Annotated in this window: 91 protein-coding genes and 1 pseudogene (2 of these 92 only partly in view); 25 read left to right on the forward strand and 67 right to left on the reverse strand. The window is 59.9% G+C overall.

The genetic code is table 11. The features are described 5' to 3' along the window. From ACQRAX_RS00290 to ACQRAX_RS00330, 9 genes are all read right to left on the reverse strand, one after another. A protein-coding gene (locus ACQRAX_RS00290; protein WP_412037734.1) for a ribonucleoside triphosphate reductase crosses the window boundary here: on the reverse strand, nt 1–1,520 show its 5' portion. The gene continues 493 nt to the left of window position 1, outside the view; 1,520 of the gene's 2,013 nt are visible here — the first part of the coding sequence; the start codon lies at nt 1,518–1,520; the stop codon falls past the left edge of the window. A 198-nt stretch (nt 1,521–1,718) separates the two neighbouring features. Next, on the reverse strand, nt 1,719–2,711 hold the full coding sequence (gene moaA / locus ACQRAX_RS00295; RefSeq protein ID WP_412037733.1) for a GTP 3',8-cyclase MoaA: 993 nt from the start codon (nt 2,709–2,711) through the stop codon (nt 1,719–1,721). Nucleotides 2,712–2,733: 22 nt separating this feature from the next. Next, nucleotides 2,734–3,651 (reverse strand): peptidylprolyl isomerase, encoded by a 918-nt coding sequence (locus tag ACQRAX_RS00300; protein ID WP_412037732.1) that lies wholly within the window; start codon nt 3,649–3,651, stop codon nt 2,734–2,736. A 10-nt stretch (nt 3,652–3,661) separates the two neighbouring features. Further along, nucleotides 3,662–4,342 carry a respiratory nitrate reductase subunit gamma gene (gene narI / locus ACQRAX_RS00305; protein ID WP_412037731.1) on the reverse strand — a complete coding sequence of 227 codons (681 nt, stop codon included), beginning with the start codon at nt 4,340–4,342 and terminating at the stop codon, nt 3,662–3,664. Beyond that, on the reverse strand, nt 4,335–5,090 hold the full coding sequence (narJ, locus tag ACQRAX_RS00310; RefSeq protein WP_412037730.1) for a nitrate reductase molybdenum cofactor assembly chaperone: 756 nt from the start codon (nt 5,088–5,090) through the stop codon (nt 4,335–4,337). The genes narI and narJ overlap by 8 nt, the downstream gene beginning before the upstream one ends. Before the next feature lie 2 nt (nt 5,091–5,092). Beyond that, a complete protein-coding gene (gene narH, locus ACQRAX_RS00315; protein ID WP_412037729.1) occupies nt 5,093–6,631 on the reverse strand; it encodes a nitrate reductase subunit beta in 1,539 nt (512 codons plus the stop codon). Nucleotides 6,632–6,642: 11 nt separating this feature from the next. Continuing rightward, nucleotides 6,643–10,410 carry a nitrate reductase subunit alpha gene (locus ACQRAX_RS00320; protein ID WP_412037728.1) on the reverse strand — a complete coding sequence of 1,256 codons (3,768 nt, stop codon included), beginning with the start codon at nt 10,408–10,410 and terminating at the stop codon, nt 6,643–6,645. Between the two features lie 69 nt (nt 10,411–10,479). Then, the gene (locus ACQRAX_RS00325; RefSeq protein WP_412037727.1) at nt 10,480–11,877 is read right to left on the reverse strand and encodes a NarK family nitrate/nitrite MFS transporter; all 1,398 of its coding nucleotides are present in this window, start codon (nt 11,875–11,877) and stop codon (nt 10,480–10,482) included. Then, the gene (locus ACQRAX_RS00330; RefSeq protein WP_412037726.1) at nt 11,864–13,159 is read right to left on the reverse strand and encodes an MFS transporter; all 1,296 of its coding nucleotides are present in this window, start codon (nt 13,157–13,159) and stop codon (nt 11,864–11,866) included. The genes ACQRAX_RS00325 and ACQRAX_RS00330 overlap by 14 nt, the downstream gene beginning before the upstream one ends. A 315-nt stretch (nt 13,160–13,474) precedes the next feature. On the opposite strand from ACQRAX_RS00330, the gene ACQRAX_RS00335 reads away from it, so the two are divergent. The 3 genes from ACQRAX_RS00335 to ACQRAX_RS00345 all read left to right on the forward strand — a co-directional run bounded on the left by ACQRAX_RS00335 (nt 13,475) and on the right by ACQRAX_RS00345 (nt 16,678). Then, nucleotides 13,475–15,277 (forward strand): HAMP domain-containing protein, encoded by a 1,803-nt coding sequence (locus ACQRAX_RS00335; RefSeq protein WP_412037725.1) that lies wholly within the window; start codon nt 13,475–13,477, stop codon nt 15,275–15,277. Continuing rightward, entirely contained in the window at nt 15,274–15,915 is a 642-nt protein-coding gene (narL, locus tag ACQRAX_RS00340; protein ID WP_412037724.1) for a two-component system response regulator NarL, read from the forward strand. Before ACQRAX_RS00335 ends, narL begins: the two co-directional genes overlap by 4 nt. Nucleotides 15,916–16,000: 85 nt before the next feature. After that, a complete protein-coding gene (locus ACQRAX_RS00345; RefSeq protein WP_045179709.1) occupies nt 16,001–16,678 on the forward strand; it encodes a Crp/Fnr family transcriptional regulator in 678 nt (225 codons plus the stop codon). Nucleotides 16,679–16,858: 180 nt separating this feature from the next. Here ACQRAX_RS00345 and ACQRAX_RS00350 read toward each other — a convergent pair whose 3' ends face one another. The 13 genes from ACQRAX_RS00350 to norR form a co-directional block, all read right to left on the reverse strand. Continuing rightward, the gene (locus tag ACQRAX_RS00350; RefSeq protein ID WP_412037723.1) at nt 16,859–17,869 is read right to left on the reverse strand and encodes a tetratricopeptide repeat protein; all 1,011 of its coding nucleotides are present in this window, start codon (nt 17,867–17,869) and stop codon (nt 16,859–16,861) included. Beyond that, complete coding sequence (locus tag ACQRAX_RS00355; RefSeq protein WP_412037722.1) at nt 17,866–18,777, reverse strand: hypothetical protein; 912 nt, start codon at nt 18,775–18,777, stop codon at nt 17,866–17,868. Before ACQRAX_RS00355 ends, ACQRAX_RS00350 begins: the two co-directional genes overlap by 4 nt. Nucleotides 18,778–18,816: 39 nt before the next feature. Next, a complete protein-coding gene (locus tag ACQRAX_RS00360) occupies nt 18,817–19,827 on the reverse strand; it encodes a tetratricopeptide repeat protein (RefSeq protein WP_412037721.1) in 1,011 nt (336 codons plus the stop codon). Further along, nucleotides 19,824–23,210, reverse strand: coding sequence for a LysM peptidoglycan-binding domain-containing protein (locus ACQRAX_RS00365; protein ID WP_412037720.1), 3,387 nt, complete (start codon nt 23,208–23,210; stop codon nt 19,824–19,826). The genes ACQRAX_RS00360 and ACQRAX_RS00365 overlap by 4 nt, the downstream gene beginning before the upstream one ends. After that, complete coding sequence (locus tag ACQRAX_RS00370; protein ID WP_412037719.1) at nt 23,210–24,073, reverse strand: DUF4123 domain-containing protein; 864 nt, start codon at nt 24,071–24,073, stop codon at nt 23,210–23,212. Before ACQRAX_RS00370 ends, ACQRAX_RS00365 begins: the two co-directional genes overlap by 1 nt. Further along, nucleotides 24,058–26,097 (reverse strand): type VI secretion system tip protein VgrG, encoded by a 2,040-nt coding sequence (gene tssI / locus ACQRAX_RS00375; protein ID WP_412037718.1) that lies wholly within the window; start codon nt 26,095–26,097, stop codon nt 24,058–24,060. Before tssI ends, ACQRAX_RS00370 begins: the two co-directional genes overlap by 16 nt. Nucleotides 26,098–26,303: 206 nt before the next feature. Next, nucleotides 26,304–26,774: a ubiquinone anaerobic biosynthesis accessory factor UbiT gene (gene ubiT / locus ACQRAX_RS00380; protein ID WP_412037717.1), complete on the reverse strand. Its 471-nt coding sequence runs from the start codon at nt 26,772–26,774 to the stop codon at nt 26,304–26,306. After that, nucleotides 26,768–27,658 carry a U32 family peptidase gene (locus tag ACQRAX_RS00385; RefSeq protein ID WP_412037716.1) on the reverse strand — a complete coding sequence of 297 codons (891 nt, stop codon included), beginning with the start codon at nt 27,656–27,658 and terminating at the stop codon, nt 26,768–26,770. Before ACQRAX_RS00385 ends, ubiT begins: the two co-directional genes overlap by 7 nt. Before the next feature lie 11 nt (nt 27,659–27,669). Further along, a complete protein-coding gene (gene ubiU, locus ACQRAX_RS00390) occupies nt 27,670–28,665 on the reverse strand; it encodes a ubiquinone anaerobic biosynthesis protein UbiU (protein WP_412037715.1) in 996 nt (331 codons plus the stop codon). A gap of 133 nt (nt 28,666–28,798) precedes the next feature. Continuing rightward, nucleotides 28,799–30,034 carry a molybdopterin molybdotransferase MoeA gene (locus tag ACQRAX_RS00395; protein WP_412037714.1) on the reverse strand — a complete coding sequence of 412 codons (1,236 nt, stop codon included), beginning with the start codon at nt 30,032–30,034 and terminating at the stop codon, nt 28,799–28,801. Beyond that, on the reverse strand, nt 30,031–30,585 hold the full coding sequence (gene moaB / locus ACQRAX_RS00400) for a molybdenum cofactor biosynthesis protein B (RefSeq protein WP_412037713.1): 555 nt from the start codon (nt 30,583–30,585) through the stop codon (nt 30,031–30,033). The genes ACQRAX_RS00395 and moaB overlap by 4 nt, the downstream gene beginning before the upstream one ends. A gap of 95 nt (nt 30,586–30,680) precedes the next feature. Beyond that, complete coding sequence (pdxH, locus tag ACQRAX_RS00405) at nt 30,681–31,328, reverse strand: pyridoxamine 5'-phosphate oxidase (RefSeq protein WP_412037712.1); 648 nt, start codon at nt 31,326–31,328, stop codon at nt 30,681–30,683. An 82-nt stretch (nt 31,329–31,410) separates the two neighbouring features. Continuing rightward, complete coding sequence (gene norR, locus ACQRAX_RS00410; RefSeq protein WP_412037711.1) at nt 31,411–32,940, reverse strand: nitric oxide reductase transcriptional regulator NorR; 1,530 nt, start codon at nt 32,938–32,940, stop codon at nt 31,411–31,413. Between the two features lie 165 nt (nt 32,941–33,105). Here norR and ACQRAX_RS00415 point away from each other — a divergent pair. Continuing rightward, nucleotides 33,106–33,558, forward strand: a pseudogene (locus ACQRAX_RS00415) (hemerythrin domain-containing protein); the annotation flags it as partial. Nucleotides 33,559–33,585: 27 nt separating this feature from the next. Here the strand turns inward: ACQRAX_RS00415 and ACQRAX_RS00420 are convergent. Together ACQRAX_RS00420 and ACQRAX_RS00425 are read right to left on the reverse strand one after the other, a co-directional pair. Continuing rightward, complete coding sequence (locus tag ACQRAX_RS00420) at nt 33,586–34,023, reverse strand: CopD family copper resistance protein (protein WP_412037710.1); 438 nt, start codon at nt 34,021–34,023, stop codon at nt 33,586–33,588. Between the two features lie 23 nt (nt 34,024–34,046). After that, the gene (locus ACQRAX_RS00425; RefSeq protein WP_412037709.1) at nt 34,047–35,237 is read right to left on the reverse strand and encodes an NnrS family protein; all 1,191 of its coding nucleotides are present in this window, start codon (nt 35,235–35,237) and stop codon (nt 34,047–34,049) included. Nucleotides 35,238–35,604: 367 nt separating this feature from the next. Here ACQRAX_RS00425 and ACQRAX_RS00430 point away from each other — a divergent pair, with 367 nt between their 5' ends. Together ACQRAX_RS00430 and ACQRAX_RS00435 are read left to right on the forward strand one after the other, a co-directional pair. Next, nucleotides 35,605–36,288 carry a Crp/Fnr family transcriptional regulator gene (locus tag ACQRAX_RS00430; RefSeq protein ID WP_412037708.1) on the forward strand — a complete coding sequence of 228 codons (684 nt, stop codon included), beginning with the start codon at nt 35,605–35,607 and terminating at the stop codon, nt 36,286–36,288. Next, nucleotides 36,285–36,476 carry a protein DnrP gene (locus ACQRAX_RS00435; RefSeq protein ID WP_412037707.1) on the forward strand — a complete coding sequence of 64 codons (192 nt, stop codon included), beginning with the start codon at nt 36,285–36,287 and terminating at the stop codon, nt 36,474–36,476. Before ACQRAX_RS00430 ends, ACQRAX_RS00435 begins: the two co-directional genes overlap by 4 nt. Nucleotides 36,477–36,478: 2 nt before the next feature. Here the strand turns inward: ACQRAX_RS00435 and ACQRAX_RS00440 are convergent, their stop codons facing one another. From ACQRAX_RS00440 to tssA, 23 genes are all read right to left on the reverse strand, one after another. Beyond that, nucleotides 36,479–38,317 (reverse strand): nitric oxide reductase activation protein NorD, encoded by a 1,839-nt coding sequence (locus tag ACQRAX_RS00440; RefSeq protein WP_412037706.1) that lies wholly within the window; start codon nt 38,315–38,317, stop codon nt 36,479–36,481. Continuing rightward, the gene (locus ACQRAX_RS00445; RefSeq protein ID WP_412037705.1) at nt 38,314–39,741 is read right to left on the reverse strand and encodes a cbb3-type cytochrome c oxidase subunit I; all 1,428 of its coding nucleotides are present in this window, start codon (nt 39,739–39,741) and stop codon (nt 38,314–38,316) included. Before ACQRAX_RS00445 ends, ACQRAX_RS00440 begins: the two co-directional genes overlap by 4 nt. A 3-nt stretch (nt 39,742–39,744) precedes the next feature. Further along, the gene (locus ACQRAX_RS00450) at nt 39,745–40,185 is read right to left on the reverse strand and encodes a c-type cytochrome (RefSeq protein WP_412037704.1); all 441 of its coding nucleotides are present in this window, start codon (nt 40,183–40,185) and stop codon (nt 39,745–39,747) included. 125 nt (nt 40,186–40,310) lie between these two features. Next, entirely contained in the window at nt 40,311–41,105 is a 795-nt protein-coding gene (locus tag ACQRAX_RS00455) for a CbbQ/NirQ/NorQ/GpvN family protein (protein ID WP_412037703.1), read from the reverse strand. 98 nt (nt 41,106–41,203) lie between these two features. Continuing rightward, nucleotides 41,204–42,589 carry an oxygen-independent coproporphyrinogen III oxidase gene (hemN, locus tag ACQRAX_RS00460; protein ID WP_412037702.1) on the reverse strand — a complete coding sequence of 462 codons (1,386 nt, stop codon included), beginning with the start codon at nt 42,587–42,589 and terminating at the stop codon, nt 41,204–41,206. Beyond that, nucleotides 42,576–43,922, reverse strand: coding sequence for a coproporphyrinogen III oxidase (locus ACQRAX_RS00465; protein WP_412037701.1), 1,347 nt, complete (start codon nt 43,920–43,922; stop codon nt 42,576–42,578). The genes hemN and ACQRAX_RS00465 overlap by 14 nt, the downstream gene beginning before the upstream one ends. 88 nt (nt 43,923–44,010) lie before the next feature. Then, nucleotides 44,011–44,454, reverse strand: a complete 444-nt coding sequence (locus ACQRAX_RS00470) for a CopD family copper resistance protein (protein ID WP_412037700.1) — start codon at nt 44,452–44,454, stop codon at nt 44,011–44,013. A gap of 95 nt (nt 44,455–44,549) precedes the next feature. Further along, the gene (locus ACQRAX_RS00475; protein WP_412037699.1) at nt 44,550–45,602 is read right to left on the reverse strand and encodes a serine/threonine-protein kinase; all 1,053 of its coding nucleotides are present in this window, start codon (nt 45,600–45,602) and stop codon (nt 44,550–44,552) included. Next, the gene (locus tag ACQRAX_RS00480; protein WP_412037698.1) at nt 45,599–46,327 is read right to left on the reverse strand and encodes a PP2C family protein-serine/threonine phosphatase; all 729 of its coding nucleotides are present in this window, start codon (nt 46,325–46,327) and stop codon (nt 45,599–45,601) included. The genes ACQRAX_RS00475 and ACQRAX_RS00480 overlap by 4 nt, the downstream gene beginning before the upstream one ends. After that, a complete protein-coding gene (gene tssM / locus ACQRAX_RS00485; protein ID WP_412037697.1) occupies nt 46,327–49,854 on the reverse strand; it encodes a type VI secretion system membrane subunit TssM in 3,528 nt (1,175 codons plus the stop codon). The genes ACQRAX_RS00480 and tssM overlap by 1 nt, the downstream gene beginning before the upstream one ends. A gap of 14 nt (nt 49,855–49,868) precedes the next feature. Then, a complete protein-coding gene (icmH, locus tag ACQRAX_RS00490; RefSeq protein ID WP_412037696.1) occupies nt 49,869–50,738 on the reverse strand; it encodes a type IVB secretion system protein IcmH/DotU in 870 nt (289 codons plus the stop codon). A 5-nt stretch (nt 50,739–50,743) separates the two neighbouring features. After that, nucleotides 50,744–52,075, reverse strand: a complete 1,332-nt coding sequence (tssK, locus tag ACQRAX_RS00495) for a type VI secretion system baseplate subunit TssK (protein ID WP_412037695.1) — start codon at nt 52,073–52,075, stop codon at nt 50,744–50,746. Between the two features lie 2 nt (nt 52,076–52,077). Further along, a complete protein-coding gene (gene tssJ, locus ACQRAX_RS00500; RefSeq protein WP_412037694.1) occupies nt 52,078–52,578 on the reverse strand; it encodes a type VI secretion system lipoprotein TssJ in 501 nt (166 codons plus the stop codon). A gap of 5 nt (nt 52,579–52,583) precedes the next feature. Next, on the reverse strand, nt 52,584–53,777 hold the full coding sequence (gene tagH / locus ACQRAX_RS00505; RefSeq protein ID WP_412037693.1) for a type VI secretion system-associated FHA domain protein TagH: 1,194 nt from the start codon (nt 53,775–53,777) through the stop codon (nt 52,584–52,586). Nucleotides 53,778–53,794: 17 nt separating this feature from the next. Further along, nucleotides 53,795–53,935 (reverse strand): hypothetical protein, encoded by a 141-nt coding sequence (locus tag ACQRAX_RS00510; RefSeq protein WP_045190494.1) that lies wholly within the window; start codon nt 53,933–53,935, stop codon nt 53,795–53,797. A gap of 94 nt (nt 53,936–54,029) precedes the next feature. Then, complete coding sequence (locus ACQRAX_RS00515) at nt 54,030–55,547, reverse strand: sigma-54 interaction domain-containing protein (RefSeq protein ID WP_412037692.1); 1,518 nt, start codon at nt 55,545–55,547, stop codon at nt 54,030–54,032. Between the two features lie 10 nt (nt 55,548–55,557). Continuing rightward, nucleotides 55,558–58,173 carry a type VI secretion system ATPase TssH gene (tssH, locus tag ACQRAX_RS00520; protein ID WP_412037691.1) on the reverse strand — a complete coding sequence of 872 codons (2,616 nt, stop codon included), beginning with the start codon at nt 58,171–58,173 and terminating at the stop codon, nt 55,558–55,560. Nucleotides 58,174–58,179: 6 nt separating this feature from the next. Further along, nucleotides 58,180–59,187, reverse strand: coding sequence for a type VI secretion system baseplate subunit TssG (gene tssG, locus ACQRAX_RS00525; protein WP_412037690.1), 1,008 nt, complete (start codon nt 59,185–59,187; stop codon nt 58,180–58,182). Further along, entirely contained in the window at nt 59,151–60,938 is a 1,788-nt protein-coding gene (tssF, locus tag ACQRAX_RS00530; RefSeq protein ID WP_412037689.1) for a type VI secretion system baseplate subunit TssF, read from the reverse strand. The genes tssG and tssF overlap by 37 nt, the downstream gene beginning before the upstream one ends. A gap of 92 nt (nt 60,939–61,030) precedes the next feature. Further along, nucleotides 61,031–61,438, reverse strand: a complete 408-nt coding sequence (tssE, locus tag ACQRAX_RS00535; protein WP_045190488.1) for a type VI secretion system baseplate subunit TssE — start codon at nt 61,436–61,438, stop codon at nt 61,031–61,033. Nucleotides 61,439–61,445: 7 nt separating this feature from the next. Then, a complete protein-coding gene (tssC, locus tag ACQRAX_RS00540) occupies nt 61,446–62,921 on the reverse strand; it encodes a type VI secretion system contractile sheath large subunit (RefSeq protein ID WP_045190487.1) in 1,476 nt (491 codons plus the stop codon). A gap of 29 nt (nt 62,922–62,950) precedes the next feature. Further along, complete coding sequence (gene tssB / locus ACQRAX_RS00545) at nt 62,951–63,454, reverse strand: type VI secretion system contractile sheath small subunit (protein WP_045190485.1); 504 nt, start codon at nt 63,452–63,454, stop codon at nt 62,951–62,953. A gap of 33 nt (nt 63,455–63,487) precedes the next feature. Continuing rightward, nucleotides 63,488–65,044, reverse strand: coding sequence for a type VI secretion system protein TssA (tssA, locus tag ACQRAX_RS00550; RefSeq protein ID WP_412037688.1), 1,557 nt, complete (start codon nt 65,042–65,044; stop codon nt 63,488–63,490). A 298-nt stretch (nt 65,045–65,342) separates the two neighbouring features. Between tssA and ACQRAX_RS00555 the strand changes: the two genes are divergently transcribed. The 3 genes from ACQRAX_RS00555 (at nt 65,343) to ACQRAX_RS00565 (ending at nt 69,028) form a co-directional block, all read left to right on the forward strand. Continuing rightward, complete coding sequence (locus tag ACQRAX_RS00555) at nt 65,343–66,383, forward strand: formylglycine-generating enzyme family protein (protein ID WP_412037687.1); 1,041 nt, start codon at nt 65,343–65,345, stop codon at nt 66,381–66,383. A gap of 281 nt (nt 66,384–66,664) precedes the next feature. Further along, on the forward strand, nt 66,665–67,657 hold the full coding sequence (locus tag ACQRAX_RS00560; protein WP_412037686.1) for a formylglycine-generating enzyme family protein: 993 nt from the start codon (nt 66,665–66,667) through the stop codon (nt 67,655–67,657). 378 nt (nt 67,658–68,035) lie between these two features. Continuing rightward, on the forward strand, nt 68,036–69,028 hold the full coding sequence (locus ACQRAX_RS00565) for a formylglycine-generating enzyme family protein (RefSeq protein ID WP_274072467.1): 993 nt from the start codon (nt 68,036–68,038) through the stop codon (nt 69,026–69,028). A gap of 40 nt (nt 69,029–69,068) precedes the next feature. Here ACQRAX_RS00565 and ACQRAX_RS00570 read toward each other — a convergent pair whose 3' ends face one another. The 7 genes from ACQRAX_RS00570 to ACQRAX_RS00600 all read right to left on the reverse strand — a co-directional run bounded on the left by ACQRAX_RS00570 (nt 69,069) and on the right by ACQRAX_RS00600 (nt 82,966). After that, entirely contained in the window at nt 69,069–71,567 is a 2,499-nt protein-coding gene (locus ACQRAX_RS00570) for a LysM peptidoglycan-binding domain-containing protein (RefSeq protein ID WP_412037685.1), read from the reverse strand. 19 nt (nt 71,568–71,586) lie between these two features. Beyond that, nucleotides 71,587–72,420 (reverse strand): DUF4123 domain-containing protein, encoded by an 834-nt coding sequence (locus ACQRAX_RS00575; protein WP_412037684.1) that lies wholly within the window; start codon nt 72,418–72,420, stop codon nt 71,587–71,589. Then, complete coding sequence (locus ACQRAX_RS00580; protein ID WP_412037683.1) at nt 72,417–74,468, reverse strand: type VI secretion system tip protein VgrG; 2,052 nt, start codon at nt 74,466–74,468, stop codon at nt 72,417–72,419. The genes ACQRAX_RS00575 and ACQRAX_RS00580 overlap by 4 nt, the downstream gene beginning before the upstream one ends. Nucleotides 74,469–74,539: 71 nt before the next feature. Continuing rightward, nucleotides 74,540–75,058, reverse strand: a complete 519-nt coding sequence (locus ACQRAX_RS00585) for an Hcp family type VI secretion system effector (protein ID WP_045183789.1) — start codon at nt 75,056–75,058, stop codon at nt 74,540–74,542. Nucleotides 75,059–75,405: 347 nt separating this feature from the next. Then, complete coding sequence (gene glgB / locus ACQRAX_RS00590; RefSeq protein WP_412037682.1) at nt 75,406–77,616, reverse strand: 1,4-alpha-glucan branching protein GlgB; 2,211 nt, start codon at nt 77,614–77,616, stop codon at nt 75,406–75,408. Next, on the reverse strand, nt 77,617–80,928 hold the full coding sequence (gene treS / locus ACQRAX_RS00595; protein WP_412037681.1) for a maltose alpha-D-glucosyltransferase: 3,312 nt from the start codon (nt 80,926–80,928) through the stop codon (nt 77,617–77,619). It abuts the gene before it with no gap. A gap of 13 nt (nt 80,929–80,941) precedes the next feature. After that, nucleotides 80,942–82,966: an alpha-1,4-glucan--maltose-1-phosphate maltosyltransferase gene (locus tag ACQRAX_RS00600; protein ID WP_412037680.1), complete on the reverse strand. Its 2,025-nt coding sequence runs from the start codon at nt 82,964–82,966 to the stop codon at nt 80,942–80,944. Nucleotides 82,967–83,107: 141 nt separating this feature from the next. On the opposite strand from ACQRAX_RS00600, the gene ACQRAX_RS00605 reads away from it, so the two are divergent. After that, complete coding sequence (locus ACQRAX_RS00605; RefSeq protein ID WP_412037679.1) at nt 83,108–83,275, forward strand: hypothetical protein; 168 nt, start codon at nt 83,108–83,110, stop codon at nt 83,273–83,275. Between the two features lie 73 nt (nt 83,276–83,348). Here ACQRAX_RS00605 and ACQRAX_RS00610 read toward each other — a convergent pair whose 3' ends face one another. Continuing rightward, nucleotides 83,349–85,022, reverse strand: coding sequence for an AMP-binding protein (locus ACQRAX_RS00610; RefSeq protein WP_412037678.1), 1,674 nt, complete (start codon nt 85,020–85,022; stop codon nt 83,349–83,351). A gap of 181 nt (nt 85,023–85,203) precedes the next feature. Here ACQRAX_RS00610 and ACQRAX_RS00615 point away from each other — a divergent pair, with 181 nt between their 5' ends. The 4 genes from ACQRAX_RS00615 to ACQRAX_RS00630 are packed head-to-tail and all read left to right on the forward strand — an operon-like array spanning nt 85,204 to nt 90,764. Beyond that, nucleotides 85,204–86,367, forward strand: a complete 1,164-nt coding sequence (locus ACQRAX_RS00615; RefSeq protein ID WP_412037677.1) for an isovaleryl-CoA dehydrogenase — start codon at nt 85,204–85,206, stop codon at nt 86,365–86,367. A gap of 19 nt (nt 86,368–86,386) precedes the next feature. Further along, nucleotides 86,387–87,994, forward strand: a complete 1,608-nt coding sequence (locus tag ACQRAX_RS00620; RefSeq protein WP_412037676.1) for a carboxyl transferase domain-containing protein — start codon at nt 86,387–86,389, stop codon at nt 87,992–87,994. A 2-nt stretch (nt 87,995–87,996) separates the two neighbouring features. After that, nucleotides 87,997–88,812, forward strand: a complete 816-nt coding sequence (locus tag ACQRAX_RS00625; protein ID WP_412037675.1) for a gamma-carboxygeranoyl-CoA hydratase — start codon at nt 87,997–87,999, stop codon at nt 88,810–88,812. Continuing rightward, nucleotides 88,809–90,764: an acetyl/propionyl/methylcrotonyl-CoA carboxylase subunit alpha gene (locus ACQRAX_RS00630; RefSeq protein WP_412037674.1), complete on the forward strand. Its 1,956-nt coding sequence runs from the start codon at nt 88,809–88,811 to the stop codon at nt 90,762–90,764. Before ACQRAX_RS00625 ends, ACQRAX_RS00630 begins: the two co-directional genes overlap by 4 nt. 44 nt (nt 90,765–90,808) lie before the next feature. Here the strand turns inward: ACQRAX_RS00630 and ACQRAX_RS00635 are convergent, their stop codons facing one another. The 3 genes from ACQRAX_RS00635 to ACQRAX_RS00645 form a co-directional block, all read right to left on the reverse strand. Next, a complete protein-coding gene (locus ACQRAX_RS00635; protein WP_412037673.1) occupies nt 90,809–91,516 on the reverse strand; it encodes a YebC/PmpR family DNA-binding transcriptional regulator in 708 nt (235 codons plus the stop codon). Between the two features lie 96 nt (nt 91,517–91,612). Beyond that, nucleotides 91,613–93,004: an FAD-dependent oxidoreductase gene (locus tag ACQRAX_RS00640; protein WP_412037672.1), complete on the reverse strand. Its 1,392-nt coding sequence runs from the start codon at nt 93,002–93,004 to the stop codon at nt 91,613–91,615. Between the two features lie 19 nt (nt 93,005–93,023). Beyond that, nucleotides 93,024–94,340, reverse strand: a complete 1,317-nt coding sequence (locus ACQRAX_RS00645; RefSeq protein WP_412037671.1) for an MFS transporter — start codon at nt 94,338–94,340, stop codon at nt 93,024–93,026. Nucleotides 94,341–94,620: 280 nt separating this feature from the next. Here ACQRAX_RS00645 and ACQRAX_RS00650 point away from each other — a divergent pair, with 280 nt between their 5' ends. Further along, a complete protein-coding gene (locus tag ACQRAX_RS00650; RefSeq protein ID WP_412037670.1) occupies nt 94,621–95,490 on the forward strand; it encodes a LysR substrate-binding domain-containing protein in 870 nt (289 codons plus the stop codon). A 50-nt stretch (nt 95,491–95,540) separates the two neighbouring features. Here ACQRAX_RS00650 and ACQRAX_RS00655 read toward each other — a convergent pair whose 3' ends face one another. Continuing rightward, nucleotides 95,541–96,824, reverse strand: coding sequence for a Zn-dependent hydrolase (locus tag ACQRAX_RS00655; RefSeq protein WP_412037669.1), 1,284 nt, complete (start codon nt 96,822–96,824; stop codon nt 95,541–95,543). A gap of 45 nt (nt 96,825–96,869) precedes the next feature. Then, nucleotides 96,870–98,357 carry an NCS1 family nucleobase:cation symporter-1 gene (locus tag ACQRAX_RS00660; protein ID WP_412037668.1) on the reverse strand — a complete coding sequence of 496 codons (1,488 nt, stop codon included), beginning with the start codon at nt 98,355–98,357 and terminating at the stop codon, nt 96,870–96,872. 347 nt (nt 98,358–98,704) lie between these two features. Here ACQRAX_RS00660 and hydA point away from each other — a divergent pair, with 347 nt between their 5' ends. From hydA to ACQRAX_RS00680, 4 genes are all read left to right on the forward strand, one after another. Further along, the gene (gene hydA, locus ACQRAX_RS00665) at nt 98,705–100,150 is read left to right on the forward strand and encodes a dihydropyrimidinase (protein WP_412037667.1); all 1,446 of its coding nucleotides are present in this window, start codon (nt 98,705–98,707) and stop codon (nt 100,148–100,150) included. 115 nt (nt 100,151–100,265) lie between these two features. Continuing rightward, nucleotides 100,266–101,633 (forward strand): NAD(P)-dependent oxidoreductase, encoded by a 1,368-nt coding sequence (locus tag ACQRAX_RS00670; RefSeq protein WP_412037666.1) that lies wholly within the window; start codon nt 100,266–100,268, stop codon nt 101,631–101,633. Then, nucleotides 101,630–102,907 carry an NAD-dependent dihydropyrimidine dehydrogenase subunit PreA gene (gene preA / locus ACQRAX_RS00675; RefSeq protein ID WP_412037826.1) on the forward strand — a complete coding sequence of 426 codons (1,278 nt, stop codon included), beginning with the start codon at nt 101,630–101,632 and terminating at the stop codon, nt 102,905–102,907. The genes ACQRAX_RS00670 and preA overlap by 4 nt, the downstream gene beginning before the upstream one ends. Nucleotides 102,908–103,008: 101 nt before the next feature. Then, nucleotides 103,009–103,386 carry a DUF2784 domain-containing protein gene (locus ACQRAX_RS00680; RefSeq protein WP_412037665.1) on the forward strand — a complete coding sequence of 126 codons (378 nt, stop codon included), beginning with the start codon at nt 103,009–103,011 and terminating at the stop codon, nt 103,384–103,386. A gap of 9 nt (nt 103,387–103,395) precedes the next feature. Here ACQRAX_RS00680 and tam read toward each other — a convergent pair whose 3' ends face one another. Continuing rightward, nucleotides 103,396–104,160: a trans-aconitate 2-methyltransferase gene (gene tam, locus ACQRAX_RS00685; protein WP_412037664.1), complete on the reverse strand. Its 765-nt coding sequence runs from the start codon at nt 104,158–104,160 to the stop codon at nt 103,396–103,398. A gap of 118 nt (nt 104,161–104,278) precedes the next feature. On the opposite strand from tam, the gene ACQRAX_RS00690 reads away from it, so the two are divergent. Then, the gene (locus ACQRAX_RS00690; RefSeq protein WP_412037663.1) at nt 104,279–104,761 is read left to right on the forward strand and encodes a GNAT family N-acetyltransferase; all 483 of its coding nucleotides are present in this window, start codon (nt 104,279–104,281) and stop codon (nt 104,759–104,761) included. An 18-nt stretch (nt 104,762–104,779) separates the two neighbouring features. Here ACQRAX_RS00690 and ACQRAX_RS00695 read toward each other — a convergent pair whose 3' ends face one another. Then, nucleotides 104,780–105,400, reverse strand: coding sequence for a TetR/AcrR family transcriptional regulator (locus ACQRAX_RS00695; RefSeq protein ID WP_412037662.1), 621 nt, complete (start codon nt 105,398–105,400; stop codon nt 104,780–104,782). Nucleotides 105,401–105,560: 160 nt separating this feature from the next. Here ACQRAX_RS00695 and dkgB point away from each other — a divergent pair, with 160 nt between their 5' ends. Beyond that, nucleotides 105,561–106,364 (forward strand): 2,5-didehydrogluconate reductase DkgB, encoded by an 804-nt coding sequence (dkgB, locus tag ACQRAX_RS00700; RefSeq protein ID WP_412037661.1) that lies wholly within the window; start codon nt 105,561–105,563, stop codon nt 106,362–106,364. Here dkgB and ACQRAX_RS00705 read toward each other — a convergent pair. After that, on the reverse strand, nt 106,361–106,603 hold the full coding sequence (locus ACQRAX_RS00705; protein WP_412037660.1) for a DUF2790 domain-containing protein: 243 nt from the start codon (nt 106,601–106,603) through the stop codon (nt 106,361–106,363). The two genes, dkgB and ACQRAX_RS00705, sit on opposite strands and share 4 nt — an antisense overlap. Nucleotides 106,604–106,768: 165 nt before the next feature. Between ACQRAX_RS00705 and ACQRAX_RS00710 the strand changes: the two genes are divergently transcribed. Both ACQRAX_RS00710 and ACQRAX_RS00715 read left to right on the forward strand, forming a co-directional pair. Then, complete coding sequence (locus ACQRAX_RS00710) at nt 106,769–108,199, forward strand: PLP-dependent aminotransferase family protein (RefSeq protein WP_412037659.1); 1,431 nt, start codon at nt 106,769–106,771, stop codon at nt 108,197–108,199. 103 nt (nt 108,200–108,302) lie between these two features. After that, complete coding sequence (locus tag ACQRAX_RS00715) at nt 108,303–108,740, forward strand: carboxymuconolactone decarboxylase family protein (RefSeq protein ID WP_412037658.1); 438 nt, start codon at nt 108,303–108,305, stop codon at nt 108,738–108,740. Between the two features lie 55 nt (nt 108,741–108,795). Here the strand turns inward: ACQRAX_RS00715 and ACQRAX_RS00720 are convergent, their stop codons facing one another. From ACQRAX_RS00720 to ACQRAX_RS00730, 3 genes are all read right to left on the reverse strand, one after another. Next, nucleotides 108,796–110,226, reverse strand: coding sequence for a short-chain fatty acid transporter (locus tag ACQRAX_RS00720; RefSeq protein ID WP_412037657.1), 1,431 nt, complete (start codon nt 110,224–110,226; stop codon nt 108,796–108,798). A 143-nt stretch (nt 110,227–110,369) separates the two neighbouring features. Then, complete coding sequence (locus tag ACQRAX_RS00725) at nt 110,370–111,026, reverse strand: CoA transferase subunit B (RefSeq protein ID WP_412037656.1); 657 nt, start codon at nt 111,024–111,026, stop codon at nt 110,370–110,372. Between the two features lie 36 nt (nt 111,027–111,062). Then, nucleotides 111,063–111,761 (reverse strand): CoA transferase subunit A, encoded by a 699-nt coding sequence (locus ACQRAX_RS00730; protein ID WP_045183840.1) that lies wholly within the window; start codon nt 111,759–111,761, stop codon nt 111,063–111,065. Nucleotides 111,762–111,898: 137 nt separating this feature from the next. On the opposite strand from ACQRAX_RS00730, the gene ACQRAX_RS00735 reads away from it, so the two are divergent. After that, nucleotides 111,899–112,804 (forward strand): LysR family transcriptional regulator, encoded by a 906-nt coding sequence (locus ACQRAX_RS00735; RefSeq protein WP_412037655.1) that lies wholly within the window; start codon nt 111,899–111,901, stop codon nt 112,802–112,804. Continuing rightward, nucleotides 112,792–113,613, forward strand: coding sequence for an aldo/keto reductase (locus ACQRAX_RS00740; RefSeq protein ID WP_412037654.1), 822 nt, complete (start codon nt 112,792–112,794; stop codon nt 113,611–113,613). Before ACQRAX_RS00735 ends, ACQRAX_RS00740 begins: the two co-directional genes overlap by 13 nt. Before the next feature lie 50 nt (nt 113,614–113,663). Here ACQRAX_RS00740 and ACQRAX_RS00745 read toward each other — a convergent pair whose 3' ends face one another. Next, nucleotides 113,664–115,343, reverse strand: the 3' portion of a protein-coding gene (locus ACQRAX_RS00745) for an error-prone DNA polymerase (RefSeq protein WP_412037653.1). The gene runs 1,428 nt beyond the window's last position; only the last 1,680 of its 3,108 coding nucleotides appear in the window; its start codon lies off the right edge, out of view — the gene reads right to left on this strand; it ends in the stop codon at nt 113,664–113,666.

A 115,343-nucleotide genomic window follows, 5' to 3' on the forward strand; every position in this document is an offset into this window, starting at 1 on the left:
CGCCGCCCTTGCTCAGTGTGCAGGCCCATCTGCTCGTCGCTGAAATTGCGCAGCATTTCATGCAGGCCGTTAACGCCGATGGTGGAAAAGTGATTGCGCAAGGTGCCAAGGTAGCGTTTGGTGTACGGGTACAAGCCAGCATCCATGTGATGCTGGATCACCTTGCGTTTGACCTCCAGGCTCTGCTTGGCCAATTCCATCAGCATGTCCAGGCGCTGCAGCAGGCCGCTGCTATCCCCCTTGTACAAGTAGCCCAGACGCGCACAATTGATGGTCACCACGCCCAGCGATCCGGTCTGCTCTGCCGAACCGAACAGGCCACCACCACGCTTGAGCAGTTCACGCACATCCAACTGCAAACGACAGCACATCGAACGCACCTGATTGGGCAACATGTCGGAGTTGAGGAAGTTCTGGAAATACGGCAGACCGTAGCGCGCGGTCATCTCGAACAGGCGCTCGGCGTTGTCGCTGTCCCAGGGAAAATCATGGGTGATGTTGTAAGTCGGAATCGGGAAGGTGAACACTCGCCCCTTGGCATCGCCCGCCTGCATCACTTCGATATAGGCTCGGTTGAGCAGGTCCATCTCGGCCTGCAGCTCGCCATAGGCAAAGGGCATTTCTTCGCTGCCGATCACCGGGATCTGTTCACGTAGATCCTCCGGGCACACCCAGTCGAAGGTCAGGTTGGTAAACGGTGTTTGGGTGCCCCAGCGTGACGGCACGTTGAGGTTGTAGATGAACTCCTGGATCGCCTGACGCACCTCGTCGTAGCTGAGCTGGTCCTTGCGTACATAGGGCGCCAGGTAGGTGTCGAACGAGCTGAAGGCCTGAGCGCCGGCCCATTCGTTCTGCAGCGTACCCAGGAAGTTGACCATCTGCCCGAGGGCGCTGCTCAAGTGTTTGGGCGGGCCGGCTTCGACCCGTCCGGGTACGCCGTTGAGGCCTTCATGCAGCAGTGTGCGCAGCGACCAGCCGGCGCAATAGCCGGCGAGCATGTCCAGGTCATGGATATGCAGGTCGGCCTCGCGGTGGGCAAGGCCGATGGCTTCGCTGTAGACCTCGTCCAGCCAGTAGTTGGCAGTGACCTTGCCAGACACGTTGAGCACCAGGCCACCGAGGGAGTAGCCCTGATTGGCATTGGCCTGAACCCGCCAGTCTTCTCGGTTGAGGTATTCATTCATCGAGGCGGCGACCTCGACCAGGGTCTTGCGGTCGCGGCGCAGGCGCCCGTGTTGTTCGCGGTAGACAATGTAGGCGCGTAGCGAGAGGAAGTGGCCAGCGTCCATCAGCACCCGCTCGACCCGGTCCTGAACCTGCTCGACGTGGAGCCGTGAAAGACCTTCCAGGTGAGCCAACACTGCCGCGAGCAAACCGTCGGCCTCGGCTTCGGCGTACTCGCCGGTGGCCTTGCCGGCGGCGATCAAGGCGTGGCGGATCTTGTCGGCATCGAAAGCAACCAGACTGCCGTCGCGCTTGTGCAACTGGTTGTGACCCTCTCTGATCAACGTGCTGTGCATTTACCCTCCAAACACTACATATAGGTGCTTAATGATTTAACAAACACAATATGCAGTGCAGGCTACGGATAAACGCGTCAGGAGGAATTGATTGATATCAAGATTGCTGGGTTGTTCAACTATCAGAAGCAGGAGGCTGCTGTCGTGCACAGATTCTGTGGGGCCGGTCTTGCCGGCGATAAGGCCTACGCATTCCCATCACCCCCCACTCATGTTCATGAACCGCAAAATCTGCACCTGACCATCAGGGTTGAAATCATGCCGTAACGGTTTGCGCCGCAGCGCCTGCTGCAGCGCCGTAACAATCGGCTGATCATCCAGCGGATAGCGGCGCAACATCCCGCGCAGGTCCAGCGAGTCCTCCTGCCCCAGGCATAACAGCAGACGCCCCTCCACGGTCATCCGCACCCGGTTGCAACTGGCGCAGAAGTTGTGACTGTTGGGGGAAATAAAACCAATGCGGGTATCCGGGTGTTGCGCCAGGCGCACATATCGCGCCGGCCCACCACTGTTCTCGGCACTGTCGAGCAAGGTGTAGCGCCTGGCAATCAGCGCCCTCACCTCATCGCTGGAACAGAACGACTCGCCACGCGAGCGGCCGACCTCACCCAGCGGCATCTCTTCGATGAAGGTGATATCAATGCGCTGATCGATGGCGTACTGCACCAGCGGCAGGACCTCATCGAAGTTGCGCCCCTTCATCACCACACAGTTGAGTTTGATCCGCTCGAACCCGGCGCAGCTTGCCGCGTCTACGCCGCGCAACACCTGATCGAGGTCACCGTTGCGGGTGATCGCCCGAAACCGCTCGCCATCCAGGCTGTCGAGGCTGATGTTCATGCGCTTGACCCCGGCGTCTACCAGCGGCCGGGCCAAGCGTTGCAGTTGCGAGCCATTACTGGTCATCACCAGTTCGCGCAATCCCGGCAAGGCGGCAATATGACGGCACAGATCAACAATACCCGGACGAATCAGCGGCTCGCCGCCGGTCAAACGGATCTTGCGCACGCCCTGACCGACAAACAGTGTTGCCAGGCGCTGCAACTCCTCGAGCGTGAGGACCTGCTGGCGCGGCAAGAACGTCATGTTCTTGGCCATGCAATACACACAGCGAAAATCACAACGATCGGTCACCGACATGCGCAGGTAATCAATCTGCCGCCCGAATCCATCCTGCATCACTGTGCTCATCACCTACCCCTTGTCTATCTGGTTACTGCACCAGCGGCGAATCGGCGCCTTGCAGCTGGATGCCGCGAATATCCGCTGCGCCGATCAGCGTCTGCAGGTACTGCACCACCGCTTTCTGCCAGACGCCTTGTTGCAGTTGCGTGCGAATTGCCGTGGCGACCGCCTCATAGGGCAGTTGCTGGCCTTCGATACGCTGATCGACGTAGATCACATGCCAACCATAACGACTTTCCAGCGGTTTGCTGGCCAGCCCCGGCGTCAGGGTGAACAGCTGGCGCTCAAGCTCCGGCACGGTCTGGCCTTTACTGATCTGCCCCAGCTCGCCGCCCTGCGCCTTCGACGGGCAGGCGGAATATTTCAGCGCCAGCTCGGCAAACTGCGCGGGGAACTGCTCCAGGCGCTGCTGCAGTATTTCAGCCTGAACCAGCGCCAAGCTGCGCGCCTCGGCGTCGTCCGGGGCACATTCGAGCAGGATGTGCCGCACCGCCAGCAGCGGTGCGCTATGAAAGCGCCCGCGATTGCTTTCGAAGTAACGCAGACAAGTGGCCTCATCACACTCAGGCACCTGCACTTCGCGCTCCAACAGCAGGCGCGTGGCCGCCTCTTCTTCGTTCTCACCTGCCCCGACCTGCAACGACAGGCCCAGCGCGGCGATGCGCTGCTGCAACAGCTCGCGGATCACCAGCGCACGGGCAGCCATGAACACCGCCTCCTCGCGGTCAACTGCCGGGTGGTACTGCAGCTCCTGGGCCATGGCCTGGGGGCTGATCGATACCGCGTTGACACTGATGATCGGCCACTCCTGCTCACTGCTGGCGATCAGTTGCGCCGCGGGCTCAAGCTCCACCGCCGCCACGCTCAATTCTGGCGCAGGTAGCGTTGAAGAGGCGCAGCCACCGCCGCCGCCATTGCCGCCGCCACATCCACATCCGCTTGACATGACTGTCTCCTCAGATTTTCTGCCGAACGATTTGATAACGACGCCCCAGGTACCAGATCGGTGCGCTGACCACATGCACCAGACGGGTAAAAGGGAACAGCACGAACAGGGTCAGGCCCAGGAACACGTGCAACTTGTACACCAGGCTGACCGGGGCAATCGCAGCGGCCGCCTCGACGGGACGCAACAGCACGGTGTTCTGCGCCCAATCGGCGAGCATCACCATGACCGAACCATCCATGTGTCCTGTGGAGGCAACGATGGTCATCAAGCCAAGCACCAACTGAGCCAGCAGCACCAGCAAAATCAGGATGTCCGAGGTGCTGGAGGTGGCGCGCACCCGTGGGTCGGTCAGGCGCCGGTGAATCAGCATGATCAGGCCGATCAGGCACAACAGGCCGAAGAAGCCACCCGAGACCATGGCCAGCAGTTGCTTGTTTTCGGTGCTGATCACATGGTGATAGACCGAGGCCGGTGTCAGCAGGCCAACGAAGTGCCCAGCCAGAACGAACAGCACCCCGACGTGAAACAAGTTGCTCGCCGCGCGCATGCCGCGATTGGACAGCATCTGGCTAGAGCTCGCCTTCCAGGTGTACTGCGACAGGTCAAAACGCGCCCAACTGCCCAACAGGCAGACCGCCAGGGCGACATAGGGATAGACCCCAAACATCAACAGATTCCATTTAGACATTGCCCACCTCCGAGGCCGGCGCGCTGGCCTGGCCTTGATGCTGAAAATCAACCCAGTGCAGCGGTACCGCGCTTTCTTCCCGGGCCTTGCCCGGCGCACTCGGCATGGCGCTGCAACGCTCCTGCTGTTCGGCCTTGAGGAAGTCCACCGCCTCTTCCTCCCAGACCTTGTCCAGTGCTTCGAGCGAGTCATCGCGCTGTTCGGCGGCCACCTGCTCGCGCAGGTCGGCCACGGCCTGGTGCGGTTCGGCACCTGCGATTTGCAGCAGCGCGCGGAAGCAGCTGGCGTAGGCGCTCTCGCGCTCTTCCAGGCGTGCCGCCAGCAACGCCAGCAAGTGCGCGACATCGGCTAGGCCCTCGCGGGCCTCGAGGTCTTCGCGGGTCGAGAGGTACTCCAGGTACAGCGGGATGTAGTCCGGCAGCTCCTTGACGCCGATGGCGAAACCGGCCTCCTCGTACTGCGCGAGCATGTCGACCATGGCCTGACCACGGTCGCGGGACTCACCATGCACATGTTCAAACAGCAGCAACGACAGCGACCGGCCACGGCCAAACAAGGCGCCATAGTGCTCCTGGCCATCCATCAGGTCGTTGTTGCAGATCAGTTCCAGCAGCTCGAACAGTGCGCCACGCTGGCGCGGGCTGATTTCCCGCGCCTGAATGATGGCCTGCTCCAGTTCGTCGCGTCCGGCCACCAGGTTTTCGGTCGGGTAATCCAGCAGCAGCGAAATCACTTTAAGAATGCGCATGCTCAGTCCTCCCACAACTGTACGGTTTTGAGAATGTCGCGGCGGTTGGCCTTCTTGGCCCCGAACATATTGGTGTCGGAGCTACCACTGCAGCCGCTGCCAAAGCTGAAGCCGCACCCGGAACGCTCGGCAAAAGCGTCGCTCATGGCCTCTTCACGGTGGGCGCTGGGCACCACATAGCGGTCCTCGTAGTTGGCGATGGCCAGGTAGCGGTACATTTCTTCGACCTGGTTCACGCTCAGGCCAACATCCTTCAGCACTTGCAGGTCCTGTACGCCTTCAACCTGCTCGGAGCGCTTGTAGGCGCGCATCGCCAGCAGGCGTTTGAGCGCACGCTTCACCGGTTTCTCGTCACCGGCGGTGAGCAAGTTGGCCAGGTAGCGCAGCGGAATCCGCAGGCTGTCGACATCGGGGATCACGCCGTTCATGCCGACTGTGCCAGCAGCGGCGGCATTCTGGATCGGCGACAGTGGCGGTACGTACCAGACCATCGGCAGCGTGCGGTACTCAGGGTGCAACGGCAGCGCCAACTTCCAGTCCACGGCCATCTTGTACACCGGCGAGCGCTGCGCGGCGTCGATCACCGACTGCGGCACGCCGTCTTCCAGGGCCTGGCGAATCACCGCCGGATCGTTAGGGTCGAGGAAGATTTCCAGCTGCTTCTCGTACAGGTCATGCTCATTAGCGGTGCTGGCCACTTCGCTGATGCGGTCGGCGTCATACAGCAGCACACCGAGGTAGCGAATACGCCCGACACAAGTTTCGGCACAAACGGTCGGCATCCCGGCTTCAATCCGTGGGTAGCAGAAAATGCACTTCTCGGATTTGCCGCTTTTCCAGTTGAAGTAGATTTTCTTGTACGGGCAGCCGCTGATGCACATACGCCAGCCGCGGCACTTCTCCTGGTCGATCAGGACGATGCCGTCTTCCTCGCGCTTGTAGATCGCGCCACTGGGGCACGACGCCGCACACGCCGGGTTCAGGCAGTGCTCGCACAGGCGCGGCAGGTACATCATGAAGGTGTTTTCGTACTCACCGTAGATGTCCGCCTGGATCTGATCGAAGTTCTTGTCCTTGCGCCGCTTGGCAAACTCGGTACCGAGGATTTCTTCCCAGTTCGGGCCCCACTCGATCTTTTCCATGCGCTTGCCCGACACCAGCGAGCGCGGCCGCGCGGTGGGCTGGTGATTGCCCAGCGGGGCGGTGTGCAGGTGTTGGTAGTCGAAGTCGAACGGCTCGTAGTAGTCATCCAGGCCTGGCAGGTCCGGGTTGGCGAAAATGTTCGCCAACACTCGGAACTTGCCGCCGATGCGCGGATTGATGCTGCCGTTGGCGTTACGCACCCAGCCGCCTTTCCACTTGTCCTGGTTTTCCCATTCTTTCGGGTAGCCGATCCCAGGCTTGGTTTCGACGTTGTTGAACCAGGCGTATTCCATGCCTTCACGGCTGGTCCAGACGTTCTTGCAGGTGATCGAACACGTGTGACAGCCGATGCATTTGTCCAGGTTCAGGACCATGCCAATTTGCGAACGAATTTTCATGACAGCACTCCTCAATCCATCTCGGTTGGCAGCGGGCGTGGCAGCTCATCGCTGTTGGAACCCTCAAGCCAATCGACCTTGGCCATCTTGCGCACCACGACGAATTCGTCGCGGTTGCAACCGACCGTGCCGTAATAGTTGAAACCGTAGGCTTGCTGGGCGTAGCCACCGATCATGTGGGTCGGCTTGAGCACCACGCGGGTCACCGAGTTGTGGTGGCCGCCGCGGGTCTTGGTGGTCTCGGAGCCCGGCACGTTCACGATCCGTTCCTGGGCGTGGTACATCATCACCATGCCTTCCTTGACCCGCTGGCTGACCACCGCACGGGCGGTCAAGGCACCGTTGGCGTTGAAGCACTCGATCCAGTCGTTGTCTTCGATACCGGCGCGTTTGGCGTCGATCTCCGACAGCCAGACAATCGGCCCGCCACGGCTCAGGGTGAGCATCAGCAGGTTGTCGCTGTAGGTGCTGTGGATGCCCCACTTCTGGTGCGGGGTGATCCAGTTGAGGACGATCTCGGTTTCACCGTTGCTGCGCTTGCCTTTGACTGCGGCGATGGTCTGGGTGTTGACCGGTGGCCGGTAGCTCATCAACTGCTCACCGAAGGCCTGCATCCACGGGTGATCCTGGTAGAACTGCTGGCGGCCGGTGATGGTGCGCCATGGGATGTTTTCATGGACGTTGGTGTAGCCGGCGTTGTAGCTGACGTGATCGTCTTCGAGCCCCGACCAGGTCGGGCTGGAGATGATCTTGCGCGGCTGCGCCTGGATGTCACGGAAGCGAATCGCCTCGTGGGCCTTGGACAATGCTAGGTGGCTGTGATCGATGCCAGTGAACTCAGACAGCGCCGCCCAGGCCTTGACCGCCACGTGGCCGTTGGTTTCCGGTGCCAGCGACAGAATCACTTCGGCTGCGTCGATTGCGGTATCGATCTTCGGCCGGCCCTGGCTGATCCCCGGGTCGTTCTCGCGGTAGTTCAGTTCACCCAGGAATTTGACCTCCTCCTCGGTGTTCCAGTTGATGCCCTTACCGCCGTTGCCGAGTTTTTCCAGCAGTGGCCCGAGCGAGGTGAACTGCTTGTAGATGGCCGGGTAGTTGCGCTCGACCACTTGCAGGTTCGGGGCGTTCTTGCCCGGCTGCGGAGCCACGCCGGCGGTTTTCCAGTCGGTGCCGCCAAACGGCTGGGCCAGTTCGCCGACGCTGTCATGCATCAACGGTACGGTGACCAGGTCCTGCTCGATGCCCAGGTGCCCTTCGGCCATGGCCGAGAAGGCCTTGGCAATGCCCTTGTAAATTTCCCAGTCCGAACGCGACTCCCAGGCCGGATCAATGGCCGCCGACAACGGGTGGATGAAGGGGTGCATGTCCGAGGTGTTCATGTCGTCCTTCTCGTACCAGGTCGCGGTCGGCAGGACGATGTCGGAATACACGCAGGTCGAAGACATACGGAAATCCAGGGTGGTGACCAGGTCGAGTTTGCCAATGGCACCTTCGTCGACCCATTCGGCTTCCTCTGGCTTGCAGTCGCCGACCTGGCCGATGTCTTCGTTCATCACCCCGTTACGGGTACCGAGCAAGTACTTGAGCATGTACTCATGGCCCTTGCCCGACGAACCCAGCAGGTTGGAGCGCCAGATGAACATGTTGCGCGGGAAGTTGACCGGGTTGTCCGGCTGTTCGCAGGCAAACCGAAGCGAGCCGTCCTGCCAGGCCTTGACCACGTAGTCCTTGGGCAACATGCCGGCGGCGGCGGCGTCGCGGCAGATGTGCAGCGGGTTGGTATTGAGCTGCGGCGCGCTGGGCAACCAACCGGCGCGTTCGGCGCGGATGTTGTAGTCCAGGGCGTGTTCGGGGAATTGGCTCTTGTCAGCGAGTGGCGAGAGCACGTCGTGCATGCTCATCTTCTCGTGACGCCATTGCGAACTGTGGGCGTAGAAGAAGCTGGTGCCGTTCATCTGCCGTGGCGGACGGTTCCAGTCCAGGCCGAAGGCCAGTGGCAGCCAGCCGCATTGCGGACGCAGCTTTTCCTGGCCGACATAGTGCGCCCAGCCACCACCGGTCTGGCCGACACAACCGCAGAGCATGAGCATGTTGATCAGCCCACGGTAGTTCATGTCCATGTGATACCAGTGGTTCATCGCCGCACCGACGATGATCATCGAGCGGCCACGGGTCTTGTCGGCGTTGTCGGCAAACTCACGGGCGATCTGGATGGCTTTCTCACGGCTGACGCCAGTGATCTGCTCCTGCCACGCTGGGGTGCCCGGCACGCTGGCATCGTCATAGTCGCGGGCGACGTTGGCACCGCCCAAGCCACGGTCGATGGCCAGGTTAGCCGCCGACAGGTCGAATACGGTGGCGACCTTGACCTGGCTGCCATCGGCCAGGGTCAGGCTGCGCACCGGCACACGGCGGTATTGCACGGCATCACCGGCGACATGCTGGAAGTGCTCGTGGGATTCACCGGCAAAATACGGGAAGGCCACTTCGGCCACGTCACCACCGATCAGGCTCAGGCTCAGGTCCACCTCACGGCCAGCACCACCTTCACGCGCAAGGATGTTCCACTTGCCCTGCTCGCCCCAGCGGTAACCGATCGAACCTTGTGGCGAAACCAGCTCGCCATTGGCATCGAGGGCAATGGTTTTCCACTCAGGGTTGTTCTCCTGGCCAAGGTTGTCGGCCAGATCCGAGGCGCGCAGGAAGCGATCAGGCTGGTAGCCGGCGCCGGGTGCGGTGCCGAGCATCGGCTTGAGCAACACCAGTACCGGCAGGTCGGTGTAGCGCTTGGCGTATTCGGTGAAATAAGCGCTGGGCTGATCCAGGTGAAACTCTTTGAAGATCACATGGTTGAAGGCCTGGGCCAGGGCCGCGTCGGTGCCCTGCTTGGGGTTGAGCCACAGGTCGGTGAGCTTGGCCACTTCCGAGTAGTCAGGGGTAATAGCCACGGTCTTGGTGCCCTTGTAGCGCACCTCAGTGAAGAAGTGCGCATCGGGGGTACGGGTCTGCGGGACGTTGGAGCCCCAAGCGATGATGTAGTTGGAGTTGTACCAGTCCGCCGACTCTGGCACGTCGGTCTGCTCGCCCCAGACCATCGGCGAGGCCGGTGGCAGGTCGCAGTACCAGTCATAGAAACTCAGGCAAGTGCCGCCAATCAGCGACAGGTAACGCGCGCCGGCGGCGTAGCTGACCATTGACATGGCCGGGATCGGCGAGAAGCCCACCACCCGGTCAGGGCCGTACTGCTTGACGGTGTAAACGTTAGCCGCGGCGATGATCTCGGTAACCTCATCCCAGCTGGAGCGAATGAAGCCGCCCATGCCGCGCTTGCTTTTGTACGAATCGGCCTTGGCCTTGTTCTCGACGATGCTCGCCCAGGCTTCGACCGGCGCCATGCTCTGGCGCGCTTCACGCCACAATTTGAGCAACGGCTTGCGGATCTTCGGGTACTTGAGGCGGTTGGCGCTGTAGATGTACCAGCTGTAACTGGCGCCCCGAGGGCAGCCGCGCGGTTCATGGTTGGGCAGGTCGTTACGGGTGCGCGGATAGTCGGTCTGCTGGGTTTCCCAGGTGATCAGGCCGTTCTTCACGTAGATCTTCCACGAGCAGGAACCGGTGCAGTTCACCCCGTGGGTCGAACGTACGATCTTGTCGTACTGCCAGCGTGAACGGTAGACGTTCTCCCAGTCGCGCGACTCTTTGCGAGTCTCGCCGTGACCGTCGGAAAACTCGCTTTGCTTGCGGTTGAAGAACCGCAATTGATCGAGCAAATGACTCATGATGCTTTCCTCTCAGGCTTGCTGTGGGGTTCTGTGCCCCACCCACGCAACAATTGAATTCCACTCATGTCAGCAAGGGGTTTCGGCGCCTTTGCGGGCGTACCACCACCAGGTCACGACAATGCAGCTCAGGTAAAAGCCGACGAACATGTAGAAAGCCATCGCGGAACTTCCGGTCATGGCCATCGAGGTGCCGAAGGTCTTGGGAATGAAGAAGGCGCCGAAGGCCCCCATGGCCGAACTGAAACCGAGCACTGCAGCCGATTCCTTACCGGCGTTTTTCAGCGCCTGCTCGTGGGCCTTCGCACCTTTGCCAGCGGCGGCCTTTTCGTGTTGGGTGCGAAAGATCACCGGGATCATGCGGAAGGTCGAACCGTTGCCGATGCCGGTGGTGAAGAACAGCAACATGAACATGCCGAGGAAGCCGTAGAAGTTGCCGTGGGCGCCCTGCTGCGGAATGAAGTGCAGCACACCGAAGACCATCACGATCATCAGCACGAAGTTCCACAGGGTGACGCGGGCACCGCCGAGCTTGTCCGCCAGCCAGCCGCCCAAGGGGCGAACCAGGGCGCCGACCAGTGGGCCGAGGAAGGCAAAAGACAGCGCATTGACGTCCGGAAACGCGGTTTTGATCAGCATCGGGAAAGCGGCAGAGAAGCCGATGAACGAGCCGAAGGTGGCCAGGTACAACCAGCACATCAGCCAGTTGTGCTTACGCTTGAAGATCACCGCCTGCTCGCTGAACGAGGCTTTGGCACTGGACAAGTCGTTCATGAAGAACCAGGCCAGCAGGGTCACCGCGATGATGAATGGCACCCAGAGAAAGCCTGCGTTCTGCAGCCACAGCTGGCTGCCGTCAGCAAGCACCTGAGGAGCACCGCCGATCACCCCGAAGACGCCGAAGGTAATCACCAGCGGCACGCTGAACTGCATCACCGAAACACCGAGGTTACCCAGACCGGCATTCAGGCCCAGGGCCGTGCCCTGCTGCGACTTGGGGTAGAAGAAGCTGATGTTGGACATGCTCGAGGCGAAGTTGCCGCCGCCGAAGCCGCACAGCAGTGCGATCAACACAAACACGCTGTAAGGGGTGCTTGGGTCCTGTACGGCAAAGCCCATCCACAACGTCGGCGCCAGCAATGAGGCGGTGCTCAGGGCAGTCCAGCGGCGGCCACCAAAGATCGGCACCATGAACGAGTAGAACACCCGCAACGTAGCGCCAGACAGCCCGGGCAAGGCCGCCAGCAGGAACAACTGGTCGGAGGTGAAATTGAAGCCGATCGCGTTCAGACGCACGATCACCGTGCTCCAGACCATCCACACGGCAAAGGCCAACAGCAGCGCAGGAATGGAAATCCACAAGTTGCGGGTCGCGGTTTTCTTGCCGCTGCGTCCCCAGAACGCGGGGTCCTCCGGGCGCCAGTCATGAATGACCGGGCCCGCGTCAGGCTTGTTAAGAACCGACATGGTCTTCTCCTTGAGCAATGCTGGAAAACGGATTCGAGGCTGCCTGCGGCTGTTTGCCGAGCAGCGGGCGTTTGCGGATTTCGCTGAAGTACATCCAGATGAGGGACACCCAGACCACGCCGTACATCAACATGAAGGCCGAGGAGCGCACGCCGGTGAGGTCCACCAGGGCGCCAAACATGATCGGCAGGATGAAGCCGCCCAGGCCGCCGGCCAGGCCGACGATGCCGGACACCGCCCCCATGTTTTGCGGGTAGTCGTTGGCGATGTATTTGAAGACCGAGGCTTTGCCGAAGGCGAAGGCAATACCGATGATGAACAGCAGGACAGTGAACAGCACCGGGCTCAGGCCGATGTGAAAGTCCAGCGGGCCATTGAGGGTTTGCACCTGCAGTTGGGTCTGCGGGTAGGACAGCAGAAACAGGCAGATCCAGCTGACCCACAGCACCCACCAGGTCACACTCTGCGCGCCCCAGCGGTCCGACATCCAGCCACCGACTGCACGCAGCACGCCCCCAGGCAGCGAGAAACAGGCGGCCAGCAGCGCTGCGCTTTGCAGGTTAAAGCCGTATTCCTCGACGTAGTACTTGGTCATCCACAATGCCAGCGCTACATAGCCGCCGAAGACAATCGAGTAGTACTGGCAGTAGCGCCACACCGCAGGGTCGGCCAACGCCTTGAGCTGCTCGCCCAGGCTTGCGCCCTGGGTGCTGCGGTGAGCCTTGTTGTCGGCACTGAAGAACCAGAACAGCAAGGCGGTGATAAACAGCACGGCACTGAACACCTTGGGCACCAGCTGCCAGCTGCCAGCGGCAATCAACGCCGGGGCAACGAACTTGGTCACCGCCGAGCCTGCGTTGCCGGCACCAAACACGCCCATGGCAAAGCCCTGGTTTTCCTTCTCGAACCATTTGGCGACATAGGCGATACCGACCGAGAACGAGCCTCCGGCCAGGCCGACAAACAGCCCCAGTACCAGGAACTGCCAGTAGGCGGTGGCATGACTGATCAGGTACAGCGGCAACACGCAAGACAGCATCAACAGGAAGAACACGATGCGGCCGCCAAAGCGGTCGGTCAGCATCCCCAGCGGCAGGCGCACCAGTGAACCGGTCAGCACCGGAGTGGCGGCCAACAGGCCGAACTGGGTTTCGTTAAGGTCCAGCAACTCCTTGATAGGGACGCCGAGCACGGCAAACATCATCCAGACCATGAAGCAGACGGTGAAGGCCAGCGTACTCATGCCCAGTACCAGGCCCTGTCGTACACGCGGTGGGTTCATCTTGCGTCTCCCGTTAGTAAGCATTGGCGGCAGACTAGAGAGGCAAACCCGGTAAAAACTTGATGCGCGTCAACGAAGCCAAAGCCGGTTCAGGCCTATGATTTGCCCGCCTACCTCCAACGAGGTAGCGCCCACAAACCTCTAAACCCTTTGTTTATCAGCGTGTTGGCGTTTTCAGAGCGCATATTCGGGCTAACTCGAAGGGTCAGAACTCTTTAGAGGTAGAAGGCCAGGGATGGGCTGCAAAACCAAAGGCGATCACTCGCCGGAGCCCTGCATGCGTGTTTTTCCCTGTTTCGCCTCAGGCCCACGGCCATGATCCGTTGGCTACGCAGTTCCCTCCCCGCGCGCGCTGGTTTGGCGGTCATCTTGATTGCCGTATTGGCGCTGGCAAGTTCGCTGAGCGCCGGCCTGATCGCCTGGTTCAGCCAGGGCGATGCCGCGGCGATCAACACCGCAGGCTCGGTGCGCATGGAAACCTACCGCCTGAGCTGGCAGCTTGCCGCCGGCGCCGATAAAGCAGAAATCACTGGCATCAGTCAGAGCCTGCAACAGCGGCTCAACAGCCAGACACTCAAGGCGGTACTCGAAGACGGCCGAAACGCCGAACTTGAAGCCAGCTACCAAAACCTTCAGCTGTACTGGCAACAAACCCTGATTCCAGCACTGGAACGTGGTGATGCGGCGACGTTCCAGGCCAGCGCCCTGCCCTTCGTCGAACAGCTCAACCAGTTCGTCAATCTGCTGCAGCGCCAGAGTGAACACAAACAGACCTGGCAACAGTTGATTCAAGGCGCGGCACTGTTCATCACCATGATCGTCCTGCTGGTAGGCTTGCACGAACTGCAAAGCAACGTGATCAGCCCGCTGCAGGAACTGGTGGATGCCACCCAGCGCTTTCGCCGCGGCGAATTCCAGGCGCGGGTCAACCATCAATCCGAGGATGAGCTGGGTCAGCTGGCCACCAGCTTCAACGCCATGGCCGAAACCATCGAGCAGTCCCATCGCACCCTGGAAACCCAGGTCCAGCAGAAGACCTTGCACCTGCAACAGGCCAATGCTGCGCTTGAGCTGCTGTATCAAAGCAGTAGCAGCCTGGCCACCCGCCTGGCCAACGCCGAAGGCCTGGATGTGCTGATCCGCCGCTTCCAGCAGCGCCTGCCCGGCCTGCGCTTGTCGCTGTGCCTGCAGGGCCAACTGCAAGCCCCGGCGCAACAGTTGCTCGCCCTGCACGGTGCCGACAGCCGCAAAGTCTGCGCCAGCAGCGATTGCGCCACCTGCCAGCGCCACGAACAACCCAACCCGCACAGCTACAGCATCAGCAACCAGGGCAGCGCCCTGGGTGAACTGAAGGCACACTTTATTGATGGCCATGCCCCACAAGCCTGGGAAACCCAGCTGATTCAGGCCCTGGCCAACCTCATCGGCACGTCCCTGTCACTCAAGCGCCAACGCGAGCAGGATCACCGCCTGCTGCTGCTAGAAGAGCGCGCGATCATCGCCCGTGAGCTGCATGACTCACTGGCCCAGGCGCTGTCGTACATGAAGCTGCAAGTCAGCCGCATGCAGACGCTGATGCGCCGCGGTGAGCCACAAGAGACCCTGGAAGGCGTGACCGCCGAGCTGCGTGAAGGGCTGAACAACGCCTACCGCCAACTGCGCGAACTGCTGACCACCTTTCGCCTGCAGATTCACGATGACGGCCTCGCTCAGGGCCTGAAAGACACCGCCCAGGAATTCACCCGCAAAGGCGCTTTTCAGGTCCACCTGCACATCGACAACCTGGCCTTCGAACTGTCGGCCAGTGAACAGATCCACATCCTGCAAATCACCCGCGAGGCGCTTTCCAACTGCCTGCGCCACGCCCACGCGCAAAACACCTGGCTGCAGCTGCGCCAGAACGGCGAAAGCGTGTGCCTGTCCATCGAGGACGATGGTCGCGGTTTCGTCGGCAGCCGTGATCCCCGTGAGCACCATGGCCTGAACATCATGGACGAGCGGGCGCGCAGCCTGTACGGCCAGTTGCAGATCCTTACCCGCGAGCCGCAAGGCACTCGGGTACAAATGGAATTTCGCCCGGAGTTTCTCGGGCGCCCTACCCAAGGTAACGTCACATGAACAGCCCAGCCCTCTGCCGCATCCTGTTGGTCGATGACCACCCGATGATGCGTCGCGGCATCCGCCAGATGCTCGAACTGGAAGACGACTTCGAGATTGTCGGCGAGGCCAATCACGGCGAAGAAGCCCTGGCGATGATCGAGCCGCTGCAACCAGACCTGGTGTTGCTGGACAACAACATGCCGCAAATGAACGGCATCGAAACCCTGCGCCACCTGCGCAACCTGTCGTTCAGCGGTAAAGTCCTGTTGTTCACCGTCTCCGACGCCGAAGACGATATCCGTGATGCCTTGCGCCTGGATGCCGATGGCTACCTGCTCAAAGACATGGAGCCGGAACTGTTGGTCCAGTACATCCGCGATGCGATGGATGGCACCCTGGTAATCAGCCCGGGGCTGACCCAGGTGATGGCCCAGGCCCTGCGCTCACCGCCGCGCCAACCCGAGGTTGAACTGACCGAACGCGAACGCCAGGTCCTCAAAACCATCGCCAGCGGTTACAGCAACAAGGTCATCGGCCACAAGCTTGGGATCACCGAAGGCACGGTCAAAGTCCATGTGAAAAACCTATTGCACAAACTCGGCCTGCGCTCGCGGGTCGAGGCCGCTGTCTGGGCCATGGAGCATCTGCGCCACTAAGCTTATGCCCCTTTGGAGGTAGGCCGGCAGAGGCATAGGCCGGTGGCGCCTGGCGCTCTACCATGGCGGTCAGCGGAGGTATCCCATGCTGACCCACCCTTCACATGTACTGTTTTTACGCCGTCATCACCTGTTCAACCAATTGCCTGAGAACATTTTCGAGCAAGTCTGCGGCCTGGCCATGCAGCGGCGCCTGAGTTGTCACGACACCCTCATGCACCAGCGTGATCCGGCCAAGCGTTTTTTCCTCCTGGTCAGTGGCCAGATCAAGCTCTACCGCATCACCGCCCAAGGTCAGGAAAACCTCGTCGAGGTGATTCAGCCGGGGCAGTCCTTTGCCGAAGCCCTGCTGTTCAGCCAGACCCGCTACTACCCGGTCAGCGCCACCGCGCTCAAGGACAGCGTGGTGATCAGCATCGAAGGCAACCACTACCGCAATGCCCTCGAAGACCAGCCGCAGGTGTGCCTGTCGATCCTCGCCAGCATGAGCATCAACCTGCACCAGCGCCTCAAGGACATCGACACCCTGACCTTGGCCAGCGCCAGTCAACGGGTGATCAACTACCTCCTGCAGGAGCGCGACCCGCAGGATGATCGCGTGGTCTTGCAAGTGCCCAAGCGCCTGGTAGCGTCGAAACTGGGGATTCAACCGGAGACGTTTTCGCGCATCCTCCACCGCTTGGTGGAGCACGGTTTGATTGCCATGGAGCGACGTGACATTCGTATATTGGCGACTGAGGCGCTGGTCGATTACCAGCATTGATGGGCCAAAGTAACCAAAACTCGCGCCCCTTCCGACCGGGGAGCAGCCGAAGGGCCGTCGCTGCCCCATCGATGCTTGGGTTACGCCTAGGCGGGCTTTCAGGCCATCTCGCCTGTATTTTGCAACATCACGTGGTGTAGCCAATTTGAAGTTTTGAAATTTTGAAATGGCGTACAAAAATCAAAAAGAATCCAACGGGTCAAGCATCATAGGGAAGAATGAAATAGGTCGTGGGTTGGCGGCCTGCCATTCCAGTGCGAAGGCTTTACCTTGTTCGATTTGTTCGGGGGTCATTTGGGCGGATATTTCTTCAAGATTCTCTTTTGCGAACTCTAGTACTCCGCCACCTCCGTCTAGAACTAGTAGTAATGATGTCAGGCCATAAGCCTTTATCAAATCTAACGGGAAATCAAAATAGGTTCGTAAGTGCGCAGACTCAGAGGCCAAGTGACCTACACCATTTTGATAACCTGTTTTTGCCGCTTCTTCAATCCAGTAACGCACCACCGCCATGTCGCCTTGGTTTTCATAAATGATAACGGCGTACCTAACCATGGCTTCTGGGTGACCATTTTCAGCGGCAGCTTTGTACCAGCGCTCAATTTCCTGGCTGCGTCGCCAAGGTAGCCAAAAAAACCCATCGCCGTTATGGTATCTTCTTGCCAACCAATACTGAGCAAATGGGAATTCTGCTTCAGCAGATTTAACTAAAAACTCTAACTCTCCCGTCACGCGATAAAAAATATACAACCCTTCCGGGTCTCCTTTTGCGGCTAGCGCTTTGGATATTTTCCATGCCTCCAAAGACCAGTCGTCTGAACTTTTATAGCCTGCTGGGCAATTACCTAATATGTTGCAAAGCCCGCTACCGCTATGGCCCAGGCGAATCATTGCATAGAGGTTGCCTTGACTCGCAGAGGCCTCAAGGAAATTTCTGGCTTCTGCTGTCATGTAACGATTCTTATGGCGAAGGTCTTCGCCTAAATAAAACTGCGCCTCTGCGTCTCCGGCTTCAGCGGCAATACGCAACTCTTTTTCGGATGGCTTGTACTGGTTATACAGCATAATACCGCGATCTTTCGCCGCCTGCTGATCCGGCGACAATGCCGCAAATGAAGATACTGAAAAAATTGCAAAAACCCCAAGTAGCGTAACGAGTGATAGATATTTAAAGACCTGGGAATCTATCATTGTCCTACTCCTGTGTATTTCGCAACGCCACCTGGAACATAATCTCTACCGTAATATCCGCGGCGCTCACAGTAATTATCTTTCCTTGCGCCGAGTATCGCAGAGTTTTTCTTGTACTTTGCCCGAGTCTGATCGGCCAGATGGTCATGTAGCCTTTCTACGCCTTCGGCCATGAAGCTGTCCATCTTTAACCTATTTGTACAATACGACTGGCCTGGGGTTTCCGATTTGCTGCCAAAGCGGCTCATTCGCATACACGCTTCTTCAAACTGCAGTTGAGCGGTGGACAGATTACCTTTTTTTTGTGCATTAATAACAATCCAGCCCAATAACCGGTTGATTGCTCTCTGCTGAAGCATCCAACATTCTGATTTATTGTAACGTCTTTTACTCTCAACTAATTTGTTTGTACTGTAATCTTTGCGGAAGGACGTAACTTCAAACGCTTTCGCCTCACTAATCAACGTCATCAACATTGGCCCCAAGGCTTCCGGAATCGCCTCCACGGTCCATTGCTCCAACTCTGAGGGGTTGTCGTAGTTCACGATGGTGTGCGCGATCGGTCCACCCTTGCCAGCGGAAGTAAGTGCCTCACAGAGCTCAGCTATCTTGTCGAACCCCATCAGGTAGAGCATGCCTGGATCGAGGCCCGCCAGGCCGAGCAAGTTCATTTTGCTGAACAGGTCCACCGCACTGCCATCCACCCAGTCCAGTGGCTGGCCGTGGTTTTTGTGCAGTTCGCGTCGAAACAGGTTCAACAGTTCATAGACGGCGTCGTACCCCACCTCAAAGGCAAACGTACCCTTGGCGCCGGGGCCAAAGATCAAGGCGGCAGTGGCGCCATCGTCGATCGGTGCGTTCGCCGCCACGCCAGTGAGTGATGCTGCGCTTTTATTCCTCGACGTCATAATTTCTTGAGGGCTTAATCCTCATATAACCTATAACAATCAAAACGAATCCAACGGGTCAAGCATCATAGGGAAGAATGAAATAGGTCGTGGGTTGGCGGCCTGCCATTCCAGTGCGAAGGCTTTACCTTGTTCGATTTGTTCGGGGGTCATTTGGGCGGATATTTTGACAAGATGTCTTTCTGTAAATCTTAATGTGTCTCCGCCACCATCAAGCACTAATAATAATGACGTCAAGCCATAAGCTTTGACTAAGTCGAGCGGAAAATCAAAATAGGTTCGCAAGTGCGCATATTCAGAGGCCAAGTGACCTACACCATTTTGATAACCTGTTTTTGCCGCTTCTTCAATCCAGTAACGCACCACCGCCATGTCGCCTTGGTTTTCATAAATGATAACGGCGTACCTAACCATGGCTTCTGGGTGGCCATTTTCAGCGGCAGCTTTGTACCAGCGCTCAATTTCCTGGCTGCGTCGCCAAGGTAGCCAAAAAAAACCATCGCCGTTATGGTATCTTCTTGCCAACCAATACTGAGCAAATGGGAATCCTGCTTCAGCGGATTTTATCAATGAGTCAAAGTCCCCTGTTACTTTATAGAGTATATACAGCCCTTCAGGATCTCCTTGTGCCGCTTGCTCTTTTGATATTTTTAACGCTTCCCGAAGCCAACCTTCTTGGCTTTTAAAACCTGCCGGGCAATTTCCTAATATATTGCACAGCCCACTGCCGCTATTGCCCAGACGAATCATCGCATACAAGTTGCCTTGACTCGCAGAGGCCTCAAGAAAATTTCTGGCTTCTGCTGTCATGTAACGATTTTTATGGCGAAGGTCTTCGCCCAAATAAAACTGCGCCTCTGCGTCTCCGGCTTCAGCGGCAATACGCAACTCCTTTTCGGCGGGTTTATATTGATTGTACAGCATTATGCCGCGCTCTTTCGCCGCCTGCTGAGCCGGCGACAATGCCGCAAATGAAGATACTGAAAAAATTGCAAAAACCCCAAGTAGCGTAACGAGTGATAGATATTTAAAGCCCTGGGAACCTATCATTGTCCTGCTCCTGTGTATTTCGCAATGCCACCTGGAATATAATCTCTACCGTAATATCCGCGGCGCTCACAGTAATTATCTTTTCCCGCGCCGAGCAACGCAGAACTGACCCGATATTCGGCACGAATCTCATCGGCCAGATGGTCATGTAGCCTCTCTACGCCTTCGGCCATGAAGTTGTCCATTTTTAACCTATTTGTACAATACGACTGGCCTGGGGTTTCCGATTTGCTGCCAAAGCGGCTCATTCGCATACACGCTTCTTCAAACTGCAGTTGAGCGGTGGATAGATTGCCTTTTTTCTGTGCATTAATAACGATCCAATCCAATAGCCGGTTAATTGCTCTCTGCTGAAGCATCCAAGCCTGTGATTCGGTGTAATGAGTTTTAACCTCTATCCACACATCTGTTACAAGATCGATTTCATAAGAAATAACATCAAACGCTTTCGCCTCACTAATCAACGTCATCAACATTGGCCCCAAGGCTTCCGGAATCGCCTCCACGGTCCATTGCTCCAACTCAGCGGGATAGCCGTAGTTCATGATGGTGTGCGCGATCGGTCCACCCTTGCCAGCGGAAGTAAGTGCCTCACAGAGCTCAGCTATCTTGTCGAACCCCATCAGGTAGAGCATGCCTGGATCGAGGCCCGCCAGGCCGAGCAAGTTCATTTTGCTGAACAGGTCCACCGCACTGCCATCCACCCAGTCCAGTGGCTGGCCGTGGTTTTTGTGCAGTTCGCGTCGAAACAGGTTCAACAGTTCATAGACGGCGTCGTACCCCACCTCAAAGGCAAACGCACCCTTGGCGCCAGGGCCAAAGATCAAGGCGGCTTTGATGCGCAGAATCAGTCGACCCTTATCGGCCGATAAGCTGAACTCCGCGGACGCACCGACACCAGCCGCACCAGCGAGTTCGCCTTCCAGCCGGGCCAGGCTCAGCCACTGACTACCCATGTACTGGGCGTGCTGTGAGGGCGTTGATGGCAACGAAACGCTGCGCAGTGCAACCAGGTCTGCAGGCGGCGCCCAGTTCAACGCCCCGGTCAGGCGAATACCCGCCTGCACGCCGGCAAACAGGTTAAAGGCGGCAGTGGCGCCATCGTCGATCTGCACGTTAGCCGCAACGCCGGTGAGTGCCGCTGCGCTTTTTTGGGTGTGCGCTGCCGAGAGGACCGCTGCCGGTGCCTGGGCGTCTTGCAAGGCGCTGAGTCCTGCGCCATAGCGGGTATTGCTGGGCGTCAGAGTGATAGTGCTAGAGGCCAGGATGGCTGCGCCGGCAAAGCCCCAGGCATGCGCGCTGAGGTTGAAGGAGAAGCGCCCGACATTCATCTCGCCAACGCCTTGGCCATCGTAGCGCTGATACTGAACCTTGATGTCCCGGGCCGCGCTGCGCTTAGGCCAGTCAAGCTTGAACAGTTCGATTTCACCCTTGGCCAGGTTGACCTCAACCTGCACCTGTGCCGAGGCTTCAATGCCGTTAGGGGACAAGCTGCTGCTGGCACTGACGGTTTGTTGCACGTTGGCACTTTTTGGAGTCAGGCAGCGAATCAGTTGGGCCTGCGGGCTGCTGTCAAATAAGCGCAGATCGCGCTGAGCCCCGGCCATGAACAGCATCTGACGCAGTTGCTCACCCCAGGCGGAGCGCTGATCGGCACTGGCCAAGGTTTTGACTTCGTAGCCTTGTTCGGTCAGTTGGCGGTGGAACTGCTCGACATCAAAACCGCCTTCGTTGTCGAACCACGCACCTTGGTCGGCAACCGGCACTGCCCCCATGGAGGTGAGCCACTCATGAAAGTCGCTGTGGGCCTGATCCTTTGCGGATTTTCCAGCACTGTTTGCCCCCCATTTGACGGTGCTGTGCTCCTTTAGCGACTTGAGTAGCGTCAAGCTGATATGGCGCACCGCAGAACTGCTGGCTGGCCAGCTGATTTCTCGCAGCGGGAAGTCTGGTTTGACCAAGCGCTCTACCGGAGTGGGCATAAATTGCTCGGGTTCCCACAGCAGATGGCGCCGGGGCACGGTCGATGAGACATTGCTTTGCGCCAGCTGGCGGGTTGCTTCCAACTGGGTTTGCAGATCAACCCAGAGCGTACGTTCGCCTGCCACCAGACTGTCAGGTGCCTTGGTGTTTTCACCGCTGGCCTTGATCCAGGTTTCGTACTTGTCGAACAGACGCTGCTTGATTTCGGTTTGTTGCAGTTGCAGCGCCAGGTAGGCCTTTAGCGCTTGCACCCCCGCTTCAAGATCCGCACCTTGGCACAACGCCAACTCTGGCAGTGCAATGCCATAATCGGCTGCGTTGAGAATGGCATCGAGGTACTTCGGATAGGCGAATTTTGCCGCCTCCTGGGTGTACATGGCGTAGTAGCTCACCAGCTCTGCTTCACACTGGAGCAAGCAGCTCTCCAGGCGATTTCGATACTCGCTGGCGGCTTGCAGCACCCTGGCCACTTCATCGATTGAGAAGGTGCTGAGTTGCCCTTTGTCGTCCAGCAGCTTGGCGCGCTCGCTCAGGTAAACCTGAACAATGTCGCGGGCCTTGAGGGCTTCAGGGGTAAACAGTGCGCCGCCTTCGATCACGTATCCCTGACGTTTAGCTTGCGCTTGGGCAATGTTGGCCAGGTGTTTCCATTCCTGGTGAAGCACCATCAGCGCCTGGTATTTTTTATGGTTCTCCAGCATCCGCTTGTTGTCTTCGCTCGCTTTGTCACGCGAGTATGGATCAACGGGCCCCGCGCTTTTGGCGGCGATTTCGCGCTGTTTGTCTTCAGCCGCTGTCCTGACCTCCATGGCATAACGAGGGTCAGCAATGAGGGGTTCCTCTGCCTCGATTGCGAGCATTCGCGCCTGTTGCTCACCCTCCAGGAAATTGGCCAGTTTGGGTTCCAGAAAATAGTCCAGCAAATCGCAGGCATACAGGCCCTGCTGACGCTCCTGTGCGCTCTGGCCTGGGGCAATCAGTTCATCCAGCTGGCTGGCGGCTTCCTTGAGTGCGCCGGCCGCCTCAGCCGACAGTAACCAGAACGACTTCTCGTCGGTTGCGTAAATGATCTCGGCGTACACCGAAGAGCAGGCGAGCTTTTCCTGTGGGGCAAAACAAATGCTGGCGGAGGGTTTGGGTTTGGTCTGTGGATCCAGCTCGAGGCGCGTGGTGGTCGGCGGTGGCGCAGGCAGGTTTTCCGGCTCGGCGTAGGTTGTGGCTGGAGGTGTTGCGCGCACGGTTTCACTGCTGTGAATAGGAACGCTGAGGTTCCATCCCGGTTCGATGATATTGACAATGAAGGGGTTCAGCTGCCGCAGCTGCGCAACGCTACAACCATACTGCTGGGAAATTTCATTTAACGTATCGCCTGCTTTGACGGTGTAATTGATCACTTCCATTAGCGTTGTTTCTTCCTCGATCCAGGCAAACCATGCAGCACCCGCAGTTGTTCAACCTTGTCAAAAGCTTGATCAGCACCGCGTAGAATGGCCATGGCGGCGGGTTGAGTGGCAAGGTCAGTGCGCGCCAGCACCTCGGCTAACTGCAGTAGATGAGCGCTTTCGTAGATCTGGTGCTGGAGCGCCAGGTTCAGGTTGTCGATTAATGGGGGGAGTTTTGCGACATCCGGCTGGTTAAAGGCAGCGTACTGCTGGTCTAGCCAATACACCCAACGCAGCGTGACGTAGACCGGCTCGGTGCGAGGTGACAAGGTGAAGAAGGTGCTTGTCGGCGCTGGGGAAGAACGTGCTGCTTGCCAACTCAGCCAGCCCGGCGACAGGCCATGGATATGGCGGGTAGAGGGTACGTACACCGTTGACCAAGGGCCCAGCAACAGGTTCATTGACAAAGGCTGGGGCGTCCCCAGCAGGGCTGCGCACAAGGCGGGCTGATAGTAGGTCACCAAACTTTGACCGCCGGAGCCGTCATTGACTTTCAGTAGCCAACGCGCGTGCTTTAGTGCCAATTCACTGTTGGTCGCCGCAATCGCTATGCCGGCATGGTGGTGCTGGCAAAGCTGCTCACACCACTGGGCTATGGCGCTATCCGATTGCACGCTGAGCCAGATCGGCCCTGCACTCGCCTGCGAGGCAAAGTCAGTACCGATGAGCAGGTAGTCGAATGCGTGCACATGACGTGCGGTGAGCTCTTTTAACAGATCGGGATACAGCACCTGGTCAAGAATGAAATGCAGCGGCTGTGAAGTTGCCGCTAATGTGTTCTGCCGAGGTTGGTTGATGAAATCGATCAGTCCTTCTTGCATGCGCAGTCTCCTCGACTACAGGCGCCATTACTTTGCTTGCCACAGAGTTTGTGGATACCGGGCTGGATGGGGCCGTATAGCGCAATACCCGGCGGCAGCGCCTCGGGTGATGACAGCCCTTCGAGCATGCCGGGTAATACCGGAGCAGCTGCGGTTCCCACAGTGGGTGCACCACCGATTTGAATTTCGCTACTGCTGAAAATGCCGCCGGGACCGATGACGATGTGCTGGCCGCCGCCTTTCAAGGTGATGCTGGCGCTGGCATCGAGAATCACATGGGCACCCGCTTTGATGTGCAGTTGCTGGCCCGCTTCAACTGCCAGCGTTTGTCCGATGCGGGTATGGCTGCTGCTGGCGACCTGCAAGTAGTCGTTGGCCTTGAGTTCGACCTTGCGGTCCGCGCTCACGGTGCGCTGCTCTTCAGCTTCCAGTACCGCAATGCTGTTGCCCTTGATGGTTTCCCGCCGCTCGTTACCGACTTCCAGGCAGCTGTCATTCTCGATCTTTTGCTCCAGGTCGCGCTGGGCGCGCAGGTAGATCAACTCCTGGCCTTTGCGGTCCTCAATCGACAGCTCGTTGTAGCCACCGCTGTCAGGCGAGCTACGGCTGCGCAGCACGGTCTTGGTTTTGTTCGCGGGCAACGGGTAAGGCTGCGGGGTGAGCTTGTTGGGCACGCAACCGGTAATCAACGGCTGGTCGGGATTACCCTCCAGGTAGGTCACCACCACTTCCATGCCGATGCGCGGAAGGGTCACCGCGCCAAAACCCTGTCCAGCCCAACTGGACGCTACCCGTAGCCAGCAACTGCTCTTGTCACTGTTCAGCTCGGCACGGTCCCAGTGAAATTCGACTTTGACCCGCCCGTATTCATCGCAGTAGATGTCTTCCCCTGCTGGCCCGGTAACCCGCGCCGTCTGGCTGACCAGCTCGGCGTTGCGGGTGACCAGCGGCGGCCGATAGAACACGTCCCAGGGAATGGCGCTGAAGCTGTTGCGATAGCCTTGGCTGAAGCCGCCTTCGGGTTGGCTGTCGCTGCGGACTGACTCCTCAAGCACCTGCGGCTGTTTACCTTCATGGGTGACGCTGAGCAAGAGCCACAAGTCGTTGCAGTCTTTACGCGGGTGCTCGGTCAGGTCGAAGAAGTGGCCGCTGCGCAAAAACGGTTGGTCGCTTTGACCTTCGGCCAACTGGTAGTCACAGCGGTGCCGCTCCAGGGCCTGGCGGGCGCGTTGTCTGCCAAGGCTCTCGGTGTCCATCGACAACGGGTAGCGGTAGTCCTCAAGCTCCGGGCTGAACTCGGCGGTGAACTGGCTCTCCAGCAGCAGGCTTGGCCGCTGGAAGTCATAGCCGCGGCGCGTGACCGTGCTGGTGCGGGTGCTGAAGCGCCGGGTGAACTGGCTGATGACCGGGTGGTCCGCCACCAGACCACTGCCTTGCTGATACGGCGTGGCGCCAAGCTTGGGGAAAAACGTCTGGTCGTCGGTGAACACCAGCCGATGGCCGTCCGGGCTGTGCTGGTGGTGCCAGGCAATCCCGTCCTCACTGCACAGCCGCAGGATCAGCTCGTAGTCGCTTTCAAAATATTGAGCGCAGTATTCACGTTCAGGGCTGGTGCGGACATGAAAGACAAAAGCATCGGCCTGAATGCCATGGCCCTTGAGCACCTGGGCAACGATCTGCGGCACCGTCAGTTGCTGGAAAATCCGCTGGTTGTAGCTGAATTGCAAGTAGTGCAGCGCGGGCACCAAGGTCAGCTGATAGCGGGTCAGGCGCCTGCCGGATTCGCCGACCAGAACATCTTCGATATGCCCATGCAGCCCTTCACCCTGCAAGCCAAAGCGCAAGAATGCCAGCTGACCGAGCAGGCTTTCCAGGTCGAAGTCAGGGTATTCGCTGACCAGTTCGACCTTGATCGCATACAGGCAACTGAGGGTTTCAGTACCGTCGAAAGCCAGCACTTTGAAGTCGTTGCGAACCGTGGGGATCAATAACTCGAAATGGGTACTGTTGGCCGCCGTGACCATAGACTTATCCTTAAGCAGTGAACGCTAGCAAAGCAATGCCCTGACGGGGAAATGCCATACCGGCGAACACCTTAATAAGGAATACAAAAAATTGATGTAGGACCGTTCCTAAACGCTTACGAATTCACAATTGGACCCAATCTGAGATTCTCTGGACACGGCTCTTCAGAAGTTAGTTGCTTATTATCACGGCGAGAACCCCGCCCCTACCCTGTCGCCAAGCCCTTCCCTGCCCGCTCCAGATTGCGCCACAACCACACCGGCAATACTTCAGGATCGAGGCTGTCGATGAGGTTCTTCAGGGTCAGCCCCAGCTCGGTATCGCCTTCAATCACCAGCCGCCGCCGGAAGAACAAGGTGTCGGGGTCTTCCTGACGGCTGGCCAATAGCAGAAACTCGCGCCAGTTGCCGCGAATGGTGACATCAGCGTTGGCCCGCTCGGCAATCTGCAAGCCGTACAGGCTACGCGTCAGGTACCAGGTCAGGTTCAAGTCAGGAATGCGCAGGCATAGCCAGCGCCCACGCAGCAAATCAAACTCACCGTCCTTGATAGGCTCGGCCAGACAGCGATTGAGCGCCTGCTGCAAGGCCACACGTTGGACCACGAAGGGCACACGACGAATCAGCGGCAAAACGCGATCAGCGCCGCGCAGCAGCCATTGTTTGCGGTTCAGCACAGGCCTACCTCCTCAACGCGCAACATGCCCGCCTGACCGTGCCAATAGCCGTTACAGCCCTCTACGTGTACCGGTGGCGCCTCACCCTGGCGCACCCGCTGGAAGGCCTCGATGACGGCGGCCATGCCTTGGGCACGAGGACTCAAGCGCAACAGGTTCGCGCCGCTGGCGGCCAGGCCGGAGTAATCAGCCAACAGGTTAGTGACCTCAGCCGACATTGTCTGAATGCCATTGAGAGTGAACAGCGGTTGCCCCTCCTGGCTGCTCAAGGCCAGGCCATCGGGGTAGTTCAGGCAACAGAATTGGCAATCGTCCTTGGGCCGGTTTTCTGCCCGGGCGGTAAAGCAGCGCGCCGAATACGCCAGTGGCAGGTGCCCGTAGGCAAAGACTTCGACCTCCGGCACTTCACGCCCCAACGCCTGAACCTGATCAAGGATCGAGCGGATCAGTGCCGCCGAGCACTCCACCGGCGGCACCCAGCGAACCAGACCGCAGTCCTGCAGCTGGGCCAAGGCATGACCGTTGTACAGATTGAGCGCCGGGCCGCCGACAAAGGGCAGTTTGCGCTCCGCCATGAACTGCACTGCGCCCATGTCGTTGGCCTCCACCAGCAACTCACCGTTGTCGCACAACCGCCGCAGGCTGGAGAGCTCGGAGGCGGCTTCGACCAGGGTCAGGCTCGACAGTACGATCTGCGCCTGGCTGCACTGCTGCAGCTCGCGGCCCAAGCCAAGCCAATGATCGAGGTTCATTGCCCGGCGCTTCGAGCAGACGGTTTCACCCAGATAAATCACATCCAGAGGCAAGCTGGCCATCTCGGAATAAAAGCGCCCCACTTGCTCCTTGTCCCAGTAATACAGGACCGGTCCCAGGCTGAGTTTCATGTTCAGGTCCCTCATTGCCATGATCGATGATAGGCGCCCAATGTGGTCTGGCTGCCTTCTGAAAGGCCCGCCAGTACCTGGCGCCACTGGTCTTTGACGGCGAAGCGCTCAGGCGCCAGGTGGTGGGCATCCAGGGCCGCACGCCACACCTGGGTGACCTGCTCGACGTACGCCGGGCTGCGCTGACGTCCTTCGATTTTCACTGCTTCCACGCCCATCGCCGCCAGCTCAGGCAACAGGTCGAGGGTGTCTAGGCTGGTAGGCTCTTCCAGGGCATGAAAGCGTTTGCCGCCGACCAGAAAGCGGCCCTTGCACAAGGTCGGGTAACCGGCTGGCTCATCGTCGCGGTATCGATCGATCAATACCTCGCTCAGGCGCGCACTCAAGCCTTCAGCGTCTTCGGACCAACGCACCGCCTTGGCGGGTGAACAGACGCCGCACAGATTCGGCGACTCGCCGGTGATGTAGGAAGACAAGTGGCAACGCCCTTCAGCCATGATGCACAAACTGCCAAAGGCGAAGACTTCGATGGGCACAGTGCTGTGGGCCGCGACCTGGCGCACCTGGGCCAGCGACAGCACCCGTGGCAATACCGCGCGACGAATATTGTAGTGCTGGGCGTAGAACGCCAGGGCGCTGGCATTGGTCGCCGAACCCTGCACCGACAGGTGCAGGGTCAGTTGCGGATGACGCTGGCTGGCGTAGGCCAACACGCCGGGGTCGGCGGCGATCAAAGCATCGACGCCATGGTCGGCGGCACGGTCCACCGCTCGTTGCCAACGCTCCCAGCCCTGCGGTTGCGGGTAGGTGTTGACCGCAACATAGAGTTTGCGTTGATGTTGACGGATATGAGCGACCGCAGCATCGAACTGCTTGTCGTCCATGTTCAGGCCGGCGAAGTGCCGGGCATTGGTGTCATCGCGAAAGCCGACGTAGACGGCATCGGCGCCTTGGCGCACCGCCGCTTTGAGCGCAGGCAGGTTTCCTGCGGGACAGACCAGTTGCATGGGTATTCCTCATGAAAGACCTTGTCTCGACCCCGCCTGCGATGCGTAACGCGAGCAGGCCCGGTTGCAATCGAAAATGCGCAGCCAGTCTAGCCAGACCACCCGCGCCGGCCTTGACGACAGTCAAGGCCGGTCATTGCATGAGTTCGGCGAACGACAGAAAGGTCACACTGTCGTGCTTGTGCACCTGCTGCTCGCACTCCACCACCGCCAGGCCATCGGCCCAACAGGCTGCCGAGAGCATGGCCGAGCTTTGCTGCGGGTGTAGTTGAATGCAGGCCGACGCGCTGTCTTGGGATGTCAGCCGGGCACGTAAGTACTGGCGGCGCTTGTTGCGCTGCAACCAGTCAAAGCCTGCCGGCATCGCCAGCGGCCGCGGCAAGACATCCCGCACACCCTGAGACCTGAGCAAAAATGGCCGGACCACGACCAGGGCCGTGATCAACGCCGCCGCCGGATTACCGGGCATACCGATCCACGGTTTGCCGGCCACATTGCCAAAGGCCAATGGCTTGCCCGGCTGAATGGCCAGACGCCAGAGGCGCAGGCTGCCCAGGCTTTCTATAGCGCTTTTGAGGTGATCTTCCTCACCCACTGAGACGCCGCCGGAGGTCAAGATCAGGTCGCACTCTGCGGCGGCCAGGCTCAAGGCCTGGCAACTGGCGGCGAGATCGTCGGCCATCACCCCGTAGTCATGCACCTCAACACCCCAGCCCTGGAGCAGTGCCGACAGGCAAAAGCGATTGCTGTTGTAGATCTGCCCAGGGGCCAAGAGTTGGCCCGGCTCGCGCAGTTCATCGCCACTGCTGAGCAGGCACACCCGCAGCGGGCGATGGACTTCGACCCAGCAGACCCCGGCAGCGGCCAGCAAGCCCAGTTCCTGGGCACGCAGGCGCTTGCCGGCCTCGAGCAACAGTTGCCCCTGGCGTACCTCCTCGCCGGCCTTGCGTACATGATCACCGAGGCTCACCGCCGGTAACCAGACCTGATCGCCCTCGACCCTGCACAGTTCCTGAGGCACCACGGTATCGGCACCGGGCGGTAACGGCGCTCCAGTAAAGATGCGCACGGCCTGTTCGGCCGGCAACGGTGTATTGGCCGCCTGCCCTGCAGCGATTCGCCCTGCCAGGATCAGGCAACCACCGACTGCCGGCAGATCAGCCGCGCGTAAGGCAAAGCCATCCATGGCGCTGTTGTCCCAGCCTGGCAGGTCGCGTGGTGAATGAATATCGACCGCCAGCACCCGGCCCAGAGCCTGTTCCAGCAACACGGTTTGCTGCGCCGGAGGCGGCGGCGCCTGTTCGAGTAAATGGCTGATGGCCTGATCAACTGGCATCAACTTGCCGCTGTCACACACCTTGCCAGTCATGTGCGCTCTCCGCAGGCCTCGATCCTCTGCTGTGTCTGCACCTTCAGGTGCGGAGCGAAATTGCACGGGCCGGTACGACTGTCCAGTTGCCCGAGGAGGATCTGGTTCCAGGCCGTACGGCAGGCCCCGGGGGAGCCAGGCACACAGCAGACCAGTACACCATTGCTCATGCCGGCCAGCGCCCGCGACTGCAAGCTGGACATGCCGATCTCCGCCAACGACACCTGGCGGAACAATTCACCAAAGCCTTCGACATGCTTGTCCAGCAACGGCAGCACGGCTTGCGGCGTATTGTCACGCGCAGTGAATCCGGTACCACCGGTGGTCACCACCACCTGGACGTTAGGGTCGGCGATCCAGCGCGAAAGCGTGGCGCGGATCTGGTAGATGTCATCCTTGACCAGGTCGCGGTCGATCAAGGTATGGCCGGCGGCCTGGAGCAAATCACAAAGGGTTTGTCCCGAGGTGTCGGTGTCAAAGCTGCGGGTATCGCTGATGGTCAGGACAGCAATGTTCAGCGGTTCAAAGGTGCGTTGCGCCAGATGGGCCATGTGCGGACCCTCCATGAATGGGATCGGCCCAAGCCTGAACCGAAACCGCAGGCGAACCTATTCCTCCATGGAGGTACCTCGACCGGACACGCCGCTTATGGCGCCAGTCGACTACGCGTCCACTTTCCGTCCTCCAACCGATAATCCAGGCGATCATGCAGACGGTCGGCGCGCCCCTGCCAGAACTCCATGCGTTCTGGTTGCAGGCAGTAACCGCCCCAGTGCTCAGGGCGCTGCAGTGGTTGATCGACAAAACGCCGGATGGTTTGCGCAAGCAACGCTTCCAGGGCTGCACGATCGGCCAGCACCTGGCTTTGCGGCGACGCCCAGGCGCCCAGACGACTGGCCAATGGGCGGCTTTCGAAGTATTCATCGCTGAGCTGTGGCTCAAGTCGCCGCACCTGCCCTTCAATGCGTACCTGACGCTCCAGGCCCGGCCAGAAGAAGGTCATTGCCGCCCAAGGATTGGCCTCCAGCTCCTGACCCTTGGCGCTCTGGTAATTACCGAAAAAAGTAAACCCGACGTCACTGACACCCTTGAGCAACAGTACGCGGCCATGGGGTCGACCCTGACGGTCGACCGTCGCCAAGTGCATGCTGTTGGCTTCCACCGGTGCGCTTTCGGTTTCGCGGGCCTGCTGCAACCACTGGTAAAACATCTGCAACGGATCCTGCGGCGCGGCCTCTTCTTGCAGACCACCGAGGGTGTAATTGCGGCGCATCTGAGCCAGGGACAGGGGCATGGCGATGATCTCCGGGGAAAGGGAGTGCACAGTCTGTTGGCTGTGCCAGCGGTACACCTTGACCGCCATCAACACCCGGCACTTACTTCAGGCGCAAGCGCTTGGCGAGCTTGTGCAAGTTACTTGGATCGACCTGCAGCAGGCGCGCCGCGCTGGCCCAGTTGTTGCCGCATACCTCTAATGCATTGACGATGGCCTGGCGTTGGCAAGCATCGACTGCCTCACTCAGCGGTGCAGTCGACACCCCTTGCGAGGCGGACGCTGCCGCGGGTGTTGCCGCCAGTTCCGCCGCTTGACCACTGTCCAGGTCGAGCACTTGCGGCTCCAGGGTGAAAATCAAGTTGCGGCTGTCACCGCGACTGAGCTGTTTGAGCGCGGCGCGGCTGATCACATGTTCCAGCTCACGCACGTTGCCCGGCCAGTGATAGGCCAACAATGCGCGCTCGGCTGCGGCTGACAGGCGCAGGCCACGTAGGCCCAAGCGGCTGCGATTGAGTTCGAGAAAGCGCCCGGCGAGCATCAGCACATCATTACCCCGTTCGCGCAGCGGCGGAATCGGCAGTGGGTAGACCGACAGACGATGATAGAGATCGGCGCGAAACAGCCCTTGGCGAATGCTGTCTGGCAACTGCCGGTTGGTGGCGGCGATAATGCGCACATCTACATGCAACGGCTTATCCGCCCCCAGGCGCTGTATTTCCCCGTTTTGCAGGGTGCGCAACAACTTGGCCTGCACGCTCAGCGGCAGCTCGCCGACTTCATCAAGAAACAAGGTGCCGCCGTTGGCCGCGTCGAAGCGTCCGGCCCGATCACTGCCGGCACCGGAAAAGGCCCCTTTGACGTGACCGAACAACTCGCTTTCGGCCAACGACTCCGGCAAGGCGGCGCAATTGACCTGTACCAAGGGCTTATGGCTGCGCCGCGACAGGCGGTGCAGGCGCCGCGCGAACAGCTCCTTGCCCACCCCTGTCTCCCCCAGCAGCAACACCGGCAGTTCCGAATCGGCCAGCACATCCAGTTCATTGAGCAACTGATGCATGACGGCGCTTTGACCGAGAATCTCGCCTTCCTGCCCGGGCATGCGCAATTCCGGCACATCGCTACGCGACAGGCGCAGGCTGCGGTTTTCCTGCTCAAGACGAGTAACCCGCAACGCCGCCTCGATCTGCAGGGTGCAGCGCTTGAGTTCCTCGCGTGCAGCGTCGTCAAAGGTGCCGGTTTGCAGCGCATCAAGGGTCACCGCGCCCCAGGCCTGCCCTTCGACGTACAGGCTCACCCCCATACAGTCATGCACTGCCAGCGGCTCATGGAGCGCGGTGTCGAGCAGGCCGTCATAAGGGTCGGGCAGGCGGCTGTCGGGCTCGAACCAGGTAGGCTCGCGAGAAGCCATGATCGCCGCCAGGCGCGGATGCTGGGCAATCACAAAACGCCGCCCGAGGGCTTCATGCACCAGGCCAACGGCCGCCACGGGGCGCAGGCTGTCCTGTTCCAGACGCAACAAACCGACCGCACCACAATTGAAGTATTCGCGCAGGGTTTGTACCAGGCGTTGCAAGCGCACGGCGTTGGGTAACTCGACAATCAGGTCGGCGGCCAGGCTTTCTCGCAGCATGGTAATAATCACCCTGTGTGGTTGCATCTACCCTGACGCATTAGGGTGATTATCACCACCAAAAAAAATAACGTGATTGATTTCAATCAGTTAAAAATGGCACAGACGCTGCAATGGCCTCAGGGAACTGTGTAATACCACCAAGGAACCTTGATGAGCCAAGCACACGACTGGCGCACTGCGCCCGCAGCCGAACTGATTGCGCATATCCTCTGGCGCTACCACCAACGTCACCGTGAACAGCTGCCCGAGCTGATTAACCAGGCGCGGCGCGTAGAGCAGGTCCACAGCACGCATCGCCAGTGCCCCAATGGCCTGGCCGAGCATCTGCAGGCCATGCAGCAGGAACTGGAAAGCCATATGTGCAAGGAAGAACACGTGCTGTTTCCACTGCTTCAACAAGGCCTGGGCCAGCATGCTGCGGCGCCGATCCGGGTGATGCGCCTTGAACATGATGAACACGGCCAAGCGCTGCAAACCTTGCTGGCGCTGACCGACACCTTTACCCCACCTGCCGATGCCTGCAACACCTGGCGCGCCCTGTATCAAGGCCTGCAGGTGTTTCACGACGACCTGGTGGAACATATTCAGCTGGAAAACGAGGTGTTGTTCAGCTAACCGTTACCGGCACATGCGGGTGATCAATCAATGCCAATAGAACATCCCTTTGGCCAGCATCACGATCACCAGCATGTGCCCCAGAATGCTCCAGCGAATCCACCGCGCCCGCTGTTCGTTCAAACGCCCCCGTTGCAGCCAGTAAGCCAGCAGCAAGTAATGACCGATGATACTCAGCGCCAACACGATCTTCAGGCTCAGCAAGCTGGCAAAGCTGCTGTCCAGCGGGTGCCTCAAGGCCGCACGATGGTGCCAGGCAAGGCCGATGCCCGCGCCGTACAACAGCAGCACCACAGCATGCAGCACTTTGCGCGAACGCACGGACAGCGCCTGGTCAGCCGGTGGCTGAGCGCTGGTCGGCAACTGCCGGCGCACGGTCTGCCAGATCACCACTTCGAAAAACAGTGTGCCGATGAAGGCGATCGCCGCCAGTAAATGAACGACCAGCAGGTACGGGTAGAGCATTCATCCTCTCCTTCGCCAAACGCCTAACCTGGATGGCCATCCACCCGGGCGCGTAGCAGCATCGGTGTGTATTGCCAGGCGTACAGGGCAAACGCCAGCAACCAGCACAGCCCTGCCAACCACAATCCGGCCAGCGGCAGCCAGTGCACCAACACCACCCGGCAGACACCCGCCAGATTGAGCAGGACAAACGCCAGGGCCATGCCTGCTGGGGGTTGCAAGGGGCGACCGGTGTGGCCCAGGCTGACCCGCGTGATCATCGCCAGAATCAGCCCGGCCATGGCTCCGATGGTCAGGCAATGCACCGCCAGGCTGGAGTTGAGCGGCACACCGAAATGCCACAAGGCCATGCCCAGACACGCCAGTGCCAACCAGGCGTAGGCCAGGTGCAGCGACCACAGCAACGGCACCTGCCAGAGGCCACGATCATGCCAGCGCCATAGACGCAGACAATGGCCGACCGCCAGGGCGGCAAACAGCACGCCGATCCAGACGCTGGGGCTCAGCGCCGGTCCGCCAGCATAGAGCAGCGCCACCAGCGCAGAGGCAGCCAGTATCAGCCAGTCGAGCCAAGGCCAGGGCGCCACCGCCTCGACCCGACCCAGCCCCCGCTGAGTGAAAAATGGAATCACTCGTCCGCCGATCAGGCCCATCATTGCCGCCACCAACCAGATACCACCGAGCACGCCCTGACGCTGCCAGCCGTCATTGCCCTGGACCAGGCCATACACCGCCAGCCCATCCACCGCTGCCAGCAACAACAGCACCATCACCACCGGATAGTTGCGTTTCTGCCGTACGCGCCACAGGGTACGGCCCATCAGCAGCGCGACCAGCAACGGAAAGGCCAGTTCCAGGAGCGCCAGCAAGGGCCAGGGCAGATTGACCAACCACGCTACTCGTCCGGCCAGCCAAAGCAACGCCAAACCAGCCAGTGGCCTGCCACTGAGCCCCGGCTGGCCGGTCCAGGTCTGCACGGCGGTGAGCAGAAAGCCGGCGATAATCGCCAGGCTAAAGCCGAACAACAGTTCATGACGGTGCCAGGCCAACCAGCCACCGGCCGGCTGCCAGTCGCCCAACGAGCCATTCAAGGCCGCCAGCCATACGGGCACCGCCAACAATGCCAAGCCACAACCGGCGAGGAAAAACGGCCGAAACGCCAAGCGCAGCAACGGCACGATGGCCATTGCCTTACGGCGATCAAGAACTTGCATAAGCCACTCCTTACCTTGAGCCGGTGTCGTCTCAACGAAGTTGAATCCCGGCGCCATCATCTGTGATTTGCCAGCCATCGCCTTGTCGCACGTCAAGGCGCACGGTGGGGGGCGGCGTAAGCTGCCAATCGCTGTTAACACGCTAGTGCAAGGGTCGTGCCCTCACTGTGTTTGCTGATGGTCCGCAGGGTTATGGCGTAGTTTCAGGGTAGAAACAACCCATCAACGGTATTAATAACCCTAAACGTTAGGGTGATTAATACCCTCAATTAGAAAAACTGCAGTCAGGACGGGCTTTGTTGGCCTGGCCCGGCTCTTGCTCAAGGGTTCAAGGTGTCTCCTATCAACCCTCTCAGGATAAATCGCCATGGTGCGTCACCGCGTCCATCACCAGATTCTGCGCAGCCACCACCTGTTCGAGCCGTTGAACGATGAGCAGCTCGATGAGTTGCTCGCCAGTAGTCAGTTGCTCAACCTCGACAAGGGCGAGCCACTGTTTGACCAAGGCGAGCCAGCCGAGGCGTTCTATTTCGTGATTGCCGGCGCGGTGAAAATCTATCGACTGACCCCGGATGGCCAGGAGAAAGTCTTCGAGGTGGTTGGCCCGCGGCAAACCTTCGCCGAAGCAATGATGTTGATGGACACCCCCAACTATGTTGCTTCGGCCGAGGCCATAGCGCCGTCGCAATTGTATCGCCTGGCCACCAGCACCTACATGCGCTTGCTACAGAGCAACAGCCGGCTGACATTCGCCCTGCTCGGCAAGCTGTGTGTGCGCCTGCATCAACGGGTCAATGAAATCGAAACCCTGTCCCTGAAGAACGCCACTCACCGCGTGGTGCGCTACCTGTTGACGCAATTGATGCGGGCGCAACCTGTAGCGCATCAGTTCGAACTACCGATGGCCAAGCAATTGATTGCCGGCCATCTGTCGATTCAACCAGAGACGTTCTCACGGATTATCCGTCGCCTGATCGATGAGCAGATCATCACTCAGGACGGTCGCCATATCGTCATTCTTGATCGCCCACGGCTGGAGCAGTTCGAATGAATGCCCTCCCCGACTGCTTGTACTGCGAGCACACCAATCCGGCTCAGGCCAGCACCTGCGAGCAATGCGGCATGCCGCTGCCGGCCACCGCGGCGCTAGCTGGCGCACGCCGTCAACTGCGCTTTCTGTGGTTCTGCATTGGCCTGACGCTGTTCTGCGTGGTGATGGTGGTCTGGTTACCCCGTTAGGCTCAAAGCTGGGTCAGCTGGCGATACAGTTGCGGCAGGCGCAGCGGCAACTGGTCAGGCTGGCGAATCAGGCTGTAGCCATTGCTGCCGAACATGTACGGCAAGTAGTCAGCAGCCTTGCGGTCGATGGTAATACAGAACGGGATCAGCCCCTGCCGCCGCGCTTCGTGCACCGCCTCGCGGGTGTCTTCGACGCCATAGCGCCCTTCATACAAATCCAGGTCATTGGGCTTGCCGTCGGTCAGCAGCAGCAACAGCTTGCGCCGCCGTTTGCTGCTACTTAGCAGGCGCGTAGCCTGGCGAATCGCGGCGCCCATGCGCGTGTAGTAACCCGGCGTCAGCCCCTGAATCTTACCGCGCGTGCTGTCGTCGTAACGCTGGGCGAAAGTCTTGAGTTCCTGTAGGCGCACTTGCTGGCGACGCAGTGAAGAAAACCCGTACAAGGCAAAGTCATCACCCAGTGTCGAGAGGGTTTCGCCAAACAGCAACAGGCTGTCGCGGATCACCTCGATCACCCGGTGTTCATCGTTGAGGTGAGCATCGGTGGACATCGACACATCGGCCAGCAACAGGCAGGCCAGGTCTCGATGGGTATGGCGTCGCTCCATGAACAGACCACGCTCGGCGCCCTGGCCATTAACACGCTGGACATGAAAGTCCAGCCAGGCCTGCAGATCCAGTTCACTGCCCTGTGGCTGCTGACGCAACCATTGGCGCTCATGGCGCAACTGCTCGAACTGCCGACGCAGACGTCGCGCCGCCGGTTGCAAACGCGCTGGCAACAGCTGCGGGGTGCAGTCCCGGGGCTCGAACAGCTGCAGGTTGACGAAGTTGTCCTGCAGGCGCCCTTGGCGGTAGTCCCATTCGGGTAATTTGATGCCTGCACCCAGCGGAATGTCGTCGATGTCGGCCGGTGGCAGGTCCAGGTGCAACTTCAGGCCGCCGCCCTTGCGAATACGGGTACGCGACAAGGTCAAGTGATCGAGGTCTTCGGCAACTTTCGCCGCGTCCGGGTCTTGGCTGTCGTCCTCCCAGCGATCGAGCTCGACATGCTCTGTCCAACTGAACAGGTTCTCCAGGCGCACCACCAGCAAACCGCCGGTGACAGGACTGTCATCAGTACGCGTGGCGCGTTTGCGCCCGCCCTGCTGCTCACCGCCAGCCGCCGGCAGATCGCTGTTGAGGTCTTCAAGGTCCGCCGTTGTCGCACCACCCAGATACAGCGGCGGATACAACCATAGCGGCACCGGCCAGGCTGCCCGCTCGCAGCGCGGAAAGTGCTCTACACTGCCCGGTTCTCGCAGGGCCTGACGCAAGGCGCGCTCCAAGGCGGCCTCCGCCGGAGACAGCGTGGCGGGGTCCGGGCGCAGTTGCAGGTGCGCAGCGAGCAACCGCTGGTATCGATTCGCCATACCCGGATAGCGCTGCAACAGATAGCGCGTCCAGCGCTGGTTGTCCCGCCCCCAGTGGCGCATCGGCCCGGACTGCGCCGCCAGCAAGGCCAGCCAGCGATAGAGTTCCTCATTCAGCGACGCCTCGGGGAATATCGCCAGGCTCGCCGGCAAACGCAGGTTCTGGGCGTCACACCACGCCAGTGGCACTTGTTTGCAGGTCCCGGCGATTTGCTGCAGCACACTACGGCGCACCAGCAACGCGCGCTCGCTGACGGCTTCCACGCCCATGTTGAGCGCACCACCCGTGGCCCTGAACAACAGCGCCAGGGCGCGCTGGCGTGACGCCAGCTCGACCCGCGCCTCAGGAAAATCCACGCTCGCCCGGCGCGTAATGAAACGATGCCACAGGCTACCGATCCATTCTTCCAGCTCAACGCTAAGGGTCATGAGGGCACGACTCGAGCAGGAGCGCGCAAGGCAGCACGACTGCGCTGACGAAAACTCAGCAGGTAACACAGCAACCCGGCAAGAAAGCCCACGCCGCTGACCAGGCGCGCCCAGAACAGCCCACGCAAGTGCTCGGTGGTGGACATGAACGGCAGGGCCGTGCCGTCCTCGGCCCAGCGTTGCAGTAGCACCTGCACCACTCCGGCAGCCGTCAGCAGCAAGGTGATCATCACCATCGACAGGGTCATCAACCAGAAGCCCCAGACCTCCAGGGTCTGTGAACGCTCATCGGCTACCTCGCCAAGCCCGCGCAACCGCGGCATGGCATAGCTAATCAAGGTCATGACAATCATCGCGTAGGCACCATAGAACGCCAGGTGGCCGTGGGCTGCAGTGAGTTGCGTGCCATGGGTGTAGAAATTCACCGGCGCCAGGGTGTGCAGAAACCCCCATACGCCCGCGCCGAAGAACGCCGTGACCGTTGTGCCCTTGGCCCACAGTGTGGCGGCGCGATTCGGGTGTTGACGACGACGGTTTTTGACCATGCTGAAGGCGAACATCACCATGGCCAGGAACGGCAGCGGTTCCAGTGCCGAGAAGATCGAACCGACCCACAGCCAGACCTCGGGCGCACCAATCCAGAAAAAATGGTGACCGGTGCCGATGATCCCGGTGATCAGCGCCATGGCAATGATCACATACAGCCATTTCTCCACCACTTCACGGTCAACCCCGGTGACCTTGATCAGCACGAAAGCCAGCATCGAGCCCATGATCAGCTCCCACACGCCTTCGACCCACAGGTGCACCACCCACCACCAATAGAACTTGTCACGGGCGAGGTTGCCGGGGTTGTAGAAGGAAAACAGGAAGAACACCGCCAGACCAATCAGGCCGGTCATCATCACCATGCTGACCGTAGTCTTGCGGCCCTTGAGCAGGGTCATGCCGATGTTGTAGAGAAAGCCCAGGCAGACGATCACAATGCCAAGCTTGGTGATGGTCGGCTGTTCGAGAAACTCGCGGCCCATGGTCGGCAGCAACTCGTTATGCGTCATCCTGGCCAGGCCCGCATACGGCACCAGCAGGTAACCGAGAATGGTCAGCACCCCGGCTGCGGCGAATACCCAGAACAACAGGATCGCCAGTTTGGGGCTGTGCAGTTCACGATCCGCCTCCTCCGGCACCAGGTAATACGCTGCACCCATAAAGCCGAACAGCAGCCAGACAATCAACAGGTTGGTGTGGACCATGCGCGCCACGTTGAAGGGAATGAGCGGAAACAGGAAATCCCCGACCACGTACTGCAGGCCCATGATCAAACCGAACAGCACCTGACCGAGAAACAGGATCAGGGCAAAGACAAAATAAGGTTTGGCGACAGCCTGCGAAGCGAATTTCAGATGTGGATTGGCAACGCTCATCACTTAGCCCTCCTGGTTTGGCGGCCAGCCATTGGTGTTGATGTTCGAGCTCCATTTAAGGAACTCTGCGATGTCGTCGACTTCCTGCTCGGTCAGGTTGAACTGCGGCATGGCACGACGTCCGGGGACGCCCAACGGCTGCATCTTCATCCAGGCATGCATGAAGGGTTTAAAGCCCTCCTCGCCGCCACGACGCTTGAACACGTTGCCCAGCTCAGGCGCAAAGTAGGCGCCCTCGCCCAGCAGCGTGTGGCAGCCGATGCAGTTGTTCTGCTCCCAGACGGTCTTGCCACGAATCACTGATTCGCTCAGTTGCGCAGCGTTGCTGCGCTCGGGAAAGGTTTGTTCGGTGTGGTAGGTCAAGGCCAGGAAGATCAGGAAAAAGAACACACTTCCCCCGAAATAGATGTTCCTGGCCATGCCTTTGGTGAAGGTCTCTGACATGCTCGTGTCCTCATGGCTTGGCCTGGCCATGATAGAAAGCACGGGGCTGAAACCTGCTTGATGGCAATCAAGAAATGCCGATGGTTTCACTCGGGTATTAGCGCACCAGCGGCCGTGGCTGAGGCTCAGCCAAAGTGGACAGCGACCACGTCCATCAGCGCCGCCACGGTCAGCGGATCATCACTCAACGGTTCGGCCAGGCATGCCAGACACGCCTCTTGCGGGCTCATGCCGGCGCCGATCATGCGTGCGGTGAATATCAGCAGGCGGGTCGAGGCCACTTCCTCCAGATCATGCTGATCGAGACGGCGCAGCGCCTGCCCCAGCTTGACCACCTGGCTGGCCAAGGCGCCATCTACCCCCGCTTCGCGGCGCACAATACGCTCCTCCTCGGCTGCTGGCGGGTAGTCGAAGCGCATGGCCACGAAGCGCTGGCGGGTGCTGGGTTTCATGCCCTTGAGCAGGTTCTGGTAACCGGGGTTGTAAGACACCACCAGCATGAAGGTGGGTGGCGCCTGCAGCACTTCGCCGGTGCGTTCGAGGAACAGCTCGCGGCGGTCATCGGCCAATGGGTGCAAAACCACCACGGTGTCCTGACGGGCCTCGACCACTTCGTCGAGGTAACAGATGCCGCCCTCGCGCACCGCGCGGGTCAGCGGCCCGTCTTGCCACCAGGTGCCTTGGGCGCCGATCAAGTGACGCCCGATGAGGTCGGCGGCGCTCAAGTCATCGTGACAGGCCACGGTATGTAACGGCAGTTTCAGGCGATGGGCCATGTGCTGGACAAAGCGGGTCTTGCCGCAACCGGTGGGACCTTTGATCAGCACAGGCATACGCTGGCGCCAGGCGTGTTCGAACAGCGCCTGTTCGTTGTCTTGCGGTTGATAGAAGGGCTCGTTTCGGGGTTCTGTGAGGTCCATGACGTACCTGGCTAAACAGCGGGTTGAACAACCACGCTACGAGCCCGCTGCACCCCTGGCAAACGCCGTGGCCGGCAAACTTGATCACCATCAAGCGCTCAGACGGTACGCGAGAACTGCCCCTTCTGTCCGCCCCCGAGATAAGCATCAAAGGCCATAGCCGTACTGCGCATCAGTAGATGCCCTTGAGGCAGTAACTGCAATGCGTCCTGGTCCAGCAGCAACAGCTGGTCATCGACCTGCTCGCTCAACTGCCCCAGGGCGTCGGCGAAATAGTCTGTAAAACAGATGCCATGAGCCGCTTCGAACGCGCCGAAGTCGACCCGGCCATGGCACATCAGTGCATTGATAACGTCGCGGCGCAATTGGTCGTCGGCATTCAGGCGGTAGCCGCGCTGCACGGGCAACAGGCCTTGGTCGAGCCATGCGTAATACTGCGACACAAGTTTGACGCTCTGGCTGTAGCTATCGCCGACCTTGCCGATGGCCGACACGCCCAAGCCGATCAGATCGCAATCGGCATGGGTCGAGTAGCCCTGAAAGTTACGCTGCAGGGTGCCGTTGGCTTGAGCCAGGGCCAGCTCATCGTCCGGCAGGGCAAAATGATCCATGCCGATGTACACATAACCGGCTTCGGTCAGCCGCCGGATAGTCAACTCCAGTAATTCCAGCTTGCGCTCGGGCGGCGGCATGTCTTCAGGGCGAATCATGCGCTGTGCGCGCACTTGCTCGGGCAGGTGCGCATAGCTATAAGCGGCGATGCGGTCTGGCCGCAGGGCAATGATTTTGCCCAGGGTCACATCGAAACTGTCTACCGTTTGCAGCGGCAGACCATAGATCAAGTCAACGCTGACCGACTTGAACTGCGCCTGGCGCGCCGCCGCGACCAACGCGTAGATCTGCTCCTCGCTTTGCAGTCGATTGACCGCCGCTTGTACCTGCGGGTCAAAGTCCTGCACGCCAAAGCTCAGGCGGTTGAAACCCAGCCCCCGCAGCCGCTGTACTTGGACGGTGCTAACGGTGCGCGGGTCGACTTCGATGGAAAACTCATGATCATCGCTGTCATCGAGGTTGAATGCCTGGTGCAGGCAGGCCATCAGCTCTGCCAACTGCTCGTCGCTCAAATAGGTCGGTGTGCCGCCACCCAGGTGCAGCTGCGTCAGCTTGCGGCGGCGATCAAACAACGCCCCCTGCAATGCAATTTCACGTTTGAGGTAGCTCAGGTACTCGGTCGCGCGATGAGTTTTGCGGGTGATGATCTTGTTGCAAGCGCAGTAGTAACAAAGGCTCTGACAGAAAGGAATATGGATGTACGCCGACAACGGTTTAGGCGTCTGCGCCTGGTTACTGGCCTGCACCGCGCGCAAGTAGTCGTCCAGCGCAAAGGCCTGATGAAACTGTGGTGCGGTGGGATAGGAAGTGTAGCGCGGCCCCGGACGATCGTACTTTTTGACCAGGGCGCGGTTGAATTTAAACGCTGGCATCGTGATCCACCCACTCATGATTGGAGGTAAAACCCGTGCCGCTCACCTCCTGTTCAAACACCTGGCAGATGCTATCCACCTGCGCACGGCCGGCCGGCAGTATGCTGATAAAGCGCTCATTGAGCTCAACCAGCCCGTCACGGCTCATGGCCTGCAACTGACGCCAAGCGACGGGGAAGTAGTGCTGGAAACTCAGACCGTAGCGGCGCTCGAGGGCCAGAATATCCAGCTCCAGGTCACAGGCCAGGCGCTCCATCACACGCTGCCTGAGTTGATCGCTGTGTTCGCCACGCCAGCCGCGAGCCGTGGCCAACTGGCCGCGTTGCAGCTGCTCGAGGTAGTCACCAAGGACCTCGGTGTTTTGCCCATACACCGCGTCAAGCTGGCTGATCGCGCCAAGGCCAAAGCCAACATGATCGCAGTAGCCATGCCGAGTAAAGCCCTGACAATTGCGGCGCAGACGGCCCCGCTCCTGGGCAATCGCCAAGTCGTCATCAGGGCGCACAAACTGCCCCAGGCCGATGTGCTGGTACCCCGCTGCCAGCAGCTTTTCGAAGCAGATACGCCGCATCAAGGCCTTGTCTTGCTCGCTGCAGGCCTGGCGCTGGGCGAACTGGGCATAGCGGCGCGGCGGTTGGGCGTAATCGAACACTCGCAGCCGATCAGGCTCCAGTTCAATCAAGGTGGTCAGCTTCAGCGTAAAACTTTCTGGCGTCTGCCAGGCGTGGCCGTAGCCCAGGTCCACACTCACCGAGCGGTAGTCGAAGGTCCGTGCAGCATCGATCAATGAATGAATCGGCGCCGGGTTCTGGAAGCTGGCCACCGACTGGCCACTGTCGCCGTCAATATCCGGCACACCGATACTGACATGGTTAAAGCCCTGATCGCGCAGCAAACCCATGGTTGCCCAGTTGGTCTGGTTCAGCACGACATCAACGCTGTAGTCACCGCTCTCATGAGTGAGAAAATTGAAGCGCTTGCGCAATTGCGCCATCAGCTTGTGCAAGTACATCGGTTCAGGCGTTGCACCACCCAAGTGAAACTGCTCAACCCGCTGTTGCGTACTCAGGTGACAGCCGACCAGGTCGATTTCTCTGGCCAGGCAAAGAAAGTACTCATCCATGGACGCGTCGGCTGCGCGCAGGCGGGCCGGCACCTGAACATTCAACGACAACGGCCGTTGATGCTGACGGCTGCTGCGCAGAGCGCGCAACACGTCCAGGGAGCCGACGCCGCGATGGAACTTGCGCACATCGACATAACTGTTGGGGTCGAGCACACCTTGATCGTGTTGAACGACCTGCTCGTTGCAAGCGTGAAGGACATCGAGCATGACGGGGCTCCGAGACGGGCTGCGGAGTTTCAGTGTCTGCCGATAACAGCCTCGAGGCCTTGATTTGTATCAAGCGCTGGTGGGGTAGCTACCAGGTCAGGTAGAACATGGCTTTGGCCAGCAACACGATCGCCACCATATGGGCAAACACACTGTGGTGAATGAACTTCACCCAGGCGCCGGTCATACGCTGGGTTTTGAACAACAGCATGGCGCCGAGAAAATGCACCAGCACGCTGGCGGCGAGCACGATCTTGGCCAGCAGCAAGGTGCCGAACGATGAGCTCAGTGGCGTATTGAGCAGCGGCAGGTAGCGCAGCCAGACCATCCCAGCGCCGGCACCGAACAGCACCAGCAAGACCCAGGGCATCAGTTGCCGGGCACGTTGACCGATAGCCTGTTCGAGCAGCAGCATCAGGTTGGCCGGCAACTGTTTGCGGATAGCTTCGAGGAACAGCACCTCGAAGAACACCGTGCCAATGAAAATCAGGGCGGCGAACAGGTGCAGGGTTAGGAACAGTGGATAGATCATCTGACCCTCTGGGCTCGGGTTCCGTGTCTGGATTTGAGCCTACAGGGTGAGGGCTTGAGTACGGTTGATGTTGATCAAGAAAGGCCGATAGGGGATCAGGCCCGACACAGCCAGCTCTTGATCCATGATGAGGGTTCTCTAAAAGCATCCCGTAGAGTGGAGGCTGAGGTGAGTCGCACCGACGGATCGAAAGCCAGTGCCTTCTGTAGAACAGGCCAACAGTAGCTCGGAAGGTTCCGAGGTGCTTGCAATTGGTGATCAAGGCACTCATTACGGGCCTGCGTAGCAGGTAAGCGGCGATATGGGTGCCTTCCGCTGGCCAGCTCATAGATCACACAAGCCACCGCATAGAGATCGCTGCTAATCGACACTACACCCTCCTCCAGCAGTTCAGGGGCGGCATAACTTGGCGTCCAGGCGTTGAAGCGACTGCGACGGAGCTGCGGTAGGCCGGTCAGGATGCCCTCCTGCGCCTGACTCAGCCCAAAGTCGAACAGTCGCACACCGTCTTCACACAGCATCACGTTGCTCGGCTTCAGGTCGCCGTGCAGCACACCCTGAGCGTGGCTGTATGTCAGGGCATCAAGCAGTGGCCGCACCACATCACATAGCTCATTCCACGGCAGGCCGGTAGGCCGTTCGCAGAGCAATTTGTCCAGAGCCAGACCGCGCATAAGTTCCATGGTGATGAAGGCCCGCCGACACTGACTGTCCACCTCAAAGCTGTATACGCTCACGATGTTTGGGTGGCGCAGACGTCGACTCAGAGCGAACTCGCTGTAGAGCAAGGCGCTGGCATCCGGTGTCTCGGAATATGTTTCGCTCATGACTTTAAGCGCTATATAGGGCTCCGGCTCGCCGAACTGCTCGTGCAGTAGATCGCGCGCACGGTAAACCGCGCCCATGCCTCCGGCCCCGAGCAGGCGCTCGAGGCGGTAACGTCCGACCAGCACATCCGGTAGTTCGCCCACAAGCGCCACGGGCTTGGCTTTGGAACCAGAGCGTTGCCTGGATCGATTGCGGCCCTTCCCCTTGTTAGCTTGGGAGCGCGGTGTTTCATTGGTGCCAGCGAAGGCGAAATAGGTCAGATTGCTGGCCCCGTCCTCGCCCATCACGATGTTATCCTGAGCGGATTTGAAACCACTCATTGGCGGATCACCACGGCTGTCATGTTGTCCCGTGCCGAGCCCCGCAGGGCGCCATCCAACAGCCGTTCCAGGGCCACAAGCGGTGAAGCCAGGCTCAACGCATTGCCCAGTGCATCACAGGTCAGCCCCTGGTACAGGCCATCACTGCACAGTAGGAAGGCATCGCCGGGATAGACCTGCAGCTCCAGTACCTCCAGGGTAAGTTGCTCGCTGGCGCCCACCGCCCGAGTCAGGGCCTTGGCTGCCGGATGCGCCCGCGCCTGCTCGACGCTCATCTGTTGCTCGTCGATCAATTGCTGCTGCAGTGAATGGTCCCTGGTCAGCTGATACAAACGCTGCCCGCGCCACAGGTAACAGCGGCTGTCACCGGCCCAGATGCACGCCGCGCGGCTGCCTTCCAGCAACAGTGCAACCACGGTGCTGCCCATGATGCTGTCATGCCGCTCAGAGGTGACGGTCAACTCCTGGCCCAGGCGTCGGTTAAGCCAGTGCAGGCACTGGCGTAAGCCCTTGAGCCGCTCGTCGAAACTGTCCTGCGCTGGCAGCTCGGCCAGGCTGGCGACGATCAACTGGCTGGCAATGTCTCCCCCCTGATGCCCGCCCATACCGTCCGCGACCACCCAGAGGCCCTGCTCCGGACAGTCAAGGAAGGCATCTTCGTTGCGCGCCCGCACCTTGCCAGGATCGGTGCGCGCAGCGCTACGCCAGGGGCTGGTTACCGCCATCAAAGCTCGACCGGCATGCGGTAGGTTCGCAACACACTTACGTCGAACGGATTCGGCACGCGCTGGCTCATCAGCAGATAGTTGGCGCGCAGTCCCCCCACTTCAGCTTTGAGCACCAACACGTCGCGGCCTGTCAGGTACTCGGTCTGCATCAAGTCAAACAGACGAAAGAGCGACCAGGGGCCGGTGTTCTTCTCGATGCCGATCGGGCGCCCGGCCATCTTCTCCAGTACCAGGCTGGTTCGACCGTCTTCAACATCGCTCGGCCACTTGAAAGACACCGGTACGATCGGGCCGTGACGGTATTCCATGGTCTTGTCGCCAAACCGGAACTCGGAACGGCTGACCGCCGGGTCCAGGGTGTACGGCTCAAGCTTGAACTGCACTTGCGGCTCCGCTGGATTCTCCGAGAAAAAGCTCTGGCGGATCACCTGGGCGGCGGCCATCTGGTCGAGGTAGGATCTGGACATCGGCAGACTGTGGCCGTCGATACTGCGCAAGCGGTAGTTACCCGGATCGCCACTAACGAAAGGCCGCATGTAGGTTTCAAAGAAGCGCTCGGCGATACCCTGGGCCTTGAAGAACTCACGAAAGTCGCTGATGGCGACATCGCTAGTGCTGTGGGCATTGAACGGATAACGCTTGCTAATGGCCTTGCCGTAGAAGCTGTACAGCTCGCTCTTGTAACGTTGATTTAAATACTGATAGGCGTCGTCAAGCACGAGACGCCAGGAGTCCTCCGCCAACAGATTGAACCAGGTACTCAACGGACGCGGCAGACGCGTCGACGCATTGCGCAGGCTGCTCAGCGCATCACGCTGGCCGCTCATGCGCGTCTTCGCCATCTCGTACGCCGCCTGCTCGGGTGCGCTGGCTCGGGCCAGGCTGGCCAGTTGCAGTTGCAAGTCGTTCAGCGCCTGCAGCACCGGAGTCAGGTCCGCCGCTGGGCCGCTGTTGTCATCCAGTAGACGGTGCAACGGTTCGAAGCGGCGTTGCAGCGACTGCTTCGCGGTGTCCGGCAGATTCTTGGTCAGTGCTTGCTGAGCCTTGCCTCCGGCTGCCGCCGCGACTTTGCCCAGTGCCCCACCCTTCGCGGCGGCCTTGTCCGCGGTTGCGCTCACCTCTTCGGCGCTTTCGGCGATAACCTGAAAGCGGGTGTTTTCACGTACCGCCACCAGCAATTGCAACAGCGGCGAGTTAGCCGAGGTCAGACCGGCGATTTGATCGGCGGCTTCGCCGGCATCGCTGAACGGTTGCAGGCCAACCTGGCCGACCGCATCACTCCAGTGGTTGGCGTAGTCACGGAAATACAGCTGCTCGAGCGCCACCATCAGACGGCGCAGGTCCATGCCGCTGATACCACTGCCTTCACCCAACACCCAGTTATCACGCAGGATATTGGTGACCAATGCGCTGCCCTGAAGCGAAAAGTACTGCTGATAACCCTGCTGGGTGTAGAAACCGGGGATGACATAGTCGGTACCGTAAAGCTGCTCACCTTGCGCCCCCAGGTGCTGGCTCAAACGGTACTCAGGCAGGCTGCGCCCCTGTTCACGCAACGCGCGGTAAACCACGTTGGCCAGCGACTCACTGCGCAGCACCTGGCGGGCCTGGGCCACCAGGGTGTCGTTGAGCGGATAACTGAACGGCAATGTGAGCAGGCGCTCCAGGTGCGCGTTCAAGCCGTTCTGCACCGCAGTGTTACCGGCATAGCGCGTAGACCAGTCGGCGGCCACCCAGGCCTTGAGCCAGGACGGATCACGGCGTTCCTGCATGTTCAACATCAGGTACGCCCTCAGGCTGTTGAGCAGACTGTCGCGATCGCGCAGGCTGGTGCGGATCTGTGCTTCCAGCATCTGCGCCACGCGTGGCAGCAACTGCGCCTGCAGCTCACGCTCGTAGGCACTGAGTACAACCGGGTTGCTTTCACTTCCCTGGTACAGACCGATTCGCTCGTGCAGCGAGACATCGCCCTTGTCCGGGAACACTTGGGTGGCCTCAAAACTGGTGTCCAGGGTATTGAGCGCTGCCAGCGCGTCGTCGTGGCTAGTCAGCGCCGTCCGCTGCTGGTTCCAGTGCTGCGCCAGAGAGCGCAAGTTTTCCAGGCGCTCGTAGTTGGCGGAGTAACCGCCAGCCCAGAGCATGCCAAACACCACTAACGCCACCAGCGCGCCAGCGTACAGCGCGCGCTGGCCCCAATGGATGCGATTGCGCTCACGTGTGTCCAGCCCGGCTAGATCAGCCTCGGGGAAAATTACCCGGCTCAGCAGGTGATGAATGAAGCGCGAACGACCGCGACGCAGTGTAGGTAGAACACTGGTCGGCATGCTCAGGTTGGCGCCGATGCTGGCAGCATCGTGGTCGAGCTTCTCCGTCAAGTGCGGCGCGCTGGTCAGGTAAAAACCGCGTAACTGGCTGGCACGCTGGTAGCGATTGCCGGTGAACGCCATGTCGACGAACAGGCACAGTTGCTCGCCGATCTGCCCTAATTGATGTGGGAAATCGAGAATGCGACCACGGCGCTGGGTGTCACGCTCCTGGTGCATACGCATGATTACCTGGCTGTTCAGGCGCTGCAGTAGCGCTTCGAACTCCTGACGCAGCACGGCGACGTCGGTGCCGCTCTGCTCCTTGCGAAAGCTGGTACCGAGCACCTGATCGCTTTCCTCACGGGTCAACTGCTCGAAGAACTCGTCAAAGCCCAGTAATTGGTCGGCCTTGCTTAGCACAAGGTACACCGGCACATCGACATGCAGCTTCTGGTGCACCTCCTGCAACCGCACGCGCACCTGGTCTGCCAGCGTTCTGAGCGCCTTTTCATTACCGCTGCACAGCAACTCCACCGGAAGGGTTACCAATACACCGTTCAGCGGCTGCCCCCTACGGCGCTTGCGCAACAGGGTGAGCAAGGTGCTCCAGGCGCTCCCGTCGACGTCTTCGTTAGGCTGGGTCAGGTAGCGGCCCGCGGTGTCGATCAGCACACCGTGGTCAGCGAAGTACCAATCGCAATGCTGAGTGCCGAGGGTGTCGCGGGTCAGCTTGCGCTCGATCTTGTTGATCGGGAACTCCATGCCGGAGAAATCCAACAGGCTGGTCTTGCCACTGCTTTGCGGACCGATCAGCAGGTACCAGGGCAGGTCGTCGCGCCAGCGCTCGCTGCGGCCGCGGTACAGGCTGGAGGTCTTGAGGGTGCGCATGGCTTCCTTGAAACGGCTGCTCAGCGCGTCCCTCTCCTTGTCTATCAACTCGTCACGACGTAGGCGTTGCTGGCCGTCTTCACTGTCTTCCAGGTCTTTCTTGCGCAGCCCCGCGCGCCAGCTGACAAAGACCATGGCCAACCCCCAGATCAGGAACAGCACGCTAATGGTCAGCAGACGCGAGGTCGCAGTTTCCCAGAATTTATAATCGTCGACTGCCAGCAACGGCCCGGCGAGCCACACCAGCAGGGCTACAAACAACACCAACATCAGCGTCCAGAGCCACGTCTTGCGCAGGAAGGAAGCGATTTTTTTGAAGAAATTTTTCATTGCACGTCCCTGTATTACTGCTGGGGTTGGACCATGGTCGGGTCAAGCTGCTGATAAGGTTGCAGAATACGGTCACGCTGCTCGCCCAGAATCCAGGCAAACCCCGAATACATCACCATCAGGCAGACCAGCGTGAACAGCGCAACCATCCACCACGGCACGATGCGCACCAGACTGTGGCGTTTGTCGCGCAGGCCCTCCCAGTGTGGTGACAGTTCACGCGGAACATCACCGCGAAGCTGACGGATTTGCCGGTACAGCGCATCGCGAATGCCTTCGAGTTCAAGCATGCCGCGGGGCAGGATCCGATACTTGCCCTGGAAGCCCAACGAGAGGCACAGGTACATCAGCTCAAGCATCGGCAGGTGCTTGACCGGGTCCTTCGAGAGCCGATCAAGCAGTTGGAAGAATTTTTCGCCACCAAAGGTCTCGTTGTGAAAGCTACTGAGCAGGCTCATCTGCGACCACTCACTTTCCTTGTCCTGTAGCATGGTGACCACCGCCTCGTCGACCACGGTGCATAGCACGTAGCGGGCGTTGATCGTTTCGCTGTGTTGCGCACCATTTTGCTGGGCACGCACCTCAAACCGTTTCAGCTCCTCGCTCAGTCGCTGGTTGAGCGCGGTCAAATCTTCACTACTGTTGCTGTGCTTAAGGCGCACCACTTCCGACAACAGATCGCAGGCAGCTGCCACCAGCGCATTGAGGCCGATATTGAAGGCCTCGGCCGGGCGCAGACGCGCGGCGTAGATCATCCGCTGTTCAAGTCGTTCGATGCGCGTTGGCGTGACCACGTCGGTCATCGCTTCCTGCGCCGGGCCATGGCCCTGGCGATCGAGCAAAACGGTTTTGTCGTCCTGGGGGTATTCCATGTCCTTGATCATGTCGGTCAGTTCCTGATGGCCCAGAATTTCAGTTCAAGCTCGGCGAACTCGCCGGACACGTGGAAGGCGAAACCGCCTGAACGCTCCAGTTGCGCCAGGTCATCGGAACTGAGTTCGAGAATGAAATACGTTTTGTTGGCGTGGAACGCGATCTGCCGTGGCGCCACTGGCAACGGTTTGACCTTGATCCCCGGCAAGTGCAGGTTGACCAGTTGGCGAATTTGCTCCACCGGACCGACCTTCAGGTGCGCCGGCAAGCGATGACGCAGCTCTTCAGCGTCGCAGTTGGCACTGGCGGCCAGGATGAACGAGGCCGAACCCAGTAGCTTGTGATCATGCAACGGCGACACCGTGATCCCGTATTGACGCGCCTGCAGCTCCAGCTCAATGGCGTGCTGTTCGAGCACCATCGACAACACCTGGCGGATCGCGTCCATCAACTTGCGAAAACTCTCGCCCTGGTCGCTGTGCTGGTAACGGCTGTCCAAGCGTGGCCGCTTACTGTCGCTGGCAAAGGTCGCCAGATCGCCGAGCATGGTCAGCAGCGTGCAGTACAGCGCTTGCGGATGGACCTGCTCCAGGCCCAGGTAGTGGCGCAGAAGTAGTTCGGTACGGTTGATCAATTGCAACATCATGAAGTCGCCGACTTCGGCACCGCCGACCTTGCTGTTGGAACGAACCCGCTCGGCAATGGTGTCGCCGCGGTGGCTAAGCATGCTGATCACTTCCTTCAAGCACGACAGCAGGTAGCTCGAGGCATGGGCGTGGATGAAGGTCGGCACAAAGTCCGGGGCGAGGCTGATCACCCCGTCGGGCGTCGTATCAAGGACCTCGCAAAGCTTGAGCTTCACATAGACCTGGTCGCTCTGTTGCTCGCCGAGCAGCAGGCGAAAGTCCGGCCGGGCGCAGCTGACCTGACTGCTGGAATCGTCGCCGGCGTTGGAGTCGGCGACTTGTGTCTCATAAGCGGTATAGCGCGCCAGCACATCAGACTGCTCCGCACGGCGTGCTTCGATGTGGTTGCCAGTCACCAGCGGCAAGGCCAGGTAGACCGGGGTGTTGCCGGTATTGGGCGGCACGTCGAGGACCAACGGCTCGGTGTTGCCACCCAGTTCAAACAGGCTGCCATCCGGCAGAATGCCGGAGGCCTGGCTGATCACCAGCTTGCCCATGTTGAGAAACTGCAGGTCGATTTCCAGTCCCAGAAACCCCCAGCAATAGCTGCCCAGCAACTGGGTCCGGGTTTTTATCTGGTAGTCGTAGTAACGATCGTTGTGCTGGAAATGCTGCGGGCGCAACAGCATGCCTTCCTGCCAAATGACTTTATGCACATTCATGATTATCTGTCCGCCTTGTCAGTCGTTACATGGCTGGAGCGGATGCTGGCCTGGTCGAGGGTCAGATCGGCTTCGGTCAGGGCCTGCGCAGTGAGCGGCACCACATAACGCCACTGGGTTTGCGACAGGTCACGATAGGCCGCCAGCACACCGACATAGCGGCTGCCCTCCTCGACGCTGAGCTTGAGTTCCACGGTTTCACCTGGGCGCAACTCAAGCTCTTCGCTGGTTACCATGTCCGGCGCCAAAGACTCCTTGGCACGCTCATAGAGGCTGAAAAAATCAGCGTTCTCGAAGGCCACCGGATGCTTGAGCTCGATCAGCCGCACCACGATCGGTGACGGACGACCGTTGAGGTCAGGATTGAGCTGATCGCTGGCGGTCAGCTTGAGGTTCAACTTGGTCATGCTCGAATACGGCGACAGCGAAGCGCAGCTGGCCAGCAATGCCAGGGTAGTCAGCGCAGCAAGCGCCTTGAGTAACAGGGTCAGGCGACGGGACATACGCATCATCCTTGGTGTTCAGTGTGAAGGGTGGAAATCAAGCGGATCTGTTCTTCGTAGGCCTGGGCAAAGTCACGGGCCAGCAGGCGCTCGCTCCAGTCATCATCCTGGCGCAAGGTTTGGTGATAGCGGTTGTAAGCCCTCCAGCGGCTGCCGGCAGTGGCCAGCAGCGGTTTACTATCGCGTTCGAACCGCAGGGTCAGTTGCTGCGGCGAGAAATGTTCGAGGGTGCCGCGCATAGCCGCACGGCTGGCAGTCAATAGCGCCACCTGGTGCGCTTGCAAATCGCGAAAGGCACGGGAGATCGCCTGCTCGGCCGGCAACTGGCCGGGCTTGTTGCCCAGCAGCAGGATGCCCAGCGCTTCGCTGGCGTCCAGGGCGAACTTGAGTGGGTTCTTACCGTTGCCCTGGGCGGTGGTCAGGGCAAGGCGCAATTCATTTTTCAGCTCGCTGCGGGTGCGCAGGCTCTGTTGCAGGTCGCCGACGCTTTGCTTGAGCAGGCGCGCGGCCTTGATCGCCAGCGCTTCACGGCTGTCGTGATCGAGGTTCTTGAGGTCCACCCCCAATGCCGCGCCGAATTGCTCCCAGAAACCTTCGCTCTGTCGTTCTACCGGGACCGGCTCGACGCTGACCGACGGCTCGGGCTGCGCCACCAGTTCCGGTACCAGCAGGCTTTCCATGTCGATGCGCGCATAGTCCGCACGCTGGAGGGGTTCCAGGCGCGGCGTGTTGAGCGCGGTCAGCTCATCGATTTCTGAATACACCCGCTCCTGCTGGTCCAGGGCGCGGAGCGGGTCGAGGTCGAGGAATGCGTCATCGGGAATGGTGCTACCCGCAGCTTGCGGACGACCGGCCTCGATGGCGAGGGTTGCCGGATCGTGCACCAGGCGCGCGCGAATCTCGAAGTCCCCCAGCACAAAAATACTGCCGTGCTCAATTCGCTGCGGTACGCCCTTGCGCAGGTAGGCGCCGCTATTGCTGGCTTGGATACCGTTGCTGCTGGTATCGGTGAGGAAAAATGTACCGTCGCGGTAGCTAATATAAGCATGATGATTGGACAAGTGACGCTGAACGTCTGGAATGCTCCAGTCACAATCCTCGGCTCGCCCGATCACCCCGCCTGCTTGCTTGAAGGTTTTGCTGCTTAATTGCGTGGGCACGAACTGAGTGGCGTTCAGCATTTCGAAAACCAGTTCCATAATGAGGCTCCTTGCGGTCACTTTCCGCGATTGACCGCCTGCGGATCACCCAATGGGCGATAGGTGTTGTCGTTGAATTTGTAATTTCCGCTACAGCCGCCGAGGCCGCTGAGAACGAGCAGGGCCAGCACGGCGGCTTGCCAGTGACGAACAGGCATCAGTAGGTCTCCATGAGTAGTCAATGCATAAGGCGTCACCCCTGGCGGGCGGCGCTCAGAGAAATTAAATGGCATTTCGTGAAGCCATACGGCGCTAGCCCTCGAAGTCGCCAAGATTGATGTTCAGCCGCCCGAGGCGGTACAGCAGCGTGCGCCTGGGCAACCCCAGCTCGCGGGCTGCCAGGGTCTGGTTGCCATCGTTCTTGCGCAGGCAATCAAGCAGCAGCCGGCGCTCGACCTTCTCCAGGCGTTCGCGCAGGTAGAGGCCGGGTTCTTCCGGCAGCGCTTCGATGCTCAGAGAGAAATGCTCGGCCAGCAGCTCACCGCCTTCACACAACAACACCGCTCGCTCCACCAGTCCCTTGAGCTCGCGCACGTTGCCCGGGAAGGTGTAACCGCAGAGATGATTGAGGGCGCTTTCTGACCAGCTCACCGGGTCGCGCTTCAAAAAGGCACAAGCTTTGTCGGCGAAGTGTCGGGCCAGGTCGAGGACGTCGCCTTCGCGCTGACGCAGGGCCGGCAATTCGATCGGAAACTGCGCCAGGCGGTAGTACAGGTCCTCACGGAACTTGCCTTCGCTGACCAGAGCAGCCAAATCGCGGTGGGTTGCGGCGATGATGCGCACGTCGATCGTGTGGGTATCGTTGGAGCCCAGCGGGCGAATCTCTCCCTCCTGCAACACACGCAACAGCTTGGCTTGCAGGGACAGCGGCATGTCACCGATTTCGTCCAGCAACAGTGTGCCGCCATTGGCCGCGTCGAATAGCCCGGCGCGGTCGCGGTCGGCGCCAGTGAAGGCGCCCTTGCGGTAGCCGAACAGTTCGCTTTCCAGCAAGTTCTCCGGAAACGCCGCGCAGTTCTGCACGATGAACGCCTGGGAGCGTCGCGGACCATAGTCATGGATGGCCCGCGCCACCACTTCCTTACCGGTACCGGTTTCGCCGCGCAGCAATACAGTGTAGGGACTGTGCAGCACTTTGCTGATCAACTGGTAGGTCTGGCGCATGGCCGTGCTACTGCCAATCAGCCCGTATCCGCTGGCGCTGACCGAGACGCTGGCCGTGGGCGCCATATCGTCCACCGGATGGCGCAGGCGTTGCAGCAGGTGCAAATGCCCGAGCACGAACGCGCCGAGCTGGCCCATTGATTCGGCGAAGCCCTGAAGGTCGACAGGTTCGCGACTGGCGCACAACAACAGACCCTCGACGGCCTTTTGCGTGTTTACCAGCGGTATACACAACAACGACTGCCAAGGCATCTCCCTGCCTGGCAGAAAGCTGGTTTCGTGGAGGCTGCCGCTCAGTCCCACCAAGCTCACCACACGGTTCTGGCACAGGGCGAACTGCAGCAACTGCTCGCCGTTGTAGTCCACTGGTAGGCTCGTCGCTGCCTGCGATTGCAGGATGCCGCCCAGAGATTCGGCGCTCAGACCCAGACGAACATGTGTGGCATCGAGCAGGTACAGCTGGCTCAGTTCGCAACCACTGAGTTCGGCCACCCCGCGCACAAAGTCGCCCAGCAGCGTAGCCGCATCGGCCGCCCGCGCAAGGCTGGCGAACTGCGCCAGCAGCGCCTCGGCGTAGGTCAGTGGTTGCGGTACCTGGGTGAACATCACGCCCACCTCAGGCGAACTCGCAGGTCACGCTGCCGCTACTGTCGAGCGTCGCGTACACGCGCTTCAGGTTGTCGCCGGTGGCCATGGAGTCGAGCAAACGGTCGGCCACCAAAGGCAGTACGTGCAGATCGAGCAGGTGGTCGATCAGGCGAGCGCCGCTATCGTTCTGGGTGCAGCGCTCGGCCAAGTGATCGACCAGGTTCTGACAGTAACTGAAATCCAGTTGGCAACGGTTCAAACGCTCACCTAGACGAGCCAGCTTGATTTCGATCAGCTCGCGCATTGCCGGGCCGCCCAATGGGTAATAGGGCACCACACGCATGCGTGCCAGCAGCGCCGGTTTGAAATGCTTGCTGAGTATCGGGCGGATGGTTTTTTCCAGGGTCTCAGCGCTTGGCCGCTCGCCGTTCTCGCACAGTGCGCTGATGCAGTCACTGGCCAGGTTCGAGGTCATCAAGATCAAGGTGTTGCGAAAGTCGATTTCACGCCCTTCGCCATCGTTGGCTACGCCTTTATCAAAGATCTGATAGAACAGGTTAAGCACATCCGGGTCGGCCTTTTCGACTTCGTCGAGCAGCACAACCGAATAGGGTTTTTGTCGCACGGCTTCGGTAAGCATGCCGCCTTCGCCGTAACCCACGTAGCCCGGCGGCGCGCCGATCAGGCGTGACACGGTGTGCTTCTCCTGGAACTCGGACATATTGATGGTGGTGATGAAGCGATCACCGCCGTACAGCAAGTCAGCCAGGGCCAACGCGGTTTCGGTTTTACCGACGCCGCTGGGCCCCACCAGCAGGAATACCCCCACCGGTGCATCCGGCTTGTTCAGGCCCGCGGCGGTGGCGCGCATGGAACGGTCCAGCGCATGCACGGCCTGTTCCTGCGCACGAATACGCAGGCGCAGGTCGGTGGCGAAGCTCGCCACCTTGGCGTTGTGTTCACGAGCCAGCTGCTCCAACGGTACACCGGTCCAGGCGCTGATCACTTCAGCCACCAGACGCGGGCAGACTTCAAAACTGACCAGACGCTCCTGACACTGGGCATCGGTCAGCGCGCGATGGGTTTCTCTGAGCTCGGCTTCCAGTGCTTCGACGCAGCCCCCCTCCTCCACGTCGGCAACGACGGTTTCGACCGCCGCCGCTTCGCGGGCCTTGGCCAGCTGCTGGCGCAGCTCGAGCAGACGCTGGGCCAGGGCCCGCTGCTCACCCCACAAGGCTTCCATGACGCGCTGCTCAGCCTCAGTTTCAGCCAGACGGGTTTCCAGCGCGTCCAGCACTTGCTGGTCAATCGCCAAACCGGCCTCGGCATCGCGGCGCAGCGCCTGACGCTGACGGCCGCCCTCGGCCAGCTCGCCACGCAGGCGTTCCAGGCTTTGCGGCGCTGCCGCCAGGCTGATCCGCACCCGGGCACAGGCGGTGTCGAGGACATCCACCGCCTTGTCTGGCAGCTGACGCCCAGCCAGGTAACGGGCTGACAATTCAGCCGCAGCCACCACTGCATCATCGCGCAGGTAAATACCGTGACTCTTTTCGTAGACCTGGGCCAGGCCACGCAGGATGGTCACCGCCTCATTGACCGTCGGTTCGTGCAATTGCACCGGTTGGAAGCGGCGGGCCAAGGCCGGGTCTTTCTCGAAGTACTTCTTGTACTCAGCCCAGGTGGTGGCGGCGATGGTGCACAGCTCGCCACGGGCCAGTGCCGGCTTGAGCAGGTTGGCCGCGTCGGAACCGCCAGCATTACCGCCCGCGCCGATCAGGGTGTGGGCTTCGTCGATAAACAGAATGATTGGCTTGGGCGAGGCCTTGACCTCATCGATCACGCCCTTGAGACGACGCTCGAACTCGCCCTTCACACTGGCGCCCGCCTGCAGCAGGCCCATGTCCAGCGACAGCAGCTCAACATCCTTGAGCACCTGCGGCACTTCACCGGCAGCGATCCGCGAAGCGAGGCCTTCGACCACCGCAGTTTTACCAACGCCGGCTTCGCCGACCACAATCGGGTTGTTCTTACGCCGCCGGGCGAGGATGTCGACCATCTGGCGTATCGCGTCATCACGACATAGCACCGGATCGAGTTTGCCCTCGCGGGCCTGCTGGGTCAGGTTGTGGGTGAAACGCGGCAACAATGATTCGCCAGGCACCGACGGGTTAGCGTTGGCCGGCTCCTCCTTCTGCGACAGGGCGAAATCCTTCAGGCGCTCGCTGTTCAACTTGGCCAGCAGCGCCTGGTAACGGCTTCCGGCGTAACGCATCGGGTTGCGCAGTAACGCGAGGATCAGGGCGGCCTGCTCTACCTGAGTCTGACCCAGTTCGAGGTTGGCCACCAACAAAGCATCCTGCAGCCACTGCACCAACTCCGGAGCGAACACCGGGTTGCGCGAGGCGCTGTGCTCGACCTGTGGCTGCAACGCCGCGCTCAACTCGCCGACATCCACTTCGGCATCCTGCAACGCACGTGCGAGCAGCCCTTGCGGGCGCTCCAACAAGCCCAGCAGCAGATCCTCGATGAGGATCTTGCTGCCGCCCCGGGCGACGCAACGTTCGGCGCAGCGCTCCAGATCTCGGCGAGTGTCGGCGTCCAACGCCTGGATCAGTTGCTGCAGGTCTACATTGATCATAATCATCTGTCCTTAACGAATTTTGCTGCCGAGGGTCACCACACCGTCCGCGTGTTCACGGCCGAGCCAACTGGTCCACCCGAGGCGACAGGTGTTCTGCTCACTGATGCACAGTTCACGGATTTCTTCCTGGCGCAGAACCAGGCGAATGTCGTAGTCAAGCGGGTCACGCAAGGTGAACCGCACCAGCGCGCACAGCGGCTGGTAGCCGACACCGATCGGTAAAAATTCATGGAAGCGTTGCCAGTCGAGCTGGTAGATATGGATGCGGAACTTGCCGCTGCGATCGCGCACCCGCTCGCCCAGCACCAAGTCTTCGCCGAACTGGCTATTGGCACGCCCCAACTGGTTGCGTTGTTCTTGGAGAATCTGCACCCGGCGCTCGATGCACTGCTCGATCACCAGCTCGGCATGCTTGAAGTAGTAACGCAGCACGGCCTCGATCAGTGCCGCCGAGTGAGCTCGCAGGCTGAGCAAGCCGAGGTACGGCAGCAGACGCTTCCAGTTCAGTTCGCCGGCCTTGCGTATTTCTTCGCCACCGAGGCCTATCAAGGCAAACAGCTGGGCAGAAAACGGGTCGAGCGCGCCGCTCTTGAAGCTGGCGCGATAGCGGTACTTTCGCCAGATCGGCAGCATCAACCGCTGTAAGCGATGATGGAACAGGTCAAGAAAGGTACGCGTCGGGTTACCGTCTTCGCTGTCACCCAGGGCTTGTTCTGCGTAAAACGCCGGCAGCGGCGAGCCAGAGCCGAACAGCCCGATCAGGTTAAAACGCAGGCGCGCACGTACCTGCCCATGCTCCTCGAAGAACTCCACGCGATCGACATCGCTACCAGGGAAACCCAGGCTCGGATTGCCCTGGAACTCCAACTGCTCGTAGAGATCCTCTTCACTCAGGCCTGGATGTGACTCACGCAGCCGATCCATCACCAGCAGCACGGCTTGAAACAACGAGTACTCGCGGATGACCCGAGTCAACCCGTTTAAAGCAGGGGCTGAAGACCCATTCGTGGTGTCCATTGGTACACCTCTCCTTGCGTACTTTTTACCCTCAGCTCGTGATACGAGTTGAGACTGGCGTAAAGCGCGAAAAACTCGTTGAGAACCGAGGCGAAGACAAACAAGTCGCCCTCACCGATATAACCTTGCGGGTCGATGGTCAGCTCGGTGCGCAAACCGCGCAGCGGCAGGCCCCTATGCAGCCGGTCGACATGTTCATGGCGGATTGACTTGAGCCCGTCCAAGAGGCGTTTACTGACCTTTTCCAGTTGCTGGTCGTAGTAGCGCGGCAAGTCATAGGTTTCGAGAATCACCTTGAGTGCATCAACATTGGCCAGTGACAAATAGTTGAGCGACATGTTGCTTATCAGCTTCCACAGGAAGTCACGATTGAGCGGTGGTGCGTAACTCGAGGTCACCGGGGTGATGTTGCGGAAGGTAAGGAACTCCGGGGTTTGCTCACACCGCTGGTTGATCTGGCCGGACTCGAGTCGGCGCGGCAGGTTCTGATTGGTGCAGATCAGCTCGATGGACAGAGTTTCAGCGGCTTCGGTGTGGCGGATGCCAAAGCTCAAGTAGGTGTCCAGGCCCTCATGCAGCAACGAGGAACGTTGGCGGATGCTGTAGTGCGGGCGGTCTCCCGCAACATCGAAACTTGGGTCATGTTCAAAGGATTCGAACGGTACATATTCCTGATAACCCAGACCGCCCGGCCGCCAACCGGTCACCGCTTCCACGGAAAACACGCCACATGTTTTCAGGTCGTACTCAGCCGGCAGCAGCAGGTACTCGTCTTGCTTGCCATCGAGGCGGATCGGCAGCGCGTCAATCTTGAATAGATTGACGATCGGCGTGCAATACAGTTTCACGTTGTCCAGCGTCGGTCGCAGACGCTGGATACCACTTTTGCGAATGTCGAAACGCACCTCCAGACCGTGCATCTGCTTGAGGGTGTCCTCCGGCAGGGAGTTGAGTAGATCCAAGCCGTTCAGGTCGACAAACAGGAACTTGTCCTGGAAGGCAAAATACTCCTGGAGATAGCGATAGCCGCGGAAGGTGTTCAGCGGGTACGGGATCAACGCCTCCTCCTCGGCAAAACCCACTGGCTGCACGCGACTGCCGGGCAGCTTGAACGACAAGGCATTGCCGCTGACGCCCAACACGGGCTCACCCTCCCCGTCCAGTGGTACCAGCTCAATCCCTTCGAGGTTGCGCAACAGGCTGAGGTAAAGCATCTGGCTGATGTAGCGCTCGCCAGCAAGGTGTAGGCGCAGACGGCTCAGGTCCAGCTCACCCAGATGGCCATCGCACCCCATCTCCAGGCGCAAGCACAGCAATGCACCGTCGCCTTTCACCGAGTAGTTCAACGCCGCCAGCTTCAACGGCAAGACGTCCGTCGCGTAGCAGGTACGGAAACGGCACTGCACGTCATCGATGAGCGTGCTCTGCACCGGCGTTTCACGCGCCACGCGCAAGGCCGGCCCGGACTGTTCCAGCGGGTCGAACTGGAGGATGCTGAACGCTGGCAACGGGCGCATGTAGTTGGGCCACAACAGGTGCATCAGCGAGTGGCTCAGTTCAGGCAGCTCATCATCAAGCTTCTGTCGCAGGCGGCCAGTCAGGAAGGCGAAACCTTCAAGCAAGCGCTCCACATCCGGATCTCGTCCCGCCTGACCGAGAAACGGCGCCAACGCTGGGCTACGCTCAGCGAAACGGCTACCCAGCTGGCGTAGCGCAGTAAGTTCGCTTTGGTAGTAGTGGTTGAAGGACACTCGCAGCTCCCTGCTTTTCGTGGGTGTAAATGTTGTGAAATAAGTAGCCATCGCAATAGCGGACTTCGGTGTTGGCCGCTATCGTCGTTGACTTAAATGACCTTGACCTGGCCGCTAGCATCCAAGCACGCAATGAAACTGACCTGGCGTTTGAATCCCTCAACCTGCAGCAGGCCTTCGATGCTGAAAGACAAGCGAAGCTGATCGTGGTCACGTGGCTGGGCAACGACACGCACATTGCTCAGGCGCGGCTCATAGGCTTCGATGAAGTTTTCAATGGCCAGCCGCGCCTGGCTCAGGGCATCGTGCAGACTCAGGCGCATGTCGTTCAGATCCGGCAGCCCATAATCGGACAGCGTTTGCACGCTGCCCGCCCGGGTGCTTAGCATCTTGCTCAGATGGGCTGTCACCGATGTCATGGCGCATGCCTCTCGGCTCCAGCCGGCACGTTTGCCGGCTTCGCCACTCAAGCGTTCGAAAAGGCTGCCGTATCCAGTCATCACCGGGTTACTCTTTATCCAGCTTCCCCACTAGCGACAGGGTGAAATCGGCGCCCATGTACTTGAAGTGTGGCCGTACGTTCAGGCTGACGCGATACCAGCCTGGCTCACCTTCCACATCACTGACGATGACCTGCGCAGCGCGCAACGGACGTCGGCCACGTACTTCGGCACTCGGATTCTCCTGGTCGGCAACGTACTGACGTATCCACTTATTGAGTTCCAGCTCGAGATCGGTGCGCTCTTTCCACGAACCCAGTTGCTCGCGCTGCAGCACTTTCAGGTAGTGAGCCAGGCGATTGACAATCATCATGTACGGCAGTTGGGTACCGAGCTTGTAGTTCAGCTCTGCGGTCTTGCCTTCGGCACTGATGCCGAAGAACTTCGGTTTCTGCACCGAGTTGGCCGAGAAGAACGCCGCGTTGTCACTGCCTTTGCGCATGGTCAGGGAGATGAAACCTTCTTCGGCCAGTTCATATTCGCGACGGTCGCTGACCAGAACTTCGGTCGGAATCTTGGTTTCGATTTCGCCCATGCTTTCGAAATGGTGCAGAGGCAGGTCTTCTACGGCACCGCCGCTCTGCGGGCCGATGATGTTCGGGCACCAGCGGAACTTGGCGAAACTGTCAGTCAGCTTGGTCCCGAACGCGTAGGCGGTGTTACCCCACAGGTAGTGCTCGTGGCTGTTGGCAACGGTTTCCTTGTAGACAAAGGACTTGACCGGGTTCTCTTCCGGATCGTACGGGTTACGCAGGAGGAAACGCGGTACGGTCAAACCAATGTAGCGAGCGTCTTCCGATTCGCGGAAACTCTGCCATTTAGTGAACTGCGGCCCCTCGAAGTGATCCTTCAGGTCCTTCAGGTCCGGCAGACCAGTGAAGCTTTCCAGGCCAAAGAACTTCGGACCGGCAGCGGCAATGAACGGTGCATGGGACATGCACGCAACGCTGGATACATACTGCATCAGCTTCACGTCAGGCGAGCTTGGCGACATGAAATAGTTGGCGATGATTGCGCCGACCGGCTGACCACCGAACTGACCGTATTCAGCGGTATAGATATGCTTGTACAGCCCGGCCTGCATCACTTCTGGCGAATCTTCAAAATCGTCCAACAAGTCCTGCTTGGAAACGTTGAGAATTTCGATCTTGATATTTTCACGGAAGTTGGTGCGGTCAACCAGCAACTGCAGGCCGCGCCAGGCTGATTCCAAGGACTGGAAATGTTCGTGGTGAAGGATTTCGTCCATTTGACGGCTGAGCTTTGCATCGATCTCGGCGATCATGCGGTCAACCATGGCCTTCTTGACCGGCTCGCCGCTGTTTTGTGGCTTGAGCAGCTCTTCGATAAAGGCCGATACACCGCGTTTGGCGATGCCATAGGCTTCGTCATCCGGGGTCAGGCGGGTTTCGGCGATGATGCTGTCGAGAATGCTGTATTCGGCGCTTTGATTGCTGTTCTGTTGTGCTGCGCGGGTGCTCATTGCGTTGGCTTCCTTGGCGGGTGGAGGGCTCAGGCTTCTGGGGCTGCGGCGTTCAGGCCCAGCTCGCCGAGCACACGACCACGTGATTCGTCGTCGGCGAGTACGCCTTCGATAGCTTTGCGAAATGCAGGGGCGTTACCCAGCGGCCCCTTCAGGGCTACCAATGCGTCGCGCAACTCCATCAGCTTTTTCAGCTCAGGCACTTGCTCGACCAGGCTGGCCGGGTTGAAGTCCTTCATCGAATTGACCTGCAGCGTGACCGCCAGCTCTTCGGTATCACCCTCCTCCTGCAGTCGGTTGGGCACGCTCAGGGTCAAGCTCAGTTCCTGCTTGGCGAGCACTTCGTCGAAGGTCACCTTGTCGATGCTGATCGGCTTTCGGTCTTCTACCTTGCGCTCGTCTGCGCGCTGGGTGTAATCACCGATTGCCAATAGCTTCAACGGCAGCTCAATCTCCTCGTGAGCTGCGCCTGTAGCGGGCTTGAAAGTGACGTTAATGCGTTCCTTGGGGGCTACCGAGCCTTCTTTGGCCATGACATTTTTCCTTGCGATTGTTGGCCCAGGGGCCTATTCGAGTACCACTTCGAGATCGAGGTGGCACAGCCTGCGATAAATCTCATCCTTGCGTTCGCGCACTGCGTGGTTCTGCGGCAACAACTCACAGCAGTTATGCAGCAGGTGCAGCACTTCCAGGGCAAGGTCAGGCTCCCAGGCATCTAGGCCCGAGCCCTGTAATTCTTGATCGAGGATTTCGAGCTGGGTCTTGGCCAGTTCGTATTTTTTGGCCATGAAACACAAGCGGGCCAGGCTGAACTGCCAGAGAAATCGCGCACGTGCGCCGCGGGCGCTGTTCAACCCTTGCTTGAGGAACTGCACGGCAACCTTGAGGCCATCTTTACGCAGGATCGGCAACGCAGCGTCGAGGGCTTCCTCCCACGCCGGCTGGGCGGCAGTGCCTTCGACCTTGCGCGGCGCGCTAGCGCTTTGCAGATGGGGCATGACCTGAGCGCTGATCCAGCCGCGGGTGGACGGATCGGCGAAAGGCGTGCCATCGTGAAAATGCAGCTCGATGACACCCGGCAGTCGCTGTAGCAACAGGGCGAAGTGAAATTCCACTTCGCGCATCGCTTGATCGGCGTTCAAGCCCTGCAAGCACTCCCAGACCAGACGCTGGCCGTCGAACCAGAAAGGTGCCCTGGCCAGACTGGCTTCGAGCTCCACCAACAGATCGGCATACTGTCCATTGGCAAAGCGCTCCTGGAAGATTTTCAGCTTGTCGGCTGGCAGCCCGCGCAATGCGGTGATCTGTTCGGCATTGCGCTCGGGAATGGCGTCAATGGGCAGCCACAGCATCGTGCGGTTCAAGCGCAGCGCACGCGCATCGATAGCGTTCTGCTTAAGCCACCAGGCGTTGAGCGGACGAGCGTTTTCCTGCAAGGTACGCAAGGCCCGCTGGGCTTCCTTCTCGTTGTCGATAGGCGCGCCAGGCGTGAGCAACTGGGCTGCAACCTGTTTAACCTGCGCCACTGCCGCACCCACGACACCCGGTTCCGGCTGGTTATCGGCAGCACGTTGAACCATGGTTTTCAAGCGCCGACACACCGGCAACAGCAGCGGCGCATCATCCCCCATGTGCTCGGTGAACGCGGCTTCAAGGCCATCCAGGTGTTCCACCAAGCGACGAAACAGCGGCAACTGCCCCTTGATCGCGACGTTGTCGGCCAGCACCTGTTCAAGACGAGGCACCAGCCAGCCGATGGCAGCGGCACGTGTTCGCAGTTTGACAGGGTGAACCTCGGCCCAATGCTGGTCGCACAGGTAATGCAAGATCGCCATGCCCGCTACCAGGCCGGAGAATTGCTCACACTGGTACAGCGCCCAGGTCAACCACGCTGCAACCCGCAAATCCTTGGACTGGGTCCGGAGCACCCCTTCAGCAATTTCCTGCACTTTCAGCCAATCGGTCTGCCCGCTCTCATGCATGGATTGAGCTTTAGCCAACTCATGCTCCAACGCTTCGAATTCGCTCGAAAAACGGACGTCTTCACCTGCAAAACGCTGTTTGCAAATAGCCGACTTCGCGAGCTCAAAATAGTGCGTTGATAATTTATTTGAGTAGGACATCGCTTGGCTTTTCCATTGAAGGGAAATCAATATTTTTACAATCCCCGGCCTTCAAGATACTTGAATCAACGGAGACACCCGACAACCCGCCCCTGCGAATAAGATCAGCATCGGGCTCGAAGAAGCCTAAATAGATATGGAAAAAAACCCAATCAGACGATTCTGACAAACGAGTAGGACTTTTCCCAACGAGAGAGCATAGAAGCCGATTCACTTGCAATGATGCGCCATTGCAAAAACCGAATTGACATAGCAAATTCGGTTTAATAGCTTAGCCACTGAAACCATATTGGAGCATTTGAAACGCGACGATCAACGTTTTTTGCTTCACATGCATAAGGACATCCTGGTGATAAGAAAATTCATACTCCCTCTCTGCACGCTGCTGCTGGCAGGCTGCCAAGCGCAATCGATACCACTTCCTAAAAGCCAAAAACTTTCCCCGGACAAGGTCGCTCAGATTGCTGCAACCATCGAACAGAAATATCCAAAGCTTTCCACCGAGCTACGCAGCAAGCTACTCAACACCGTGGTGCAGTCTTTAGACAACATGGTGTTTGTCGAAGGGGGTGAATTTCAGATGGGGGATTTTGGTTGGCCGTATGATGATGACCCTACAAATTTATGTGAGTGGCCATGCGGGGTAGAGCCAGAGCGGATGGGGCGCATCACTATGTTTGGAAATGACGACTTCGTTCACCCCGTCAAACTAAACAGCTACTACCTTTCAAAATTCCAAGTTAAACTTCAGGACTTCGATTTATTTTTTACCGTTCACGGCAAGCCGCTATTCGATGCAGAATATAGAAGCCGCAAAGACCTACAATATCTCTTTCAAGCAAATCTTCCCGCGCCCACTAAAAGCTGGCAAGAGGCCAAATATTACTGCAACTGGTTAGGCCAATTGAGTGGTTATGCCGTAGACCTACCGACTGAAGCACAATGGGAATATGCTGCTCGAAATCGAGGCCGCCATGTGGTGTTCCCCACTGATAACGGCAGTTTAAACTACGGTCGAAACTTTCCAGAACCCGACGAGATGGATACATTTCCTGTGGATAGATTTGTCCCTAACCCACTGGGTATCTACAACCTTTCGGGCAATGCGACGGACTGGGTAAATGACTGGTACGATAAGGATTATTATCGGTATTCACCCATCGAAAATCCACAGGGACCAGACACGGGCACCCAACGAATTCGACGAGGTACGAGTGTACTAGAAGATACAATTGCGACTGCTAGCGCCGTCCGTCGCTGGGGCGTTGAGCCGCTACAAAAAGATTACCACCCCACTTTAAGTTTTCGCTGTTCAATACAGTCAGAAAAAGCATTTTAACTTTAAATGCAAAGGTGCTAAAAAGCGCCTTTATTTTTAAACACCTCACTCATCCTAAGCTAAGCTATCGAACCGCCCACTTTTACGAGCTGCTAGCAACACGTTTTCCTTACGCCAAGCATGGCTGGCTTCCACGACACCTTGGCCGACGGATCGGTCAGCACATAGGCATAGCGCTTCGGGCGAAAGCTCTTGAAACCAAGCGAATAACTAATAAAGACTTCGGACAGAAAGCAGAAACAAAATCAAATAGACAATTCTGAGAGAACAGCAGGAGTCCTGTGGCAAGAAAAACGATATTACCCCTCTGCGTATTACTAGTCCTGGCGGGCTGCCAGGCGCAGTCGATACCACTTCCTAAAAGCCAAAAGCTTTCCTCTGACAAGGTCGCTCAAATCGCTGCGACCATCGAACAGAAATATCCAAAGCTTTCCACCGAGCTACGCGGCAAGCTACTCAACACCGTGGTGCAGTCCTTAGACAACATGGTGTTTGTCGAAGGGGGTGAATTTCAGATGGGGGATTTTGGATGGCCGTATGATGATGACCCTGCAAATTTATGTGACTGGCCATGCGGGGTAGAGCCAGAGCGGATGGGGCGTATCACCCCGTTTGGGGATGACGACTTCGTTCACCCTGTTAAATTGAGCAGTTACTACCTATCGAAACTTCAAGTCAAGCTTGAAGACTTCGATTTATTTTTTACTGTTCACGGCAAGCCACTATTCGACACAGAGTATAGAAGGCGTGCAGATTTGCAGGATCTCTTTCAACCAAACCTTCCCGCGCCTACTAGAAGTTGGCAAGAGGCTAAGGACTACTGCGGCTGGCTAGGGCAATTGAGTGGACATGCCGTGGATCTACCGACTGAAGCACAATGGGAGTATGCTGCTCGAAATCGCGGCCAGCACGTGGTGTTTGCTACTGATAATGGCAGTTTAAACTACGGGCGAAATTTCCCCGCCCCCGGCGAACTGGACACATTCCCAGTCGATAGATTTGCCCCTAATCCGCTGGGAATCTACAACCTTTCGGGCAATGCGACGGACTGGGTCAATGACTGGTACGACAAAGACTATTACCGTTCTTCACCTGTCGAGAATCCGCAAGGTCCAGATACGGGGACCCAACGAATTAGACGAGGTGCATATGTGGCAGAAGGCCCGCTTCTGAGCGCCAGTACTGTCCGCCGCTGGGGCGTTGATCCGATACAAAAGGATTACTACCCTACTGTGAGCTTTCGCTGTTCAATACAACCAGAAAGCACATTTTAAACGCGTCATTATTTCTAAGCCAAGCCATAAAACAGCCCACTAGTAAAGCTTTCTCCTTACACCAAGCATTGCTTGGCTTCCACGACACCCTGGCCGACGGATCGGCCAGCTGATTGACCATCGGGCCTATCGCTTCGGACGGAAATTCTTGAAACCAAGCAAACAACTAATAAAAACCTCAGACCGAATGCCAATATAAAACCAGAAAGACAATTCTGACAGATCAGTAGGAATCAACTGAAATGGAAAATACGAAAAACCAATACAGCCGCCACAAATCGCGCCCACTACAAGCTGGTTGAATATTTTATTCATAGGCGCCATGCTAAAGTTAATGAAACGACGCACTCACCCACTTCACATGCATAAGGACATTCTGTGGCAAGAACAATCACATTACCCCTCTGCGCGTTACTAGTGCTAGTAGGCTGCCAGGCCCAATCGATACCACTTCCTAAAAGCCAAAAACTTTCCTCGGACAAGGTCGTTCAGATTGCTGCAACCATCGAACAGAAATATCCAAAGCTTTCCACTGAGCTACGCAGCAAGCTACTCGCCACCGTGGTGCAGTCTTTAGACAACATGGTGTTTGTCGAAGGGGGTGAATTTCAGATGGGGGATTTTGGTTGGCCGCACGATGATGATCCATCAAACTTATGCGATTGGCCATGCGGGGTGGACCCAAAACGGATGGGGCCCATCAGTATGGGCACTGATAATAAATTCGTTCATCTCGTTAAGTTAAGAAACTACCACCTGTCAAAATTTCAAACAACACTAGGGGATTTTGACCTGTTTTTCATCGCGCAGGGAAAACCGCTCTTTGACAAAAAATTACGCCAGCGTGAGGATTTACAGTTCCGTTATCAACCCAACCTTCCCGCTCCCACCCGTAGCTGGCAAGAAGCCAAGGACTATTGCGGTTGGTTAGGTAATCTGAGCGGTTATCCGGTAGATCTACCCACTGAGGCACAATGGGAATATGCGGCCCGCAATCGCGGTCAATTTTTCGCGTTCCCCACCGACAACGGTAGCTTGAATTACGACCGAAACTTTCCTAGACCTGATGAAACGAGAACTTTCCCAGTAGACAGCTTCATTCCTAACAAACTCGGAATTTATAATCTCTCTGGCAATGCGACGGATTGGGTTAACGACTGGTACGACAAAGATTATTACCGACATTCACCGGTCGAGAATCCTCAAGGACCAATTACAGGTAACGAACGGGTATGGCGCGGAACAAATGTACTAGAAGATCCCCTTCTGAGCGCCAGCACCGTCCGCCGCTGGAGTGCTGAGCCGATACAAAATGACTACTACCCTGGCGTCAGTTTTCGCTGCGCTATTCAGTCAGAAAAACCGTTCTGACTTCAAACAAAGGCGCACTTAAGCGCCTTTATCAACAACTTTAAGCCAATCCATCAAACCGGCCACTGTTACGCGCAGCCAGCAATATTTTCTCCTTTCGCCAAGCATTGCTTGGGCTCCAAGCCAACCTAGCCGAACCCCCAATAGATTTATTAATAGCCAAGTTATCAATAAAACGATTAAACTGATTTTGTTCGTAACCATCTAGCAAGGAGTTAATCCGCTCGAGACTTTTCATCGCATTAACCTTCTCTGCTTTGGGCGAGCAATGCTCGAGCACTTCGATAAACTGCCGCCAACTGCGGATCTCGGACAACAAAATAACCAGCGCCTCTTCCTGCAGTTCATTAAAGCTCTCGACAAAACCTTCGGTCAGGATATAGACCATTGAGCCTAGCGTTTCGGGCGGGAGTAATCGAAAAGGCAGGGGTTGGCCCTGAACCGTCATAACTTTTTCGGTTTTATGCTTAACTACATAGCCTGCCAAATTTTTCGCCTCAACCTGAGTTGCCGTACGATTTTCCCACCATAGGCTCATCGCGTTGACTCTGTCATTGAACGCTTGATTAGCGACGTTTACGGGTGATGTTGCGACTTGATACAGACCTGAAGCCACATAGTTAAATGCCTCCTTCGTAACTCCCAACAGGTACCTGTAATCCATATCAGCCAATCCGTTGCAGATCAACAAGGTCAGCTTTCCGACCTGCTCAACATCCACCATCGTGGAAAACCCACCGCCGACACCTGGACCCAGAACCACAGACCCTCTGCAGTTAAACGCTAATCGGTTGTCCATAACGCTGATACCAAACTCACCACTAGCACCCACCCCCAAAGCAGCATTCCCTTCCGCTTTAACCACAGCCAGCGGAACCCAATTGCTGCTGGCATTCGCCTGCCCGACAAAAGCTTTCCCCAACCCTTGTTTATCTGGTGCAACCCAATCAAAGGAACCGCTGAGAGCACCACCCGTTTGAGCGCCAGCAAACGCTTCGCACTTGACGCCAATATTGCCACTCGGGCCGACGTCCATGGTTGGAGTGCCGAGCAGTCCCGTTGCACCTGCCGGACGTTCACTCGGTTTGTATTGCGTTTTAACCCCAGCTTCCCCCTGTAACTTGGCACCGACAAAACACGAAAACTCCAACTTGCCACTCAGGCGAAACACGCCCACGGGATGCAGCACTTCCTTACCCAAGGCATTTCGATACGCCATGTTCGCGACATAACCGCCCTGGTCGGGGAAGTACGAATTCAGCGAAGCCGAAGCCTCCGCCAGCGAAAAGGCCGCACTGCCTTTAATCCCCACCTCAATACTGCCTGCCTTGGGGCTCCAGTTGTTCACCCCGGCACTGGCGCTGGCCGCGAAACGCAGGGCGTGGGCTTCTGCCGTTACGGCATAGGGGGCGGCGTCGCTCTGGTTAGAGGTCCAGGATACTTCCTGATGCAGCGTGTTGAGCAGGTTGTCCTCCTTGCTGTTCCAGCTGCTGAGCTTCAGCTCCAGGCTGCCCAACGGACCCGTCTTGCGCCCTTTTCCGATCGCCTCCTTGATGTCTTTAATCAAGTCAGTGGCCAGCTGCTTGTTGAACGGTTTGCCAGCCATAATCCGCGTTGAGGCGCGAACCTTCCAGGAGGTGGTTTCGCGGTACGGGATCGAGATGTAGTGGCGCCGGGTGGGGTCGCTGAACAGGATGATTTCCACTACGTTAATGCCAGTCTTGGTTTGCTTGCCTTGCTGACGCTCAAAGCTCCTCCCCATGCCATGTCTCAAGTCGGGCGCCGCACTATTGGCAGTGCTGAAACTGTCTTCCGGCTCGGGTGCTCGCTGTGCCGCCAGTTCGGCGCGGAGTTTGCCGATTTCCTGATCCAGCTCCAGGACTTTCTTGTTCTGCAAGGACTTCCAGTTGGATTCAAATTGCGTGGTCCTCAAAGCACTGGGCTTGTAATCCTGATACCAATCACGCGCTTGCTGTAAGGTCGCCAGGCGGCCCTGCAGGTCTTTGTCAGTGGTGAGGGGCGCGATTGTGGTGGGCTGCGGCTTGGTCTCGCGTACCAGCAACCCGGCGCCTTCGGCTTTCTGCGCCCAGGCATCTTTGACGCACCCCGCACAGGTGCAACTGGCCATGGGGGCCTGAGGCTTCTTGCACTGCAGGGCAGGCAAGGCTTTAGCCAGGTTCTGATGCAGTTCATCCATGAGCTTCTGCACCGCGTTGATTTCCTGCTTCAGTGCTTTGGACTGTTTGGCGGTCAGTACATAGAAATGCGGCTCGCCAGTAATGTGGGCGACGTCAACCAGTTCCTCGTCACATTCGGCCTGCCCCTTGAGCGCAATCGACGTAGTGCTATGCGCATGCATCGGTGGCGGTAGTTCAGGTTTTGACGCGGCGCCGGGAAGCTTTAACTCCCATCCGGCTTTGATGTGGTTAGGGTCACCAATGATCGGGTTAAGCGCCTGGATTTCAGATACTTTAGCCCCATGTCGTTGGGCAATTTGCCCTAGGGTATCGCCATGTTTAACCGTGTAAGTGCTGCTCATGCATCATCATCCTTGTGATTCAAAGACACTCAAGCCCAACCAGCTTGTCGCCAAGACTCAGGTCTTCACGAGCCAGCCATTCGCTATGCGGGGATCGACTCCAGAAGTCATCGCCTTTGCTCAGCGACAGACGTAACCAACGCTCCTGCTCGGCCAGTTGCAGATACCCTGCTTGCTGGGCTGCTCGGAGCTGTCGGTACACAAAAGTCACTGGGTCGGGGATGGGCAATGCCGCCTGATAGTCCTGAGCAAAGCGTCCGGCCAGCACCTTCAAGCGCTGCTGATCCATAACAGCTTGGCGCTTGTGCCCCAGGTGCAACCACCCTGAGGCTTGAACTTCGGGCTCTAGTGGGAGATGTGGATGAGCCTGATGACGCCAGCCCAGTTCGTTGCGCCAGACGATGTCTGTGACCGGCCCCATGAATTGCGCTAGCTCGGTTTCATCCAGGCTGCTCAGCAACGGCTCCAGCCAGCGCGGTTCAAAAAAACGCATCATCTGGGCGGGCGAATCGTCGGTGCTGACGGTGAGCAGACTGCGCCAATGGTCAACGGCTTGCTTGATGGATTGTTCATCCTTGAGGTAGGCCACACAGCCGGCATCGGCCTGTTCAAGCAACGCACTGGCATACGCCAGTAACGCTCCGGGTTGCGGACACAGCAACGCGAAAGGACCGGCAGCTTGCAAAGTTGTATAGGGCGTATTGTCGAATAGAGGAATGCAGCACTGCGCAGCGTGGTTTTCCGCCTGCTCGATATGAATCTGCAAGTTCGAATCAAAACTTGCATCCAGCACCACGCACAGGATTCCCGGTGCTACAGGGACCTTAAAGGGCGACGCGGTGGGTTTGATCATGTCGTTTCGCCTTTAGGGTGGATTGGGCATTGACCAGTTGCATCGAGTTGGCAGCCCGGAAGGGGCAGCAGAGCACCGGCCACCGATTGCTCCTGGTATAACGCCAGTGCTGGGAGCGGCAGTGCCACGGGCGCCGACAGACTTCCAAGCAACCCTGGCAGCGCCGGAATCGCAGACGCGCCGGCGGCAGGTGCGCCACCAAGTTGAATTTCAGTGCTGCTGAAAATGCCGCCGGGGCCTATGACGATGTGCTGACCACCGCCTTTCAAGGTGATACTGGCCCCGGCATCAAGAATCAGGTTGGCGCCTGCTTTGAGATGGACTTGCTGGCCGGCTTCAACCACCAGCGCTTGCCCGACCCGGGTATGGCTGCTGCTGGCAATCTGCAGGTAGTCGTTGGCCTTGAGTTCGGTCTTTCGATCCGCCGTGACGGTGCGCTGGTCTTCGCCCTCCAACACCGCGATGCTATTGCCTTTGATGGTTTCCCGGCGTTCGTTACCGACTTCCAGGCGGCTGTCATTCTCGATCTTGTGTTCCAGGTCGCGCTGGGCCCGCAGGTAGATCAACTCCTGACCTTTGCGGTCCTCAATCGACAGTTCGTTGTAGCCACTGCCGTCCGGCGTGCTGCGGCTACGCAGTACGGTTTTTGTCTTGTTGGCTGGCAAAGGATAGGGTACGGAGGTGAGCTTGTTGGCCACGCAGCCGGTAATCAACGGCCGGTCGGGATCGCCTTCGAGAAAGGTCACCAGCACTTCCATGCCGATGCGCGGAATAGTCACCGCACCAAAGCCCACCCCCGCCCAGCTGGACGACACGCGTAACCAGCAACTGCTCTTGTCGCTGTTGAGCTCGGCGCGGTCCCAATGGAACTCGACCTTGACCCGGCCGTATTCATCGCAATAAATCTCCTCGCCTGCAGGCCCGGTGACCCGGGCGGTCTGGCTGACCAGCACCGCCTTGCGGGTGACCAGTGGCGGACGGTAAAACACATCCCAGGGGGTGGCACTGAAGCTGTTGCGATAGCCCTGGGTAAAACCGTCGGCAGGCTGGACATCGCTGCCCACTGACTCCTCAAGCACCTGTGGCTGCTTGCCTTCGTGCGTCACGCTACGCAATAGCCACAAGTCGTTGTAAGCCTGACGCGGGTGCTCGGTGAGCTTGAAAAAGTGGCCGCTGCGCAGAAACGGCTGATCGCTTTGACCTTCGGCCAATTGATAGTCACTGCGATGGCGTTCCAGCGCCAGGCGGGCTAGCTGTCTGCCGCGGTTTTCAGTTTCAAGCAGCTCAGGGAAGCGATAGTCTTCGAGGGCCGGTGTGAACTCGGCGGTGAACTGGGCTTCCAGCAGCAGGCTGGGGCGCTTGAGGTCGTAGTCACGCCGGGTCACCGTGCTGGTGCGGGTGCTCAAGCGCCTGTAGAACTGGCTGACCACCGGCTGCTCCGCAACCAGCCCGGTGCCTTGCTGGTAGGGGACAGGGTTCAGGGTGGGGAAAAAAGTCTGGTCGTCGGTGAACACCAGGTGATGGCCATCCGGGCTGTGTTGATGGTGCCAGGCAATCCCTTCTTCGCTGCACAGCCTTTGCACGAAATCGTAGTCCGATTCCAGGTATTGAGTGCAGTATTCACGCGTGGGACTGTTGCGGACATGAAAGGTAAAGGCATCGGCCTGAATGCCATGGCCCTTGAGCACCTGGGCAACGATCTGTGGCACGGTCAGTTGCTGGAAAATCCGCTGATTGTGGCTGAACTGCAAGTAGTGCAGCGCCGGTACCAGGGTCAGCTGGTAACGGGTCAGGCGTTGGCCGGAGTCACCGCCCCGAACATCTTCGATGCGCCCATGCAGGCCTTCGCCATTCAGGCCAAAGCGCAAAAACGCCGGCTGGCTGAGCAGGCTTTCAAGATCAAGGTCAGGGTACTCGCTGACCAGCTCAATACGGATCGCGTACAAGCGGCTGAGGGCTTCCGTGCCTTCAAACGCCAGGACTTGGAAATCATTGCGAACCGTGGGAATCAATAGCTCGAAATGCGCGGTATTAGCCGACACAAACATAGGCTTGTCCTTAAGCTGGGAAAATAGCGCATGAGCCAACGCAACGTCGGCCCATGCATGATTGACGCTACTTAACCAACGACCGGAGTACGCCAGTCATCCGAGCCAGAGGTGCCGGCCACTTCGTGGGTCCAGGTGATTTTGCGGTACGTGAAATGCACGTCTTCCAGGTGAGTGAAGTGCGCGTTGGAGGGGTCTTGGCAGTTGTGCATGTAGTCCTTGATGTCGACGATGATCGCGTCTTCCAGGACCGTGGTGTAGTAATGCTCCTGAGTGCCGGCAGCCGAGGTGCGGTACCACTGGATTTCGATCTTGGTCAGGCGCTCACCGGAGGTCAGGGCCGCCAGCAGCAGTGGCGACGCCTTGTCGAAGACCTTGGTGATGACCACAGGCTTGTGTACGCGCTGGCCGGTGGGTTGGCCGGACTGCGGATCACGCGGAATGATCACTTCATGCTGAAAGCCCTGAACCATGACCTGGTCTTCATGACCTTCCTGGTAGGTGTTGCCAACCGAATCGGCGGTGAAAGCACCGGCGGTGATCAAACCTTGTTTGGTGCCGGTGATGGACATGTATGCGGGGGTAGCCATGAATGCTCCTTGCTGAAAATAGAGGTGCCCGGTGGGTAAAATCACCCAGCGGGTACCTGTACCGCATACAAGGGTCATGCCATAAGTTGCTCACGCCTTATAAACCGGGGCCTGCAGCACTTATTACCTGAGTTGGAGTCACGCTCAACAGGGAAAAGCCCTGAAAAGTGCGCAACTTCTTGCGCAGTACTGTGCAAGAAGTTGCGCACTCGCCTGTAAGCCACGTGGGCCGTGGCTTACAGGGGCGAACAGGGGTCGTTATCTACATTTGAGTGCGCAAGAAGTTGCGCAGTGCGTTATACCCTTGACCTTCCACGCTCCCCTCACCATAGAAGCAGACCGACCACTCACCGCGGCCGCAAAACCAACACCCCCAGCGGCGGCAAATTCAACCCCAACGACAACGGTTGACCATGACTGGGCAGCGTTTCACTCACCACCTCCCCGAGGTTGCCATAGTTGGACCCGGCATAGCTTTCGGCATCACTGTTAAGCACCTCGACCCAACGCTCACCAAACGGCACGCCAATGCGGTACCCCTCCCGTGGCACCGGGGTAAAGTTGGCCACCACTAGCAGTGGCTCACCGCTGACGCTCCAGCGCAACCAGGCGTAAACGCTGTTTTGCGCATCATCGCCGATCAGCCACTGAAAGCCCTGGGGCAGGCAGTCCTGTTCGTGCAGTGCGCGCTCTTCACGGTACAGCCGGTTCAAGTCAGCGACCAAGCGCTGAACCCCCAGGTGTTCGGGGTACTTGAGCAGGTACCAGTCCAGTTCACTGTCATGGTTCCACTCGCGCCATTGACCAAACTCGCAGCCCATGAACAGCAATTTTTTACCCGGATGAGCCCACATGAAGGTCAGGTAGGCCCGCAGGTTGGCGAATTTCTGCCAGCGATCACCGGGCATTTTGTCGATCAGTGAATGCTTGCCATGCACCACTTCATCGTGGGATATCGGCAGGATGAAATGCTCGGAGTACGCATAGATTAGGCCGAAGCTCATTTCGTTGTGGTGATAGGTTCGGTGGATCGGGTCATTCTGGATGTAGTGCAAGGTGTCGTGCATCCAGCCCATGTTCCATTTGTAGGCAAAACCCAAACCGCCCTGCTGAGTCGGCTGGCTGACGCCGGGCCAGGCCGTGGACTCTTCGGCAATCACCAGCGCACCCGGCACTTCGATAGCGACGACGTCGTTAAGGTGGCGCAGAAATTCGATAGCCTCGAGGTTCTCGCGGCCACCATGGCGGTTGGGCACCCATTCACCGGCTTTGCGCGAATAGTCGCGATAGAGCATCGAAGCCACAGCATCGACACGTAAGCCATCGATATGAAAGTGCTTGAGCCAGTGCAGCGCCGAAGCCAGCATGAAGCCGTGCACTTCGGTGCGACCGAGGTTGTAAATCAGCGTGTCCCAGTCCTGGTGGAAGCCTTCGAGCGGGTTGTCGTATTCATACAGTGCGGTGCCATCGAAACGCGCCAGGCCATGGGTATCGGTGGGGAAATGCGCCGGCACCCAGTCGAGAATCACGCCGATCGAGGCCTGGTGACAGGCATCCACGAAGGCAGCGAAATCCTCTGCCGAGCCATAGCGCGCGGTCGGTGCGAACATCGACAGCGGCTGGTAACCCCAGGAGCCACCGAACGGATGCTCCATGATTGGCATCAGTTCGATATGGGTAAAACCCATCTGTTGGATATACGGCACCAGGCGCTCCGCCAGCTCGCGCCAGTTGAAGAAGCGTGCCACTTCGCCAGTGTCATCCAGCTCACACTGCCAGGACCCGGCGTGCAGTTCATAGATCGACAGTGGCGCGTTGGTCGCCTGACGCTCGCCCCGCTGTTGCATCCACTGCTGGTCTTGCCAGGCATGGGCCAGCGGGCCGGCCACCCGTGAGGCGGTGCTCGGTGGCAACTCGGTGGCCCGTGCCAATGGGTCAGCCTTGAGCGGCAGGATGCCTTCGCGGCCCAGCACTTCGTACTTGTAGGCTTCGCCAGCGCCCAGGCGCGGCACGAACAACTCCCAGACCCCGGACGGATGACGCAGACGCATCGGGTGGCGACGTCCGTCCCAGTTGTTGAAGTCACCGACCACCGACACCCGCCGGGCATTTGGTGCCCACACCGAAAAGCGCACACCCTCGATGCCTTCCACCTGGATCGGCTGCGCACCCATGCTAGCGGACAAATCACGGTGATTGCCTTCGGCAAACAGGTAGAGGTCCATCTCTCCGAGCTGCGGCCCAAAGCTGTAGGGGTCTTCGGTTATCTGTTCGCCGCCGGCCCAGTTGATGCGCAGCAGGTAAGGCTGTTGCTCTGCCAGGTGCACGATGAACAGCCCCGGAACCGGCTCTTGCTCCAGCTCTCCCAGTACTCGGCCATCGTCCCGAGCCAGCGCCTGAACACTCAAGGCGTTGGGCAGATAGGCGCGGACAAACTGGCCGCCAGCACCATCAGGGTGCGGGCCGAGCACAGCGAACGGGTCGGTATGCTCGGCCCTGACCAGGGCGTCGCTGTCCCGATGCCCCAGCCCGCCTTCCTCGCGCTTACGATGATTCATTTAACGTTCTCCCCAGGTACTTGTCAGGCCATGCAGGCCATGCAAAGGCACGGCCAGCCAACTTGGGCGGTTTTCGGCTTCATACAGGATCTCGTAGGCGGCCTTTTCCAGGCTGAACAGTTCCAGTGCCGCTCGCTCGCCGTCGGCGTGTTCCCAGGCATGCGGCATGGCCGCGGTGGCCAGCCCATAGGCCTCGACAAAGGCATGCCGGGCCTGGTGCAGATAACGCCTGGCGACGCGCTGACGTGCCTGGCGGGCACTGTCCGAGAGGTCGACACTGGAGGCACTGCGCAGCACCATGGCAGCAGCATAGTCGAAGGATCGCAATACGCCGGAAACATCCTTGTAGGGGCTGTGCTTGGCCCGGCGCTCGTCCAGTGGCCGGGCCGGCTCGCCCTCGAAATCGATCAGGTAGGCGTCGCCCTGCACCACCAGCACCTGGCCCAGGTGCAGATCACCATGCACGCGCATCAACAAGCCACCCTGGGCTTGTTTGCTCAGTTCCACGACAGTGGCCAGCAGCTCTTTGCGTTGCTGCTGCAGGTCATCGATCAGCGACTGGCTTTCGCTGTCGAGTTCAGCGCGATGTTGCTTGAGCAGGTCCAGCGCGCGGGTCAGTTGCGCGCTGATCTGCTTGCCCCAGGCCTGACAATCGCGGGCGCTGCTGGGGCGCGGCTGGAAGGCCGGATCCTTGCTGGGTGCTGCCAGCAACAGATGCATCTCACCCAGGCGCTGGCCCAACAAGGCGGCAAAATCGGCCAGGTCCTGCAGGGCATCGGTGTGGGCATCCAGTGCCGGTTCGCCGGGTTCCAGCTCGTCGCGAATCGCCCGTTCGAGGTTGTTCTGGGTCCAGTCCCAGGCATCGCCCTGATTGCTCAAATAGCCCTGGGCAATCATCAACAAGTGCGGTTGCTGCTGGGCATCGACACGGCTGACCCAACCCAACAACGGCGAGATGTTGGCAAAACCGGCAGCGGTCAAGCACGCACTCATTTCCAGTTCCGGGTGCACGCCGGGGTTAACCCGACGGATCAGCTTGAGCACCAGGCTGCCACCGACCACCACTGAACTGTTCGATTGTTCGGCCGAGAGGTAGCGCACCTGGGCGTCCTCACCCAAATTGAGGGCGGCCAGCTGTTCGGTAGCATTGAACTGCAACTCGCCTTCGGTGCACGGCAGGCGCGTGCCTTCGTGGCAGGCGAACAGCACGGCGCGGATAAAGCTTTCGAGGACGAAGCCATCGGTGATCAGCCCCACCTGCCGTCCACGACGCACCCGCGCCAAGGCCAACTGCTGCGGAGCTGCACTGTTGATATGCTCCTCTGCAATCAGGCCGAACGGTAGCTGGTAACGGTTGCTGTGACCGCCACTGCTGATCTCTATCTCACTCAGCAGCACCGGGCTGGTCAGGGCCCCAAAGCGCACGCCGTAAGCGATGCGTACCTGCTCGATACGGCTTTCCTTGCCAGCGAACCAGCGGCGTTTGGGCAGGTACTGGGGCAGGATATTGTCTTGCAGGGTGTCGCGCGCCGGGGCGTCGAGCAGTTCCTCCATGCGCTTTTTCAACACCAGGGTGGTGAATTCCGGCAGGCTTTGCGCCGGTTCCTGATGCCAGCTGGGCATCTGGTCCTTGGGCGCCAGCAGAAACCAGTAAAAGCCGTACGGCGGCAAGGTCAGCAAAAACGGCAATTGGCCAATCGGCGGAAAGGCACTGGCGCCGAGCATCTCCACCGGCACCATGTCGGCGTACTGCGACAGTTCCAGCTCGGCCGCCTGGGCGGCACGCGAGACGTTGGCGACACACAGAATGATCTCGCTGCTGCCATCAGGCCCATTGTATTCACGAAGGTAAGCGAGGATCCGGCGGTTACTCGGCGAGAGCATTTTCAAGCTGCCTCGACCAAAGGCCTTCTGCTGTTTGCGCACTGCCAGCAGACGGCGGTTCCAGTTCAGCAGCGAATGCGGGTCATGGGCCTGGGCTTCGACATTGACCGAGGCAAAGCCATACAGCGGGTCCATGATCGGCGGCAGCACCAAGCGCGCCGGGTCGGCGCGGGAGAACCCGCCGTTGCGGTCGATCGACCATTGCATGGGGGTACGCACGCCGTCGCGGTCGCCGAGATAAATGTTGTCACCCATGCCGATTTCATCGCCGTAGTACAGGGTCGGTGTACCGGGCATCGACAACAGCAGACTGCTGAGCAACTCCACCCGCCGCCGGTCGCGTTGCAACAGCGGCGCCAGGCGGCGACGTATGCCGAGGTTGATGCGCGCCCGGCGGTCCTCGGCGTAGTAGTTCCACAGGTAATCGCGCTCGCGATCAGTGACCATCTCCAGGGTCAGTTCATCGTGGTTACGCAAGAAGATCGCCCACTGGCAGTTGGCGGGAATCTCCGGGGTTTGGCGCAGGATGTCGGTGATTGGAAAGCGGTCTTCCTGGGCGACGGCCATGTACATGCGCGGCATCAACGGGAAGTGAAAGGCCATGTGGCATTCATCACCCTGCCCTTCACCGAAATACAACTGGGTATCCTCCGGCCACTGGTTGGCTTCGGCCAGGAGCATGCGGTCGGGATAATTGGCGTCGATCTCGGCGCGAATCTGCTTGAGCACCTGATGGGTCTCGGGCAGGTTCTCGTTGTTAGTGCCGTCGCGCTCGATCAGGTACGGGATGGCATCCAGGCGCAAGCCATCGACCCCCAGGTCGAGCCAGTAACGCATCACCCCGATCACCGCCTTGAGCACTTGCGGGTTGTCGAAGTTCAGGTCGGGCTGGTGCGAATAGAAGCGGTGCCAGAAGTATTGGCCGGCCACCGGGTCCCAGGTCCAGTTGGACTTCTCGGTATCGAGGAAAATGATCCGCGTGCCGTCGTATTTCTGGTCACTGTCGGACCACACGTAGAAGTCCCGGGCCTTGCTCCCGGGCTTGGCGTGACGGGCCTTCTGAAACCAGGCGTGCTGGTCCGAGGTGTGGTTGATGACCAGTTCGGTGATCACCCGCAGGCCACGCTTGTGCGCCTCGCTGATAAAGCGTTTCACATCGCCAAGAGTGCCATAGTCGGGGTGTACGGCCTTGTACTCGGCGATGTCGTAACCGTCGTCTCGGCGTGGCGACGGATAGAACGGCAGCAGCCAGAGGGTGTTGACGCCCAGTTCGGCGATGTAGTCGAGCTTGGCGATCAAGCCTGGAAAGTCACCGATGCCGTCGTTGTTTGAATCGAAGAACGATTTGACGTGCACCTGGTAGATGATCGCGTCTTTGTACCACAGTGGGTCGTCGATAAAGGCTGCCGGGCGGCTACGTTTGGCCATGTTCGACTCCTTTCTAGAGGGCTTTTTCGATACGCCAGATACCAAACGGCAGGTGCCAGGGCTCGATGCGCATCCATTGGGTCTTGCCATGCCAGGTCCAGCGGTGGCCGGTCATCAGGTCTTCACCGAAGGTGTCGGCGTTGTCATCCAGGCCCAACTCCCACAGTGGTAGCTCAAAGTACGCCTCCTGGGCGTTGTGCGGGTCGAGGCTGATGGCAATGAGGATGAAGTTGTCGCGTTCGGCGGTGCGTTTGCCGAAGTACAGGATGTTGTCGTTCCAGGCGTTGTAGAAGGCTACGCCCAGGTGCGTCTGCAGCGCCGGGTTGTGCCGACGGATGCGGTTTAGCTGGGCAATCTCGGCAATGATGTTGCCCGGTTGAGTGAAGTCCCGCGGGCGGATCTCGTATTTCTCGGAATCCAGGTACTCCTCCTTACCGGGGATTGGCGTTGCCTCGCACAGCTCGAAGCCCGAGTACATGCCCCACAGCCCCGAGCCCATGCTCGCCAGTGCAGCGCGGATGAGAAAACCGGCGCGGCCGGACTCATGCAGGAAGAACGGGTTGATGTCCGGGGTATTGACGAAAAAGTTCGGCCGGTAGCAATGGCGCCAGGGCGGCTGGTTGAGCTCCTCAAAGTAGCTTTGCAGCTCGGCCTTGGTGTTGCGCCAGGTGAAGTAGGTGTAGCTCTGCGAGTAGCCCACCTTACCCAGGCGCGCCATCATCGCCGGTTTAGTGAAGGCTTCGGCCAGGAAGATCACTTCCGGGTGCTGGCTGCGGATGTTGGCGATCAACCAGTGCCAGAACGGCAATGGCTTGGTGTGCGGGTTGTCGACGCGAAACATCTTCACCCCTTCCTGCACCCAGCCAAGCACCACGTCGCGCAGCGCCAACCACAGCGACGGCACGGCCTCGGCGGCATAGAAGTCGACATTGACGATGTCCTGGTACTTTTTCGGCGGGTTCTCGGCGTAGCGAATACTGCCGTCCGGCCGCCAGGAGAACCACCCAGGATGCTCTTTTAGCCAAGGGTGGTCCTGCGAGCACTGAATGGCAAAGTCCAGGGCAATCTCCAAGCCATGCTCGGCGGCAGTGGCGACCAGCCGACGAAAATCCTCACGGCTGCCCAATTGCGGGTGGATGGCCTCGTGCCCGCCCTCCTCGCTGCCAATGGCGTAAGGGCTGCCCGGATCCTCCGGCTCGGCCTGCAAGGCATTGTTGCGGCCCTTGCGGTGACGCTTGCCGATAGGGTGGATGGGCGGGAAATACAACACGTCAAAGCCCATGTCGCGGATCATCGGCAGACGTTCATGCACATCATTGAAGGTGCCGTGGCGCGCAGGATCGTCGGTAATTGAGCGGGGAAACAGCTCGTACCAGCTGGCGAACAATGCCTCACGCCGTTCGACATCCAGCGGATACTCCGGGCTGCGGCTCAGGAACGTACGGTGATCGGCCTCGCGCATCAGTACAGCGGTATCGGCGTGCAGCAACTGCGCAACTTGCGCTTCGGGCGTGAGGGTCGTCAGGGTGTCGTGCAGCGTCTGCAGTTGCTCGCGCAATAGACCCTGGCTGCGCTCGATATTCTGTTCCAGTAACTGCAGGCCCTCCAGCAATTCCAAGGGCACGGGCACCCCGGCGGTGAACTTCTTCTCCAGGTCATGGCAGTAGGTGGCGAAGGGATCGATCCAGGCCTCGATGCTGAACAGATGACGCCCCTGTTCGATGACGGTGAAGTCGGCTTGCCACAGGTCGTTGCCGGCAAACACCATGGGCACGCAGTGCCAGCGCCGACTCTGGGCCTGCCGCCAATTGAGCATCACTGCCAAGCTGTCATGGCCGTCGGCATAGACCTTACTGCTCACCTGCACCGGTTCACCGACCACGGCCTTGACCGCGAACAGACCACCGTCGAGCAACGGCTGGGTGTTCTCGATCACTATTCTGGGCTGCAATAGCGCTTGAGACAGGCTGATGGCCTGGTCGGGATGATCGTTTGCCGCGGCTACACGGTCAGTTTCGAAGGGCTCATCGCGGGTCATCGATCCTTGCTCCGTTACGAGGTAGGCGTAAGAGTTCAGAGCGGAGTGACGGCGTGGGGTTCAAAAAAAATGAGCGAATGGCGCTCTGTGGAGTCGAAAAAAACTGAGCTTACTCATCCACAACCCCTGCGAGGTCAGGCCATGAACATTCCCATCCCGGCAGAAACGCCCGATCCGAATATCGACGACCCGACGCTGCCACCTGCGGTGCCGGATGAAGAGCCCGATGAACTGCCGATCAAACCGACAGTGCCGCCCACCGTGGGCGACCCGCCCAGTGACGAGCCGCCGGTGAAAGCGAAAGCATAGCCTGCGCCTGCCCGGAGGGAGACGCGGCCTTGGCCGGGTACAAGCGGATTCATCCGCTCGTACACCCTTGGTTTCAGCGGCTGCAGAGCTCTTCGATACTGATTTCACGCATCCTGAACTTCTGCACCTTGCCGGTCACCGTCATCGGAAATTCATCGACAAAGCGGAAGTAGCGCGGCGTCTTGAAGTGGGCAATGCGGCTCTTGCACCACTGCTGCAACTCAATTTCACTGGCACTGCGACCGGGGTGAAACTTGATCCAGGCGACAATTTCCTCGCCATAGCGCTGATCAGGAATACCGATGACCTGCACATCGGCCACCGCCGGGTGGGTGAAGAAAAACTCCTCTAGCTCTCGCGGATAGATGTTTTCACCACCGCGGATAATCATGTCTTTATTGCGCCCGGCAATGCACACGTAGCCGGCTTCGTCCATGGTCGCCAGGTCACCGGTGTGCATCCACCCCGCAGGATCGATGGATTCGTGCGTAGCCTCAGGATTATCCCAGTAGCCGAGCATCACACTGTAACCGCGGGTGCACAGTTCACCGATTTGCCCACGCGGGACGATACAACCCTGTTCGTCGACAATCTTGCTCTCCAGCTGCGGCTGGGTGCGCCCGACCGTGGTCACGCGCAGTTCCAGTTCATCATCCGGGCCGGTCTGCAGCGACACCGGGCTGGTTTCCGTCATGCCGTAGGCGATCTGCACTTCGCTCATGTGCAACTGGTCGATCACCCGACGCATCACTTCGATCGGGCAGGTCGCCCCGGCCATGATGCCGGTACGCAAGCTGGACAGGTCGAAGGTACTGCGTTGCGGGTGGTCAAGCATTGCGATGAACATGGTCGGCACGCCATACAGTGCGGTTGCCCGCTCTTGGGCGACGGCGTCCAGGGTCAACAAGGGGTCGAAGGCATCGTTGGGGTAGATCATCGTGGTGCCATGAGTGACGCAGCCCAGGTTGCCCATGACCATGCCGAAGCAGTGATACAACGGCACCGGGATGACCATGCGGTCCTGCTCATTCAGGCCCAGGCTCTCACCGACCATGTAGCCATTATTGAGGATGTTGTAGTGACTGAGGGTCGCGCCCTTGGGGAAGCCGGTGGTACCGGAGGTGTACTGGATGTTCACCGGTTGGTCGAACTGCAAGCTGAGCTGGCGGGCTTGGTAATCACCCGGTTCGATGTGCTCGGCCAGCGCCGCCAACTGCACCCAGGGCAGGAAGCCAGCTGGCGGCGTGGCATCCAGGCTGATCAAGCCGCGCAACTGCGGCAGCCTTTCGCTGTGCAGGTTACCCGGCGCCTGGGCGCCAAGCTCGGGCAACAACTCGGCGAGCATGGCGTGGTAATCGGAAGTCTTGAACGCCCCGGCACAGATCAGCCACTGGCAGCCTGACTGTTTGAGCACATACTCAAGCTCGCTGGTGCGATAGGCCGGGTTGATATTGACCAGAATCACGCCGATCTTGGCGCTGGCGAACTGGGCAATGCACCACTGCGCGCAGTTGGGCGCCCAGATACCCAGACGATCTCCAGTCTTGAGCCCCAGGGCCATCAGCGCCCGGGCGTGCACATCGACGCTGTCAGCCAATTGCTGCCAGCTGTAGCGCAACTGCTGGTGGCGTACCACCAGCGCTTGGCGGTCGGCGAAGCGTGACACCGTATTGTCGAACGCCTGGCCGATAGTCATGGCCAGCAAGGGCTTGTCCTGGCGCCCCTGGGTATAGCTCGGTTGATTCATGGCGATCCCTTGTTGTGGTTGTTCTGGGAGCTGATTCAAGCGGGTCTTACTCTGGCTTATATTTACGTTAACGTAAAGGTCATGGCGAGATTGACAGTGATGGGACTCAGGTTTACGTTAACGTAAAGGTGATCGCTTGCCCGGCGATGAAATCCAACAATAAACAACAGAAGGTGCCCGCATGCATTACCCGACCCTGAACTTCGCCCTGGGCGAAACCATCGACATGCTGCGCGACCAGGTGCAGTCCTTTGTGGCTGCCGAGTTGGCACCCCGCGCCGCGCAGATCGATCAGGACAACCTGTTCCCCGCTGACATGTGGCGCAAGTTTGGCGATATGGGCCTGCTCGGCATCACTGTCAGCGAAGAATACGGCGGCGCCGGCCTGGGCTACCTGGCCCACGTGGTCGCCATGGAAGAAATCAGCCGCGGCTCGGCCTCAGTCGCCCTCTCCTACGGCGCCCACTCCAACCTCTGCGTCAACCAGATCAACCGCAACGGTACCCCAGAGCAAAAAGCCAAGTACCTGCCCAAGCTGATCAGCGGCGAGCACATCGGTGCCCTGGCCATGAGTGAACCCAACGCCGGTTCCGACGTGGTGTCGATGAAGCTGCGCGCTGAGCAGCGTGGCGACCATTACGTCCTCAACGGCAGCAAAACCTGGATCACCAACGGCCCTGACGCCAACACCTATGTGATCTACGCCAAGACTGACCTTGAGAAAGGCCCGCACGGCATTACCGCGTTCATCGTCGAGCGTGACTGGAAAGGCTTCAGCCGCAGCAACAAGTTCGACAAGCTGGGTATGCGCGGTTCCAACACCTGCGAGCTGTTCTTCGACAATGTCGAAGTACCGGCCGAGAACATTCTCGGCGCGTTGAATGGCGGCGTGAAGGTATTGATGAGCGGCCTGGACTACGAGCGTGTGGTGCTCTCCGGCGGCCCGACCGGGATCATGCAGGCCTGCATGGACTTGGTAGTGCCTTACATTCACGACCGTAAACAGTTTGGCCAGAGCATCGGTGAGTTCCAGCTGATCCAGGGCAAGATCGCCGACATGTACACCCAGCTCAACGCCAGCCGCGCGTATCTGTATGCCGTGGCCCAGGCCTGTGATCGCGCCGAAACTACGCGCAAGGACGCTGCCGGGGTGATCCTGTACACCGCCGAACGCGCGACCCAGATGGCCCTGGAAGCGATCCAAATTCTCGGTGGCAACGGCTACATCAACGAGTTCCCGGCCGGGCGCCTGCTGCGCGACGCCAAGCTCTACGAGATCGGCGCCGGCACCAGCGAAATCCGCCGGATGCTGATCGGGCGCGAACTGTTCAACGAAACCCGCTGAGCACAAGGACAACGCGCCCATGGCTACCCTGCACACTCAAATCAATCCGCGTTCGGTCGAGTTCGCCGCCAACAGCGCGACCATGCTCGAACAGGTCCAGGCCCTGCGTACCTTGCTGGCCAAGGTCCATCAGGGCGGCGGGCACAAGGCCCAGGAGCGCCACACCTCGCGTGGCAAACTGCTGCCACGCGAGCGTATCGACCGCCTGCTCGACCCCGGCTCACCGTTCCTCGAAATCGGCCAATTGGCGGCCCATGAAGTCTATGGTGAAGACGTGCCGGCGGCGGGCGTAATTGCCGGTATTGGCCGCGTTGAAGGCGTCGAGTGCATGATCGTCGCCAACGATGCCACGGTCAAAGGTGGCTCGTATTACCCGCTGACGGTGAAAAAACACCTGCGCGCCCAGGCCATTGCCCTGCAGAACCGCCTGCCGTGCTTGTACCTGGTGGACTCGGGCGGCGCCAACCTGCCACGTCAGGATGAAGTGTTCCCCGACCGCGAGCACTTCGGCCGGATCTTCTTCAACCAGTCCAACATGAGTGCGCTGGGCATCCCGCAGATTGCCGTGGTCATGGGCTCATGCACCGCTGGCGGTGCTTACGTGCCAGCCATGGCCGATGAGGCGATCATGGTTCGCCAGCAGGCGACGATTTTCCTCGCCGGCCCACCGCTGGTCAAAGCCGCTACCGGTGAAGTGGTCAGCGCCGAGGACCTCGGCGGCGCCGACGTGCACTGCAAGACCAGTGGCGTTGCCGACCACTATGCCGACAATGACGAACATGCCCTCGCCATCGCCCGCCGCTGCGTAGCCAACCTCAACTGGCACAAGCTGGGCAAACTGACTCAGCAGGCGCCGATTGCCCCGTTGTACGACGCACAAGAGCTGTACGGCGTGGTCCCGGCCGACGCCAAGCAGCCGTTCGACGTGCGTGAAGTGATTGCCCGCCTGGTCGACGGCTCGGTGTTCGATGAGTTCAAGGCGCTGTTCGGCACCACACTGGTGTGTGGCTTTGCCCACCTGCACGGCTACCCGGTGGCAATCCTCGCCAACAACGGGATCTTGTTTGCCGAAGCCGCACAAAAAGGTGCGCACTTCATTGAGCTAGCCTGCCAACGTGGCATCCCGCTGTTGTTCCTGCAGAACATTACCGGCTTCATGGTCGGCCAGAAATACGAGGCCGGCGGGATCGCCAAGCACGGCGCCAAGCTGGTTACCGCCGTGGCCTGCGCCCAGGTGCCGAAATTCACCGTGATCATCGGCGGCAGTTTCGGTGCCGGCAACTACGGCATGTGTGGCCGCGCCTACGATCCACGCTTTTTGTGGATGTGGCCGAATGCGCGCATTGGTGTGATGGGTGCCGAGCAGGCCGCAGGCGTGCTGGCCCAGGTCAAGCGTGAGCAGAGCGAGCGCAGCGGACATCCGTTCAGCGCCGAAGACGAAGCCCGGCTCAAGCAACCGATCCTCGACCAGTACGAGCATCAGGGCCACCCCTATTACTCCAGCGCCCGCCTGTGGGACGACGGCGTCATTGACCCTGCGCAAACCCGCGAAATTCTTGGCCTGGCGCTGTCCGCAGCGCTCAATGCACCGATCGAACAAAGCCGTTTCGGCATTTTCCGGATGTGACCATGAGTGATTTCACTACCCTTGAACTGATCAAGGATCCCCGTGATTTTGCCACCCTGTGGCTCAGCCGGGAAGACAAGAACAACGCCTTCAACGCGCAGATGATCCGCGAGTTGATCCTGGCCATCGACCAGATCGCCAGCGACGCCAGCTTGCGATTCGTCCTGCTGCGCGGCCGCGGCCGGCATTTCAGCGCTGGCGCTGACCTGGCCTGGATGCAGCAATCGGCAGCGCTGGACTACAACACCAACCTCGATGACGCCCGCGAGCTGGCCGAGCTGATGTACAACCTGGCCAAGCTCAAGGTGCCGACCCTGGCCGTGGTTCAGGGCGCAGCCTTCGGTGGTGCGCTGGGCCTGATCAGCTGTTGTGACATGGCCATTGGCACACAGGAAGCGCAGTTGTGCCTGTCGGAAGTGCGCATTGGCCTGGCCCCTGCGGTAATCAGCCCGTTCGTGGTGCAGGCCATGGGCGAGCGCGCTGCGCGCCGCTATGCCCTGACCGCCGAGCGCTTCAGTGGTGAACGTGCACGCGAGCTGGGCCTGCTGGCTGAAGCCTATCCTGCAGCCGAACTGGAACAGGCGCTCGAACACTGGATCGACAACCTGCTGCTCAACAGCCCGCAAGCCATGCGCGCCAGTAAAGAACTGCTGCGCGAAGTCGGCCACGGTGAATTGACCCCGGCCCTGCGCCGCTACTGCGAGAACGCCATTGCCCGCATCCGGGTCAGCCCCGAGGGGCAGGAAGGCCTGCGCGCCTTTCTGGAAAAACGCAGCCCGGCCTGGCAGGCCGAACCGTCGAACAAGGAGCGCCCATGACCCGCACGCCATTGACCACCCTATTGGTCGCTAACCGTGGCGAGATCGCTTGCCGGGTGATGCGCACCGCCAAGGCCCTGGGCCTGACCACCGTTGCCGTGCACAGCGCCGTCGACCGCGAGGCCCGGCACAGCCGCGAAGCCGATATCCGCGTTGATCTGGGCGGCGCCAAGGCTGCCGAGAGCTACCTGGATATCGACAAACTGCTGGCCGCAGCCAAAGCCAGCGGCGCCCAGGCGATTCACCCAGGCTATGGCTTTCTCTCCGAAAACGCAGGCTTTGCCCGCGCCATCGAGCAAGCCGGGTTGATCTTTCTTGGCCCACCCGCCAGCGCCATCGATGCCATGGGCAGCAAATCTGCCGCCAAGGCCTTGATGGAACAGGCTGGCGTGCCGTTGGTGCCCGGCTACCACGGCGAAGCCCAGGACCTGGAAACCTTCCGCGCGGCTGCAGAAAAAATCGGCTACCCGGTACTGCTCAAGGCCACCGCTGGAGGGGGTGGCAAGGGTATGAAAGTGGTCGACAGCGAAAGCCAACTGGCTGAAGCCCTGGCCTCGGCCCAGCGTGAGGCGCAGTCGTCGTTCGGCGACGCGCGCATGCTCGTGGAAAAATACGTACTCAAGCCGCGCCACGTGGAAATCCAGGTATTTGCCGACCAGCACGGCAACTGCCTGTACCTCAACGAGCGCGACTGCTCGATTCAGCGCCGCCACCAAAAGGTCGTGGAAGAGGCCCCTGCCCCGGGCTTGAGCGCTCATCAGCGTCAAGCCATGGGTGAGGCGGCGGTCAAGGCCGCTCAAGCCATCGGCTATGTCGGTGCTGGCACCGTGGAATTTCTGCTCGATGCCCGTGGCGAGTTCTTCTTCATGGAGATGAACACCCGCCTGCAGGTCGAACACCCGGTTACCGAAGCCATCACCGGCCTCGATCTGGTGGCTTGGCAGATCCGTGTGGCATGCGGCGAGCCGTTGCCCATCACCCAGGAGCAGGTGCCCCTTGATGGCCATGCCATCGAAGTACGGCTGTATGCCGAAGACCCGGCCAACGACTTCCTCCCCGCCACCGGGCACCTGGCCTTGTACCGCGAATCGGCACCAGGTGAAGGGCGTCGGGTCGACAGTGGTGTCAGCGAAGGCGACAGCATTTCGCCCTTCTACGACCCGATGTTGGGCAAGCTGATTGCCTGGGGCCAGACCCGCGAGCAGGCGCGCCTGCGCTTGCTGGCCATGCTCGATGAATTTGCCATCGGGGGTTTGAAGACCAACATTGCCTTCCTGCGGCGCATCCTCGCCCACCCGGCCTTCGCCGACGCCGAGCTGGATACCGGGTTCATCCCGCGTTATCAGGAACAACTGCTGCCACCAGCACAGCCATTGCCGGCGCAGTTTTGGCAGGCAGCGGGCGAAGCGTACATCCAGAGCCAGCCGCTAACGCCGCGCTTTGATGATCGCCAATCCCCCTGGGCGGCCAACAGCGGCTTCCGGGCCGGGGTGCCAGCGCAGATCAGCCTGCACCTGAGTTGCAATGGCCAGGACCAGGCACTGAACCTTGCTCATGCAGCAGCATCGCCACTGAAACTCGAAGGCGAGCAGTTGTTGATCGAACAGGACGGTATGCGCCGCCGGCACCTGGCAATCCGCCGAGGTAACACGCTCTACCTGCAGTGGGACGGTGAGTTACAGGCGATCACACGCTACGACCCGATCGCCGAAGCCGATGCCAGTCACAGCCATCAAGGTGGCCTCAGCGCGCCGATGAACGGCAGTATCGTGCGGGTATTGGTCGAGGTGGGCCAAGCAGTTGAAGCCGGCACGCAACTGGTGGTGCTGGAAGCCATGAAAATGGAACACAGCATTCGCGCGCCCCAGGCCGGAACGGTCAAAGCGCTGTTTTGCCAGGAAGGCGAGATGGTCAGCGAAGGTGCGGTGCTGGTGGAACTCGAAGAAGCTTGATGGCTGAAACGCAGGGGCCCTTCAAGGGCCCCTGCATTGCACAATCAGCCAGCCAGACCTACGTAAACGTTCTGCACATCGTCGTTGTCGTCGATGGCGTGCAAGAAGGCTTCAACTTCAGCCATCTGCTCATCGCTCAAACCGCTGACCGGATTCTTTGGGGTGTAGCCGATCTTCGCCGAGACGACGGTGAAACCTTGAGCCGGCAGAGCTTTCTGCACGGCATCCAGATCAGTGGTGTCGGTAATGAACAGGGTCGAGCCCTCTTCTTCACCTTCAGCAAAGTCCTGGGCACCGGCTTCGATCGCAGCCATTTCCGGGTCGGCATCAGCGCTATCCGGGGTGGCTTCGATCAAACCAACATGGTTGAAATCCCAGGCTACGGAACCTGAAGCGCCCAGTTGACCCTTGCGAAACAGTACGCGGATTTGCGCCACAGTACGGTTGACGTTGTCGGTCAGGCACTCGACGATCAGCGGCACCTGGTGCGGGGCAAAGCCTTCGTAGGTTACCGGGGTGTACTGCACCGCGTCACCATCGAGCCCGGCGCCCTTGCGGATCGCCCGTTCCAGCGTCTCGCGGGTCATCGAAGCCTTTTTCGCCTGCTCAATCGCCAGGCGCAAGCGTGGGTTCATGTCCGGGTCAGCGCCGGACTTGGCGGCGATCTGAATTTCCTTGGACAGCTTGCCCATGATCTTGCCCTTGGCATTGGCGGCTGTTTCTCTATGCTTGGCTTTCCATTGTGCGCCCATCTCGACTCTCTTTGTTTCAGGTGCCGGTTCAGGTAGCGACCGACAAAGTGGGTGCAGTTTATACATCCTCGTGGTCGCAATCGACAAAAAAACTGCTCAAACCTTGTCGGCTTTACCGGCCGCTGCGGCAAAGCGTGCCAGGCGTACGTCCAGGCGACGCGGACGATGACCATGATCTTCAGCCTGTTCCTTGCGACGAATGGCGTTGCGCACCATCAGCGAGCCCAGGTAGCGGATCGGTTCCGGTGGAAAGTAGCCCAGCGGGCCGTTGACCAGCGGCGAGCGGGTCCACTCATTGTCCAGGCCCAAGGCCAATGACGAGAGGATCTGGCCACCCATGTGACAAGGGCCAACGCCGCTGCCCGAGTAACCGAAGCCGTAGAACACGTTACCTTGTGTGCCGAGCCGACCAAAGAACGGCAAGCCGGTCACCGAGCGGTCCGAAGGCCCATTCCAGGTCGCCGCCACCGGCACATTGGCCAAGCTCGGGAAGAACTCGCCCAAGCTGCGGCGCAACAGCGGTTCATAGGGTGATGGCTGGTCGAACACCGGCAGCATCCTGCCGCCGTAGGCAAAGGTGTTACCGCCCTTGCCGAGCATCAGTCGGCCATCGCTGGTGTTGTGGTAGTAGTGCACGAAAATCCGCGAATCGAGCACGCTGACGCCACTGGTCAAACCGATCTGCTTGAGCAATTCTGGCTGCGGCTCAGTGATGATCATGTCGCTGGAAACAATCGCCACGCTGCGTTCGAACTGCGGGAAGGCCCGCGCCATCCAGGCGTTCAGGCCCAGCACCACGCGCGCCGCGCGCACTGTCCCCGCAGCGGTCTCCACCCCGGCCTCGGGCCCCTCCTGCAAACCAGTCATGGCTGTGCCTTCATGGATGCGCACGCCCTTTTCCAGGGCAATCCGGCGCAGGCCGCGCACCAGCTTGCCCGGTTGCACCGTGGCTGCGGCCGGCGAGAACCAGCCTTCCAGGTGCTTGGCAGAGCCCGCCTGCCGCTGCACCTGCTCCACCGGCAGCCGCTGGAACGAGTTGATGCCCTGGCGCTCCAGCGCTGCAATCACGCCGTCGGTGGCGCCCATCTGGGCGCGGTTGGTGGCGGTGTACAGGGTGCCATCCAGACGGTAATCAGCATCGATACCGTGCGCGCGGCAAAAATCACCGATGGCATAGATGCTCTGCTCCGAAGCCTTGACCAGGCGCACTGCCTCCTGCAGGCCGAACAGCCGTTCGAGGGTGAAGTACTTGGCCGACCATGACAGCGCACAACCACCGTTGCGCCCGCTGGCGCCAGCGCCGCAGATGTCGGCTTCGATCAGCACGACGTCCAGCGCCGGGTTGTGTTCCTTGAGCATCAGCGCGGTCCACAAACCGGTGTAGCCACCACCGACGATACACACGTCACAGTGAGTGTCAGCGCTCAGCGGCGGGCAGGCGCTGGTATGTTCCTGGTCCAGCGCCTGTTGCAGCCAGAAGGGTCTCATGGTCGGGTCCTCAAAGGGTTCAAGTACGCAGGGGTTTGATTGCCATGGCGGTGTTCGGCGCTACCGCCGGGGTGTGCTCGGCCGAGGCCGGCCGGCTGTTCCAGTGCGGCACCAGAACCAGCGCCGAGAACAGCGCACAGCCGGCAAACACGATGAACACCGTGATACCGTCGAAGTAGCCCGGCAGCAGGCCGCCAAGAATTGCCCCCACCGAACCACAACCGTTGACAAAGCCCGCGGCGGTGGCGCCAGCCTTGGCGGTGCCGAAATCGATGGCTGCTGCACCGCTGATCATCGAGTCGGGGCCGTACAAGGTCAGGCCCATGACAAACAGCAAGGCCACCACCAGCATCACGCTGCCGGTTTGCATGGCGCCCATAAACAGCGCCAAGACCACCGTGAGCACCAGCAGGCTGATCACGCAGGCCGGCATGCGCCGAGCGCCGAACAGTTTGTCTGAAGCCACGCCTAGCATGATTGGCCCCAGCAGGCCAGCCAGCTCAAACGCGGTGGGGATGATTGCCGCACCGACCTTGCCCACCGAGGGCATCTGTTCAAAGACCATCACCGGCCCCCACAACAGAATCGCGTAACGTGCCGGCTTGAGCAGGAAGTACGCCAGGCCCAGAGTCAATACCGTACGGTTGCGCAGAATCTCGCGCAGCGGTGTCCAGATGCTGCACAGGGTGGTGCCGGGCACCATGCTTTCCGGTTCTGGCTCGACAGCAGGCAAACCGACGTCTTCAGGTTTGTTGCGCTGCAGAAAGAAGAACAGCACCGCCACCAGGGCCACCACCGCAGCACTGGAAAAGAACGCCGCGTGCCAGCTGCCGATCAGGGTATACGCCCACCAGCCGGCAAACGGCGAGGCCACCAGGCCGCCGAAGGCATAGCACGAACTCCACAGCCCCAGCACCTGTCCGCGTTGTGAGGAGGGAAAGAAGCTGCCGATGTTCTTGCACAGCCCCGCCCAGCCGGTGGACTGGGCCAGGCCCTGAACCAGCATGCAGGTGGCGAAGATCGGAAACGTGGCGTAACTGCCCATCACCAGCGCAGCCGCTGCCGAGATGATCAGACCGCCCAGCACCACCACCCGTGGGCCAAAGCGGTCAGCGAGCATGCCCCAGGTGAACTGGCCTACGGCGTAGGCCGCCAGGTAGATGGCATCGAGGTTGGCCATGGCCATTTTGTCGAGGGTAAAACTTGGGTCTTCACCGATGCCGAGCTTGGCCACCGAGAACGCTTTGCGGGTGAAATAGAACGCGGCGTAGGCAATCCAGGTGATGGCAAATATCTGCACGCGCCAACGTTTGATGTCTGCGATGTGTTTATTCATGGTGACTCTGACCTCGGAGCTTGAGTGTGCCGGCAGAATTTAAAAAAACGCCTGTTTTGTTGTTGTGTTGCGCACTGCGTGGCGGCCGGTCAGGGCCGTCACCTGGTCAGATGGAACCTGGAGCATGCAGCTGTTGTTGTGGCGTATCAGCCAGGTCCATGACCCGCAGGTCACTGCAGGTGACGTGGCGGGCTGGATGAGATAGAACCAATTACTGACTGATAAATAAAATCGATTTATCGTATTTCACTCATAAGCTCAGCTTGTAACAGGTGTTGCTATGTCGGTTTCCCATGCGCAGTTGAAAGCCTTTCATGCCGTTGCCGTGCACGGCAGCTTCACCCGTGCCGCCGAACGGTTGTTCCTGACCCAGCCGGCGATCTCCGATCAGGTGCGTAAACTGGAGGAGCGCTTCGGTGTGTTGCTGTTTCACCGTAACAAGCGCTCGGTGCAGTTGACTGACCTCGGCGAGCGCCTGCTGGCCATCACCCAGCGCCTGTTCGTCTGTGAAGCCGAGGCGCATGAATTGCTGCAGGACTCCCGCGCCTTGCAGACCGGTACCCTGGTGCTGGCCGTGGATGCGCCGGTGCATGTGCTGCCGCAGATTGCCCAGTTTTGTCAGCAGTACCCCGGCATCAACGTCAAGATCGAGACCGGTAACACTGATGAGTCATTGCTACGGCTATTCAATTATCAGGCCGACTTGGCCCTGTTGGGTCGGGATGTGGATGACGAACGCTTGCTTTGTGTGCCGATGCGCAGCGATCCGATGGTGGCGTTCGTCTCCCATAATCACCCATGGGCCAGCCGTGGCTCGATCAGCCTGGCTGACCTGGACGACACGCCGATCGTGCTGCGTGAGCCAGGCTCGGTAACACGCCAAACCCTGGAAGAAGAAATGCAGCGCGCAGGTTTGCGCATCCGCGCCGCGATTCAGGTCGAAGGCCGGGAGGCGGCGCGTGAGGCGGTGGTGGTAGGGATTGGCGTGGGAGTGGTGTCGGCGGCCGAGTTCGGTGCCGATGCGCGGGTGTGTGCATTGCCGATTGTTGATTGCCAGCGGCGCTTGACTGAAACCCTGGTGTGTCTGCGCGAGCAGAGTTCACGGCGCCTGGTGGCGACGTTTTTGCAGATGGTTCGCGACAGTCTTTGAGGCCCTGGGGGACCATCGCCGGCCTTTGCCGGCGATGAGGCCCTCAAGCGTTAAGCCGCCTTCCTGCCCTGCGCCACCGCCTGGGCCGCCGCCAGCATCGCACGCAACAACACCGCGCAGCCGTCGGCCAAATCCTCAGGCGCGGCGTTCTCGATTTCGTTATGGCTGATACCGCCTTCACAGGGCACAAAAATCATCCCCGCCGGTCCCAGTTCCGCCAGGAAGATCGCATCATGCCCAGCGCCGCTGACGATATCCATGTGCGACAGCCCCAGCCCCTGAGCCGCACCGCGCACCGCCTCGACGCAACCTTTGTCGAAATACAGCGGTGGAAAATCCGCTGTCGGTGTCAGGGTGTAGCTCAAGCCATGCTGCTCACAGGTGCTGCTGATCACATCCTTGACCTGGGCAATCATCGAATCCAGCCGGGCCGGCTCAAGATGACGGAAATCCAGGGTCATGCGCACTTCACCGGGAATCACATTGCGCGAGCCTGGATACGCCTGCAGGCAACCCACGGTGCCACAGGCGTGCGGTTGGTGCTCCAACGCAACCCGATTGACCGCCGCCACCACCACACTGGCGCCAACCAGGGCATCTTTGCGCAAGTGCATCGGCGTCGGTCCGGCATGCGCCTCGACGCCGTGCAAGGTCAGGTCGAACCACTTCTGGCCAAGGGCGCCAAGCACTACACCAATGGTTTTGTGCTGGTCTTCGAGGATCGGCCCCTGCTCGATATGTGCTTCAAAATAGGCGCCCACCGGATGACCACTGACCGCCCGCGGCCCGGCATAGCCAATGGCGTTCAACGCCTGGCCGACGCTGATGCCTTCGGCGTCGGTCTTGGCCAGGGTTTGTTCGAGGGTAAACTTTTCGGCAAACACCCCAGAGCCCATCATGCACGGAGCAAAGCGCGAGCCTTCTTCGTTGGTCCAGACCACTACCTCCAACGGCGCTTCGGTTTCAATCTTCAGGTCATTGAGGGTGCGCATCACTTCCAGCCCGGCCAGCACCCCAAAGCACCCATCGAATTTGCCGCCAGTGGGCTGGGTGTCGATATGGCTACCGGTCATCACCGGTGGCAATTGCGGGTTACGCCCGGGACGCCGCGCGAAGATGTTGCCAACGCCGTCGACGGTCACCGTGCAGCCGGCCGCCTCGGTCCATTTGACGAACAAGTCGCGGGCCTGGCGATCGAGGTCAGTCAGCGCCAGTCGGCACACCCCGCCTTTGACCGTTGCGCCTAGCTGGGCGAGGTCCATCAGCGACTGCCACAAGCGCTCGCCATTGATGTGCCGATGGCTCGATTGCAAAACGTCCTGTGTGGTTTGCATGCTGTTCTCCTGCATCTGCTGCCTGGCCTCTGCGGGCCATAGGCACTACACGGTGGGTTTGAGGGTGGCCGCGCGGGCTGCCTTGAACTGGCCAAGCCCGTAATAGATCAGCCCGCCCAGGGCAGATCCGGTGAACCAGCCAAAGTCGTAGAACCAACTGAAAGCCTGGCTCTGTAGCGATAACAAGGTCAACGCAACCGGTACCGCGAAAGCGATGAAGCCGGTAGCGTTCCAGGCCGGGTAGATGTCATCGCGGTACAGGCCGGCCAGGTCCAGGGTCTGTTTGCGGATCAGGAAGTAATCCACCACCATGATCCCGGCAATCGGCCCGAGCAGGCTGGAATAGCCCAGCAGCCAGTTGGAGTAGACGCTCTCCAGGCTCACGTCGCTGACGATCAGGCCCAGTTTCTTCAGCAGTTCATGGGCCATCAGCAACAGGCCAACCAGGCCGGTGAGCAAGACCGCCGTGGTGCGTCCGATCCATTTGGGCGCCAGGTTCTGAAAGTCGTTGGTGGGGGAAACAATGTTTGCGGCGGTGTTGGTCGACAAGGTGGCAATGATGATCAGCGCCATGGCCAAGGCCACCCACATCGGGCTCTGGATATGCCCGATCAGGCTGACCGGGTCAGAGACGGTTTCGCCCACCAGCGACGCCGAGGCGGCGGTGAGCACCACGCCCAGCGCGGCAAACAGGAACATGGTCAGCGGCAGGCCGAAAATCTGCCCGAGTATCTGGTCTCTCTGGCTTTTCGCATAGCGGCTGAAGTCAGGGATATTCAGTGACAATGTGGCCCAGAAACCCACCATCGCCGTCAGCCCGGCAAAGAAGTAGCCATACACGCTCGCCCCTTCCGGACGCTTGGGCGGCTGCGCCATCAGCTCGCTGATCGACACGTTGGGCAACGCCCATACCAACAGCCCGGCACCGACCAGCACCAGCAGCGGTGCCGAGAGGGTTTCCAGCCATTTGATCGACTCGGCGCCGCGCAGCACTACCCACAGGTTCAGGCACCAGAACAGCATGAAGCCGATCACTTCCCCGGTACCGCCCAGCGCCTTCCAGTCAGCCGACAACGAGCCGAGGAACAGATGGATGGCCAAACCGCCGAACATCGTCTGTATCCCGAACCAACCGCAGGCCACCAGCGCACGGATCAAACAGGGAACGTTGGAACCGATGATGCCGAATGAAGAGCGCAACAACACCGGAAAGGGAATGCCGTACTTGGTGCCCGGAAAGGCATTAAGCGTCAGCGGAATCAGTACCACGGTGTTGGCCAGCAGGATTGCCAGCAACGCTTCGCCCACCGTCAGGCCGAAATAAGCCGTTAGCACCCCGCCGAGGGTGTAGGTCGGCACACATATCGACATGCCCACCCACAATGCGGTGATGTGCCATTTGTTCCAGGTTCGTTCGCCGACCTGGGTCGGGGCAATGTCATGGTTGTAACGGGGGCTGTCGAGGACGTCGCTGCCGGCGTCGAGTTCATACAAGCCGTCGCGTTCTCGCACTTGCGATCTGGTCTGCTGCATGGCCGCTCCACATTGTTTTGTTTTTTTGCTCATCCTGAGGATGGCTGGAGAACTTGCACGGGCATTGCGGGCAATCACGGGTGCCCATGTGAAATCTTGACCATTTCCACAACCTGTCAAGAACGACAGGACCACTGGTCGTTTTCCTTTCACCCGACAAAAACAATTAAAACGTTATAATTCAATTATTTAATTAAGCTATAAGCTTATAAATTAATTATTTGCCCTATCCGAAATCGCCGACTAGATTCAATTCCTGACAGCGATGACAGGTTTTGTCCTACGCTGCTATGAATACAAAAACCTAGAACCGGTAACAACCGGTCAAGCCTGCGAGGAGCCTCTTGATGACGCTTATGATTCGTGGCGCCACCCTGATTACCCATGAGGAAAGTTACCGCGCCGACGTGCTCTGTGCCGACGGTGTGATCAAGGCCATCGGCACTGACCTCGACCTTCCCAACGGCTGCGAAGTGCTTGATGGCAGCGGCCAGTACCTGATGCCCGGCGGTATCGATCCGCACACTCACATGCAGTTGCCCTTCATGGGCACCGTCGCCAGCGAGGACTTCTACAGTGGCACCGCTGCAGGCCTTGCCGGCGGTACCACCTCGATCATTGACTTCGTGATCCCCAACCCGCAGCAATCGTTGCTCGAAGCCTTTCACCAGTGGCGCGGCTGGGCCGAGAAGTCCGCCTGCGACTACGGCTTTCACGTCGCCATCACCTGGTGGAGCGACAAGGTCCGCGAGGAGATGGGCGAGCTGGTCAGCCAGCACGGGGTCAACAGCTTCAAGCATTTCATGGCCTACAAGAATGCGATCATGGCTGCCGATGACACCCTGGTCGCGAGCTTCGAGCGTTGCCTGGAACTGGGCGCGGTGCCCACCGTGCATGCCGAAAACGGCGAACTGGTCTATCACCTGCAACGCAAGCTGATCGCTGAAGGCCTTACCGGGCCCGAGGCGCATCCGTTATCACGCCCTTCGCAGGTCGAGGGCGAGGCTGCCAGCCGTGCCATTCGAATTGCCCAGACACTCGGCACACCGGTGTACCTGGTGCATGTGTCGACCCGCGAAGCGCTGGATGAAATCACCTATGCACGGGCCAAGGGCCAGCAGGTCTATGGCGAAGTTCTGGCCGGGCACTTGCTGCTGGACGACAGCGTCTACCGCCATCCCGACTGGCAGACCGCCGCCGGTTATGTGATGAGCCCACCGTTCCGCCCACGTCAGGACGGCCACCAGGAAGCGCTGTGGGGTGGCCTGCAGTCCGGCAACCTGCACACCACCGCCACCGACCACTGCTGCTTTTGCGCCGAACAGAAAGCGGCCGGCCGCGATGATTTCAGCCGCATTCCCAATGGCACCGCCGGTATCGAGGACCGTATGGCCGTGCTCTGGGATGAAGGGGTGAACACCGGCAAGTTGTCGATGCAGGCGTTCGTCGCCCTGACGTCGACCAACACAGCGAAGATCTTCAACCTGTTTCCGCGCAAAGGCGCGCTGCGCGTAGGGTCCGATGCCGACCTGGTGCTGTGGGACCCGCAAGGCACCCGCACCATTTCTGCCGCAACACACCATCAACAGGTCGACTTCAACATCTTCGAAGGCAAGACCGTGCGTGGCATTCCCAGCCACACCATCAGCCAGGGCAAGCTGGTTTGGGCCAACGGCGATTTGCGTGCCGAGCGTAGTGCTGGGCGCTACATCGAACGACCTGCCTATCCGGCGGTGTTCGACCTGCTCAGCAAACGGGCTGAGCATTTGCGCCCGACTGCCGTCAAGCGCTAAAGCGCATCGCCGGCAAGGCCAGCTCCCAGGCTGACACCTGAACTTGTGGGAGCGGGCCTTGCCGGCGATAGAAGGCAACGCCTTGCCAAAAAATAAAAAAAAAGAGGAAACCACCGTGATCGATTCCCTCAACCACCTCCCCCACCCCGACGCCGACAACGCCACGCTCGCCGAGCACTTCAGCGATCTGGCGCCACCGCTCAATGCCCGTCAGGCCGCGGTCGAAGCCTCGCGCTGCCTGTACTGCTATGACGCGCCGTGCGTCAACGCCTGCCCCAGCGACATCGACATTCCCTCATTCATTCGCAATATCCATCAGGAGAACGTTCAGGGCGCGGCAGAAAAAATCCTTTCGGCAAACATCCTCGGCGGCAGTTGCGCGCGGGTCTGCCCGACCGAAATCCTCTGCCAACAGGCTTGTGTGCGCAATCATCACCAGGAGTGCGCGCCAGTGCTGATCGGCCTGTTGCAACGCTATGCCCTGGACCATGCCGAATTCAAAGAACATCCCTTTCAGCGCGCGCCCAGCAGCGGCAAACGTATTGGCGTGGTCGGCGCCGGGCCTGCCGGCTTGTCCTGTGCCCACCGCCTGGCCTGGCACGGCCATGACGTGGTGATCTTCGAGGCCCGTCCCAAGGCCGGTGGCCTGAACGAATACGGGATTGCCAAGTACAAAGTGGTCGATGACTTTGCCCAACGTGAAGTGGATTTCGTCCTGCAGATCGGCGGCATTGAGATCCGCCATGGCCAGGTGCTGGGCGAAAACCTGAGCCTGACTGAGCTGCAGCAACAGTTCGATGCGGTATTCCTTGGCCTCGGCCTGAATGCCGTGCGCCAGCTCGGCCTGGCGGATGAAACCGCGCCGGGTATGCTCGCCGCCACCGACTACATCCGTGAACTGCGCCAGGCCGAGGATTTGACCGACCTGCCGTTGGCCGATCGCTGCATTGTGCTGGGTGCCGGTAACACCGCTATCGACATGGCGGTGCAGATGGCCCGGCTTGGCGCCCACGACGTCAACCTGGTGTACCGCCGCGGCGTTGCAGACATGGGCGCCACCGAACATGAACAGCACATCGCCAAGGAGAACCAGGTGCGCCTGCTGAACTGGGCGCAGCCGGAACAGGTGCTGCTCGACGACCAGGGTCGGGTACGCGGCATGCGCTTTGCCCGCACACACATGCTCGACGGCCGCCTGCACAGCACCGGTGAAACCTTCGAGCTGGCCGCCGACGCGATCTTCAAGGCCATCGGTCAAGCGTTCGACGAACACACCTTGAGCGACAGCAGTGCGCAGACCCTGGCCCGCGACGGCGAGCGCATTCGTGTTGATGATCAAATGCGCACCAGCCTGCCCGGTGTGTACGCCGGCGGCGACTGTACCCACCTGGGCCAGGACCTCACGGTCCAGGCCGTGCAGCACGGCAAGCTGGCCGCCGAGGCCATTCATGCGCAACTGATGCTCAATGTGGAGGCTGCATAATGGCTGACCTGTCGATCGAATTCGCGGGTATCAAGGCGCCTAACCCCTTCTGGCTAGCCTCCGCACCGCCTACCGACAAGGCCTACAACGTGGTCCGCGCCTACCAGGCCGGCTGGGGTGGGGTGGTCTGGAAAACCCTCGGTGAGGACCCGGCCGCGGTCAACGTCTCGTCACGCTACTCGGCCCACTACGGGGTCAACCGAGAAGTCATGGGCATCAACAACATCGAGCTGATCACCGACCGTTCCTTGGAAATCAACCTGCGGGAAATCACCCAGGTGAAAAAAGACTGGCCCGATCGCGCCCTTATTGTGTCGCTGATGGTGCCTTGTACCGAACAAGCATGGAAAACCATCCTGCCGTTGGTGGAAGCCACCGGTGCCGACGGCATCGAGCTGAACTTCGGCTGCCCCCATGGCATGCCCGAGCGGGGCATGGGCGCGGCAGTGGGCCAAGTGCCGGAGTATGTCGAGCAGGTCACCCGTTGGTGCAAGACCTACTGCTCATTGCCGGTGATCGTCAAACTCACGCCCAACATCACCGACATCCGCCAGTCCGCCCGCGCTGCTCATCGCGGCGGTGCTGACGCGGTGTCGCTGATCAACACCATTAACTCGATCACCAGCGTTGACCTTGAGCGCATGGTCGCCCTGCCGATTGTCGGCGACATGAGCACCCACGGCGGCTACTGCGGCTCGGCAGTCAAACCGATTGCCCTGAACATGGTTGCCGAAATCGCCCGCGACCCGGCCACCCACGGTCTGCCGATCAGCGGCATTGGCGGTATCGGCAGTTGGCGTGACGCCGCAGAGTTCATCGCCCTGGGCTGCGGCGCCGTGCAGGTCTGTACCGCGGCCATGCTCCATGGCTTTCGCATCGTCGAGGAAATGAAAGACGGCCTCTCGCGCTGGATGGACACTCAGGGCTATCGCAGCCTGCAGGACTTCAGCGGCCGCGCCGTGGGCCACACCACTGACTGGAAGTTCCTGGACATCAACTATCAGGTGATCGCCAAGATCGACCAGCAGGCCTGCATCGGCTGTGGTCGCTGCCATATCGCCTGCGAAGACACTTCGCACCAAGCCATCGCCAACCTCAAGCAAGCCGATGGCAGCCACCGCTACGAAGTGATCGACGCCGAGTGCGTGGGCTGCAACCTGTGCCAGATCACTTGCCCGGTGCAGGACTGCATCGAAATGGTGCCCCAGGACACCGGCAAGCCGTTCCTTGACTGGCAGCATGACCCACGCAACCCCTACCGCGAAGCGTCCTGAGGCACCTGTAGCAACAACGAGGGAGGATCATCCACCCTCGTTGTATTTAAGCTCTATCATGGTGCCTGAGGGGACATCCCGAGCCCGAGGAAACCATTGCCATGTTGTACCGCCTGGGCGCCGACGGTCTGGTGCTGTTTCACCTGTTGTTCATTGTCTTCGTGCTGTTTGGCGGCTTATTGGTGCTGAAATGGCGCGGTGTGATGTGGTGGCATTTACCGGCGATGTGCTGGGGCATTGCGGTGGAGTTCTTGCACTTGTTCTGCCCGCTTACCGACTGGGAGAACTACCTGCGTCAGGCGGCAGGCCAGGCGGGTTACGAAGGCGGTTTTATCGAGCATTACATACTTCCCGTCATCTACCCGGCCGGCTTGACCTCTGGTATCCAGCTGCTGCTGGGCACGGTCGTGGTGGTGATCAACGCCGTGGTCTACGTACAGGTGATCCGCCACTGGCCGCGACGCCAGCCCAGCCGCTGAAGCGGCGCGTCAGCGCGTGGCGACGATAAACAACCGGGGGAACGGCAACAGCACCTTGCCATCGGCTGCCGTTGGATAGTCATCTTCCATGGCCTGCAGGTAAAGCTGCAGAAATTGCGCCTGTTCAGCGGCGTTCAGTGCCGCCAGGTACGGCCGCAATGCCGAGCCCTTGAACCACTCCACCACCGCCTGCGCCCCGCCCCTCAACGGATGGTAGTAGGTGGTGCGCCAAACCTCGACCTGCTGGCAATGCGCGCTGAGCACATCGTAGTAATAGGCGGCGGTGTGCCGTGGTGGATGCTTGATCGCCGCGATTTTGTCGGCCCACGGGCCCTGACTGGCAATCTCGCGGGCCCGGCGATGGGCCGGTTCGTCGAGGTTGTCCGGTGTCTGGATGGCCAGGCTGCCACCTGGGTTCAATTGCCTGACCAGGTGCGGATACAGCTGCGCGTGATCGGCCAGCCATTGCAGCGAAGCGTTGGCAAGGATCACATCCACACCTTGAGGCGCGCGCCAGGTGGCGATGTCGCCCAGCTCGAAGTCGATGTCGCTCAGGCGCTGGCGCGCGGCGGCAAGCATATCCTCAGAGCTGTCCAACCCCCTCACCGCCGCGTGCGGATAACGCTCAGCCAGCACCTGCGTCGAATTACCCGGACCGCAGCCAAGGTCGATGGCCGTGCTGATGGTTTGCTGTGGCAAGGCTGCCAACAAATCACGCACCGGTCGGGTACGCTCGCTTTCGAAGGTGCTGTACTGCGCCGCTGACCAAGTCATTGCTGGGTCCTTGTTCGTCAGAATGAAAGTCGAGGGCAAGCATAGAATATTCGGCTGTTCGCTGTCCTGTGCCGTTGTTTACCATACGCACCCTTACCTGCACCCACGGAAGCCCACCATGACCTTGCACATCCGCCCCGCCCGCCGCGATGACGCGGCACAGATTCTCGCCTTCATCACCGAGCTTGCCGAGTACGAGCGCGCCCGCCACGAAGTGATCGCCTCGGTGGCGGATATCGAGCGCACCCTGTTCGATGACGGAGCCAAGGCTTTGGGTCTGATTTGCGAGCGCGACGGTAAGGCCATCGGTTATGCGGTGTACTTCTACAGCTATTCGACCTGGCTGGGGCGCAATGGCATCTACCTGGAAGACCTGTACATCACCCCCGAACAACGCGGCGGTGGTGCCGGCAAGCAGTTGCTGCGGCACATCGCTGTCGAGGCCTGCGACAACGGCTGCGGCCGCCTGGAATGGAGCGTGCTGGACTGGAACGAGCCTGCGATTCAGTTCTACCGCTCACTGGGTGCGCAGCCGCAGGATGAGTGGGTGCGCTATCGCCTGGAAGGTGACGGCCTCACAGCCTTTGCCCGCGCTGAATAAGCAAAACCGATCCGCCGGCTATGGTTCCAGCCCGATCCCACGCAGAATCACACTGGTCACCGTCTGCACCGCCCGCTCGAACTGCAGGTCAGTGAGCGGCTGGTGGTCGTTGAGCAAGCCAACCTGGTGACTGAAGTCGGCATAGTGCTGGGTCGAGGCCCAGATCATGTACAGCAGCCCCGAGGGTTCCACTGCCAGGATGCGGCCGTCCTCGATCCACTGGCGAATTTTTGCTTCCTTCATCTTCGCCCAGCCATACAACGGATCGTCCAGTGCCGCACCGAGGTTGGGCGCGCCATGAATGATCTCGTTGGCCCAGACTTTGGAGCCAAACGGCCGGCTGCGTGAATGGTTCATCTTGGCGCGAATGTAGCTGCTCAGGACGATGCGCGGATCGTCATAAAGCTCAAAGCACAAAGCATCCTGCTTCCACACGTCAAGCAGGCCGAACAGCACCGCCTGATACAGTTCAGCCTTGGTGCTGAAGTAATAGTGCACGTTGCTGCGCGGCAACTGCGCGGCTTCGGCGATATCGGCCATGGCGGTACCGGCGAAGCCTTTTTCGGCAAACACCTGCTCGGCCGCCAGAAGGATGTTGTCGACATTACGTTGGCGAATGCTGAGCTTGTGCCGGGTCATGACCAAATCCATTGCGACTGACCCTGCAAGGCTACCATTTGGCTCTAGCGATTCGTGCGTCAACGGCAAAAAAGTTGTGTCGAGGCAGGGATTTTTCCCATGGCACAGAGTCGCAATACTGCACGCCTCTTTTTCAGTAGCCCTCCACAGGAGCTCTTACATGTCCATTCCTCTGCTCGGCCTCGGTACTTTCCGCCTTAAAGACCAGGTCGTGATCGACTCGGTCAGCCAGGCCCTGGAACTTGGTTATCGGGCCGTCGACACTGCACAGATCTACGGCAACGAAGCCGAGGTTGGCCAAGCGATAGCCGCCAGCACTGTGGCCCGCGACGAGCTGTTTCTGACCAGCAAGATCTGGACCGAGAATCTGGCTGCCGACAAGCTGATCCCGAGCCTGAAGGCAAGCCTGGGCAAACTGCGCACCGAGTACCTGGACCTGACCCTGGTCCACTGGCCTTCACCCAAGGGCGCAGTGCCGGTCAGTGAGTTCATGGGTGCACTGGCAGAAGCCAAGGCCCAAGGCCTGACCCGCCAGATCGGTGTGTCCAACTTCACCATTGACCTGCTGCGCCAGGCCATCGACGTGGTCGGTGAAGGTGTCATCGCCACCAACCAGATCGAACTGCACCCCTACCTGCAAAACCGCAAGCTGGCCGCGTTCATGCACAGCCAGGGCATTGCTGTGACCTCTTATATGACCCTGGGCTATGGCAAGGTGCTGGAGGATCCGCTGATCCAGCAAATTGCCGCGCAGCACCACGCCACCCCGGCGCAGGTAACCCTGGCCTGGGCCATGCAGCTGGGCTATGCGGTGATTCCGTCCTCTACCCGGCGCGAGAACCTGGCCAGCAACCTCAAGGCCAGCGCACTGACACTGAGCAGCGATGACATGGCGAAAATCGCCACACTCGACAGCGGCCTGCGCCTGACCAGCCCGGACAGCCTGGCACCGGCTTGGGACTAACCCTGATCGCTGCAGGCCTGCGCAAGCTTCAGATAGCGCAAGGTGTGTTGCTGACCGGCTGAGTCGAGATAAATCATGCTGGCCTGGACCACGTCGCAAAGCTCGGTGTCAGGCTCACTCATGGTCAGCACCCGGGCGATATCCAGTGGCATGCCGTAGTGGTAAACAGCAATTGATTCGCTAGCCTGGGCGCTGGCGCTGACCAGCAGGCCCAGGCACAACAGAGTTCGCAGGTACATGGCGACGCTCCTGTATGCGCAAGAGGTTCGCCGACCCGCCGGAGAACCCCGACCTTTAAAGTGTGGCGCGTTGATGGCCAAGCGTCGGGCGAGGGGATCAACGGCAACGGCCGGGCGGATCGGTTAATCTGCACGCCTGTCATTTGCCCGCGGATTCGCCCCAGCATGGAACTTCATATCAGCCTGCAAGGCAGCAAAGGCCTGGCCGAACAGCTCTACCAGCAATTGCGCGAAGGAATCGACAGCGGGCGCCTGGCGGCGGGCACACAACTGCCGCCGACGCGGCTATTGGCCGAGCAATTGGGGGTGTCGCGCAAGACCGTGGCCGAAGCCTATTCGCGCCTGACTTACGACAACCTGCTCAGTGGCAAGGTCGGTAAAGGGACGTTCATCACCCCGGCGGCGACCCGTTTGCCTGCTGCCAGCACCACCCTGCCCCTGGCCAGCGCTACCACCCTGGCCAAATGGCGCGCGCGTGCCAACCTGTTGGCGGACCTTGCCCCCAGTACCTTGCGTTACGACTTCATTGGCGGCGCGTCGAGCAAGGCTCAGTTTCCCTTCGACGACTGGCGCCGCTGCAACCAGTACGCGTTACGTCAGATCCGTCGCGGCAGCGCCCGCTATGCCGCTCATCAGGGCTTGCCAGAACTGCGCGAAGCCATCGCCCGGCATATCGCCTTCGCCCGTGGCGTACGTTGCGACAGCGCCGATGTATTGGTGTGCAACGGCGCCCAGCAAGCGCTGGACCTGATCGCGCGGATTCTGATCGAACCGGGCTGCCAGGTCGCCATGGAAGACCCCGGCTACACCCCAGCACGCCAGCTGTTTCTGTCCCAGGGTGCGCAGTTGCAGTACGTACCGGTGGATGCCCAGGGCATGTGCGTGGAGCAGATAGCCGAAGGCACCCGACTGATCTACGTCACCCCTTCCCACCAGTTTCCGTTGGGCATGCCAATGAACCTGGCACGGCGCCAGGCGTTGTTGGCGCGTGCCGCCGAACTGGGTGCAATCATCATCGAGGACGACTACGACAGCGAGTTTCGCTACGAGGGGCGGCCCTCCGATTCACTGCAAAGCATGGATCGTCATGGCCTGGTGGCCTACGTCGGCACCTTCTCGAAAACCCTGCTGCCGGAGCTGCGCCTGGGCTATACCGTCGTCCCGCAAGCCCTGCGCGAAGCCATTTGTATCGCCAAGCAGTTGACCGACTGGCACACCCCGACCCTGAGCCAGTGGGCGTTGGCGCGTTTTATCAGCGAAGGCGCGTTGCTCAAGCACATTCGCCGCGTACATGACGTGTATGCCGCCCGCCGCGAACGGATCCTGCAGCGCTTGCAAGGTGACCTGGCGCCGTGGTTCGACGTGGTGCCGGCCACCGCCGGCTATCACCTGAGCGCCCTGGCCAAGGACGATATGGACATGGAGTTTTTGATCAGCATGGCGCGCAAGGTCGAGGTCGGACTCTACTCCCTGGCACCCTTCTACGCCCAGGCGCCGGTACGTTCGGGGTTGCTGCTCGGCTTTGGCGCGATTGAATTGCTGGACATCGATCCGGCCCTGGACCGGGTGCGCGACACCCTGCAGACCCTCGGCTGATTGGCCTCCTGAGATTCGGCGCAATTGGCTATTCGAGCAGTAGCCGTGCAGCGGTAAGGTAGTGCCATCGCCGCCTGACGCGCAAACCCACTGGAGAATAGAGATGAGCAATCGTATTGAATGGGCCAAACACGCGCCAGAAGCCTACAAGGCCATGGTGGGCCTGGAGATGGCCCTGGGTAAGTCCGGGCTGGAAACTTCGCTGCTTGAGCTGATCCGCCTGCGGGCCTCGCAAATCAATGGCTGCGCCTATTGCGTCAACATGCACGCCAACGATGCGCGCAAGGCCGGCGAAACCGAGGCGCGCCTGCAGACCCTCAGCGTCTGGGAAGAAACCGCCTACTTCACCCCGCGCGAACGCGCCGCCCTGGCCTGGACCGAGAGCCTGACCCGCCTGCCCGATCTGCGTGCGCCGGAGCATCAGTACCGTGCCCTGCTCGAACATTTCAGCGAATCGGAGGTGGCCAACCTGACGCTGGCGGTTGCCACTATCAATGCCTGGAACCGCTTTGGTGTCGGTTTCGCGATGATCCCAGGCTAAACCATCCGCACCATGAAAAACGCCCTGCACTGCAGGGCGTTTTCGTGTCTAGCGCTTAGCCAGCCGGTGTCGGCATCACCGGCGGGGTGTACTCCAAGGTGGTCCCCAGCAACCACAGCAAGAACAGCACCAATGGCGCATGCACCAAAAGCTGAACGAAGGAGAAGCCGATCAGGTCACGTGCCTTCAGGCCCAACACCCCGAGCAGCGGCAGCATGTAGAACGGATTGATCAGGTTCGGCAGTGCTTCGGCGGCGTTGTAGATCTGCACCGCCCAGCCCAGGTGGTACTGCAGGTCATTAGCCACCAGCATTACGTACGGTGCCTCGATGATCCACTTGCCCCCGCCAGACGGGATGAAGAAGCCCAGCACTGCTGAGTACACGCCCATCAGCACGGCATAGGTGTCGTGAGTCGCGATCTGCACGAAGAAGGTGGAAATATGATGCGCCAGAGTCTGCGCATCGACACCCTGGACCTGCGTGAGGATGGCGGCGATCGAGCCGTACAGCGGGAACTGGATTAGTACGCCCGTCGTCGTCGGCACCGCGCGCCCCACAGCATCGAGGAAGCTGCGTGGCCGCCAATGCAGCAGAGCCCCCAGCATAATGAACAGGAAGTTGTAGGTGTTGAGCCCGGAAATCGCGTTGATCGCGGGCTTGGTCGAGAACTCGTGGTACAGCCAGCCCGCCGCCAGGAACACCAGCAGCAGGGTCAGGATCGGGCTGTATTCCAGCCACTCGCCGGGACGACTGCGCTTGGCCGGTGGCGGCAGCGAAAAGCTTGGGTCAATACCGCACGCCTCGGCGGTGCGGGCACTGCTGGGGCCTGGTGCGGTGGCATAAGCGACCACCAGCGACACCAGCAACAGGGCCAGCAGCAACACCCCGGACTGCCAGAGGAAAATGGTCTCGGTGAATGGAATCACCCCGGTGATTGCCAGAATCGACGGCGGCAGGCTGGCCGGGTTAGCTTGCAACTGTGCAGCCGAGGACGACAGGCCCAACGCCCAAACCGCACCCAACCCCAGGTACACTGCAGCGCCAGCGGCGCGGTAATCCATGTGCAGGTCGGTGCGACGTGCCAGGGCGCGAACCAGCAAGCCACCGAACACCAGTGACAGGCCCCAGTTGAGCAAGGACGCCAGCATTGAGATCAGCGCCACCCAGCAGACCGCCGAGCGGCCATTTTTGGGCAGGCGCGCCAAGCGATCGATCAACTTGACCGCGGGCGGCGAACTGGCCACCACATAGCCGCCAATCACCACGAAGGCCATTTGCATGGTGAACGGAATCAGGCTCCAGAAGCCATCGCCAAAGGCCTTGGCGGTGTCGGTAGGCTTGGCGCCCATGGCCATGGCGGCAACCGAGACCAGAATCACGGCCAGGGCGGCAAACACCCAGGAGTCGGGGAACCAGCGTTCAGCCCAGTTTGAGCAGCGCAGGGCAAAGCGAGCGGAGCGGCTGTCTTGGATATCAGCGGCCACGGGGGTTTCCTTTTATTGGTTTTATTGGAACGACTACAGGCCCCATCGCCGGCAAGGCCGGCTCCTGCAAAAGAATGCGTGGTTCTTCTGTAGGAGCCGGCCTTGCCGGCGATAGGGCCTGAGCAAGTAATGCAACAATCAGATCAGAAGGTCATTTCCTTCACATCGTCCGGCACGATCAGTTTGCCGGCCGTCTTCTCGATGATCTCTTCCACCGTCACCCCTGGCGCAGTCTCACGCAGGATGAAGGCGCCGTTTTCGATCTCAAGGTAGGCCAGGTCGGTGAGCACCTTGCTGATGCAGCCGGCGCCGGTCAGTGGCAGGCTGCAGCGTGGCAGCAACTTGGACTCGCCGTCCTTGGAGGCGTGGGTCATGGTGACGATGATGTTGTCGGCACCGGCCACCAGGTCCATCGCCCCGCCCATGCCCTTGACCAGCTTGCCAGGGATCATCCAGGAGGCGATGTTGCCTTGCACATCCACCTCGAAGGCGCCGAGCACAGTGAGGTCGACATGCCCACCGCGGATCATTGCAAAGGATTCGGCGGAGTTGAAAATCGACGCACCGGTGCGAGCGGTCACTGTTTGTTTGCCGGCGTTGATCATGTCAGCATCCAGCTGTGCTTCGGTGGGGAATTCGCCCATGCCGAGCAGGCCGTTTTCCGATTGCAGCATGACGTCCATATCGGCCGGGACGTAGTTGGCCACCAGGGTCGGAATGCCAATGCCAAGATTGACGTAGTAGCCGTCCTTGAGTTCGCGGGCGACGCGCTGGGCCATTTGTTCGCGGGTAAGTGCCATGGTCAGGATCTCTTTGTTGTTCTGTTCGGGGACGGTTCAGGCTTTGAGGGTGCGTTTTTCGATACGCTTCTCGAAAGTGCCGACAATCACCCGGTCGACATAGATACCCGGGGTATGGATCTCGGTAGGCAGCAGAACGCCCGGCTCGACGATCTCTTCGACTTCGACGACGGTGATCTTGCCGGCGGTAGCGGCCAGCGGGTTGAAGTTCTGCGCCGTGTTGCGGTACACCACGTTGCCGTAGTGGTCGGCCTTCCAGCCCTTGACGATGGCGAAGTCGCCAGTGATGGCTTCTTCCAGGATGTACTTGCGACCATTGAACTCGCGTACTTCCTTGCCTTCGGCAACCGGCGTGCCGTAACCGGTAGCGGTGAAGAACGCCGGGATGCCGGCACCGCCTGCGCGCATTTTCTCGGCCAGGGTGCCTTGCGGGGTGAGTTCCACTTCCAGTTCGCCGCTGAGCAGCTGGCGCTCGAACTCGGCGTTCTCACCGACATAGGAGGCGACCATTTTGCGGATCTGGTGATCTTCGAGTAGCACCCCCAGGCCAAAGCCGTCGACGCCGCAGTTGTTCGAGACCACAGTCAGGCCCTTGACGCCACGGCGCTTGATCTCGTTGATGAGGTTTTCCGGGATGCCGCACAGGCCGAAACCACCCGCCAGTACCGTCATGTTGTCTGTCAGGCCTTCAAGAGCCTGTTCATAGGTTGCTACGCGCTTGTCCAGTCCGGCCATGCTGATCCGCCTTTTGTAGTTGTTGAACCGACAGGGGTGTCGGCGAGCGTGTGGCCCATCTTCACCTCTACAGACTTATTTGTTAATTTTGTTTTTATGATTGTTTGATAAATTTTTCAAAAGAATAGACCACGCCGATGAACGTCAAGCAGCTGCGCGCCTTTGTCACCGTTGCCAAATACCAGAGCTTTGCCCAGGCCGGCGAACACCTGCACCTTTCGCAGCCAGCCCTGAGCCTGACCATCAAGGCGCTGGAAGACAACCTCGGCGGCGCCTTGCTCAGCCGCACCACCCGCAGCGTCAGCCTGACCCCCGAGGGAGAGGTGTTGCTGCCACTGGCCCGGCAACTGCTGGCCGACTGGGACAACACCGAGGAGCTGCTGCGCCAGCGCTTTACCTTGCAACTGGGGCGGGTGTCGATTGCCGCCATGCCGGCCTATGCCGGTAATCTGCTGCCGACAGTGCTCAAGGTGTTTCGCCAGCGCTACCCGCGGGTCAACGTCACCGTGCATGACGTGATCAACGAGCAAGTACTGGAACTGGTCCGTCACCGCCGCGTCGAACTGGGCATCGGCATTGAACCTGAGGCGAGCGCGCCAATGCTGTTCAAGCCGCTGTACCTGGACCGTTTTGTCGCCGTGGTGCCAACCGATTCACCGTTGGCCCAGCAAGCTGAAGTGAGCTGGCACCAATTGCTCGCCGAAGACTTCATCGCCTTGCAGCGCCCCTCGGCGGTGCGCTTGTTGCTGGAGCAGCACCTGGCAGCCGAGCACGGCAAACTGGCAGTGGCGTTCGAGAGTCATCAGCTATCGACCATCGGCCGCATGGTTGCCAACGGCCTGGGGGTCAGTGCGGTGCCGGCTTTATGCATCGGCCAGATGCAGGAACTCGGCGCGCGCTGTGTAGCGCTGGTCGACCCGATCATCGAGCGACGTATTGGCGTCTCACTGCTGGCTGACCATAAACTCTCGGCAGCGGCTCAGGCGCTGCTCGATCTATTACAAGAACATTCCCGCTATCAGGAGGTGTCATGCGCACAGTGAAACTTGCCGACAAAAACGTTCCGGCCATCGGCCAGGGCACGTGGTACATGGGTGAAGACCCGGGCCAACGCAGCCGTGAAGTGGCCGCGCTGCAACAAGGCATCGAACTGGGCCTGACACTGATCGACAGCGCTGAGATGTACGCCGAAGGTGGGGCTGAAGAGGTGGTCGGCCAAGCGATCGCCGGGCGCCGCGAGCAGGCATTCGTGGTCAGTAAGGTTTACCCGCACAATGCCAGCCGCAGTGGTATTCCAGCAGCCTGCGAGCGCAGCCTCAAGCGCCTTGGCACTGATCATATCGACCTGTACCTGCTGCACTGGCGCGGCCAGTACCCACTGGAGGAAACCGTCGAGGCCTTCGAGCGTTTGCGCGAGGCGGGCAAGATCGGCCGTTGGGGCGTGTCGAACTTTGATGTCGATGACCTGCGCGAACTGCACAACCCCGACTGCGCCGCCAACCAGGTGCTGTACAACCCTGCCCAACGCGGTATCGAGTTCGACCTGCTGCCCTGGAGCCACAAGCGCCAGTTGCCCACCATGGCCTACTGTCCGTTGGCCCAGGCCGGGCGTTTACTCAAACACCCTACCCTGATCGAAATTGCCGAGCGCCATGGTGCAACGCCGGCGCAGGTGAGCCTGGCCTGGGTAACGCGCCATGACGATGTGATTGCTATCCCTAAAGCGGTAAATCCTGAGCATGTGCGCTTGAACGCGGCGGCGGCCAGCCTGACCCTCAACAGCGAAGACCTGCGCGCTATCGACCGCGCCTTTGCCGTGCCGACGCGCAAGCAGCATTTAGCGATGGTTTGAATGTAGGAGCCGGCCTTGCCGGCGATGGGCTGCATAGCAGCCCCCTGCACTCAACGAAAATCCCGACTGCGCACATCCAACCCCTGCAACAGAACACTGAGGTCCTCCAGGCGCTGGGCAATCAGGTGGCGCACCCCGCTCTCGCACTCCAGGCGCCCACTCACGCGCAACAACTGCGAACCGACCAAGGCCCGCCGCTGGCGCTCGGCCAGGTCACGCCAGACCACGACATTGACATTGCCAAACTCATCTTCAAGGGTGACAAAGGTCACGCCACTGGCCGTTCCCGGGCGCTGGCGCCCGGTTACCAACCCCGCCACGCTGACCTTGTCGCCATGCTCAGCATCCTCTAAAGCTCGAGAACTGCGGCAGCCCAGAGCGTTGAGGCGACGCCGCAGCAAGCTCAGCGGATGCGGCCCCAAGGTGGTGCCGACACTGGCGTAATCGGCAAACATGTCCTCGCTCACCGAGGGCTGCGGCAAGCTCACCGGTGCCTCCACTGGCGCCTCGATGCCCGCGAACAACGGCAACTGCGCCTGCACCGCCGCCACGCTCCAGCGCGCCCGGTAACGATCGCTGGCCAGCCCACGCAAGGCACCGGCATCGGCCAGCAGTTCGCGGGCACGGGCATCGAGTTGCGCCCGCAGGCAAAGATCACTGACATCACGCCAGCCATACTCAGCGCGGGCCCGCTCGATACGCTCGGCATCCTGCTGGCGAAAACCACGAATCTGGCGCAAGCCCAGACGAATCGCCAAGGCCTGCCCTGCCCCCGGCTCCAGGCTGCAATCCCAGTCGCTGTGGCAGACATCCACCGCGCGGATCTCGATCCGGTGCCGACGGGCGTCCTGAAGAATCTGGTCGGGGCTGTAAAAGCCCATCGGCCAGCTATTGATCAGTGCACAGGCATAGATCGCCGGCTCATGGCACTTGAGCCAGCAACTGGCGTAGGTCAGCAAGGCGAAACTGGCCGCATGCGACTCGGGAAAGCCATAACTGCCAAAGCCCTTGATCTGCTCGAAGATACGCTCGGCGAATTCGCTGCTGTAGCCGTTAGCGAGCATGCCGCTGATCAGCCGTTCGCGGTGCGGTTCCAACCCTCCATGACGCTTCCAGGCTGCCATGGCCCGGCGCAACTGATCGGCCTCACCCGCCGAATAGCCGCCAGCGACCATCGCCAGCTCCATCACCTGTTCCTGAAACAAGGGCACGCCCAGGGTGCGCTCGAAGACGTTCTTCAAGGCTTCGGAGGGATAGCTCACGTCTTCCAGGCCCTGGCGTCTGCGCAAATACGGGTGGACCATATCGCCCTGGATCGGCCCGGGGCGGACGATGGCCACCTCGATCACCAGGTCATAAAAGTCCTTGGGCTTGAGCCGCGGCAGCATGGCCATCTGCGCTCGCGACTCAATCTGGAACACCCCGACCGTGTCGGCGCGGCCAATCATTTCGTAGGTTGCCGCACAATCGGCGGGGATCGTCGCCAGGGTTAGCTCACGGCCGCGGTGGCGGTACAGCAGGTCGAAACAGCGGCGCAAGGCGCTGAGCATGCCCAAGGCGAGAATATCGACCTTGAGCAGGCCAACCAGGTCAAGGTCGTCCTTGTCCCACTGAATCACCGTGCGCCCCTCCATGGCGGCGTTCTCCACCGGCACCAGGCTGTCCAGCGGCTGCTCGGAAATCACGAAGCCACCGGGGTGCTGGGACAAGTGCCGAGGGAAGCCGATCAG

The organism is Pseudomonas sp. UM16 (assembly GCF_050312595.1).
In the GTDB taxonomy this organism is placed as follows: domain Bacteria; phylum Pseudomonadota; class Gammaproteobacteria; order Pseudomonadales; family Pseudomonadaceae; genus Aquipseudomonas.

Coding starts and splice junctions, on each gene's coding strand:
- tssH (WP_412037691.1), bottom strand. CDS start 58,173: ATGATTATGATCAATGTAGACCTGCAGCAACTGATCCAGGCGTTGGAC.
- ACQRAX_RS00475 (WP_412037699.1), bottom strand. CDS start 45,602: ATGAGTGGTTTCAAATCCGCTCAGGATAACATCGTGATGGGCGAGGAC.
- ACQRAX_RS00455 (WP_412037703.1), bottom strand. CDS start 41,105: ATGGACCTCACAGAACCCCGAAACGAGCCCTTCTATCAACCGCAAGAC.
- ACQRAX_RS00715 (WP_412037658.1), top strand. CDS start 108,303: ATGAGCAATCGTATTGAATGGGCCAAACACGCGCCAGAAGCCTACAAG.
- ACQRAX_RS00335 (WP_412037725.1), top strand. CDS start 13,475: ATGATCCGTTGGCTACGCAGTTCCCTCCCCGCGCGCGCTGGTTTGGCG.
- ACQRAX_RS00465 (WP_412037701.1), bottom strand. CDS start 43,922: ATGCTCGATGTCCTTCACGCTTGCAACGAGCAGGTCGTTCAACACGAT.
- ACQRAX_RS00480 (WP_412037698.1), bottom strand. CDS start 46,327: ATGGCGGTAACCAGCCCCTGGCGTAGCGCTGCGCGCACCGATCCTGGC.
- ACQRAX_RS00635 (WP_412037673.1), bottom strand. CDS start 91,516: ATGGGCGCACAATGGAAAGCCAAGCATAGAGAAACAGCCGCCAATGCC.
- tssM (WP_412037697.1), bottom strand. CDS start 49,854: ATGAAAAATTTCTTCAAAAAAATCGCTTCCTTCCTGCGCAAGACGTGG.
- ACQRAX_RS00345 (WP_045179709.1), top strand. CDS start 16,001: ATGCTGACCCACCCTTCACATGTACTGTTTTTACGCCGTCATCACCTG.
- ACQRAX_RS00575 (WP_412037684.1), bottom strand. CDS start 72,420: ATGATCAAACCCACCGCGTCGCCCTTTAAGGTCCCTGTAGCACCGGGA.
- ACQRAX_RS00725 (WP_412037656.1), bottom strand. CDS start 111,026: ATGGCACTTACCCGCGAACAAATGGCCCAGCGCGTCGCCCGCGAACTC.
- narJ (WP_412037730.1), bottom strand. CDS start 5,090: ATGCGCATTCTTAAAGTGATTTCGCTGCTGCTGGATTACCCGACCGAA.
- tssE (WP_045190488.1), bottom strand. CDS start 61,438: ATGACTGGATACGGCAGCCTTTTCGAACGCTTGAGTGGCGAAGCCGGC.
- tam (WP_412037664.1), bottom strand. CDS start 104,160: ATGACTTGGTCAGCGGCGCAGTACAGCACCTTCGAAAGCGAGCGTACC.
- ACQRAX_RS00420 (WP_412037710.1), bottom strand. CDS start 34,023: ATGCTCTACCCGTACCTGCTGGTCGTTCATTTACTGGCGGCGATCGCC.
- ACQRAX_RS00385 (WP_412037716.1), bottom strand. CDS start 27,658: ATGAAACTCAGCCTGGGACCGGTCCTGTATTACTGGGACAAGGAGCAA.
- tssJ (WP_412037694.1), bottom strand. CDS start 52,578: ATGTCCCGTCGCCTGACCCTGTTACTCAAGGCGCTTGCTGCGCTGACT.
- ACQRAX_RS00515 (WP_412037692.1), bottom strand. CDS start 55,547: ATGTTCACCCAGGTACCGCAACCACTGACCTACGCCGAGGCGCTGCTG.
- ACQRAX_RS00325 (WP_412037727.1), bottom strand. CDS start 11,877: ATGTCGGTTCTTAACAAGCCTGACGCGGGCCCGGTCATTCATGACTGG.
- tagH (WP_412037693.1), bottom strand. CDS start 53,777: ATGGAACTGGTTTTCGAAATGCTGAACGCCACTCAGTTCGTGCCCACG.
- ACQRAX_RS00440 (WP_412037706.1), bottom strand. CDS start 38,317: ATGACCCTTAGCGTTGAGCTGGAAGAATGGATCGGTAGCCTGTGGCAT.
- ACQRAX_RS00360 (WP_412037721.1), bottom strand. CDS start 19,827: ATGATAGGTTCCCAGGGCTTTAAATATCTATCACTCGTTACGCTACTT.
- ACQRAX_RS00330 (WP_412037726.1), bottom strand. CDS start 13,159: ATGAACCCACCGCGTGTACGACAGGGCCTGGTACTGGGCATGAGTACG.
- narH (WP_412037729.1), bottom strand. CDS start 6,631: ATGAAAATTCGTTCGCAAATTGGCATGGTCCTGAACCTGGACAAATGC.
- ACQRAX_RS00435 (WP_412037707.1), top strand. CDS start 36,285: ATGAATGCCCTCCCCGACTGCTTGTACTGCGAGCACACCAATCCGGCT.
- pdxH (WP_412037712.1), bottom strand. CDS start 31,328: ATGCCCCTGTCCCTGGCTCAGATGCGCCGCAATTACACCCTCGGTGGT.
- tssA (WP_412037688.1), bottom strand. CDS start 65,044: ATGTCCTACTCAAATAAATTATCAACGCACTATTTTGAGCTCGCGAAG.
- tssI (WP_412037718.1), bottom strand. CDS start 26,097: ATGGTCACGGCGGCCAACAGTACCCATTTCGAGTTATTGATCCCCACG.
- ACQRAX_RS00615 (WP_412037677.1), top strand. CDS start 85,204: ATGCATTACCCGACCCTGAACTTCGCCCTGGGCGAAACCATCGACATG.
- ACQRAX_RS00730 (WP_045183840.1), bottom strand. CDS start 111,761: ATGGCCGGACTGGACAAGCGCGTAGCAACCTATGAACAGGCTCTTGAA.
- ACQRAX_RS00690 (WP_412037663.1), top strand. CDS start 104,279: ATGACCTTGCACATCCGCCCCGCCCGCCGCGATGACGCGGCACAGATT.
- ACQRAX_RS00710 (WP_412037659.1), top strand. CDS start 106,769: ATGGAACTTCATATCAGCCTGCAAGGCAGCAAAGGCCTGGCCGAACAG.
- ACQRAX_RS00740 (WP_412037654.1), top strand. CDS start 112,792: ATGCGCACAGTGAAACTTGCCGACAAAAACGTTCCGGCCATCGGCCAG.
- ACQRAX_RS00610 (WP_412037678.1), bottom strand. CDS start 85,022: ATGAATCAACCGAGCTATACCCAGGGGCGCCAGGACAAGCCCTTGCTG.
- ACQRAX_RS00655 (WP_412037669.1), bottom strand. CDS start 96,824: ATGCAAACCACACAGGACGTTTTGCAATCGAGCCATCGGCACATCAAT.
- tssC (WP_045190487.1), bottom strand. CDS start 62,921: ATGAGCACCCGCGCAGCACAACAGAACAGCAATCAAAGCGCCGAATAC.
- tssK (WP_412037695.1), bottom strand. CDS start 52,075: ATGAATGTGCATAAAGTCATTTGGCAGGAAGGCATGCTGTTGCGCCCG.
- ACQRAX_RS00735 (WP_412037655.1), top strand. CDS start 111,899: ATGAACGTCAAGCAGCTGCGCGCCTTTGTCACCGTTGCCAAATACCAG.
- ACQRAX_RS00705 (WP_412037660.1), bottom strand. CDS start 106,603: ATGTACCTGCGAACTCTGTTGTGCCTGGGCCTGCTGGTCAGCGCCAGC.
- ACQRAX_RS00695 (WP_412037662.1), bottom strand. CDS start 105,400: ATGACCCGGCACAAGCTCAGCATTCGCCAACGTAATGTCGACAACATC.
- ACQRAX_RS00320 (WP_412037728.1), bottom strand. CDS start 10,410: ATGAGTCATTTGCTCGATCAATTGCGGTTCTTCAACCGCAAGCAAAGC.
- moaA (WP_412037733.1), bottom strand. CDS start 2,711: ATGAGCACAGTGATGCAGGATGGATTCGGGCGGCAGATTGATTACCTG.
- ACQRAX_RS00350 (WP_412037723.1), bottom strand. CDS start 17,869: ATGATAGATTCCCAGGTCTTTAAATATCTATCACTCGTTACGCTACTT.
- ACQRAX_RS00625 (WP_412037675.1), top strand. CDS start 87,997: ATGAGTGATTTCACTACCCTTGAACTGATCAAGGATCCCCGTGATTTT.
- ACQRAX_RS00600 (WP_412037680.1), bottom strand. CDS start 82,966: ATGACCCGCGATGAGCCCTTCGAAACTGACCGTGTAGCCGCGGCAAAC.
- icmH (WP_412037696.1), bottom strand. CDS start 50,738: ATGATCAAGGACATGGAATACCCCCAGGACGACAAAACCGTTTTGCTC.
- norR (WP_412037711.1), bottom strand. CDS start 32,940: ATGCTGCGAGAAAGCCTGGCCGCCGACCTGATTGTCGAGTTACCCAAC.
- ACQRAX_RS00605 (WP_412037679.1), top strand. CDS start 83,108: ATGAACATTCCCATCCCGGCAGAAACGCCCGATCCGAATATCGACGAC.
- ACQRAX_RS00680 (WP_412037665.1), top strand. CDS start 103,009: ATGTTGTACCGCCTGGGCGCCGACGGTCTGGTGCTGTTTCACCTGTTG.
- ACQRAX_RS00470 (WP_412037700.1), bottom strand. CDS start 44,454: ATGATCTATCCACTGTTCCTAACCCTGCACCTGTTCGCCGCCCTGATT.
- ACQRAX_RS00620 (WP_412037676.1), top strand. CDS start 86,387: ATGGCTACCCTGCACACTCAAATCAATCCGCGTTCGGTCGAGTTCGCC.
- ACQRAX_RS00630 (WP_412037674.1), top strand. CDS start 88,809: ATGACCCGCACGCCATTGACCACCCTATTGGTCGCTAACCGTGGCGAG.
- ACQRAX_RS00430 (WP_412037708.1), top strand. CDS start 35,605: ATGGTGCGTCACCGCGTCCATCACCAGATTCTGCGCAGCCACCACCTG.
- ACQRAX_RS00300 (WP_412037732.1), bottom strand. CDS start 3,651: ATGTCAAGCGGATGTGGATGTGGCGGCGGCAATGGCGGCGGCGGTGGC.
- ACQRAX_RS00445 (WP_412037705.1), bottom strand. CDS start 39,741: ATGAGCGTTGCCAATCCACATCTGAAATTCGCTTCGCAGGCTGTCGCC.
- narI (WP_412037731.1), bottom strand. CDS start 4,342: ATGTCTAAATGGAATCTGTTGATGTTTGGGGTCTATCCCTATGTCGCC.
- ACQRAX_RS00425 (WP_412037709.1), bottom strand. CDS start 35,237: ATGCAAGTTCTTGATCGCCGTAAGGCAATGGCCATCGTGCCGTTGCTG.
- ACQRAX_RS00365 (WP_412037720.1), bottom strand. CDS start 23,210: ATGGAAGTGATCAATTACACCGTCAAAGCAGGCGATACGTTAAATGAA.
- ACQRAX_RS00510 (WP_045190494.1), bottom strand. CDS start 53,935: ATGCCTGTTCGTCACTGGCAAGCCGCCGTGCTGGCCCTGCTCGTTCTC.
- ACQRAX_RS00370 (WP_412037719.1), bottom strand. CDS start 24,073: ATGCAAGAAGGACTGATCGATTTCATCAACCAACCTCGGCAGAACACA.
- tssG (WP_412037690.1), bottom strand. CDS start 59,187: ATGGACACCACGAATGGGTCTTCAGCCCCTGCTTTAAACGGGTTGACT.
- moaB (WP_412037713.1), bottom strand. CDS start 30,585: ATGGCCCATCTGGCGCAACGCACCTTTGAACCGCTGAACATTGCTGTC.
- ACQRAX_RS00580 (WP_412037683.1), bottom strand. CDS start 74,468: ATGTTTGTGTCGGCTAATACCGCGCATTTCGAGCTATTGATTCCCACG.
- ACQRAX_RS00355 (WP_412037722.1), bottom strand. CDS start 18,777: ATGACGTCGAGGAATAAAAGCGCAGCATCACTCACTGGCGTGGCGGCG.
- ubiU (WP_412037715.1), bottom strand. CDS start 28,665: ATGCAACTGGTCTGTCCCGCAGGAAACCTGCCTGCGCTCAAAGCGGCG.
- tssB (WP_045190485.1), bottom strand. CDS start 63,454: ATGGCCAAAGAAGGCTCGGTAGCCCCCAAGGAACGCATTAACGTCACT.
- narL (WP_412037724.1), top strand. CDS start 15,274: ATGAACAGCCCAGCCCTCTGCCGCATCCTGTTGGTCGATGACCACCCG.
- glgB (WP_412037682.1), bottom strand. CDS start 77,616: ATGAATCATCGTAAGCGCGAGGAAGGCGGGCTGGGGCATCGGGACAGC.
- hydA (WP_412037667.1), top strand. CDS start 98,705: ATGACGCTTATGATTCGTGGCGCCACCCTGATTACCCATGAGGAAAGT.
- ACQRAX_RS00395 (WP_412037714.1), bottom strand. CDS start 30,034: ATGACTGGCAAGGTGTGTGACAGCGGCAAGTTGATGCCAGTTGATCAG.
- dkgB (WP_412037661.1), top strand. CDS start 105,561: ATGTCCATTCCTCTGCTCGGCCTCGGTACTTTCCGCCTTAAAGACCAG.
- ACQRAX_RS00570 (WP_412037685.1), bottom strand. CDS start 71,567: ATGAGCAGCACTTACACGGTTAAACATGGCGATACCCTAGGGCAAATT.
- ACQRAX_RS00585 (WP_045183789.1), bottom strand. CDS start 75,058: ATGGCTACCCCCGCATACATGTCCATCACCGGCACCAAACAAGGTTTG.
- ACQRAX_RS00450 (WP_412037704.1), bottom strand. CDS start 40,185: ATGTCAGAGACCTTCACCAAAGGCATGGCCAGGAACATCTATTTCGGG.
- treS (WP_412037681.1), bottom strand. CDS start 80,928: ATGGCCAAACGTAGCCGCCCGGCAGCCTTTATCGACGACCCACTGTGG.
- ACQRAX_RS00645 (WP_412037671.1), bottom strand. CDS start 94,340: ATGAATAAACACATCGCAGACATCAAACGTTGGCGCGTGCAGATATTT.
- ACQRAX_RS00660 (WP_412037668.1), bottom strand. CDS start 98,357: ATGCAGCAGACCAGATCGCAAGTGCGAGAACGCGACGGCTTGTATGAA.
- ACQRAX_RS00650 (WP_412037670.1), top strand. CDS start 94,621: ATGTCGGTTTCCCATGCGCAGTTGAAAGCCTTTCATGCCGTTGCCGTG.
- ACQRAX_RS00640 (WP_412037672.1), bottom strand. CDS start 93,004: ATGAGACCCTTCTGGCTGCAACAGGCGCTGGACCAGGAACATACCAGC.
- hemN (WP_412037702.1), bottom strand. CDS start 42,589: ATGCCAGCGTTTAAATTCAACCGCGCCCTGGTCAAAAAGTACGATCGT.